The organism is Pseudomonas cremoris (assembly GCF_014230465.1).
Map to the genome: position 1 here is coordinate 54,702 of NZ_JAAXCY010000013.1, position 114,519 is coordinate 169,220.

General features: G+C 60.6%; 103 protein-coding genes and 1 riboswitch (2 of these 104 running past the window's edge). Of the genes, 48 read left to right on the forward strand and 55 right to left on the reverse strand.

All coding sequences use genetic code 11. The features are described 5' to 3' along the window. Together metF and ahcY are read right to left on the reverse strand one after the other, a co-directional pair. Window positions 1-706 carry the 5' portion of a methylenetetrahydrofolate reductase [NAD(P)H] gene (gene metF / locus HF257_RS27565; RefSeq protein ID WP_185709169.1) on the reverse strand. It extends 140 nt beyond the left edge of the window, so the window shows 706 of its 846 coding nt (coding positions 1-706); it begins with the start codon at window positions 704-706; the stop codon falls past the left edge of the window. 95 nt (window positions 707-801) lie between these two features. Further along, entirely contained in the window at window positions 802-2,211 is a 1,410-nt protein-coding gene (gene ahcY / locus HF257_RS27570) for an adenosylhomocysteinase (RefSeq protein WP_185709170.1), read from the reverse strand. Between the two features lie 21 nt (window positions 2,212-2,232). Continuing rightward, window positions 2,233-2,339, reverse strand: a riboswitch (S-adenosyl-L-homocysteine riboswitch). Window positions 2,340-2,537: 198 nt separating this feature from the next. Here ahcY and HF257_RS27575 point away from each other — a divergent pair. Beyond that, window positions 2,538-2,942, forward strand: a complete 405-nt coding sequence (locus HF257_RS27575; RefSeq protein ID WP_185709171.1) for an acyl-CoA thioesterase — start codon at window positions 2,538-2,540, stop codon at window positions 2,940-2,942. A 75-nt stretch (window positions 2,943-3,017) separates the two neighbouring features. Continuing rightward, on the forward strand, window positions 3,018-3,905 hold the full coding sequence (locus HF257_RS27580) for a formate/nitrite transporter family protein (RefSeq protein WP_185709172.1): 888 nt from the start codon (window positions 3,018-3,020) through the stop codon (window positions 3,903-3,905). On the opposite strand, the gene HF257_RS27585 is transcribed toward HF257_RS27580, so the two are convergent. Next, window positions 3,899-5,158 (reverse strand): cation:proton antiporter, encoded by a 1,260-nt coding sequence (locus HF257_RS27585; protein ID WP_185709173.1) that lies wholly within the window; start codon window positions 5,156-5,158, stop codon window positions 3,899-3,901. The two genes, HF257_RS27580 and HF257_RS27585, sit on opposite strands and share 7 nt — an antisense overlap. Window positions 5,159-5,361: 203 nt before the next feature. On the opposite strand from HF257_RS27585, the gene HF257_RS27590 reads away from it, so the two are divergent. Further along, a complete protein-coding gene (locus HF257_RS27590; protein ID WP_185709174.1) occupies window positions 5,362-5,748 on the forward strand; it encodes an MAPEG family protein in 387 nt (128 codons plus the stop codon). 128 nt (window positions 5,749-5,876) lie between these two features. On the opposite strand, the gene mltA is transcribed toward HF257_RS27590, so the two are convergent. Beyond that, the gene (gene mltA / locus HF257_RS27595; RefSeq protein ID WP_185709175.1) at window positions 5,877-7,061 is read right to left on the reverse strand and encodes a murein transglycosylase A; all 1,185 of its coding nucleotides are present in this window, start codon (window positions 7,059-7,061) and stop codon (window positions 5,877-5,879) included. A gap of 129 nt (window positions 7,062-7,190) precedes the next feature. On the opposite strand from mltA, the gene HF257_RS27600 reads away from it, so the two are divergent. Further along, window positions 7,191-7,640, forward strand: a complete 450-nt coding sequence (locus tag HF257_RS27600) for a c-type cytochrome (RefSeq protein WP_185709176.1) — start codon at window positions 7,191-7,193, stop codon at window positions 7,638-7,640. 6 nt (window positions 7,641-7,646) lie between these two features. Here the strand turns inward: HF257_RS27600 and HF257_RS27605 are convergent, their stop codons facing one another. From HF257_RS27605 to HF257_RS27625, 5 genes are all read right to left on the reverse strand, one after another. Continuing rightward, complete coding sequence (locus tag HF257_RS27605) at window positions 7,647-8,042, reverse strand: DUF1090 domain-containing protein (protein WP_185709177.1); 396 nt, start codon at window positions 8,040-8,042, stop codon at window positions 7,647-7,649. Window positions 8,043-8,081: 39 nt separating this feature from the next. Beyond that, the gene (gene ligB, locus HF257_RS27610) at window positions 8,082-9,746 is read right to left on the reverse strand and encodes an NAD-dependent DNA ligase LigB (RefSeq protein ID WP_185709178.1); all 1,665 of its coding nucleotides are present in this window, start codon (window positions 9,744-9,746) and stop codon (window positions 8,082-8,084) included. A 95-nt stretch (window positions 9,747-9,841) separates the two neighbouring features. Continuing rightward, entirely contained in the window at window positions 9,842-10,195 is a 354-nt protein-coding gene (locus HF257_RS27615; protein ID WP_185709179.1) for a hypothetical protein, read from the reverse strand. 218 nt (window positions 10,196-10,413) lie between these two features. Continuing rightward, window positions 10,414-11,604 carry a methionine adenosyltransferase gene (gene metK, locus HF257_RS27620; RefSeq protein WP_185709180.1) on the reverse strand — a complete coding sequence of 397 codons (1,191 nt, stop codon included), beginning with the start codon at window positions 11,602-11,604 and terminating at the stop codon, window positions 10,414-10,416. Window positions 11,605-11,623: 19 nt separating this feature from the next. Further along, entirely contained in the window at window positions 11,624-12,619 is a 996-nt protein-coding gene (locus HF257_RS27625; RefSeq protein WP_185709181.1) for an ArsR/SmtB family transcription factor, read from the reverse strand. 259 nt (window positions 12,620-12,878) lie between these two features. Here HF257_RS27625 and tkt point away from each other — a divergent pair, with 259 nt between their 5' ends. The 6 genes from tkt (at window position 12,879) to fba (ending at window position 19,063) form a co-directional block, all read left to right on the forward strand. Beyond that, on the forward strand, window positions 12,879-14,876 hold the full coding sequence (gene tkt / locus HF257_RS27630; RefSeq protein ID WP_185709182.1) for a transketolase: 1,998 nt from the start codon (window positions 12,879-12,881) through the stop codon (window positions 14,874-14,876). 141 nt (window positions 14,877-15,017) lie between these two features. Beyond that, window positions 15,018-16,073, forward strand: coding sequence for an erythrose-4-phosphate dehydrogenase (gene epd / locus HF257_RS27635; RefSeq protein WP_185709183.1), 1,056 nt, complete (start codon window positions 15,018-15,020; stop codon window positions 16,071-16,073). Between the two features lie 17 nt (window positions 16,074-16,090). After that, window positions 16,091-17,254 (forward strand): phosphoglycerate kinase, encoded by a 1,164-nt coding sequence (locus tag HF257_RS27640; RefSeq protein WP_185709184.1) that lies wholly within the window; start codon window positions 16,091-16,093, stop codon window positions 17,252-17,254. A 29-nt stretch (window positions 17,255-17,283) separates the two neighbouring features. Further along, window positions 17,284-17,511, forward strand: coding sequence for a hypothetical protein (locus tag HF257_RS27645; RefSeq protein WP_185709185.1), 228 nt, complete (start codon window positions 17,284-17,286; stop codon window positions 17,509-17,511). 27 nt (window positions 17,512-17,538) lie between these two features. Then, window positions 17,539-17,874: an MliC family protein gene (locus tag HF257_RS27650; RefSeq protein WP_185709186.1), complete on the forward strand. Its 336-nt coding sequence runs from the start codon at window positions 17,539-17,541 to the stop codon at window positions 17,872-17,874. A 124-nt stretch (window positions 17,875-17,998) separates the two neighbouring features. After that, window positions 17,999-19,063 carry a class II fructose-bisphosphate aldolase gene (gene fba, locus HF257_RS27655; RefSeq protein WP_122488823.1) on the forward strand — a complete coding sequence of 355 codons (1,065 nt, stop codon included), beginning with the start codon at window positions 17,999-18,001 and terminating at the stop codon, window positions 19,061-19,063. A gap of 51 nt (window positions 19,064-19,114) precedes the next feature. Here the strand turns inward: fba and alr are convergent, their stop codons facing one another. Continuing rightward, a complete protein-coding gene (gene alr, locus HF257_RS27660) occupies window positions 19,115-20,344 on the reverse strand; it encodes an alanine racemase (RefSeq protein ID WP_185709187.1) in 1,230 nt (409 codons plus the stop codon). 143 nt (window positions 20,345-20,487) lie between these two features. Next, the gene (locus tag HF257_RS27665) at window positions 20,488-21,153 is read right to left on the reverse strand and encodes a polysaccharide lyase family 7 protein (protein WP_185709188.1); all 666 of its coding nucleotides are present in this window, start codon (window positions 21,151-21,153) and stop codon (window positions 20,488-20,490) included. 309 nt (window positions 21,154-21,462) lie between these two features. On the opposite strand from HF257_RS27665, the gene HF257_RS27670 reads away from it, so the two are divergent. The 3 genes from HF257_RS27670 to HF257_RS27680 are packed head-to-tail and all read left to right on the forward strand — an operon-like array spanning window position 21,463 to window position 24,427. Continuing rightward, window positions 21,463-23,568, forward strand: coding sequence for a putative bifunctional diguanylate cyclase/phosphodiesterase (locus tag HF257_RS27670; protein ID WP_185709189.1), 2,106 nt, complete (start codon window positions 21,463-21,465; stop codon window positions 23,566-23,568). A gap of 42 nt (window positions 23,569-23,610) precedes the next feature. Beyond that, window positions 23,611-24,111, forward strand: coding sequence for a M48 metallopeptidase family protein (locus HF257_RS27675; protein WP_010207148.1), 501 nt, complete (start codon window positions 23,611-23,613; stop codon window positions 24,109-24,111). Between the two features lie 19 nt (window positions 24,112-24,130). Continuing rightward, on the forward strand, window positions 24,131-24,427 hold the full coding sequence (locus HF257_RS27680; RefSeq protein WP_185709190.1) for a winged helix-turn-helix domain-containing protein: 297 nt from the start codon (window positions 24,131-24,133) through the stop codon (window positions 24,425-24,427). 114 nt (window positions 24,428-24,541) lie between these two features. Here HF257_RS27680 and HF257_RS27685 read toward each other — a convergent pair whose 3' ends face one another. Continuing rightward, window positions 24,542-24,994 carry a GNAT family N-acetyltransferase gene (locus HF257_RS27685; protein WP_185709191.1) on the reverse strand — a complete coding sequence of 151 codons (453 nt, stop codon included), beginning with the start codon at window positions 24,992-24,994 and terminating at the stop codon, window positions 24,542-24,544. Between the two features lie 176 nt (window positions 24,995-25,170). Here HF257_RS27685 and HF257_RS27690 point away from each other — a divergent pair, with 176 nt between their 5' ends. Beyond that, window positions 25,171-25,908: a substrate-binding periplasmic protein gene (locus tag HF257_RS27690; protein ID WP_185709192.1), complete on the forward strand. Its 738-nt coding sequence runs from the start codon at window positions 25,171-25,173 to the stop codon at window positions 25,906-25,908. A gap of 104 nt (window positions 25,909-26,012) precedes the next feature. Here the strand turns inward: HF257_RS27690 and yccS are convergent, their stop codons facing one another. The 10 genes from yccS to betI form a co-directional block, all read right to left on the reverse strand. Continuing rightward, window positions 26,013-28,196: a YccS family putative transporter gene (yccS, locus tag HF257_RS27695; protein WP_185709193.1), complete on the reverse strand. Its 2,184-nt coding sequence runs from the start codon at window positions 28,194-28,196 to the stop codon at window positions 26,013-26,015. A 217-nt stretch (window positions 28,197-28,413) separates the two neighbouring features. Then, window positions 28,414-29,592, reverse strand: coding sequence for a BaiN/RdsA family NAD(P)/FAD-dependent oxidoreductase (locus tag HF257_RS27700; protein ID WP_185709194.1), 1,179 nt, complete (start codon window positions 29,590-29,592; stop codon window positions 28,414-28,416). A gap of 159 nt (window positions 29,593-29,751) precedes the next feature. Further along, a complete protein-coding gene (dbpA, locus tag HF257_RS27705) occupies window positions 29,752-31,089 on the reverse strand; it encodes an ATP-dependent RNA helicase DbpA (RefSeq protein WP_233081520.1) in 1,338 nt (445 codons plus the stop codon). Between the two features lie 130 nt (window positions 31,090-31,219). Then, a complete protein-coding gene (gene mdtD, locus HF257_RS27710) occupies window positions 31,220-32,647 on the reverse strand; it encodes a multidrug transporter subunit MdtD (protein ID WP_185709195.1) in 1,428 nt (475 codons plus the stop codon). Window positions 32,648-32,684: 37 nt separating this feature from the next. Further along, window positions 32,685-33,533, reverse strand: coding sequence for an alpha/beta fold hydrolase (locus HF257_RS27715; protein WP_185709196.1), 849 nt, complete (start codon window positions 33,531-33,533; stop codon window positions 32,685-32,687). A gap of 255 nt (window positions 33,534-33,788) precedes the next feature. Continuing rightward, entirely contained in the window at window positions 33,789-35,105 is a 1,317-nt protein-coding gene (locus HF257_RS27720) for a TldD/PmbA family protein (protein ID WP_185709197.1), read from the reverse strand. Further along, window positions 35,105-36,547: a TldD/PmbA family protein gene (locus HF257_RS27725; RefSeq protein ID WP_185709198.1), complete on the reverse strand. Its 1,443-nt coding sequence runs from the start codon at window positions 36,545-36,547 to the stop codon at window positions 35,105-35,107. The genes HF257_RS27720 and HF257_RS27725 overlap by 1 nt, the downstream gene beginning before the upstream one ends. Before the next feature lie 190 nt (window positions 36,548-36,737). Further along, window positions 36,738-38,432, reverse strand: coding sequence for a choline dehydrogenase (betA, locus tag HF257_RS27730; RefSeq protein ID WP_185709199.1), 1,695 nt, complete (start codon window positions 38,430-38,432; stop codon window positions 36,738-36,740). Window positions 38,433-38,548: 116 nt separating this feature from the next. Continuing rightward, the gene (gene betB / locus HF257_RS27735) at window positions 38,549-40,021 is read right to left on the reverse strand and encodes a betaine-aldehyde dehydrogenase (protein WP_185709200.1); all 1,473 of its coding nucleotides are present in this window, start codon (window positions 40,019-40,021) and stop codon (window positions 38,549-38,551) included. A gap of 111 nt (window positions 40,022-40,132) precedes the next feature. Continuing rightward, window positions 40,133-40,726: a transcriptional regulator BetI gene (gene betI / locus HF257_RS27740; protein ID WP_185709201.1), complete on the reverse strand. Its 594-nt coding sequence runs from the start codon at window positions 40,724-40,726 to the stop codon at window positions 40,133-40,135. A gap of 380 nt (window positions 40,727-41,106) precedes the next feature. Here betI and HF257_RS27745 point away from each other — a divergent pair, with 380 nt between their 5' ends. Then, window positions 41,107-43,041, forward strand: a complete 1,935-nt coding sequence (locus HF257_RS27745) for a BCCT family transporter (RefSeq protein WP_332872235.1) — start codon at window positions 41,107-41,109, stop codon at window positions 43,039-43,041. A 152-nt stretch (window positions 43,042-43,193) separates the two neighbouring features. On the opposite strand, the gene choV is transcribed toward HF257_RS27745, so the two are convergent. From choV to HF257_RS27760, 3 genes are all read right to left on the reverse strand, one after another. Then, window positions 43,194-44,372: a choline ABC transporter ATP-binding protein gene (choV, locus tag HF257_RS27750; RefSeq protein ID WP_058426626.1), complete on the reverse strand. Its 1,179-nt coding sequence runs from the start codon at window positions 44,370-44,372 to the stop codon at window positions 43,194-43,196. Next, window positions 44,369-45,214 carry a choline ABC transporter permease subunit gene (choW, locus tag HF257_RS27755; RefSeq protein ID WP_017735985.1) on the reverse strand — a complete coding sequence of 282 codons (846 nt, stop codon included), beginning with the start codon at window positions 45,212-45,214 and terminating at the stop codon, window positions 44,369-44,371. Before choW ends, choV begins: the two co-directional genes overlap by 4 nt. A 68-nt stretch (window positions 45,215-45,282) precedes the next feature. Continuing rightward, complete coding sequence (locus HF257_RS27760) at window positions 45,283-46,230, reverse strand: choline ABC transporter substrate-binding protein (protein ID WP_185709203.1); 948 nt, start codon at window positions 46,228-46,230, stop codon at window positions 45,283-45,285. A gap of 415 nt (window positions 46,231-46,645) precedes the next feature. On the opposite strand from HF257_RS27760, the gene HF257_RS27765 reads away from it, so the two are divergent. Together HF257_RS27765 and gbdR are read left to right on the forward strand one after the other, a co-directional pair. Beyond that, entirely contained in the window at window positions 46,646-48,022 is a 1,377-nt protein-coding gene (locus HF257_RS27765) for an L-serine ammonia-lyase (protein WP_185709204.1), read from the forward strand. A 523-nt stretch (window positions 48,023-48,545) separates the two neighbouring features. Next, entirely contained in the window at window positions 48,546-49,649 is a 1,104-nt protein-coding gene (gene gbdR, locus HF257_RS27770; protein WP_003216915.1) for a choline metabolism transcriptional regulator GbdR, read from the forward strand. Window positions 49,650-49,785: 136 nt separating this feature from the next. Here gbdR and HF257_RS27775 read toward each other — a convergent pair whose 3' ends face one another. The 5 genes from HF257_RS27775 to HF257_RS27795 all read right to left on the reverse strand — a co-directional run bounded on the left by HF257_RS27775 (window position 49,786) and on the right by HF257_RS27795 (window position 53,847). Then, entirely contained in the window at window positions 49,786-50,049 is a 264-nt protein-coding gene (locus HF257_RS27775; protein WP_105697784.1) for a hypothetical protein, read from the reverse strand. 225 nt (window positions 50,050-50,274) lie between these two features. Continuing rightward, window positions 50,275-50,760, reverse strand: coding sequence for a thioesterase family protein (locus tag HF257_RS27780; protein WP_185709205.1), 486 nt, complete (start codon window positions 50,758-50,760; stop codon window positions 50,275-50,277). Between the two features lie 65 nt (window positions 50,761-50,825). Then, entirely contained in the window at window positions 50,826-51,791 is a 966-nt protein-coding gene (locus HF257_RS27785) for an L-carnitine dehydrogenase (protein ID WP_185709206.1), read from the reverse strand. Between the two features lie 146 nt (window positions 51,792-51,937). After that, on the reverse strand, window positions 51,938-52,825 hold the full coding sequence (locus tag HF257_RS27790; RefSeq protein ID WP_185709207.1) for a BKACE family enzyme: 888 nt from the start codon (window positions 52,823-52,825) through the stop codon (window positions 51,938-51,940). Window positions 52,826-52,902: 77 nt separating this feature from the next. Then, window positions 52,903-53,847, reverse strand: coding sequence for a choline ABC transporter substrate-binding protein (locus HF257_RS27795; protein WP_185709208.1), 945 nt, complete (start codon window positions 53,845-53,847; stop codon window positions 52,903-52,905). Window positions 53,848-54,040: 193 nt separating this feature from the next. On the opposite strand from HF257_RS27795, the gene HF257_RS27800 reads away from it, so the two are divergent. Continuing rightward, on the forward strand, window positions 54,041-54,985 hold the full coding sequence (locus tag HF257_RS27800; protein WP_185709209.1) for a GlxA family transcriptional regulator: 945 nt from the start codon (window positions 54,041-54,043) through the stop codon (window positions 54,983-54,985). 199 nt (window positions 54,986-55,184) lie between these two features. On the opposite strand, the gene HF257_RS27805 is transcribed toward HF257_RS27800, so the two are convergent. Both HF257_RS27805 and HF257_RS27810 read right to left on the reverse strand, forming a co-directional pair. Beyond that, window positions 55,185-55,601 carry a DUF3010 family protein gene (locus HF257_RS27805; protein ID WP_185709210.1) on the reverse strand — a complete coding sequence of 139 codons (417 nt, stop codon included), beginning with the start codon at window positions 55,599-55,601 and terminating at the stop codon, window positions 55,185-55,187. A gap of 41 nt (window positions 55,602-55,642) precedes the next feature. Then, entirely contained in the window at window positions 55,643-56,044 is a 402-nt protein-coding gene (locus tag HF257_RS27810) for a lysozyme inhibitor LprI family protein (protein ID WP_185709211.1), read from the reverse strand. Between the two features lie 218 nt (window positions 56,045-56,262). On the opposite strand from HF257_RS27810, the gene HF257_RS27815 reads away from it, so the two are divergent. From HF257_RS27815 to etfB, 6 genes are all read left to right on the forward strand, one after another. Beyond that, the gene (locus HF257_RS27815) at window positions 56,263-57,240 is read left to right on the forward strand and encodes a dipeptidase (RefSeq protein ID WP_053258385.1); all 978 of its coding nucleotides are present in this window, start codon (window positions 56,263-56,265) and stop codon (window positions 57,238-57,240) included. 55 nt (window positions 57,241-57,295) lie between these two features. Beyond that, window positions 57,296-57,826: a DUF5943 domain-containing protein gene (locus HF257_RS27820; RefSeq protein ID WP_185709212.1), complete on the forward strand. Its 531-nt coding sequence runs from the start codon at window positions 57,296-57,298 to the stop codon at window positions 57,824-57,826. Window positions 57,827-57,841: 15 nt separating this feature from the next. Further along, window positions 57,842-59,902, forward strand: coding sequence for a dimethylglycine demethylation protein DgcA (gene dgcA, locus HF257_RS27825; RefSeq protein WP_185709213.1), 2,061 nt, complete (start codon window positions 57,842-57,844; stop codon window positions 59,900-59,902). Between the two features lie 175 nt (window positions 59,903-60,077). Further along, window positions 60,078-62,021 (forward strand): dimethylglycine demethylation protein DgcB, encoded by a 1,944-nt coding sequence (gene dgcB / locus HF257_RS27830; protein ID WP_185709214.1) that lies wholly within the window; start codon window positions 60,078-60,080, stop codon window positions 62,019-62,021. Beyond that, the gene (gene etfA / locus HF257_RS27835) at window positions 62,021-63,241 is read left to right on the forward strand and encodes an electron transfer flavoprotein subunit alpha (RefSeq protein ID WP_185709215.1); all 1,221 of its coding nucleotides are present in this window, start codon (window positions 62,021-62,023) and stop codon (window positions 63,239-63,241) included. Before dgcB ends, etfA begins: the two co-directional genes overlap by 1 nt. A gap of 10 nt (window positions 63,242-63,251) precedes the next feature. Then, window positions 63,252-64,022 (forward strand): electron transfer flavoprotein subunit beta, encoded by a 771-nt coding sequence (etfB, locus tag HF257_RS27840; RefSeq protein ID WP_185709216.1) that lies wholly within the window; start codon window positions 63,252-63,254, stop codon window positions 64,020-64,022. A 1,151-nt stretch (window positions 64,023-65,173) separates the two neighbouring features. On the opposite strand, the gene gbcA is transcribed toward etfB, so the two are convergent. Next, a complete protein-coding gene (gbcA, locus tag HF257_RS27845) occupies window positions 65,174-66,469 on the reverse strand; it encodes a glycine-betaine demethylase subunit GbcA (protein WP_185709217.1) in 1,296 nt (431 codons plus the stop codon). A 282-nt stretch (window positions 66,470-66,751) separates the two neighbouring features. On the opposite strand from gbcA, the gene gbcB reads away from it, so the two are divergent. Beyond that, a complete protein-coding gene (gbcB, locus tag HF257_RS27850; RefSeq protein WP_185709218.1) occupies window positions 66,752-67,852 on the forward strand; it encodes a glycine-betaine demethylase subunit GbcB in 1,101 nt (366 codons plus the stop codon). Between the two features lie 54 nt (window positions 67,853-67,906). Here the strand turns inward: gbcB and HF257_RS27855 are convergent, their stop codons facing one another. Together HF257_RS27855 and HF257_RS27860 are read right to left on the reverse strand one after the other, a co-directional pair. After that, the gene (locus HF257_RS27855) at window positions 67,907-68,107 is read right to left on the reverse strand and encodes a hypothetical protein (protein WP_185709219.1); all 201 of its coding nucleotides are present in this window, start codon (window positions 68,105-68,107) and stop codon (window positions 67,907-67,909) included. A gap of 173 nt (window positions 68,108-68,280) precedes the next feature. Beyond that, complete coding sequence (locus HF257_RS27860) at window positions 68,281-69,321, reverse strand: threonine aldolase family protein (RefSeq protein WP_110620199.1); 1,041 nt, start codon at window positions 69,319-69,321, stop codon at window positions 68,281-68,283. 90 nt (window positions 69,322-69,411) lie between these two features. On the opposite strand from HF257_RS27860, the gene HF257_RS27865 reads away from it, so the two are divergent. From HF257_RS27865 to fdhA, 8 genes are all read left to right on the forward strand, one after another. Next, window positions 69,412-70,134, forward strand: coding sequence for a TraX family protein (locus HF257_RS27865; protein WP_185709307.1), 723 nt, complete (start codon window positions 69,412-69,414; stop codon window positions 70,132-70,134). Window positions 70,135-70,372: 238 nt separating this feature from the next. After that, the gene (gene glyA, locus HF257_RS27870) at window positions 70,373-71,626 is read left to right on the forward strand and encodes a serine hydroxymethyltransferase (RefSeq protein WP_133075404.1); all 1,254 of its coding nucleotides are present in this window, start codon (window positions 70,373-70,375) and stop codon (window positions 71,624-71,626) included. A 22-nt stretch (window positions 71,627-71,648) separates the two neighbouring features. Continuing rightward, window positions 71,649-72,899: a sarcosine oxidase subunit beta gene (locus HF257_RS27875; protein WP_010207084.1), complete on the forward strand. Its 1,251-nt coding sequence runs from the start codon at window positions 71,649-71,651 to the stop codon at window positions 72,897-72,899. A gap of 15 nt (window positions 72,900-72,914) precedes the next feature. Further along, window positions 72,915-73,217: a sarcosine oxidase subunit delta gene (locus HF257_RS27880; protein WP_185709220.1), complete on the forward strand. Its 303-nt coding sequence runs from the start codon at window positions 72,915-72,917 to the stop codon at window positions 73,215-73,217. Further along, on the forward strand, window positions 73,214-76,231 hold the full coding sequence (locus HF257_RS27885; RefSeq protein WP_185709221.1) for a sarcosine oxidase subunit alpha: 3,018 nt from the start codon (window positions 73,214-73,216) through the stop codon (window positions 76,229-76,231). Before HF257_RS27880 ends, HF257_RS27885 begins: the two co-directional genes overlap by 4 nt. A gap of 124 nt (window positions 76,232-76,355) precedes the next feature. Then, complete coding sequence (locus HF257_RS27890; protein ID WP_185709222.1) at window positions 76,356-76,988, forward strand: sarcosine oxidase subunit gamma; 633 nt, start codon at window positions 76,356-76,358, stop codon at window positions 76,986-76,988. A 10-nt stretch (window positions 76,989-76,998) separates the two neighbouring features. Next, a complete protein-coding gene (gene purU / locus HF257_RS27895; protein WP_005792124.1) occupies window positions 76,999-77,856 on the forward strand; it encodes a formyltetrahydrofolate deformylase in 858 nt (285 codons plus the stop codon). A 195-nt stretch (window positions 77,857-78,051) separates the two neighbouring features. Further along, entirely contained in the window at window positions 78,052-79,251 is a 1,200-nt protein-coding gene (gene fdhA / locus HF257_RS27900) for a formaldehyde dehydrogenase, glutathione-independent (protein WP_016977809.1), read from the forward strand. Window positions 79,252-79,301: 50 nt separating this feature from the next. Here fdhA and HF257_RS27905 read toward each other — a convergent pair whose 3' ends face one another. From HF257_RS27905 to HF257_RS27925, 5 genes are all read right to left on the reverse strand, one after another. Next, window positions 79,302-79,688 carry a hypothetical protein gene (locus HF257_RS27905; RefSeq protein WP_185709223.1) on the reverse strand — a complete coding sequence of 129 codons (387 nt, stop codon included), beginning with the start codon at window positions 79,686-79,688 and terminating at the stop codon, window positions 79,302-79,304. Between the two features lie 160 nt (window positions 79,689-79,848). After that, entirely contained in the window at window positions 79,849-80,259 is a 411-nt protein-coding gene (locus tag HF257_RS27910) for a DUF3757 domain-containing protein (RefSeq protein ID WP_185709224.1), read from the reverse strand. Between the two features lie 136 nt (window positions 80,260-80,395). After that, complete coding sequence (locus HF257_RS27915; protein ID WP_185709225.1) at window positions 80,396-80,854, reverse strand: anti-sigma factor domain-containing protein; 459 nt, start codon at window positions 80,852-80,854, stop codon at window positions 80,396-80,398. Between the two features lie 76 nt (window positions 80,855-80,930). Next, entirely contained in the window at window positions 80,931-81,608 is a 678-nt protein-coding gene (locus tag HF257_RS27920) for an anti-sigma factor (RefSeq protein ID WP_185709226.1), read from the reverse strand. Next, the gene (locus HF257_RS27925; RefSeq protein ID WP_185709227.1) at window positions 81,605-82,231 is read right to left on the reverse strand and encodes a sigma-70 family RNA polymerase sigma factor; all 627 of its coding nucleotides are present in this window, start codon (window positions 82,229-82,231) and stop codon (window positions 81,605-81,607) included. Before HF257_RS27925 ends, HF257_RS27920 begins: the two co-directional genes overlap by 4 nt. 164 nt (window positions 82,232-82,395) lie before the next feature. Here HF257_RS27925 and HF257_RS27930 point away from each other — a divergent pair, with 164 nt between their 5' ends. Next, a complete protein-coding gene (locus HF257_RS27930) occupies window positions 82,396-82,965 on the forward strand; it encodes a DUF2780 domain-containing protein (protein ID WP_185709228.1) in 570 nt (189 codons plus the stop codon). Here HF257_RS27930 and HF257_RS27935 read toward each other — a convergent pair. Next, entirely contained in the window at window positions 82,962-83,849 is an 888-nt protein-coding gene (locus tag HF257_RS27935; RefSeq protein ID WP_185709229.1) for an acyltransferase, read from the reverse strand. The genes HF257_RS27930 and HF257_RS27935 overlap by 4 nt on opposite strands. Before the next feature lie 173 nt (window positions 83,850-84,022). Here HF257_RS27935 and rloA2 point away from each other — a divergent pair, with 173 nt between their 5' ends. From rloA2 to creD, 4 genes are read left to right on the forward strand one after another with little or no spacing between them, the layout of a single operon-like run. After that, window positions 84,023-84,523: a retropepsin-like aspartic peptidase RloA2 gene (gene rloA2 / locus HF257_RS27940; RefSeq protein ID WP_185709230.1), complete on the forward strand. Its 501-nt coding sequence runs from the start codon at window positions 84,023-84,025 to the stop codon at window positions 84,521-84,523. A gap of 9 nt (window positions 84,524-84,532) precedes the next feature. Then, the gene (creB, locus tag HF257_RS27945; RefSeq protein ID WP_185709231.1) at window positions 84,533-85,201 is read left to right on the forward strand and encodes a two-component system response regulator CreB; all 669 of its coding nucleotides are present in this window, start codon (window positions 84,533-84,535) and stop codon (window positions 85,199-85,201) included. Beyond that, entirely contained in the window at window positions 85,201-86,640 is a 1,440-nt protein-coding gene (gene creC, locus HF257_RS27950; protein ID WP_185709232.1) for a two-component system sensor histidine kinase CreC, read from the forward strand. Before creB ends, creC begins: the two co-directional genes overlap by 1 nt. 51 nt (window positions 86,641-86,691) lie before the next feature. After that, complete coding sequence (gene creD, locus HF257_RS27955) at window positions 86,692-88,035, forward strand: cell envelope integrity protein CreD (protein ID WP_185709233.1); 1,344 nt, start codon at window positions 86,692-86,694, stop codon at window positions 88,033-88,035. A 174-nt stretch (window positions 88,036-88,209) separates the two neighbouring features. Here creD and HF257_RS27960 read toward each other — a convergent pair whose 3' ends face one another. The 8 genes from HF257_RS27960 to HF257_RS27995 all read right to left on the reverse strand — a co-directional run bounded on the left by HF257_RS27960 (window position 88,210) and on the right by HF257_RS27995 (window position 97,194). Next, entirely contained in the window at window positions 88,210-88,839 is a 630-nt protein-coding gene (locus HF257_RS27960; protein WP_185709234.1) for a glutathione S-transferase N-terminal domain-containing protein, read from the reverse strand. 151 nt (window positions 88,840-88,990) lie between these two features. After that, entirely contained in the window at window positions 88,991-89,173 is a 183-nt protein-coding gene (locus HF257_RS27965) for a hypothetical protein (protein ID WP_185709235.1), read from the reverse strand. Beyond that, entirely contained in the window at window positions 89,170-90,264 is a 1,095-nt protein-coding gene (locus HF257_RS27970) for a PepSY-associated TM helix domain-containing protein (protein WP_185709236.1), read from the reverse strand. The genes HF257_RS27965 and HF257_RS27970 overlap by 4 nt, the downstream gene beginning before the upstream one ends. A gap of 63 nt (window positions 90,265-90,327) precedes the next feature. Beyond that, window positions 90,328-92,766, reverse strand: coding sequence for a TonB-dependent siderophore receptor (locus HF257_RS27975; protein ID WP_185709237.1), 2,439 nt, complete (start codon window positions 92,764-92,766; stop codon window positions 90,328-90,330). A gap of 182 nt (window positions 92,767-92,948) precedes the next feature. Next, the gene (locus HF257_RS27980) at window positions 92,949-93,917 is read right to left on the reverse strand and encodes a FecR domain-containing protein (protein ID WP_185709238.1); all 969 of its coding nucleotides are present in this window, start codon (window positions 93,915-93,917) and stop codon (window positions 92,949-92,951) included. Next, window positions 93,914-94,432: an RNA polymerase sigma factor gene (locus tag HF257_RS27985; protein ID WP_185709239.1), complete on the reverse strand. Its 519-nt coding sequence runs from the start codon at window positions 94,430-94,432 to the stop codon at window positions 93,914-93,916. The genes HF257_RS27980 and HF257_RS27985 overlap by 4 nt, the downstream gene beginning before the upstream one ends. Window positions 94,433-94,567: 135 nt before the next feature. Further along, the gene (locus tag HF257_RS27990) at window positions 94,568-95,275 is read right to left on the reverse strand and encodes a 3'-5' exonuclease (RefSeq protein ID WP_185709240.1); all 708 of its coding nucleotides are present in this window, start codon (window positions 95,273-95,275) and stop codon (window positions 94,568-94,570) included. Beyond that, window positions 95,272-97,194, reverse strand: coding sequence for a putative nucleotidyltransferase substrate binding domain-containing protein (locus HF257_RS27995; protein WP_332872233.1), 1,923 nt, complete (start codon window positions 97,192-97,194; stop codon window positions 95,272-95,274). Before HF257_RS27995 ends, HF257_RS27990 begins: the two co-directional genes overlap by 4 nt. Window positions 97,195-97,439: 245 nt before the next feature. Between HF257_RS27995 and HF257_RS28000 the strand changes: the two genes are divergently transcribed. Next, the gene (locus HF257_RS28000) at window positions 97,440-97,886 is read left to right on the forward strand and encodes a response regulator (RefSeq protein ID WP_185709242.1); all 447 of its coding nucleotides are present in this window, start codon (window positions 97,440-97,442) and stop codon (window positions 97,884-97,886) included. A 101-nt stretch (window positions 97,887-97,987) separates the two neighbouring features. Here the strand turns inward: HF257_RS28000 and HF257_RS28005 are convergent, their stop codons facing one another. After that, a complete protein-coding gene (locus HF257_RS28005) occupies window positions 97,988-100,165 on the reverse strand; it encodes a malate synthase G (RefSeq protein WP_185709243.1) in 2,178 nt (725 codons plus the stop codon). A 266-nt stretch (window positions 100,166-100,431) separates the two neighbouring features. Between HF257_RS28005 and HF257_RS28010 the strand changes: the two genes are divergently transcribed. After that, window positions 100,432-100,944: a glycine cleavage system protein R gene (locus tag HF257_RS28010; RefSeq protein ID WP_185709244.1), complete on the forward strand. Its 513-nt coding sequence runs from the start codon at window positions 100,432-100,434 to the stop codon at window positions 100,942-100,944. Window positions 100,945-101,167: 223 nt separating this feature from the next. On the opposite strand, the gene rarD is transcribed toward HF257_RS28010, so the two are convergent. From rarD to HF257_RS28035, 5 genes are all read right to left on the reverse strand, one after another. Beyond that, on the reverse strand, window positions 101,168-102,052 hold the full coding sequence (gene rarD / locus HF257_RS28015) for an EamA family transporter RarD (RefSeq protein WP_185709245.1): 885 nt from the start codon (window positions 102,050-102,052) through the stop codon (window positions 101,168-101,170). A 164-nt stretch (window positions 102,053-102,216) separates the two neighbouring features. Beyond that, entirely contained in the window at window positions 102,217-103,191 is a 975-nt protein-coding gene (locus tag HF257_RS28020) for a serine/threonine protein kinase (protein ID WP_016977838.1), read from the reverse strand. A 172-nt stretch (window positions 103,192-103,363) separates the two neighbouring features. Further along, window positions 103,364-105,262 carry a PhoX family protein gene (locus HF257_RS28025; protein WP_185709246.1) on the reverse strand — a complete coding sequence of 633 codons (1,899 nt, stop codon included), beginning with the start codon at window positions 105,260-105,262 and terminating at the stop codon, window positions 103,364-103,366. 89 nt (window positions 105,263-105,351) lie between these two features. Next, on the reverse strand, window positions 105,352-106,116 hold the full coding sequence (locus tag HF257_RS28030; RefSeq protein ID WP_185709247.1) for a TOBE domain-containing protein: 765 nt from the start codon (window positions 106,114-106,116) through the stop codon (window positions 105,352-105,354). Between the two features lie 59 nt (window positions 106,117-106,175). After that, entirely contained in the window at window positions 106,176-106,913 is a 738-nt protein-coding gene (locus tag HF257_RS28035; protein ID WP_185709248.1) for a ComF family protein, read from the reverse strand. Window positions 106,914-107,005: 92 nt separating this feature from the next. Here HF257_RS28035 and bioB point away from each other — a divergent pair, with 92 nt between their 5' ends. From bioB to HF257_RS28075, 8 genes are all read left to right on the forward strand, one after another. Next, a complete protein-coding gene (gene bioB, locus HF257_RS28040) occupies window positions 107,006-108,061 on the forward strand; it encodes a biotin synthase BioB (protein ID WP_016977842.1) in 1,056 nt (351 codons plus the stop codon). A gap of 151 nt (window positions 108,062-108,212) precedes the next feature. Then, the gene (gene bioF / locus HF257_RS28045) at window positions 108,213-109,394 is read left to right on the forward strand and encodes an 8-amino-7-oxononanoate synthase (RefSeq protein WP_185709249.1); all 1,182 of its coding nucleotides are present in this window, start codon (window positions 108,213-108,215) and stop codon (window positions 109,392-109,394) included. Next, window positions 109,387-110,118 carry an alpha/beta fold hydrolase gene (locus HF257_RS28050; RefSeq protein ID WP_185709250.1) on the forward strand — a complete coding sequence of 244 codons (732 nt, stop codon included), beginning with the start codon at window positions 109,387-109,389 and terminating at the stop codon, window positions 110,116-110,118. The genes bioF and HF257_RS28050 overlap by 8 nt, the downstream gene beginning before the upstream one ends. After that, entirely contained in the window at window positions 110,111-110,923 is an 813-nt protein-coding gene (gene bioC / locus HF257_RS28055) for a malonyl-ACP O-methyltransferase BioC (RefSeq protein ID WP_185709251.1), read from the forward strand. Before HF257_RS28050 ends, bioC begins: the two co-directional genes overlap by 8 nt. After that, on the forward strand, window positions 110,920-111,600 hold the full coding sequence (gene bioD / locus HF257_RS28060) for a dethiobiotin synthase (RefSeq protein ID WP_185709252.1): 681 nt from the start codon (window positions 110,920-110,922) through the stop codon (window positions 111,598-111,600). The genes bioC and bioD overlap by 4 nt, the downstream gene beginning before the upstream one ends. Before the next feature lie 120 nt (window positions 111,601-111,720). Next, entirely contained in the window at window positions 111,721-112,002 is a 282-nt protein-coding gene (locus HF257_RS28065; RefSeq protein WP_185709253.1) for a pyrroloquinoline quinone biosynthesis protein PqqE, read from the forward strand. 321 nt (window positions 112,003-112,323) lie between these two features. Then, window positions 112,324-114,129: a phenylacyl-CoA dehydrogenase gene (locus HF257_RS28070; RefSeq protein WP_185709254.1), complete on the forward strand. Its 1,806-nt coding sequence runs from the start codon at window positions 112,324-112,326 to the stop codon at window positions 114,127-114,129. A 207-nt stretch (window positions 114,130-114,336) separates the two neighbouring features. Continuing rightward, window positions 114,337-114,519: the 5' end (the start) of a GGDEF domain-containing protein gene (locus tag HF257_RS28075; RefSeq protein WP_185709255.1), read on the forward strand. It continues 1,107 nt past the right edge of the window; 183 of the gene's 1,290 nt are visible here — the first part of the coding sequence; the start codon lies at window positions 114,337-114,339; the stop codon falls past the right edge of the window.

Consider the following 114,519-nt stretch of genomic DNA (forward strand, 5'->3'; position numbering starts at 1 on the left):
TGCTCTTGACGTCGTCGCCATAGGCTTCCAGTTGTTTGCGCACCCAGCGTGGGATTTCGGCGCCACAAGCGTCGGAAAAACGCGCGAGCTTGCTGTAGTTGGTGATCGGCATGATGCCCGGCACGATGGGGATATTCACGCCCATGGCCCGTACACGCTCGACAAAGTAGAAGTAGCTGTCGGCATTGAAGAAGTACTGGGTGATCGCACTGTCGGCACCGGCGTTGGCCTTGCGCACGAAGTTCCGCAGGTCTTCTTCGAAGTTGCGTGCCTGTGGGTGCATCTCCGGGTAAGCCGCCACTTCGATGTGGAAGTGGTCGCCGCTTTCTTCGCGGATGAAGCTCACCAGGTCGTTGGCGTAGCGCAGCTCACCGCTGGCCATGCCCATGCCGGACGGCAGGTCGCCACGCAGGGCAACAATGCGCTTGATGCCGGCTTGCTGGTATTGGGTCAGCAGGCCGCGCAGGTCGTCCTTGCTGTCGCCCACGCACGAAAGGTGCGGAGCGGCGGGAACTTTGACTTGGCTTTCCAGCTGCAGCACGGTGTTGATCGTGCGGTCACGGGTCGAGCCGCCGGCGCCGTAGGTGCAGGAAAAGAAGTCGGGGTTGTAGCTGGCCAACTGCGTAGCAGTCGCCATCAGTTTTTCATGCCCAGCATCGGTCTTGGTCGGGAAGAACTCGAAGCTGTAGCGACGTTCTTGGGACATGGTAATAACCCTATGAAACTCAGATACCGGAAGTCATGCACCGCCGCTCCCACATAAAGCCCGCTCCCCTTGAAAGGGAGCGGGCCGCAGGCCGATCAGTAGCGGTAAGCGTGCGGCTTGAACGGACCTTCAACGGTCACGCCGATGTAGTCGGCCTGGGTCTTGGTCAGTTGAGTCACGACGCCGCCGAAGCCGCGGACCATTTCCAGGGCCACTTCTTCGTCGAGTTTCTTGGGCAGTACTTCCACGGTCAGGCGCTCGGCTTTCTGGGCTGGCGACAGGTCGGCGTATTTCTGGTCGAACAGGAAGATCTGGGCCAGTACCTGGTTGGCGAACGAACCGTCCATGATGCGGCTTGGGTGGCCAGTGGCGTTGCCCAGGTTAACCAGACGGCCTTCAGCCAGCAGGATCAGGTAGTCGTCGTTCTGCGGGTCGAAATCACCAGCACCGGTACGGTGAACCTTGTGGACCTGTGGCTTCACTTCTTCCCATGCCCAGTTCTTGCGCATGAAAGCGGTGTCGATCTCGTTGTCGAAGTGGCCGATGTTGCAGACAACAGCGCGCTTCTTCAGGGCTTTGAGCATGTTCGCGTCGCAAACATTCACGTTGCCGGTGGTGGTCACGATCAGGTCGATCTTGCCCAGCAGGGCTTTGTCGATGCTGGCTTCGGTGCCGTCGTTCTGGCCGTCGATGAACGGCGAAACCACTTCAAAGCCGTCCATGCAGGCTTGCATGGCGCAGATCGGGTCAACTTCGGAGACCTTAACGATCATGCCTTCCTGACGCAGGGACTGGGCCGAACCCTTGCCCACGTCACCGTAGCCGATCACCAGGGCTTGCTTGCCCGACAGCAGGTGGTCGGTGCCGCGCTTGATGGCATCGTTCAGGCTGTGACGGCAGCCGTACTTGTTGTCGTTCTTGCTCTTGGTCACCGAGTCGTTGACGTTGATGGCCGGGATTTTCAGCTCGCCCTTGGCCAGCATGTCCAGCAGGCGGTGTACGCCGGTGGTGGTTTCTTCGGTCACGCCGTGGACGCGGTCCAGGATGGCCGGGTATTTCTTGTGCAGCAGCTCGGTCAGGTCGCCGCCGTCGTCGAGGATCATGTTGGCATCCCAAGGCGCGCCATCTTTCAGGATGGTTTGCTCCAGGCACCACTCGTACTCTTCTTCGGTCTCGCCTTTCCAGGCGAATACCGGGATACCGGCGGCAGCGATGGCGGCAGCGGCCTGGTCTTGAGTCGAGAAGATGTTGCAGGACGACCAACGCACTTCGGCACCCAGGGCAACCAGGGTTTCGATCAGCACGGCAGTCTGGATGGTCATGTGGATGCAGCCGAGGATCTTGGCGCCTTTGAGCGGCTGCTCAGCGGCGTACTTGCGACGCAGGCCCATCAGGGCTGGCATTTCGGATTCGGCGATAAAGGTTTCGCGACGGCCCCAGGCAGCGAGGGACATGTCGGCGACTTTGTAGTCGTTGAAATCTGCAGGCGTGTTGACAGCGCTCATGAAGAGCCTCCATTCGTAGTGTGCGAATGGGCGCCGTTGTGCGTTTAGTATCAGGCCAGGACAATCAGGCCGGACAACGCCCCATCCGAGCCTGACAGGTTGAACCTGCTGCAGCGCCCCTCGGACAGGTGGCGGGAAAACGGTAACAAGTGGATGTGACCGTTTTGAAACGGCGCCGATTATAGCCGTGTGCGCCCCAGTTCCCAAGCCTTTCTGTCGGCCAAATGAAGATCGCCCATGGGCTTGATAGGCAATGGTGCATAGAGCTCTGGCGCGGGCTCTGCCATGATGTTGCCCATCATTCGGCAAGACGCTTTGGAGTGACCATGAACTTCCACACCCGCAAATGGGTAAAACCCGAAGACCTCAACCCCAACGGCACCCTGTTCGGCGGCAGCCTGCTGCGCTGGATCGACGAAGAAGCGGCCATCTACGCCATTGTCCAATTGGGCAACCAGCGTGTGGTGACCAAGTACATCTCCGAGATCAACTTCGTCAGCGCTTCGCGCCAGGGCGACATCATCGAACTGGGCATCACCGCCACCGAGTTCGGCCGCACCTCCATCACCCTGACCTGCGAGGTGCGCAACAAGATCACCCGCAAAAGCATCCTCACTGTAGAAAAGATGGTGTTCGTCAACCTTGGCGAAGACGGTCTGCCGGCACCGCATGGCCGTACTGAAATCAAGTACGTGAAAGACCAGTTCGCGGAAGAAAGCATCAGCGAGTAATCCTGCCGGGTCAGTGAACGCTCGTGACGGGCGACAGGTCGTACCTGAACAACACCCTCCTGTTCAGGTACGCCCATGGCCACGCAAGAAGACGGCAAGACCCCCAACCTGTCGCAGGAAGAGCAGCAGGACGTCGACAAGAACCAGCCACCCCGCGCGGCGGTGCTGCATGAAATCATCCGCACCCAGGGCGACCAGGAGCTGGAGCGCAACGTAGCGGCGCTGTGGTGGTCGGCGCTGGCCGCCGGCCTGACCATGGGCCTCTCGCTGATGGGCATGGGCCTGCTCAACTCGCGCCTGCCAGACGGTGAGGGGTTCAAGGTGATCGCCAGCTTCGGCTACTGCGCGGGCTTCCTCGCTGTGATCCTGGCGCGCCAGCAACTGTTCACCGAAAACACCCTGACCGCTGTGCTGCCGGTGATGAGCAAACCCACGCTGGCGAATGCCGGGCGTTTGCTACGGCTGTGGACGGTGGTGCTGGTAGGCAATTTGTGCGGCACCTTGCTGGTAGCGTACGTGATGCTGCACCTGCCGATTTTTGATACCAAGACTGACCTGGCTTTTCTGGAGATCGGGCGCAAGGTCATGGAAAACGACCCCGGCCAGATGTTTGCCAAGGGCATCGTTTCTGGCTGGATGATCGCCACCATGGTGTGGATGATCCCGTCGATGGAAAGCGCCAAGATGTTCATCATCATCCTGATCACCTACCTGATGGCCCTAGGCGACTTCACCCACATCGTGGTGGGTTCGGCGGAAGTGTCGTACCTGGTGTTTGCCGGCGAGTTGCCGTGGAAGGATTTCTGGCGGGTGTTCGCCGGGCCGACGCTGGCGGGCAATATCATTGGCGGCAGTTTTATCTTTGCGCTGATCAGTCATGCGCAGATTCGCAGTGAAAGCAGTTTGCCGGGCAAGGCTGCTGCGGACCCTAGGCATCCGCAGCAGATCAAAAAGGGTCAGTGATGCTCAGGTGCAAGCTGGGGCTCGTCCCGGGTCACGCGCTTGACCAGCTTGCCGATGCTCAGGCCCTGCAACAGGATCGACGACAGCACCACGATGTAGGTGATGCTCAGCAGCAGGTCACGTTCCGGGCCCAGCGGCAACGCCAAGGCCAGGGCAACCGACACACCACCACGCAGGCCGCCCCACGTAAGGATGCGGATGGTGCCGCGCGGCACCGTGCGCCAGCGACGTAGCAGCAAGATCGCCGGCGCCACCGTCAGCAGGCGCGAGAGCAGAATCGCTACCGCCAGCAAGCTGGCTGCGAACACGTGCAGCCAGTTGAACGGCAACAGCAGCAATTCCATGCCGATCAATGCGAACAGCAAGGCGTTGAGCATGTCATCGAGCAATTCCCAGAAACCGTCGAGGTAGCGGCGTGTCATGTCGTTCATCGCCAGTTTGCGGCCCAAGTTGCCGATGATCAGGCCCGCGACCACCATCGCAATCGGTGCAGAGACATGCAGTTCAGTGGCCATCGCGGAGCCGCCGATCACCAGGGCGAGGGTCAGCATCACTTCGATCTGGTGCTGCTCGATGCTCTTGATCATCAGGTACACCAGATAGCCGATCAAGCCGCCGAACAGCACGCCGCCAATCGCCTCATGGGCGAACAGCATGGCCGTGGCGGCTACCGTTGGGGTTTCGCCCAGCTGTGCAATGCCCAGCAACACGGTAAACACCACCACCGCCGTGCCGTCGTTGAACAGCGACTCGCCGACGATGGTGGTTTTCAGCGGTTTGGAGGCGTTGGCGGTACGCAGCACGCCCAGAACCGCAATCGGATCGGTGGGCGAGATCAGTGCACCGAACAGCAGGCAGTAGAGGAAGCTCACATGCCAGCCAAACAGGGCAAAGATGTAATAGGCCAAGCTGCCGATGACCACGGTGGCGATCAATACGCCGAAGGTCGCCAGCAGGCCGATGGGCCAGCGATAACTGCGCAGGTCACTCAGGTTGACGTGCAAGGCGCCGGCGAACAGCAGGAACGAGAGCATCCAGTTCATCAGCAAGTCGCCGAAGTCGATCTGGCCGATCAATTGCTGGATGCGTTCTTCCAGGCCCGGGTAGCCGAGCACGCTCAGGCCTTGCAGGATCAGGGAAAAAAGCAGGGCCGTGACCATTACGCCGATAGTGGGCGGCAGGCCGATAAAGCGGAAGTTCACATAAGTGAGCAGGGTGGTAAGGCAAATAAAGGCGGCGACAAGTTCAAGCATCCGGGGTCCTTGGAGGTTCAGAAGTCAGTAATGGGGGGATGGACCGCAGCTGCGGCGCGATGTTGCAGGGCGAGGCGCAAAAGTCCGACAGAACCTTTCCAGGTGTGGCGGTTCATAGCGGTAAGTGCGGCTCGCCAGAATTGGTGCTAAAACTCTAATTTCTGTTTCAAATTAAACATAGAAAACTATAAAAGGAATCGGTGATGACGGTAGCGTTCTGGTGTGTGTTGATCGCAATTTTCCTGCCTTACCTGTGCACGGGCGTGGCCAAGTTCAGCGGCGGCAAGTTCGGGCCGCGTCAGAACCATGACCCGCGTGCATTCCTGGAAACCCTCGAAGGGTTTGCCAAACGTGCCCACAGCGCGCAGCTCAACAGTTTCGAAGTTACCCCGGCGTTTGCTGCGGCGGTGATTATCGCGCACTTGGCCGGTACCGCCGAATTGGTGACCATCAATGTGCTGGCTGTGCTGTTTATCACCAGCCGCCTGCTGTACATCATTTGCTACCTGGCGGACTGGGCGATCCTGCGTTCGCTGGTGTGGTTCGCGGGGATGGCGTTGATTGCGAGTTTCTTCTTCGTCTCGATGTAACGTTTGACGTAAATCCCCTGTGGGAGCGGGCTTGCTCGCGAATGCGGTGTGTCAGTCAGCACATCTGATACTGATACACCGCATTCGCGAGCAAGCCCGCTCCCACATTTTTGATCTTCAGCGTCCTTTTAGGTGCCGGCAGGAGCTTCAGGTACTTGAGGTAGCGCTGCACCCTTGGGCCACAACATCCAGATCTGCCCCTGCTGCTTCATATTCCCCGCCAACTCCCCCGCCGCAGCACCGGTGCCCCAGAACAAGTCGGCACGCACTTCGCCGGTGATCGCGCCGCCAGTGTCTTGCGCGGCAACAGGCCTTGCGATGGGAGAACCATCTGGTTTGGTCGTGGACAGCCACAACAGGCTGCCCAGCGGAATCACCTTGCGATCCACCGCTACGCTATAACCGGCCGTCAACGGTACGTTCAGCGAGCCGCGCGGGCCTTCGTTGCTGTCGGGGCGGGCGCTGAAGAACACGTAGCTGGGGTTGCTCGCCAGCAGTTCCGGGATGCGTTGTGGGTTGGCCTTGGCCCAGGCGCTGATGGCGCCCATGGTCACGTCTTCTTTCTTCAACTCACCTTGCTCCACCAGCCAACGGCCGATGGGACGGTAGGGGTAGCCGTTCTGGTCGCCATAGCCGACGCGCAGTTGGCGCCCACCGGCCAGTTGAATGCGACCTGAGCCTTGGATCTGCAGAAATTGCAGGTCCATCGGGTCTGTCAGCCAGGCAATCGGCTTGGCCGTGGAGCCTTGGCCATTGATGGCGCTGGCGTCGTCGTAAGGCTTGAGCACTCGACCTTCCAGGCGACCGCGCAGGCGCTTGCCCTTGAGTTCGGGGTAGATGCTTTCCAGGTTGACGATGATCAGGTCATCCGGCACGCCATACACCGGTACATGGGCGGTGGCGGTCTTGGTCAGGCTGCCGGGGTAGACCGGTTCGTAGTAGCCGGTGATCAGGCCGTTGGGGGTATTGTCTGCCGAGCGCAGGCCGAACACATCCAGGCGCTCCTTGAGAAAACCACGCACCGCCACGGCATTGCCGGGCACCGTGGCTGCTGCTGCGCAGGTCGCGCCCCAGATCGGGTCGGCCTTGAGGCGTTGGCAGGCGCTGCGCCAGGATTCGAAGCCGGCGAGCAAGTCGCTGTCGGACACGGCTGGCAGGGCTTCCCAGGGGGCGCTTACATAGGTGGCGACGGCGTGAGGCTTTGAAGTTTCATCTTTGGCTGGCTCTTTACCCGCATCGCAACCGGCTAGCAGTGCAATCATCGGTAAAGCCCACGCCAACCGGAGGCTCCAGCGTTTTGAAGTGACATTCATACACAAAATTCCTGACGCGATTGCCCGCGCCGCAGCGCTTTTGGGCAACCCTTATTATTAATAGGGCTATTGGTCTTTACGGGCGGGGCGAGGATACTGGCCGCCGTTTCCCGTGACCTCGAAGCCACCATGACTTTTAAAAGACTGACCGTTGTATTGCTGGCCTGCCTGACACTGTCCGCCTGTGGCGGTGTTGATCCGAATTCGCCCCTGGGCCAGCGCAAGGCGATCTTCAAGCAGATGCTCAAGACCGGCGAAGACCTGGGCGGCATGTTGCGCGGGCGCATTCCCTTCGACGGCGCGAAATTCGCTGACGGCGCAGTCAAACTGGATGCGTTGTCCCATGAACCGTGGAAACATTTCCCGAGCGTGCGTGAAGAAGACCACACCAGCGCCAAGGATGACGTTTGGCAGCAGCAGGCACGCTTCCAGGAACTGGCCCGCAACCTGGAAACGGCCACCGGTGAATTGGTGGTCGCAAGCCAGGTTCAGCCTTACAAGGCCAGTAATCTTGGGCCGGCCGTGCAGAAGGTCGAAGATGCCTGCACGGCCTGCCATAAACAGTTTCGGGACCACTGACCGGTTTTACTTGTCGAGGTCTTCCACGGCGTCTTGCAGTTCTTTGCGTGACTGGGCGAGCTTTTCCTTACGCTTGTTGATCTTGTCCGCGTCGCCTTTTTTCATGGCCTTGTCGAGGTCGGCCTGACGACGGCTGACCTCGTGCTTGGCGTCGAGCACCTTGTTTTCGCGCTCTTTGCGCAAGGATGCATCGGTGCAATTGGCGGTCACTTCGCTCAGGGCTTTTTCCAGGCCGGCTTGTTGTTCAGTGTTGCCGTGGGCCTTGGCTTGTTCGATCTGGGTGCTGATGGCTTGGCGTTTGGCGGCGCAGCCGGTGAGCTCTGGTGCTTCCTCGGCAGCCAGCAACGGCGTGGCCATGAAGCTTGCGACGGTCAGCAGGGCAAAAGGGGCTAGAAATTTCATGTGGGGCTCCAAGGTCGCAGTCTTATGGCCGGGCTGGGTTCAAAACCCGTCGATACCGGCCACGCGTAGTGTTTCAGCCAAGGCCTGAACTTGCGGGTCGCGAAAGAAGGCGCGCAATTGCGCCGCACGGCCCGGGCCGATGCCATCGATGGCCAGCCAGGCTTGGGTGTCTCTGGCAACCAGCGTCTGCCAGTCACCTTCCAGGTTGTAACGTGCCGCAGGCGGTACACCCAGGGCTTTGAGCCATTGTGCGAAGGGCCGTTGTCGTGCGCTGTGGAGGCTGTCGAGTACCCGCGCACGGCTGCGATCACCCAAGCCGTCAATGTTAGCAAGCTCTGCCGTATCCAGGGTTAACCAATCGAGAAAGCTTGCGATTAGACCGGCCTGGATCAATACGTTCCAGGTCTCGCGACCTATATGCGGCAAGGCCAGCCCCTGGTTGCTGCTCAGCCAGGTGAGCCGGGCGAGCAATTGTTCTTCGCAGCCGGGGTCCAACTGCCAGCAGCTCAAGGCGTGAAAGTCGCCGGGCTTGGGTACGGGCATCTCCACCCGGGTCGCGTTGCGCAGAATCACCTGGTCCAGCCGGGGAATGACTTGGCCTGCCAGGCTGATGGACACTTGATCGCCGGGGCGTATATCCAGCGCTTGCCAGCGTTGCAAGGAGCCAGTGCTCACGCGGCTGATCTGTCTGTCGTCCAGCCGTACCGGTTCCAACTCCAGGACCGGCGTGATGCGCCCGGTCCGGCCGATCTTGAATTGAACCTCGCGCACCAGAGCAAGCGCTTTGGTGGCTGGGTACTTCCAGGCGGCAGCCCAATACGGCGCGCTGACCTGCCAGCGCCCGGCGGGTGCACGCTGCGCCTGGTGCAGCACTATTCCATCGCTGGCGAAGGGCAGCGGGTGGTTGTACCAGTAGGTACGCCAGTGCGCGGCTTCGCTGACGTGTTGAATGGGGCGGCTGTAACGCTGACTGTCGCTGAAGCCCCAGCGTGCCAGTGTCTCAAGGTATTCGGTGAATGAGGCTGTTCCATCTGGCCAGGCCCAGACGAACAGGCCGATGCCGGCTGCATCGGTTTCGCTCAATGCTCGGCGGTTCATCAGCCCGGCTACCTTGCTGCGAGTATTGAGCCCGCCGTGCGCCGATTGCACATGGTCAACAAGGCGCCAATAGAGCTCGCCTTGCAGTACCAGGTCGATGGGCTCCGGCAACTGCTGGACAATGCCGGGGATCTTGCGCGCGGAAGTGGACCAGTCCTGGCCGAGCATGCCATCGCCACGGCTGATGACCTGGTTCAACCGACCCTGGCGATACACCAGGGTCACGGCAACGCCGTCTACTTTGGGTTGGACCCAGACATCCCTGCGAGTACCCAGCCAGGCCCCGACCGCCTGCTCATCCAGCAGTTTTTCCAGGCCGGTATGGGCGACCGGATGCCGAAGGGTGCCCCTTGAAGTGGCGAGGGGGTTGTCGGGTGTCGCGGTGGGTTGGGAGAAACACTGGCGCCAATGCGCCAGGCGCTGGCGAGCCTGGTCGTAGAGCTCATCGCTGACTGGGGATTGGCCGAGTCGGTGGTAACTGTCATCCCACTGGCTGATTTGCGTGGCCAGGTTTTCGACTAGCGTATGGGCCTCATCGGGGCAGTTTTCGGCCTGCGTCCAGAAGGGGAGGACACCGAGTAAAAGAGCGATCAATCGACGCATCATGAGCATCCTTGCTCGGAAGGGGCGCCCAGCCTAAATGATCCACACGGACACAAAAAAGCCCCGACAGTGCGGGGCTTTTTACTGGGTGTTTCTACTTACTTGAACAGACCGCCCAGGGCTTTGACTGGGTCAGGCTTATCAGCCTTTGCTTCCTGTGTTTGTTGCTTGGCGTCGGCTTTGGCTTGGGTTTCAGCTAATTTGTCACAGCCTTTGTTGACCTGGTCCTGGGCCGCTTTGAAGGCCTTGACGGACAAGGTGTCTTTCTTGGCTTCGGCTGCATCGATCTTGGCTTGCAGGTCTTTGGCGTGCTGCTGGCAGTCGCCGGAGTCGCCGCCACCCAGTTGGGAGGTCAGGGCGCCACTTACTGCGCTCAGGTCGATACCGGCGTGAGCCGGCAGGGTGAACAGGCTGAGCAGAAGAGCGGCAGGGGCGAGCGTGGAGATGCGCATGAAAACCTCAATGTTCGATTGCTTGCGCGCTTATGGCTCCCGGGCAGGCGCAATGCAATATCCAAGTAAGGTCTAAGGCCCGAGAGGGCGCGGATTCTAGTGGGCCATCATTTGGCCTGCAAGGTTTGGATCCAAAAAATGTGAATGTCGCCGCGAATCTCCCGGCAATAAAAAGCCCCGCCGGGCGAACCTGGCGGGGCTTTGGGTATGGCGCGGTATTACAGGCCGGCAGCGACGCGCAGGTCGTTGGCGCGGTCGGTTTTTTCCCAGGTGAACGTGGTGAAGGTGTCGTCGCCGACAGTCTTCTGCGCTGGAGTACGACCGAAGTGGCCGTAGGCTGCAGTTTCCTGGTACATCGGGTGCAGCAGGTCGAGCATGGTGGTGATCGCGTAAGGGCGCAGGTCGAAGATCTCACGCACCAGTTTTACGATCTTGTCATCGCTGATCTTGCCGGTGCCAAAGGTATTCAGCGAGATCGACGTAGGCTGGGCTACACCGATAGCGTAGGAAACCTGGATCTCGCAACGCTCAGCCAGGCCGGCCGCGACGATGTTCTTGGCCACGTAGCGACCGGCGTAGGCCGCCGAACGGTCAACCTTGGATGGGTCTTTACCCGAGAACGCGCCGCCGCCGTGACGGGCCATGCCGCCGTAGCTGTCGACGATGATCTTGCGACCGGTCAGGCCGCAGTCGCCCACTGGGCCACCAATGATGAACTGGCCAGTCGGGTTGATGTGGAACTGGGTGTCCTTGGTTAGCAGGTCGGCCGGCAGTACGTGCTTGACGATCAGCTCCATCACGCCTTCACGCAGGTCAGCGTAGGAAACGTCCGGGTTGTGCTGGGTCGACAGAACAACGGCGTCGATACCCACCACCTTGCCGCCTTCATAACGGCAGGTCACCTGGGACTTGGCGTCTGGGCGCAGCCATGGCAGCAAGCCGCTTTTGCGGGCTTCGGCCTGGCGTTGCACCAATTGGTGCGAGAAGGTAATCGGTGCTGGCATCAGCACGTCGGTTTCGTTGCTGGCGTAGCCGAACATCAGGCCCTGGTCGCCGGCGCCCTGGTCTTCTGGCTTGGCGCGGTCGACACCCTGGTTGATGTCCGGGGACTGCTTGCCGATGATGTTCATCACGCCGCAGGTCGCGCCGTCGAAGCCGACGTCGGAGCTGGTGTAGCCGATGTCGGTGATCACGTCACGAACGATCTGCTCGAGGTCAACCCAGGCGGTGGTGGTCACTTCGCCAGCGATGATTGCTACACCGGTTTTCACCAGAGTCTCGCAGGCCACACGGGCGTGCTTGTCTTCAGCAATGATGGCGTCCAGCACCGCGTCAGAAATCTGGTCGGCGATTTTGTCCGGATGCCCTTCAGACACGGACTCGGAGGTGAAAAGGGAGTATTCGCTCATCTCGATGTTTTCCTGATATTTACCGATGGTGAGTGTCGCCAGCCGGTCGCTGAAAATGGCGGACCTGGATCTGGAAACCATTACGTAAACCTACATAGAGGCTTTCCCCGGGAACGAGTCCCGCAGCGGTGGCCCAACGGGCCAGATCGTCCTGTTCAAAGCCCAACCAGAGATCACCGCAGGCCTCCCTGGCCCAATTCTGGTTGTGGCTGCATAAATCCGTAACCAACAGGCTACCGCCGGGATGCAGCAACCCGGCCATTTGCTTGAGGGCGTCGGCGGGGGCGGCGAAATGGTGCAAGACCATGTTCAGCACCACGCAGTCGGCCTTGATCGTTGTGCCACTGAGCGCGTCAGCCAACTGCAGGCTGACATTGCCCAGTGCTTCGCGCTCGCACAGTTGGCGTGCCAGTTCGAGCATTGCCGGGCTGTTATCCAGCGCCGTGACCTGGTGAAAGCGCCGCGCCAGTTCCGGCAAGAAACCGCCATCTCCAGGGCCGACTTCCAGCGCGGTGGCTTCATCACTGAAGCTCAGCTTGTCCAGCATCGCCAGTACGCTGTCGCGGTATTGGGCCAGCCCGGCGATCAGGTCCTGCTGGGCGCGAAACTTCTCGGCGATCCGTGCGAAAAAGTCCTGGCTCGCCGCAGCGCGTTGCCCGTGGACCTGGCCGATACGCGACTGCACGTCAGTCGGCAGGCTCAGGCCGTCCACTTCCTCGAGCAAGGCAGCGTGCAGCTTGCCGCCCAGCAGATCGGTGTGGGGCAGGGCGCGACGGTAAAAAATCGCATTGCCTTCGCGGCGAGTGGCCACCAGATCGGCCTGGGCCAATACTTTCAAATGGTGGCTCATGCCGGACTGGCCGATGGCGAAGATCTGCGCCAGCTCCAGTACGCCGAAGGAATCGTTGGCCAGTGCTCGCAATACGTTCAGACGCAACGGATCTCCAGCGGCCTTGCACAAGGCTGCCAGTTCATCGCCGTCGTCGGGGCGCAGGGAAGGCATGGGTAGATTCATAGGGCCAGCAGTCTAGAGACGGGTTTAAATCCCTGCAAGGCCAATATCAAAAAGTTTTGATATTGATCGATAAGTGGCGGTTATAAGCCGCCGCTATAACCTTTAGACGAATGAGTGGCCGGTTTCTGCAAGGGAATGGCGCCCAAAGCGCAGGAAAAACACCCTCAAGTGACTATCTGTCATTGCCCGCAGGCGGTGGCTGAGGGAAAATGCCGGTCCTTTTTTCCGTTTCTTTTAAGCAAACCCCAGGAGATCAGCGATGCCCAGCCGTCGTGAGCGTGCCAACGCCATTCGTGCCCTCAGCATGGATGCCGTGCAAAAAGCCAACAGCGGCCATCCCGGTGCCCCGATGGGCATGGCGGATATCGCCGAAGTACTTTGGCGTGACTACCTGAAACACAACCCGAGCAATCCATCGTTCGCCGACCGGGACCGCTTCGTGCTGTCCAACGGCCATGGCTCGATGCTGATTTATTCGCTGCTGCACCTGACCGGCTACGACGTCACCATCGACGATCTGAAAAGCTTCCGTCAGCTGCACAGCCGCACGCCGGGCCACCCGGAATTCGGCTACACCCCAGGCGTCGAGACCACCACCGGTCCCCTGGGCCAAGGCCTGGCGAATGCTGTTGGCTTCGCACTGGCAGAAAAAGTCCTGGGCGCACAGTTCAACCGCCCTGGCCACAACATCGTCGATCACCACACCTACGTGTTCCTGGGTGATGGCTGCATGATGGAAGGCATTTCCCACGAAGTCGCTTCCCTGGCCGGCACCTTGGGCCTGGGTAAGCTGATTGCGTTCTACGATGACAACGGCATCTCCATCGACGGCGAAGTCGAAGGCTGGTTCACCGATGACACCCCTAAGCGTTTCGAAGCCTACAACTGGCAGGTGATCCGCAATGTCGACGGCCACGATCCGGAAGAGATCAAGACCGCCATCGACACCGCCCGCAAAAGCGAGCAGCCAACCCTGATCTGCTGCAAGACCACCATCGGTTTCGGTTCGCCGAACAAGCAAGGTAAAGAAGACTGCCACGGCGCCCCACTGGGTGACGCGGAAATCGCCCTGACCCGTGCTGCGCTGAAGTGGAACCACGGCCCGTTCGAAATCCCAGCCGACATCTACGCCGAATGGGATGCCAAGGAAAAAGGCCTGGCCACCGAAGCCGAGTGGGATCAGCGTTTCGCGGCCTACTCCGCCGAATTCCCTGAGCTGGCCAACGAGCTGGTACGCCGCCTGGCCGGTGACCTGCCTGCCGATTTCTCGGAAAAAGCCTCGGCCTACATCGCCGAAGTCGCGGCCAAGGGCGAGACCATCGCCAGCCGTAAAGCCAGCCAGAACACCCTGAACGCCTTTGGCCCGCTGCTGCCTGAGATCCTCGGCGGTTCGGCCGACCTGGCCGGTTCCAACCTGACCCTGTGGAAAGGCTGCAAAGGCGTGTCGGCTGAAGACGCCAGCGGCAACTACATGTACTACGGCGTACGTGAGTTCGGCATGAGCGCCATCATGAACGGCGTGTCCCTGCACGGCGGCCTGGTGCCTTACGGCGCGACCTTCCTGATGTTCATGGAATACGCCCGTAACGCCGTACGCATGGCGGCGCTGATGAAGAAGCGTGTGATCCATGTGTACACCCACGACTCCATCGGCCTGGGCGAAGACGGCCCGACGCACCAGCCGGTCGAGCAGCTGACCAGCCTGCGTACCACACCGAACTTGGACACCTGGCGCCCAGCCGACGCGGTGGAATCCGCCGTGGCCTGGAAGCACGCCATTGAGCGTAAAGACGGCCCTTCGGCGCTGATCTTCTCCCGTCAGAACCTGCAACACCAAGTGCGTACCGACGCGCAGATCGCCGACATCAGCCGTGGTGGCTACGTGCTCAAGGACTGCATCGGCGAGCCGGAGCTGATCCTGATCTCCACCGGTTCCGAAGTGGGCCTGACCGTTCAGGCGTACGACAAGCTCACCGAGCAAGGCCGCAAGGTTCGCGTGGTGTCGATCCCGTGCACCAGCGTGTTCGAAGCCCAAGATGCCGGCTACAAGCAATCGGTATTGCCGTTGCAGGTCAGCGCACGTATCGCTATCGAAGCGGCTCACGCCGACTACTGGTACAAGTACGTGGGCCTGGAAGGCCGCGTGATCGGCATGACCACCTACGGTGAGTCGGCGCCGGCGCCAGCGTTGTTCGAAGAGTTCGGTTTCACCCTGGACAACATCCTGGGTCAGGCTGAAGAGCTGCTGGAAGACTAAGGCTGTAAATTGGGGTGGCTGTACTGGCGCCTTCGCGAGCAAGCCCGCTCCCACATTAGATCGCGGTCTAAATGTGGGAGCGGGCTTGCTCGCGAAGGCGGCGGCACATTCACCCCTTTACCCAAGGTAATCGAGAACCCCATGCCTCAACCGCGTCCCTACAAAGTTGCACTCAACGGCTACGGCCGCATTGGTCGTTGCGTCTTGCGTGCTCTGTTCGAGCGAGGGGCGGCGGCTGGGTTTGAAATTGTTGCGATCAACGATCTGGCCGACATGGCCAGCATCGAATACCTGACACGCTTTGACTCCACCCACGGCCGCTTTCCAGGCGAAGTGCGGGTTGAGGACGACTGTCTGCATATCAATGGCAACTGCGTGAAGGTTTTACGCAGTGCTACCCCCGAAGGCATCGACTGGAAAGCATTGGGCGTTGACCTGGTGCTGGAATGTTCCGGTGTCTATCACACCCGTGCCGATGGCCAGCGTTTCCTTGATGCTGGCGCGCCACGTGTACTGTTTTCCCAGCCGATGGCCAGCGAGGCGGATGTCGACGCCACCATCGTCTATGGCATCAACCAGGATTGCCTGACCGGTGATGAGCTGTTGGTGTCCAACGCCTCCTGCACCACCAACTGCAGCGTGCCGCTGTTGCACTTGCTGGATCAGGCGATCGGCCTGGATTACGTGTCGATCACTACCATTCACTCGGCCATGAACGACCAGCCGGTGATCGACGCCTATCACCACGAAGACCTGCGCCGTACGCGTTCGGCGTTTCAGTCAGTGATTCCGGTGTCTACAGGCTTGGCGCGTGGTATCGAGCGACTGTTGCCGGAACTTGCCGGGCGAATCCAGGCCAAAGCCGTACGGGTGCCAACGGTGAACGTGTCCTGCCTGGACATCACCATGCAAACCGTCAGTGATACCGATGCGACGGAGGTCAACCGGATCCTGCGCGACGCCGCCACCAGCGGCCCGCTCAAAGGTCTACTGGCCTATACCGAGTTGCCCCACGCCAGTTGTGATTTCAACCACGACCCGCATTCGGCGATAGTCGATGCCAGCCAGACCCGCGTTTCCGGCCCGAGGCTGGTGAACATCCTGGCCTGGTTCGACAACGAATGGGGTTTTGCCAACCGCATGCTGGATGTTGCGGAACATTATCTGCACATCGCCTCTAAACAACCTCAACAGTAATTCAGGAACTGCGACCCATGACCGTGTTGAAGATGACCGACCTCGATCTGCAAGGTAAGCGCGTACTGATCCGCGAAGACCTCAACGTCCCAGTCAAGGACGGTGTTGTCACCAGCGATGCGCGAATCCTGGCCTCGCTGCCGACCATCAAGCTGGCCCTGGAAAAAGGCGCGGCCGTGATGGTCTGCTCCCACCTGGGTCGTCCGACCGAAGGTGAGTTCTCCGCCGAAAACAGCCTCAAGCCTGTAGCCGACTACCTCAGCAAAGCCCTGGGCCGCGACGTGCCATTGGTGGCTGACTACCTGGGTGGCGTCGACGTTAAAGCCGGCGACATCGTGCTGTTCGAAAACGTGCGCTTCAACAAGGGTGAGAAAAAGAACAGCGACGAACTAGCCCAGCAATACGCTGCGCTGTGCGACGTGTTCGTGATGGACGCCTTTGGCACCGCCCACCGCGCCGAAGGTTCGACCCACGGCGTGGCCAAGTTCGCCAAGGTCGCTGCCGCTGGCCCACTGTTGGCCGCCGAACTGGAAGCACTGGGCAAGGCCCTGGGCGCTCCGGCCCAACCGATGGCTGCGATCGTTGCCGGCTCCAAAGTCTCCACCAAGCTGGACGTGCTCAATAGCCTGAGCCAGATCTGCAACCAACTGATCGTCGGCGGTGGCATTGCCAACACCTTCCTGGCCGCAGCTGGTCACCCGGTGGGCAAGTCGCTGTACGAGCCAGACCTGCTGGACACCGCCCGTGCCATCGCCGCCAAGGTCAGCGTGCCGTTGCCGGTAGACGTGGTGGTCGCCAAGGAATTTGCCGAAAGCGCCGAGGCGACCGTCAAGCTGATCGCTGATGTGGCTGCCGACGACATGATTTTGGACATTGGCCCGCAAACTGCGGCCAACTTTGCCGAACTGCTGAAAGCCTCCCAGACCATCCTGTGGAACGGTCCGGTCGGCGTGTTCGAGTTCGACCAGTTCGGCAACGGCACCAAAGTGCTGGCCAAGGCCATTGCTGAAAGCTCGGCATTCTCGATTGCTGGCGGTGGCGACACCTTGGCTGCCATCGATAAATATGGCGTGGCCGATCAGATCTCCTACATTTCTACCGGTGGCGGCGCGTTCCTCGAATTCGTCGAGGGCAAAGTCTTGCCAGCCGTAGAAGTGCTGGAAACCCGAGCCAAAGGTTAAGGTTCGTGATCCGGAAAAGGAGCATTCCCATGATCAAGTCGTTGGCATTGGTGATCGCAGCGGGCCTGTTGGCCGGCTGCGGTAGCACGCCCAGCGCCAAGCCTGAGGCTGGAACGCCGGGGGCCGCGCAGAAAAAAAGCTGTTACCAGGCCGACTGGCAAGCCGAGACCATGCCGGTGATCAACAAGCGCATCGGCAATGAGCGGTTGGAGAAATACGACGCCGCGCCCAACGGTCAGGAACAGGGTTGTCCTTGACGGGTCTGATCAACACGAGGATTGGCAATGAAAGGCGTTATCGCCCTGGCATCACTGGCCCTGTTGGCCGGTTGCAGCAGCATGAACATGTTCAATAGCAAGGCTGAGCCTGCGGACAAGTGGACCACCTGGACCTGCGACAGCAAGGCCGAGGTCAACTGGCGCTTTGCCAACCAGGCCAAATCCGAGGTGGATGTACGCCTCGGCGGTTCCGACCAGGTTTACCGTCTTAAACAAGACGTCGCCGCCTCGGGCGTGCTGTACGCCAACGACCAATTGGCGTTTCACACAAAAGGTGAGGAAGGCCTGGTTTACTGGGTTGCCACCGACGATTTGATTGGGCGCGGCTGCAAAGCTCAGTAAGCCTGACAGCAATAACGATTCAGCACGCCAGGCATGCAAACCCTGACCTGCAATAACTTGAATAGCAGCCGCCGCTACGGCAGGCTTGCACGATTAACGACCCTCGACCGGGAGAGACAACACAATGGCACTTATCAGCATGCGTCAAATGCTGGACCACGCAGCCGAGTACGGCTACGGCGTCCCAGCCTTTAACGTCAACAACCTTGAGCAGATGCGCGCCATCATGGAAGCCGCTGACAAGACCGACTCCCCCGTGATCGTCCAGGCTTCGGCCGGTGCCCGCAAATACGCCGGCGCACCGTTCCTGCGTCACCTGATCCTCGCCGCGATCGAAGAATTCCCGCACATCCCGGTGTGCATGCACCAGGACCACGGCACCAGCCCTGACGTGTGCCAGCGCTCCATCCAACTGGGCTTCAGCTCGGTGATGATGGACGGCTCCCTCGGTGAAGACGGCAAGACTCCAACCGACTACGAATACAACGTGCGCGTTACCCAGCAAACCGTCGCCCTGGCCCACGCCTGCGGCGTATCGGTTGAAGGCGAGCTGGGCTGCCTGGGCTCCCTGGAAACCGGCATGGCTGGCGAAGAAGACGGCATCGGCGCCGAAGGCGTGCTGGATCACAGCCAAATGCTGACCGACCCGGAAGAAGCCGCTGACTTCGTGAAAAAGACCCAAGTTGACGCCCTGGCCATCGCCATCGGCACCAGCCACGGCGCTTACAAGTTCACCAAGCCGCCTACCGGCGACGTGTTGGCCATCGACCGCATCAAGGAAATCCACAAGCGCATCCCTAACACCCACTTGGTGATGCACGGTTCTTCCTCGGTCCCGCAAGAGTGGCTGGCGATCATCAACCAGTACGGCGGCGACATCAAAGAAACCTACGGCGTACCGGTTGAAGAAATCGTCGAAGGCATCAAGCACGGCGTGCGCAAGGTCAACATCGACACCGACCTGCGTTTGGCGTCCACCGGTGCGATGCGTCGCCTGATGGCCACCAACCCGAGCGAGTTCGACCCACGTAAGTTCTTCGGCGCGACCGTGACTGCGATGCGTGATGTGTGTATCGCGCGTTATGAAGCGTTTGGTACTGCCGGTAATGGTTCGAAGATCAAGCCGATCTCGCTGGAAGCGATGTACCAGCGTTACCTGAAAGGTGAGTTGAACGCTAAGGTGAACTAAGCCTCTGGTGTTTAAGAAAGCCCGCAGTGATGCGGGCTTTTTTGTGGCCGATTACTTATCCACCAGTACTTTCGGATTCGAGTTACCCCACACCGTATACAGATCCGCCAGCAGCGCCCCGTTGATGTCCTCGACTTCCGTCTGCGTGGTCTCCACTTTCCCCTGTTTGCCAAACAACACCACCTCATCCCCACTCTTCACTGTGGGCACATCGGTCACGTCCACCATCAACGTGTTCATCGACACCTTGCCCACCACCGGCACGCGGTGCCCGTTGATCAGCACGATGCCTTTGTTGGTGAACGCGCGGCGATAGCCGTCGGAGTAACCCACGGTGATGTTCGCCAGCTTTGAGTCCCGCGCCAGGGTGTAGGTGCGGTCATAGCCAACCGTGTTGCCCTTTGGATAGCTGTTCACCGAGGCCACATGGGACTTGAACTGCATCACGCGTTTGTATTCGGTAAAGGCCGGCACGGTATCGCCAAACAGCAGGCCGCCGGGGCGGACCATGTCCAGGCGTGCTTCCGGCACTTCCAGGGTGGCGAAGGAGTTGGCCGCGTGCAGGGTGATTTTGCTGCGGTCCAGTTGGGCGACGTTGATCAACCATTGCGCCTGTTCGTTGAAGGCCTTGAGCCCGGCGCGTACGTCGGCGGCGTCTTCGACGGCGAAGTGGGTCATGATCGCCTTTACTTCCAGGTTCGGCACCTTGGTGATGGCGACGGCATCGCGACGGCCTTGTGCGGTGGTCATTTCCACGCCGTTACGGCTCATGCCGCTGGAGTTCAAGCCCAGGTGCACCACCAGCGGGCGGCCGTGCTGCTCGGCGATGAGGCTGGCGCGTACGGCGAAGTCGAGGTTGCCCACCAATTCTTCGACGTTGTACGGCAGCGCGGCTTCCAGCTCACTCAAGGCGGCGGTGCGTACGCGGATCAGTTGGCCTTTGAAGCCGCTTTCGCGCACTACACGGATTTCTTCGTTACTGGCGACGCCAACACAGGGCACGCCCAGTTGAATGATCGAAGGCATCAACAAGCCGATGCCATGGCCGTAGGCATCCGCCTTGAGGACGGCACAGATTTTCGACTTGTCAGCGAGGGTGGCTTGCAGGGTACGGATGTTGTGTTCGAACGCAGCTTTGCTGATTTCGACCCAGGCGTTGCTGTCCTGGGTGTGCACTTGCGCCACCCCGTCGGTCATCGACAGTGGCGGGGCGGCGAAGGTTGGGTTGTGCAGCAGAACCAGGCCCATGGACAGGGCGAGCAGGGAACGAGAGAAGGGCATTTGAGCAGTCTCCATGACTTTTCTTATCGAGGGCTGTGCGCTAGCGCGGCGCCATACTCGGATCGTCCTACAAGAAAGTCGAGACCCTGGTCGCGGTTCTGTCCTAAAGCGTCGTGGGAGAGGGCGCTGAAGCGAATCAGCGGTCAGTCGTGGTCAATATCCAGCTTGGCAAACGTCACCCGCGCGCCTTCCTTGCTGTTGCCGCTGTTGTCCTGCACGTACGCGCCGGCCTTGAAGTACAGCGGCTTGGCTCCCCATGCGGCACCGATGCGCTCGTTCCACTCGCCATCCGCCGCGTACACGCTTAGCAGCCCGGCTTTATTCAGATTAATGACATAGGTGAAGCTCTTCTCCAGCGGCACGTTGGAGGCGACGATGATCGTGCGGCCTTCGTCTTCATCCGGGCGCATGCGCACCTTGGCGACGATATTGCCGGTCTGGGTCTTCTCCTTAAATTGGTATTCCAACTTGATCAGCGGTTTTTGACTGTCGTACGCGTGAATCTGGCCAATAACGATTTTGCCGCTGGACGGCACCTGGTTGACGGCCAAAGTAGCACGCAGGAAGTTGTTGGCATCGGGGTAGGTCCAGTTGCGCAGGCGGCCATCGGCGTAGGTTTCGCGCAATTCGCTGCGGGGGTAGATAGCGTTTTCGGTGCGAGTGCCGGTGACGGGGGTCCAGAATTGCACGTTGCTGCCTTCGGCCTGGAAATATTGGTCCTTGAAGCCGCTAAGCAGTTTCGGGGTGTCGATGGTCGCCGGCGGTGAGCCGACAGGAATGCTTAGGTTCCAGGTGGAGAGGTCGATCATGGCAGGTGCCTTTTACTGGGGGTGAAGACTTTGGCCCGCAGGCCAGACAGCTTCTTTATAGGCGGTGCTCGCTTGGTTGTTAAACATTTGCTGGCAATTTATTGGCGCCAAATGAATGCCAAAATGCCATGTTTCCCACGGACCGGGGCCTCCAGCGACTGACCGTTAGTCGGCTTCCCGAACTTTGGCGTCATGATGACACCCAGTTCACTTCTGATTTTTCGGAACCGAGGCTAGAGTGAGGCCTCAGAGTTTGTCCGGGTTTTCTGTCAGAATTGACCGGAGTTGCTCCCAAGGAAGATAAGTAGCATGGAATGCGCTCCACAACACGGCGATAGCAGTTCGGTTCTTTTGGTGGTCGATGACTATCCGGAAAACCTCATCAGCATGCGCGCACTTTTGCAGCGGGAAGACTGGCAGGTGATCACCGCCAGCTCTGGCCTGGAAGCGCTTGAACTGTTGTTGGTGCATGAAGTCGACCTGGTGCTGCTGGACGTCAAGATGCCCGTCATGGACGGCTTTGAAGTAGCCCGCCTGATGCGCGGCAGCCAGCGCACGCGGATGACGCCGATCATCTTCCTCAGTGCCAATGCGCAATCCGCTGCCGCAGTGCTCGAAGGCTATGCCAGCGGCGCGATCGACTACCTGTTCAAACCGTTTGACCCGCATATCCTCAAGCCCAAAGTCCAGGCGTTGCTGGAACACCAGCGCAATCGCCGGGCCTTACAGCGCTTGAGCCTGGACCTGGAGTCCGCACGCGCCTTCAATGCCTCGGTGCTGGACAACGCCGCCGAAGGCATTCTGGTGGTGGGGCAGGAGGGCGTGATCCAGTACGCCAACCCGGCGATTTCGCGCTTGCTCAATGCCACGATGGATGAGCTGCAGGGCCAGGACTTCCTCAACTTCCTACAAAAACCCCATGTGCCCTCCTGGCCCGAGTCGCAGATGTACGCCGGTTACCGCAAGGGAGAAACCTGGCGCCTGCACGACGCGATCCTGCGCACTGGCCGTGGCCAGCAAGTGCCGGTGGCCTTGTCCTGTGCGCCATTGCCCGCCGAGCAGAGGGCCATGGTCGTCACCGTGCTGGACATGTCCGAGGTGCGCCACCTGCACCAGCAACTGGAGTTCCAGGCGGTTACCGACCCGTTGACCGGGCTGCTTAACCGACGTGGTTTCTATCAAGCGGTCGAGAACAGTTTGCTGCGCAGTGAGCGCGGCGATCAGTCGTTGGTGTTGCTCTACCTGGACCTCGACGGTTTCAAGCGGGTCAACGACTCCCTGGGGCATGACGCCGGTGACCGGGTGCTGCGCTGGGTGTCGGAGCAACTGCAGGGCTGCCTGCGCTCCTACGACATTCTTGGGCGCATGGGCGGTGATGAGTTCACCGCGCTGCTGGAGCTGGAGTTCCCGGAGCAGGCGGCGAAAATTGCGGAAAAACTGATCGAAAGGGTGTCGATCTGCCAACAGGTCGATGGCCTGGATGTGATGCTGGGCGTCAGCATCGGTATTGCGACCTTCCCTGACTGTGGATCGGATTTGAATGGCCTGCTGCGCGCGGCTGACATCGCCATGTACGAAGCAAAGCGCGCGGGGCGTCAGCAGTATCGCTATTACGACCAGGAAATGAACGGCCGCGCCCGTTCGCGGCTGATGCTGGAAGACAGCGTGCGCACGGCGATTCAAAACAAGGATTTCAGCCTGGTCTATCAGCCTCAGGTGTCACTGGAGGACGGCCGTTTGCGCGGGGTCGAGGCGCTGTTGCGCTGGCAACATCCCAGCGTGGGCGACGTGCCGCCGGGATTGTTTTTGCCGTTGCTGGAAGAGGCGCGGCTGATCAGCCAATTGAGTGCCTGGATCTACCAACAGGTCGGCGCGCAGCGCCAGGCCTGGCAAACCACGTTCGATGATGAACTGGTGCTGAGCGTGAGCCTGAGCAGCAACCAGTTCAACATGCCCAACCTGGCCAACCAACTGCAGCAGGTACTGGACCGACATGGGCTACAAGGGCGGCAGTTGGAAGTGGAAATCAGTGAAGACAGTTTGATGAGCAATCTGGAAGAGTCCGCCAAGCAGCTCAAGCTGCTGCGCCAGATCGGGGTACGCATCGCCCTGGATGACTTTGGTTCGGGCAGTTGTTCCCTGTCCCATCTGCGCGACCTGGCGTTCGACACCCTCAAGCTTGACCCGCAATTGGTCGCGCGCCTGCCGGGCTCGGCACGGGACGCCGCATTCGCCCGCAGCATTATCCAGCTATGCGGGCATTTTGATGTGTTGGTGGTGGCCGAGGGTGTGGAAAACCACGAGCAAGCCCAGTGGCTCAAGGCCAATGGGTGCGTGTTTATCCAAGGGGCATGGGCGGCGCATCCGTTGATGGCCGACGAAGTCGCCGGCTGGTCGCACCCTCGTTTACGCTGAATTCGCTACACTGGCGGCCATTCGAACCCTGTTGCAGAACCCATGACCGCACTGAAATACCTCCAGGCCTATCCCGCTGCCCTTCAAGAGCAAGTGCGCCAACTGATCGCCAAGGACCAGTTGGGTGCCTACCTGGAACAACGTTACCCCGAACGTCACGCCGTGCAGAGCGACAAGGCCTTGTACGCCTATGCCTTGGCCTTGAAGCAGGAACACCTGCGCAACGCCCCGGCCATCGACAAGGTGCTGTTCGATAACCGGCTGGACCTGACCCACCGCGCCCTGGGTCTGCACACCACGATTTCCCGCGTGCAGGGCGGTAACCTCAAATCCAAGAAAGAGATTCGCATCGCCGCGTTGTTCAAGGAAGCGGCGCCGGAGTTTCTGCGCATGATCGTGGTGCACGAACTGGCGCACTTCAAGGAATCGGACCACAACAAGGCGTTCTACAAACTCTGTGAGTACATGATGCCGGGCTACCATCAGGTGGAATTCGACCTGCGGGTGTACCTCACGTATCGCGACCTGCAGGGCAAGCCCTGACCGCACAAGGCGATTGACCATGGAAGTGAGCAAGACCAAAAGCAGTTTCTACCGTCGCCTGTATGTGGCGTATTTGATCGACAGCGGGCAGGCCAGTAATGTGCCGGCGCTGACCGACGCTACCGGCATGCCCCGGCGTACGGCGCAGGACACGATTGCCGCGTTGGCGGACTTGGATATTGTGTGTGAATTTGAGCAGGAAGACGGTGCGCGCAATCATGCGGGGCACTATCGGATTCGCAGTTGGGGGGCGATTGACCGGGGGTGGATCGAGGCTAACCTGGCTTCGGTGAAGCAGGTATTAGGTTATCCCTGAAGGTCGGTGGCGTATCGTCTGACGTCTTCGCGAGCAAGCCCGCTCCCACATCGACCGCATTCCAAATGATGTGCGCGGTTAAATGTGGGAGCGGGCTTGCTCGCGAAGAGGCCCTTATAGGCGCCGCATACCTATATGCGGAATATCATCCTCAAGGTATTCCTCCCCCGCCACCATAAACCCATACCGCCCGTAATACCCCTGCAAATGCGCTTGGGCCGACAGGAAAATCGGGGTTTCAGGCCATATTTCCTCAATCTGCCGAAGGGTCTCTTCCATCATCTGGTGCCCAAGGCCAGTGCCTCGCGCCACGGGCGCCACGATCACGCGGCCGATCACCACATCACCGCCCTGGGACTCTGGGTCCAGCAGGCGCAGGTAAGCCACCAGTTGGTCATCCTGCCAGGCCATCAGGTGGTGGGTGTCGCCGTCCAGGTCCTGCCCGTCGATGTCCTGATACACACATTTCTGCTCAACGACGAACACTTCGCCCCGCAGGCGCAGGATGGCGTACAGCTGCTCCTTGCCGAGGTCAGTGTGATGTTTGCAGACCCATTCGACTGTCATGGTGAGTTCTCTTATTAATGTCTGCTTCGGATAGTAAGCGCGGCAGCGGTTTGTGTCTAAATCGGCTATTTTTGTGAGTGAAATCAATTTGCCATCATTGAATGCATTCGCCCTGCGTTTCTTTGTGTAATCTTCAACTACTGTTAGATCCTCAGTGCCCGCCAAGGACCGTAAGCATGCCGCGATTTTCTCGTGCCGTTGCTTTAATTGGAGTGTTGCTGTTTTCCCAGCCAGTGTTCGCCCAGCGCTTGCGCCTGGTGGCGGATGCGTGGCCACCGTTTACCGATGCCACCTTGATCAATGGTGGCTTGGCGACCGATATCGTCAGTACGGCCCTGGCGCGTGCGGGCTATGCCAGTGATTTTGAACAGGTGCCCTGGGCGCGGGCGTTGATGGGCGTGGGCGATGGGCGTTATGACGTGCTGGTCAACGCCTGGTACGACGATGCCCGTACACAGTTGGGGCAGTTCTCCGGCGAATACTTGCTCAACCGTGTGCGCTTCATGAAGCGTCGCGACGACAGCATCGACTTCCAGAACCTGGAGCAACTGCACGGCTACCCCATTGCAGTGGTGCGCGGTTACGCCTATTCGGCGGCGTTCGATTCGGATGCACAGCTACAGAAAGTCCCGGTGCACAACTTTGCCATGGCCGTACGCATGTTGGCAGCGCAGCGGGTGCGGCTGACGGTAGAGGACGAGTACGTGGCGCGCTACTACCTGTCGCGCGAATCGGCGCGGGTGCGCAATGCGGTGGAGTTTTTACCCAAGCCGTTGAGTGAAAACAGCCTGCATATCCTGGTGAGCCTGAAGAACCCCGAGCATGAGCAGATCGTTGCAGGTTTTGATCGGGAGATTGCCAAGATGAAGGTCGATGGCAGTTATGCGCGGTTGATGAAGCAGCATGGGATGTAGCGTCTGGAAGGGCCTCTTCGCGAGCAAGCCCGCTCCCACATTGAACCGCGTATACCCTTTGGAATACGGTCAAATGTGGGAGCGGGCTTGCTCGCGAAGGCGATCTAAGCCTCGCCAGTTTCCTTGATCAGATGCGCAGCCAACGTTCGCAACGGCCCCAACTGCCGGCAAATCAACGCCAACTGAGTTTGCACCAACCGTTGCCCCTCATCGATCTCGTCCGGCATCTGCTCCAGGTCCGCCGCCAGTGCTTCCTCGGCATCGCTCTGGATCGCAATCGGCTGCTTGTTGGCCAACCCGGTGGCGATTTCATCGATGCTCGCCGCCAGCGTATTGCCGGCCCCCTCGATCAAATGCTCGCGCACTTCGGCCGGCAACTGGGTCTCACGGTGCGCGCCAAGTCCCGACAAATAGCTGAGCAACGTGTGCGACAACACCAAAAAGCGGAAGCCCACGTCGGCCTCCTTACGGAAGTGGCCCGGTTCCATCAGCATATTGGCCAGGGTGGTCGACAGCGCGGCATCGGCGTTGTGCGCGTTGCGTCGGGCCAGGCGATAGGCCAGGTCATCGCTCTTGCCGGCGGCGTATTGCTGCATGATTTGGCGCAAGTAGATGCTGTTGCAGGTCAGGGTGTTGGCCAGCACTTTGTTCAGGCGTCGACCTTGCCAGTCCGGCAGGAACAGGAACACCGCCAGGCCCGCAATCAGGCTGCCGAGCAAGGTATCGAACAGGCGCGGCAGGAACAGCCCGTATCCGTCGCCCACCTGGTTGAAGCAGAACAGCACCATCAACGTGATTGCCGCTGTGGCCAGGGTGTAACGGGTGGTGCGGTTGATAAAGAACACCAGGCCCGCCGCGATGGCGAACATCGATTGCACCAGAGGGCTTGGGAACAGGTCGAACAGCGCCCAAGCCACCGTAAGGCCGATGGCCGTGCCGATGATCCGCTGGCCGAGCTTGCGCCGCGTGGCGCCATAGTTGGGCTGGCACACGAACAGCGTGGTGAGGATGATCCAATAACCCTGGGACGCGTGGATCGCGTGGAGCATGCCGTAGCCGACGGTCAGTGCCAGGGACAAGCGCAAGGCATGACGGAACAGCAAGGAGGTCGGCGTCATCTGGGTGCGCAGGCGCGTCCACATCTCCTTCAAATTGCGCGGGGCGCGATCCAGCAGGTTACTGTCGGCGGCATCGGCCAGTGAGTCGGGGTTGCTGGCGTCGCTGAGCAGGCGGTCGAGGGTGGACAGGTTGGCCGCCAGGGCACGCAGCGAACGCAGCAAGCCGCGCCAGGCCGGGTTGCTTTGAATACGCAGGTGTTCAAGAGAGGCGTTCAGGTCGCCCAAGGCCTCGGCGAAGCTGTCGTCATAGATGAATGGCTGGCGCAATTGGATCGATTCGGCCAGGGTCTGGCAGGCCTTGCCCTGCTGGCGCAGCAGGCGTTGGCAGCGGAATAGCACGTCGCTGTGGAAGAACGCTTCAGCCAGCGCGTTGTAGGGGTAGTGGGAGGAGCTGGCGCGTTCGTGGATGTCTTGGGCGAGAAAGTACAACTTGAGGTAGCGACTGACCTTCGACCCCGGTCGACCGTTGCCCACGCGGTGCAGAATGATTTCCTTCGCGGCGTTCAGCGCGGCCACCACACGGCCATTTTGCTGGGCCAGTTCCAGGCGGCGGGCTTCCACATCCAGCTGGCGGATCGGTTCGAACAATGACGACTTGAGCTTGAGGTAACGCCCCAGTTCGCGGAACAACCGCGCCAGGCTTTGTTGCACCGGCTGGTTGGAAAACAGCGCCTGCCACAGCACGGAAAGCGCGCCATACCAGGCGGCGCCGGCCACCAGCAGCAGGGGCTCATGCCAGAAATCCGAGACCGCACCGCCGCGCTGGTCCACACCGATCATGGTGTACACCGACAGAATCAGCGTCGCCGACGCAATCGCGCCATAGCGTTCGCCGAGGGCGCCGAGCATGGTCAGGCCGAACGTGGCCAAGGCCAGGGCAATTGCGAAGATCCACGGATAAGGGAACAGCAGCTCTACCGACAACGCGGCGATGCTGAAACACACCAGCGTCACGGCGAGCGCATTGAGGCGGCCTTGCCAACTGTCATCGGTCTCGGCCAGGGCACTGGCGATAATCCCCAGGAACAGTGGGATCAGCAGGGTCATTTCATCTTGATACCAGCACAGCGCCATGCTGCCGGTGAGGGCGATGAATACCCGAACGCTGTAACTGAATTTATCCAGCGCCCACAGGCGCCGCATGGACTGCTTGAACGAGGTCGATGACATGAAGTCTGGAGTCTTCCGGGACGATGCCGCTAAATTGAGCCATCAGTGACGTCACGGCAAGGGTGGTGATCACATCTGCTGGCAAATTATTCCCAAGCGCACCACAAAACCAATGTGTGCGGGCTTGCTCGCGAAAACGGTGGGTCAGACACACATGTGCCGACTGATCCACCGCATTCGCGAGCAAGCCCGCTCCCACATTTTTTACTGCGTTGACTCAGGCAAACTGCGCCGCGGCGTAGCCCGACGCCCATGCCCACTGGAAGTTGAACCCGCCCAGGTGACCGGTCACATCCAACACTTCGCCGATAAAGTACAACCCTGGGCTTTTCAGTGACTCCATGGTCTTGGACGACACCTCGCGCGTGTCGACCCCACCCAACGTTACCTCGGCCGTGCGGTAGCCCTCAGTGCCCGCTGGCACCAACTGCCAGCTGCCGAGTTTTTGCGCGATATCGGCAATTTCCGCATGGGTGTACTGCTTCATCGGCTTGGACGCAAACCAGGTTTCGGCCAGCAGGTTGGCCATCTTCTTGGTGAAGATCTCGCCCAGCAGGGTTTTCAGCTCGCTGTTGGGACGCTCGGCCTGTTGCTGTTGCAACCAGGTGTGCGCGTCATGGTCGGGCAGCAGGTTGATTTCAACCGTATCGCCGGGCTCCCAATACGACGAGATCTGCAAAATCGCCGGGCCACTGAGTCCGCGATGGGTAAACAGGATGTTCTCGCGAAAGCTCTGGTCGTTGCAGCTGACCAGGCAGTCCACTGAGGTGCCAGACAGTTCGCCGCACAACTCCTTGAGCTGGTCGGTAATGGTGAAGGGCACCAGCCCGGCGCGGGTCGGCAGCAGTTCATGGCCGAATTGCTTGGCTACCTGGTAACCAAACCCGGTGGCGCCCAGTGTTGGAATCGACAGGCCGCCGGTGGCGATCACCAGGGATTCACAGCGCAGTTCGCCCAAGGTGGTTTGCAATTGGTAGCCGCTGTCGACCTTGGCGATTTCTTGGATCGAGGTGTCCAAATGCATGCTCACGCCAACCTGGATGCACTCGTCAAGCAGCATGCCGAGGATGTCGCTGGACTTGTTGTCGCAGAACAGCTGGCCGAGCTTCTTCTCGTGGTACGGCACGCCGTGCTTGGCCACCAGCCCGATAAAGTCCCACTGGGTATAACGGGCCAGGGCGGACTTGCAGAAATGCGCGTTGTGCGAGAGGAAGTTGGCCGGCTCGGTGTACATGTTGGTGAAATTGCAGCGGCCACCGCCGGACATCAGGATCTTCTTGCCGGCCTTGTTCGCATGGTCGATCAACATCACCTTGCGCCCACGCCCGGCGGCGGTCAGTGCGCACATCAAGCCTGCGGCGCCGGCGCCAATGATCACAACTTCGGTCGAGCGCAAAACGGTGTCCTCATACAAATTCTGATTTGGAATACAGTCAAATGTGGGAGCGGGCTTGCTCGCGAATACGGAGTGTCAGCCATCGAAGAAGTTGACTGATCCACCGAATTCGCGAGCAAGCCCGCTCCCACATTTTGATCTCTGTAGAGCTTGAGTGCCTTACAGGATCCGCACGCGCAACGAACGGCCCTTGATCTTGCCGTCATTCAAACGCTGCAACGCCTGCTTGGCAATGCCACGCTCAACGGCCACAAACGCCTGGAAGTCAAAGATCGCGATCTTGCCGACCTGGGCACCTGGGATACCCGCTTCGCCAGTCAGTGCACCCAGGATGTCACCCGGACGCACTTTGTCTTTACGGCCAGCAGCGATGCACAGGGTGCTCATCTGTGGCAGCAACGGACCACCGCTTTGCGGCTTGAGGTTGTCCAGTTGGTCCCAGTTCAAGGGCGACTTCTGCAGTTGCTCGATGGCTTGGGCGCGGTGGGCTTCGGACGGCGCCACCAGGCTGATGGCGATGCCAGTCTCACCGGCACGGCCCGTACGGCCCACACGGTGGATGTGGATTTCCGAATCGCGGGCCAGTTCGACGTTGATCACCATGTCCAGCGAGTCAATGTCCAAACCACGGGCGGCCACGTCGGTCGCTACCAGTACCGAGGTGCTGCGGTTGGCGAACATCGCGAGTACCTGGTCGCGGTCGCGCTGCTCCAGGTCGCCGTGCAGGCCAACGGCAGAGATGCCCTTGGACGTCAGGTGATCCACGGTTTCCTGCACTTGCTGCTTGGTAAAGCAGAACGCCACGCACGAGGCTGGACGGAAGTGCGCCAGCACCTTGGTCACCGCGTCCATACGCTCTTCCGGCGAGATCTCGAAGAAGCGCTGCTCGATCTGGTCGTCGGAGTGGAACGCTTCGGCCTTCACTTGCTGCGGTGCGCGCATGAATTTGGAGGCCAACTGCTTGATGCTCACCGGGTAGGTGGCCGAAAACAGCAAAGTTTGGCGGCGCGGCGGGGTCTTGCTGATGATGTCTTCGATGGCGTCGTAGAAACCCATGTCGAGCATGCGGTCGGCTTCGTCGAGGATCAGCGTGTTCAAGCCGTCCAGTACCAGCGAGCCCTTGCGCAGGTGCTGCTGGATACGGCCCGGGGTGCCGACGATCACGTGGGCGCCGTGTTCCAGGGAGGCGATCTGCGGGCCAAGGGACACACCGCCGCACAAGGTCAACACCTTGATGTTGTCTTCGGCGCGTGCCAGGCGACGGATTTCCTTGGCGACCTGGTCGGCCAACTCACGGGTCGGGCACATCACCAGGGCCTGGCAGCCGAAGTAGCGCGGGTTGATCGGGTTCAACAGGCCGATGCCGAAGGCGGCAGTCTTGCCGCTGCCGGTCTTGGCCTGGGCAATCAGGTCCAGCCCCTTGAGGATCACCGGCAAGCTTTGCGCCTGGATCTGCGTCATCTCGACATAACCCAGCGAGTCGAGGTTAGCCAGCATGGCGGCGGACAGGGGCAAAGTATTAAAAGCGGTGGCGATGGTAGTCACGGGACTGGCTCTGCAAAACAAAATGTTGCGCAGTGTACCAGTCCCGCAGGATTTTCCCTGCAAGTTCTAGACGGGAAGCCTGTTAATGCTCGATATCGTGCTCGCGGTTGATCACCCGTTTGCCGTCGGTTGGCGACAATTGCAGGAAGATCGCCGCCGCCAGCATCGCCATGATGCCCACGGTCAGGAAGGTCAGCTGGAAGGCGCCCAGTACGCTTTCCACGCCATCGTTACCGGTTTCAGCGGTGAAGCCACCGAGCAACGCGCCGGCGCAAGCCACCCCAAGGCTCAGGGACAATTGTGCCACCACCGATAGCAAACTGTTGCCGCTACTGGCCTGGGCGTCGTCCAGGTCGATGAGGGTGACGGTGTTCATCGCGGTAAATTGCAGGGAGTTGATTGCCCCCAATATCGCCAACATGCCCAGCAACAGTGGGTAAGGCGTGTGTTCGCTGACCAGGCCCATGCTCGCCAGCATGATGCCCAGTGCCAGGGTGTTGCCGGTGAGGACGATGCGGTAGCCCAGGCGCTCGATCAATGGACGCGCGATGGACTTGGCAAACATCGCCGCCGCCGCCAGTGGCAGCATGCTCATTCCGGCTTCCGACGGCGAATAACCCAGCGCCACCTGCAACAGCAGCGGCACCAGGAACGGCAACGCGCCGCTGCCCAGGCGCGCAAACAGGTTGCCAAGGATGCCCACGGCAAAGGTGCGGGTCTTGAACAGTACCGGCGAAAACAGCGGGTTATCGATATGCCCGGCGCGCAGCCAATACGCCGCCAGGCACGCCAGCCCGCCGAACAGCAGCAACATCACCCGCAGGTGCGGCAGGTGCAGTTCGCCCAGGCCTTCCATGGCGATGGTGATCAGCACCATCGCCGCGCCAAATAGCAGGAACCCCACGCTATCAAAGCGGGTGCGCTCGCTGCCGCGCAGGTCGGGGATGAATTTCCACACGGCGTAGCAGCCGATCATGCCCACCGGCAGGTTGATCAGGAAGATCCAGTGCCAGGTCAGGTATTGCACCATCCAACCGCCCATGGTCGGGCCGAGCAGCGGGCCGAGCAGGCCGGGGATGGTAATGAAGCCCATGATCCGCACCAGTTCGGAGCGGGGATACGCGCGCAGTACCACGAGCCTGCCGACCGGCAGCATCAATGCGCCGCCCAGGCCCTGGATCACCCGTGCGCCCACCAGCATGGTCAAACTGCTGGACAGCGCACACAGCAACGAGCCGATGCTGAACAGCATGATTGCGCCAAAGAAGATTTTCTTGGTGCCGAAGCGGTCGGCAATCCAGCCTGAGGCCGGGATCAACAAGGCGACGGTGAGCATGTAGGCGATCACCACGCCTTGCATGCGCAATGGGTTTTCGGCGAGGTCCCGCGCCATGGCCGGCAATGCCGTGTTTAGAATCGTCCCATCGAGTGACTGCATGAAGAAGGCAATCGCGACCACCCAGGGGAGCCAGCGGGCGGTCTTGGCATCGAGCGGGACGCGATTCGGCATAGAAAACCCTTTTTGTTAGCAGGCTATGTGTCGGCGATTATGCGCCATCCATCGCGCCTTTTCCCACCAGGAAATCCAGCAAAGCGCGGTGCACCGCCGCGGCGGCCTCGGAAGATTCGAGGTCGAGCAAGTGGCCGGTGTGCTCGGCTACTGCAAAGCTGCTGCGCCCCACATATTGCTTGAACAACTCGGCTTCGGCGGCGGGGGTGTATTCGTCCAGCGCACCGTTGAGAAAATGCACCGGTGTTTCGATCTGCCGGAGCGCCGGCAGGTAATTGCCATCGCCAAGGGCCAGCACCTGATGGATATGAAAGCGCGCCTGGCGGTATTCGGTGGTGGCCATGGTCGACAGGTGGCGATGGTTATTACGCTTGAGCGGTGCCGACAGGAATTTGCCCACCGTGTCGTTGAGCAAATGGCCTACGGCGGACTTGTCATCGGCCTCGATCAGCACGCGCACGCGTTCCACATAATCGAGCATGGCCTGGTTGAGGCTCGGTGCCAGCGCCATCACCACTGAACTTTTGATCGACGGTGGGTTGTGGGCCAGGGTCAGCAGTGTGGAGATGCCACCCCAGGAAGCCGACACCAGATGGTTGACCTCAAAGCGCTCTACCAGGGCCCGCAGGATCTGCACCTCGTCGTCCTTGGTTACCAGGTCGAGGTCGGTGTTGTGTTCACGGGAGTAGCCCGAGAAGGGCAGGTCGAACAACAGCACATTGAAATGCTCGGCCAGGCACTTGCTGGTGCGGGCGAAGGAGCGCGTGGTGGACAGCGCGCCGTTGACCATCAGCACCGTGTCTTTTTGCGGATCGTTGCCCAGTTGCTCGACGTGAACGTTGTAGTGCTTGAACAGCTTTTGTATGACGAAACTTCCCTGGTTCATGTCAACGCTCACTTCCTGTGGGGTGGCGGTATGCCACTAACCGTTATAGCGAGGTTTTTTGCGGGGGACAACTGAGGGCGAGGGAACGGGTGGGAGATGGGAATTGGCGGTAGGAAGGTGCGAAGCGAGGTATCAGAAACCTGCACAAACTAATGTGGGAGCAGGCTTGCTCGCGAAAGCAGTGTGTCAGTCACTGAATGAGTTGACTGACCCACCGTATTCGCGAGCAAGCCCGCTCCCACAGGGGTTTTGCATTTACAACGTCAGGGTCAGGCGTTTGACCAAGGCCCCTGGCAACAGGTTGGATGAGGTATTGCGCTGCCCATACGTACTGGCCGACAACAACAACTCCCGCTCCGCCGTCAGCGCTTCCAACTGCGATCCCAGCAGGCTGTACACACTGTCATCAAAGCGCATGGTGCTAACCGGCGCCTTGATCTCGCCGTCTTCCACCCAGAACGTGGCAAAGCGTGTCATGCCAGTGAGGCGCGCCGCCGGCAGGTCGGAGTAGTTCAGGTACCACAGGTTGCTGATGTACAACCCGGTGCCCAACTGCCTGAGGATATCGGCTTGCGCCAGGCTGCCTGCCGCCATCTGCAGGGCACTGGGCGACTCGTCGCTGCTGGCACCGTTGGTGCTCAAGCCGTATTCGGCAGCGCTGCGGGAGTTGATCAACTCGCCTTGGGCACGTCCCGCGTTGATCAGCGTGACGTCACCGCGTGGGTAGCCTTCGCTGGAGAACGCTTCACTCAGGGAGCCGCTGACCTGCTCGTTCACTGTCACCAGCGGGCTCAGGGACTGTTCGCCCGCATACAGCTTTTGCAACGAACTGCCTTTGCTGGCGATGGCCTGGGCGGAGAAACCACCCCAGGTGATGATGCTGATGATTTCTTCCATCGCCGCCGGGGCGAGGTAGGCCCGGTATTGCCCAGGCGCCAGTGTGTGCAGCGGGCGCCCGAGGAACGCCAACTGCTCGCGGGCCTGCTGGAAGCGTGCGGCAAATTCGGCGCTGTCCCAGGTGTGCCCGGCGTAGCTGGCCTTGACCGCCTCGCCGTTGGCATGGAACAGGCTGAAATCGAAGTTGAAGCTATTGGCCTGGTGCCAGCCAAAGGCGCCTGATGAACTGGCAAAACCCCGGCTGATGGGGCCGGCGGCATAGAAACCCACCAAGTCCACACCGTCTGCGGCCTGGCTGATGTTTTCCAGCACCTGGGCCAGTTCCGGCAACGGCTGCGCCTGTTCGTTGTTGCTTTGCCAGGCGTTGTGGTTCAGCAGCAGGTAAGGATCCTGCGGCAGCAATGGCAAGGTTTCACGCAACTGTTGCAAACCATCGGCCAAGCGCTGGCGGTCCAGTTCCGGCTCGCCGGCCAGGGTGATGCCCAGGTCGGCATGGCGGCCATCATTGATCAGTTTCAGATTGAGGCTGGCCTGCTGCACTTGGCCGGCCTGGCGCACCTTGGCGTGGTTGAAACGCACAAACTCGGACGACTCGTCCGCATAGCCCAAGTGGAATTGTTCACTGTTGGTGACGGCTTTCTTGAGCCATTCAACCAATGCCTTGAAATTGTTCATCAGGCATCTCCCCCAAACACATCAACGTTGCTGAACACGCAGGCCGGCGAGGCATGGCCCACGCGGATCACCTGGTTGGGTTCGCCTTTGCCGCAGTTTGGCGTGCCCAACACTTTGAAGGTGCTGGCGTCGCCGACCGCGCTGAGGTTGCGCCAGAACTGCGCGGAAATCGCCCGGTAGTTGGGGTTTTTCACCACGCCTTTCAGCTCGCCGTTTTCGATCAGTTGGCCCCACTCGCAACCGAACTGGAATTTATTGCGTGCATCGTCGATGGACCACGAGCGGTTGGTCGACATCAGGATGCCGTTCTCGATACCGCCAATCAGCTGCGCCAGGCTCTTGTCGCCGGCTTCGATATTCAGGTTGGCCATGCGGTCGATGGGCGCGCGGTTCCAACTGCTGGCGCGGCTGTTGGCCACGCCGCCCATGCCCGACCGGTATTGCGACAGCGCACCGCCCAGTGGCTTGAGCAACAGCCCTTCGCGGATCAGGAATTGCTTGCTGGCGGCGGTGCCGTCGTCGTCATGGCCGTAGCTGGCGAGCTGTTCGGGGATGTCCGGGTCGAAGGTCACGTTGAGCAACGGCGAGCCGTATTGCAGGTGACCAAAGTCGCTGGCCTGCACGAAGCTGGTGCCGGCGTAGTTGCGCTCGTCACCCAGGATGCGGTCCAACTCCAGCGGGTGGCCGATGGACTCGTGGATCTGCAGGATCATCTGGTCGGGCATCAACAACAGGTCGCGCGGGCCGTTGGGCGTGTTTGGCGCGAGCAGCAGTTGCAGGGCTTCGTCGGCGATGCGCGGCGCGGCCCCCACCAGGCCGAAGCGGTTGATCACATCAACGCCGCCCTGCTGGCCAAAGTTGCTGCCGCCGAGGGTGCGGGTCTGGCTGTCATTGCCGTCATAAGCGGTGACGTTGACGCCAGGGAACACAAAACGTTGGGCCTGGCGCAATTCGGCGCCGGCACTGTTGAGGTAGATCTGTTCGACGTGGGTCAGGCCGAGGCTGACTTCCCAATTGACCAGGCGCTCGTCCTTGGGCACTGCGGCCGATTCGCTGCCGAGCAACTGGTAGCAGTCGCTCAAGGACGGGAAGGGCTGATCGAGGTCAGGTGACAGGTAGTCGGCCACATCGCTGGACACGTATTGGTCGCGCAGGTCCAGCAGGGCATGGGGTTTGATCAATCGAGCTTGCTGCTCGGCACGCTCAAGGGCGGCTTGCAGGCCGGCCAGGGAAATGTCGTTGGTCGCAGCGTAGGCTTCCACACCGTTGAGACGCACGGTGAGCATGGCGCCTTCGTCGTGGTTCAGATGGGGTGGTTCGGCGACGTTCTTGCGCACGGCCAGGTACTGGCCGGATTCGCGCACGTAACGCAGCGAGAAGAACTCGGCGCGGGTGCGCAGGGCTGCGAAGTGTTTTTTGAGTGTGGCGTAGTGATCGAACATGGGGCCTTCCTTGTGGGCGGCTCGTCGCGGGCAGGCGGACAGAGTAGCTGATCAAGGAGGGGTTTTGCATTGACTGGTCGGGCCTCTTCGCGAGCAAGCTCGCTCCCACATTTGACCGAGTTCCAACATAGGGATGCGGTCAAAATGTGGGAGCGGGCTTGCTCGCGAAGGGAGCGCCGCGGTGTATCAGTTACTGCGCAATTTCACGCAACGGCTTGCCACGCACCGGCGCATCGCCTGCCACGTAGTAGTCGGCAGTGCTGCGCGGCAGTGGCTGGCGGCCACGGATCTTGTCGGCGATTTTCTCGGCGATCATGATCGTCGGCGCGTTCAGGTTGCCGGTGGTGATGATCGGCATGATCGACGCATCCACAACGCGCAGGCCTTGCATGCCATGCACGCGGCCTTCGCCGTCCACGACCGCCATGTCGTCGGTGCCCATCTTGCACGAGCAGGACGGGTGGAACGCGGTTTCGGCGTGCTCGCGGATGAACGTGTCCAACTGATCATCGGTTTGCACTTCAATACCTGGGCTGATCTCGCGGCCACGGTATTGGTCCAGTGCCGGCTGCTGCATGATTTCACGGGTCAGGCGGATGCCGTCGCGGAATTCCTGCCAGTCTTGCTCGGTGGCCATGTAGTTGAAGAGGATGCTCGGGTAGTCCCGCGGGTTCTTCGACTTGAGCTGGATGCGACCACGGCTCGGCGAACGCATGGAGCCCATGTGCGCTTGGAAGCCGTGCTCTTGCACACCGTTGCTGCCGTTGTAGTTAATCGCAACTGGCAAGAAGTGGTACTGGATGTTCGGCCATTCGAATTCTTCACGGGTGCGGATAAAACCGCCCGCTTCGAATTGGTTGCTGGCGCCAATGCCGGTGCCGTTGAACAGCCACTCGGCACCGATGGCCGGCTGGTTGTACCAGAGCAGTGATGGGTACAACGACACCGGTTGGGTGCAGGCGTATTGCAGGTACAGCTCAAGGTGATCCTGCAGGTTTTCGCCGACGCCGGGCAGGTCGTGGACCACCGGGATATCGAGGCTTTCCAGCAACGGGGCCGGGCCAACGCCGGAGCGTTGCAGCAACTGCGGCGAACCGATTGCGCCGCTGCACACGATCACTTCTTTACGTGCACGGGCTTCAACGCGCTCTTCAGCCGCACCGATCAGGTAACGCACGCCCACGGCGCGCTTGCCTTCAAACAGCACTTTGTCGCTGAGGGCGTGGGTGACGATGGTCAGCGTGGAACGCTTCTTTGCCGTGTCCAGGTAACCGCGCGCGGTGCTGGCGCGACGGCCTTTAGGCGTAACGGTACGGTCCATCGGGCCGAAGCCTTCTTGCTGGTAGCCGTTCAAGTCCACGGTACGCGGGTAACCGGCCTGCACGCCTGCTTCAACCATGGCGTGGAACAGCGGGTTGTTGCCCGCTTTTGGCGTGGTCACACTGACCGGGCCATCGCCGCCGTGCCAATCGTTCGGGCCGATGTCGCGGGTTTCGGCCTTGCGGAAATACGGCAGGCAGTCCAGGTAGGTCCAGTCTTCCAGGCCTGGCAGTTTTGCCCAGCCGTCGTAGTCCATCGCGTTGCCACGGATGTAGCACATGCCGTTGATCAGGGAAGAGCCACCCAGGCCCTTGCCGCGACCACATTCCATGCGGCGGCCGTCCATGTGTGGCTCTGGATCGGTCTCGTAGGCCCAGTTGTAGCGACGGCCTTGCAGTGGGAAGGCCAGGGCGGCTGGCATTTGCGTGCGGAAGTCGAAACGGTAGTCGGGGCCACCGGCTTCCAGCAGCAAAACGGTGACGCCTTCGTCTTCGGTCAGACGGGTCGCCAGGGTGTTACCGGCGGAGCCGGCACCCACAATGATGTAGTCGTATTCTTGGGACATAAATGCACCCTCTTTGGAGATGGTCAGGTCAGTCAAACAGTGGTGTCCGGGATGGGGCTGCTACGCAGCCCAGCGCGGGGCAAGCCCGCTCACTACAACGGCGAATCCCGGAGCTGTTAGAACACCGAGGCGTAGTCGCCCAGCTCAACCTGTACCGATTTGATGCGGGTGAAGTTGTTCAACGAGCTGATGCCGTTCTCACGGCCAACACCCGATTGCTTGTAGCCGCCGACCGGCATCTTCGCGTCGGACTCGCCCCAGGCGTTGATCCAGCAGATACCTGCTTCCAGTTGATGAATCACGCGGTGGGCGCGGTTCAGGTCCTTGGTCACCAGGCCAGCGGCCAGGCCGAAGTCGGTGTCGTTGGCGCGGCGGATCACTTCTTCTTCGGTCTCGTAGGTGAGGATGCTCATCACTGGGCCGAAGATTTCTTCACGCACGATGACCATGTCGTCGGTGCAGTCGGTGAACACGGTCGGGGCCACGAAGGCGCCTTTGGCGAAGTCGCCTTCGGTCAGACGCTCGCCGCCGCACAGCAGGCGTGCGCCTTGCTCTTTGCCCGTGGCGATGTAGCCCAGCACGCTTTCCATGTGTTGGAAGCTGACCAGCGGGCCGAAGTTGGTGTTTTCGTCTTCCGGGTTGCCCACGCGAATGCGCGCAACACGCTCAACGATCTTGGCTTCGAAGGCCGCTTGCAGGTGTTTGGGCACGAACACGCGGGTGCCGTTGGTGCAGACCTGGCCGGAGCTGTAGAAGTTGGCCATCATCGCGGTGTCGGCGGCGCGATCCAGGTCGGCGTCGTCGAAGATGATCAGCGGGGACTTGCCGCCCAGTTCCATGGTCACGTCTTTGAGCGAAGAACTCGAAGCGCTGGCCATGACTTTCTTGCCGGTGTCGGTGCCGCCGGTGAACGAGATTTTCTCGATGCGCGGGTGCTCGGTCAGCCAGGTGCCGACTTCACGGCCGCTGCCGGTCAATACGTTGAACACGCCAGGCGGTACGCCGGCTTCGGTGTAGATCTCGGCCAGTTTCAGGGTGGTCAGCGAGGTGACTTCGCTTGGCTTGAAGATCATCGCGTTACCGGCGGCCAGGGCTGGCGCGGATTTCCACAGGGCGATCTGGATCGGGTAGTTCCATGCGCCGATACCGGCGACAACGCCCAGCGGCTCGCGGCGGGTGTAGACGAACGACGTGTCGCGCAGTGGGATCTGCTCGCCTTCGATGGCCGGCACCAGGCCTGCGTAGTATTCCAGCACGTCGGCGCCAGTGACGATGTCGACGTATTTGGTTTCGGAGAACGACTTGCCGGTGTCCAGGGTTTCCAGGGCGGCCAGTTCATCGTTGCGCTCGCGCAGGATGTCGACGGCACGACGCAGGATGCGCGAACGCTCCATGGCGGTCATGGCGGCCCAGATTTTCTGGCCTTTTTCGGCGCTGACCACGGCGCGTTCAACGTCTTCTTTAGTAGCGCGTTGTACTTGGGCGAGAACTTCACCGTTAGCCGGGTTGATGGCGTCGAAAGTGGCATCGCTGCCAGCGTCGCTGTAGCCGCCGTCAATGTAGAGTTTTTGCAGGTCGAAACGGGCCATAAAGTCCTCGCAAGTGCATAAGTGGTTGGCGTTAACCGCCGAACAGTGGGCCATAAGGGTGTGGCAACACTGAGCGACAGCAGTTCAGGGGTTGAGCGGTTTATGTGTGCTCTAACTCACCTGCTTGGCCAATTGGAAATCCATGTATTCGTAAGCGATCCGTTGCGCCTGCGCCGTGTCGAAAGCGTCTCCCGACAGGGCGCCGCGCAACCATAAACCGTCGATCAGGGCCGCCAGGCCTCGGGCTGCTTTGCGTGCGTGCGGCAGCGGCAGCACTCGGCGGAACTGGCAGCACAGGTTGGAATACAGACGTTGATCGTTGATCCGCTGCAACCGGTGCAATGACGGGTGATGCATGCTGGTGGCCCAGAAGGCCAGCCAGGTTTTCATAGCCGGGCCGTTGACCTGGCTGGCGTCGAAGTTGCCCTCGATGATCACCTGAAGGTGTGCACGTGGGCTGTCGTCCGTAAGGGCCAGCCTGCGTTCGTGGACGTTCTCGATCAGCACATTCATCAAGTACCGCATGGTCGCTGCGATCAGGCCGTTCTTGTCCTGAAAGTAGTGACTGATGATGCCGTTCGAGACGCCGGCCAAACGGGCGATCAGCGCAATGCTGGCATCTCCCATTCCGACCTGATCGATGGCCGTCAAAGTGGCTTCGATCAATTGCTGGCGGCGTATGGGTTGCATACCGACCTTGGGCATGTAGCACCTCTCCTTAGGCCTGCCGACAGGCGATGAACGTCCGTCGGCTTGATGGCCAGTCTATTTTGTTTTGATTGAACGTTCAATCAACAAAGAATAAGATCTGCGACAAATGGTCGCTGCCTACAGATGTTTCCTACCTGGGAGCCGCGACAAATGACACCTGCAAAAACCCTTGAAACGCCCTATCTACTGGTTCGGTAGGGGTGCAAGGTTTTTCGGGGTGTCTTTATAACACCCGTCCGTCGCCTGCCCATAAAGCGATGTCCCGGGATAACCGCTGCCTTGTGTTTCTCTCTCGCACTGCCCGGAGCATCTGCGCCATGAGTTCTGCCTCTCTTATAAAGACCCCGCCAGAAAAGGTGCGGGTCAACGGTTGGGTGTTCTACACCTCCACCGCGTTGATTCTGTTGTTGACTGCCATCCTGATCATCGCCCCGCAGGAGGCCGGGCGCATGCTCGGCGTCGCACAGGCGTGGCTTTCGAAAAGCTTCGGCTGGTACTACATGGTGGTCATCGCCGCCTACCTCGTGTTCGTGGTAGGCCTGGCGTTTTCCTCGTACGGCAAGCTGAAACTGGGCAGTAAGGACGACACCCCGGACTTCAGCTACGGCGCCTGGGCCGGCATGCTGTTCTCGTCGGGCATCGGTATCTCGCTGTTGTACTTCGGTGCATCCGAACCGTTGGACCACTACTTCAACCCGCCTGAAGGCGCAGCCGCCAGCAATGGCGCCGCCCGTCAGGCGCTGCAACTGACCTTCCTGCACTGGGGCCTGCACGGCTGGGCGATCTACGCCCTGGTCGGCCTGGCCGTGGCGTACTTTGCGTACCGTCATAACCAGCCGCTGGCCTTGCGTTCGGCGCTGTACCCGCTGGTGGGCGAGCGTTGGGTAAAGGGCGCGGCCGGCCACGCGGTAGACGGTTTTGGCATGTTCGTAACCCTGCTCGGCTTGGTGACGAACCTGGGGATTGGTTCGATGCAAGTGTCGTCCGGGTTGGAAAACCTGTTCGGCATGGAGCACAGCAACACCAACCTGCTGATCGTGATCATCGTGATGAGCACCGTGGCAACCATCGCTGCCGTGTCGGGTGTGGAGAACGGCATTCGCCGTCTGTCCAACCTCAATATCGTGCTGTTCAGCGGCCTGCTGATCTTTGTGTTGTTGTTTGGCCCGACCCTGCACTTGCTCAACGGCTTCGTGCAGAACATCGGCGACTACATGAACGGCCTGGTGCTGAAAACCTTCGACCTGTATGTGTACGAAGGCGACGCCGACAAGACCGAACGCTGGATGGGCCTGTGGACCCTGTTCTACTGGGCATGGTGGATTTCCTGGGCCCCATTCGTCGGCATGTTCATCGCGCGGATTTCCCGTGGTCGCACCGTGCGTGAACTGGTGGCAGGCGTGCTGTTGATTCCGCTGGGCTTCACCCTGGCGTGGCTGTCGATCTTCGGCAACTCCGCCCTGGACCTGGTGCTCAACCACGGTGCGGTGGAGTTGGGCAAGACGGCGCTGGAACAACCGTCGATGGCCATCTACCAACTGCTCGAGCATTACCCAGCGTCGAAAATCGTCATCGGTGTGTCGATCTTTGTGGGCTTCGTGCTGTTCCTGACCCCGGCGGATTCCGGCGCAGTGATGATGGCCAACCTTTCCTGCAAAGGCGGCAACGTGGACGAAGATGCGCCGCATTGGCTGCGGATCTTCTGGTCGGCGGTGATCACCCTGGTGACCATCGGCCTGCTGTTTGCCGGCAACTTCGAAGCCATGCAAACCATGGTGGTGCTGGCGGGACTGCCGTTCTCGGTGGTGTTGATCTTCTTCATGTTCGGTTTGCACAAGGCGATGCGCCAAGACGTGGCCATCGAACAGGAGCAGGCGCAACTGGCCGAGCGTGGCCGTCGTGGTTTCAGCGAGCGCTTGACCGCGCTGGACCTGCAACCGAGCCAGGGCACGGTGCAGCGTTTCATGGACAAGCACGTAACGCCGGCGTTGGAAGAGGCGGCTGTTGCGCTGCGTGACCAAGGGCTGGAAGTGCAGACCTTGCTCGGCAAATCCAAGCGCTGCATCGGTGTGCGCATCGAGATGGAAGAGGGCAACCCGTTTGTCTACGAAGTGAGCCTGGATGCTTACTCGTCGGCACCGACTGACCTGCCCGAGGAAGAGCGCACCCGTTACTACCGGGCCGAGGTCTACCTGCACAACGGTCCTCAGGAATACGACCTGATGGGCTTTGCCCAGGAACAGATCACCCGGGACGTGCTCGATCAGTTTGAAAGCCATCGGCAGCTCCTTGGCCGGGTCTATAGCTGATAGTTGAAGCCTGGCAGTGTCCTCACTGACACTGCTGGGTCTAAATGTGGGAGCGGGCTTGCTCGCGAATGCGGTGGATCAGTTACAGATGTGCTGACTGATACACCGCATTCGCGAGCAAGCCCGCTCCCACATTTGTTTTGCGGTGTTACTTAACCCAGGTTTTTGCCTAAAAGGGCGTGGTACAACTCGCTATCCCCCAAGATCCCCACCACCTGGTTGTTGTCATGCAACACCAACTTATTCCCGGTGTGATAACGAATCTGCAACGCATCACGCATGCCGATATTCGAATCCACCAGCGTCGGTAACCGGCCCAAACCTTCCACCGCTTGTCCCGGTGCCCAGTTCTGCAAGTTCATCACTGCTCCATTCTGGCGAGCACCCTTGATGGTGTTGCCTTCGGCCAGGTCCAGCCACGAGTCGCCACCCGGGTCCAGGCACACCGAACCGTTGACGCGCTTGCAGTTGTCCAGGGTGCGCATCAGGCTACGGCCGCACAGTACGTTCAGCGGGTTGGTGTGGGCGACGAAAGTGCGCACGTAGTCGTCCGCCGGGTTCAGCACGATCTCTTCCGGCACGCTGTACTGGATGATCTTGCCGTCTTTCATGATTGCGATACGGCTGCCCAGCTTGAGCGCTTCATCAAGGTCGTGGCTCACGAACACGATGGTCTTGCTCAGCTTGCGTTGCAGCTCCAGCAACTCGTCCTGCAGGCCTTGGCGGATCAGCGGGTCGAGGGCCGAGAAGGGTTCGTCCATCAGCAAAATGTCGGCGTCCATCGCCAGCGCACGGGCCAGGCCGACACGCTGCTGCATGCCGCCGGACAGCTCGTCGGGCTTCTTGTTACGCCATTGGGTCAGGCCCACCAGCTCAAGCTTTTCATCCACCAGCTTGCGGCGGTCTTTCTCCGGGCGGCCCTGCATCTCCAGGCCGAAGCTGATGTTTTCGCGCACCGTCAGCCACGGCATCAGGGCGAACTTCTGGAACACCATGGCGATACGCTTGGTGCGCATCATTTTCAGCTCGGCGGGCGTGCAGGACGCGATGTCGATCTGGCGACCTTCATGCTCCACAAACAGCTGGCCACGGCTGACGGTGTTGAGACCGTTGATGCAACGCAGCAAGCTCGACTTGCCGGAGCCCGACAGGCCCATCAGCACGCAGATCTCGCCTTTCTCGATATCCAGGCTGGCTTTTTCAACGCCGACAATCTGCCCGGTCTTTTTCAGGATCTCGTTACGGCTCATGCCCTGGTCCAGCAGCTTGAGCGCTTCGCGTGGGTCTTTGGAGAAGATCACGTCGACCTTGTCGAATCGGATAATGCTCATGCATCACCCCCTACTTTGGCGTCGGGTTGTTTGCAGATGCGGTCGAGCATGATGGCCAGCAAGACGATTGCTAGGCCCGCTTCAAAGCCCAGGGCAATGTCAGCCGTGTTGAGCGCGTTGACCACTGGCTTGCCGAGGCCGTCGGCGCCCACCAGGGCCGCGATCACCACCATCGACAGCGACAGCATGATGCATTGGGTAATACCGGCAGCGATGCTCGGCATGGCGTGGGGCAGTTCAATGCGCGAGAGCAACTGACGGCGCGAGCAGCCAAAGGCTTTGCCGGCGTCGAGCAGCTCTTGGGGAACGTCACGGATACCCAGGTAGGTCAGGCGGATCGGCGCGGCAATCGCGAACACCACCGTGGAAATCAACCCAGGCACCACACCCAGCCCGAAGAGGGTCAGGGTAGGGATGAGGTAGACGAATGTCGGTACGGTCTGCATCAGATCGAGCACCGGCCGCATCATGGTGTAGAACAACGGTTTGTGCGCGGCAACAATGCCCAGCGGCACACCGATGACCACGCAGACCAGGGTGGCGAACAGCACTTGCGCCAGGGTCTCCATGGTTTCCTGCCAGTACCCCAGGTTCAGGATCAGCAGGAAGGAGGCGATGACAAACACGGTCAGGCCCCATTTGCGTTGAATAAAGTGAGCCAGCAGCGCAATCAGACCGATCAATGCCAGCGGATTGAACCAGGTCAGCGCGAACGTCACGCCGTGGATCATCGTTTCCAGGGTCGATGCGATTGCGTCGAAGTAGTTGGCGCCGTGTTGGGTCAACCATTCGACGAAGGCAGCGATGTACTGGCCTAGTGGGATTTTCTGTTCAGTCAGCATGGTAGTGAATGTCCACATGCGAAGAGGGAAAACATCCCGGGGCAGCGCACCGCCCCGGGGACAACGGATTACTTGGCGAGGTAGGCTTTTACGGCGTCCAGTCCAGGTTTGCCATCAACGGTGGTGACACCGGCGAGCCAGGTGTCGAGCACTTGCGGGTTGGCCTTGAGCCACGCCTTGGCGGCGACGTCAGGCTTCTGTTTGTCGTCCAGGACCTTACCCATCAGGGTGCTTTCCATGTTCAGGGTGAACGACAGGTTTTTCAGCAGTTGGCCAACGTTGCTGCACTCTTGCGTGTAGCCCTTGCGCACGTTGGTATAGATGGTGGCCTGGCCGTAGTTGGGGCCAAACGAATCGTCACCCCCGGTCAGGTACTTCATCTTGAAGCGGGTGTTCATCGGATGCGGTTCCCAGCCGAGGAACACGATGGCCTGGTCGCGCTTGGAGGCGCGTTCCACCTGCGAGAGCATCCCGGCTTCGCTGGATTCGACCACCTTGAAGCCAGCGGTTTTCAGGCCGAAGGCGTCTTTGTCGATGAGGGTCTGGATGGTGCGGTTGCCGTCGTTACCCGGCTCGATACCGTAGATCTTGCCGCCCAGTTCGTCCTTGAATTTCGCGATATCGGCGAAGTCTTTAAGGCCTTTGTTGTACAGCGCTTCAGGGACCGCCAGGGTGTACTTGGCGTTCTCCAGGTTGGCGCGTACGGTTTCCACGGTGCCGGCATCACGGTACTGCTTGATGTCGTTTTCCATGGTCGGCATCCAGTTGCCGAGGAAGATGTCCATGTTCTTGCCGTCGGCCAGGGACTTGTAAGTCACCGGTACCGAAATCATCGTGGTGCGTGGCTTGTAGCCCAGGCCCTTGAGGACTTCGCTGGTGGTCGCGGTAGTGACGGTGATGTCGGTCCAGCCGACATCGGAGAAGTTGACGGTCTGACATTGTGCCGGTTCTGCAGCGTTCGCCAGGACTGGCAGACTCAGCATGGCGGCCAACAACAACGAGGGTGAACCTTTCATAGGGGTAGACTCCTGTGTTTTTTCTGGCGGCATTCGCCGCGCTTTATAAGTGTTGCGGTTGGAGTGTGCGACGACAGCTCTGGCACGGTGCCTTGCAAACGAGTCGAGACTGATCATGTACCAGTGAAAATCTGACGCCTACAGGGGGCGTCGTATCCAGTACAGGGATGGTCGTATCCAGTGTCGGTGACGTCGCTTACAGATTTTTCCAAAGGCAAAACTGCAGTTTTTACCCATCTGCACCGCTAAAAACGGCCAAAACGCCCGTTCATACGGCAGCGGCGTTAGTGAGCATGGTTACGTCGGTGTGAGACGCCGTGATGGCAGATAAAAGGCTGATGATGCCGCCATCTGGGCGATCTGAGCGTAGCACCTCGTTCAAGCCTGGCCGTGCTTATCGAGGAGTTCTACCGCAATGGCTATCAGCGTTTTCGACCTGTTCAAGATCGGCATCGGGCCTTCGAGTTCTCACACCGTCGGCCCCATGCGCGCCGCGGCGTTGTTCGTCCAAGGTTTACGTGAACGTGAGTTGTTGGAACAAGTGCGGCGCGTCGAAGTTCAGCTTTACGGCTCGCTGTCGGCCACCGGCATCGGTCACGGCAGCGACACCGCGACCATCATGGGCCTGATGGGCGAGTGGCCGGACGCAATCGATCCGTCGCAAATCGGCCTGCGTATTCACACGCTGCGCGAGACCGACACATTGCTGTTGGATGGGCGTTTGCCGGTGCCGTTTGTATGGGCACGGGACATGCGTCTGCTCGACGAAAACCTGCCGTTTCACCCCAACGCGATGACCCTGGTGGTGTTCGACGATAACGGCGAACTGCACCGCGACACCTACTATTCGGTGGGCGGTGGTTTTGTGGTGGATGAAGCCCAGGCGCAAAGCGGCGTGGCCGATATGGACCGCACCGTATTGCCCTATGATTTTTCCAGCGCGGTGGAGCTTCTGCAGTTGTGCAAGACCCACAACCTGCGCGTCGCCGAGTTGATGCTGGCCAATGAAAAGGTCTGGCGCAGCGAAGAGGAAATCCGCAGCGGCCTGATGAAACTCTGGCACGCCATGCAAGACTGCGTGGAGCAGGGTCTCAAGCACGAAGGCATCCTGCCCGGAGGCCTGAATGTAAGGCGCCGCGCCGCCAAGTTGCATCGCAGCTTGCAGGAACTGAACAAACCCAATGTGATCGGCTCGACCTTGAGCGCCATGGAATGGGTCAACCTGTTCGCCCTGGCGGTCAACGAAGAAAACGCCGCGGGTGGGCGCATGGTCACAGCGCCTACCAACGGTGCGGCGGGGATTATTCCGGCGGTGCTGCATTACTTCATGAAGTTCAGCGAAGAAGTCACCGAGGCCAACGTCGTCGACTATCTGCTCGGTGCGGCGGCGGTGGGCATCCTGTGCAAGAAGAACGCCTCTATCTCCGGTGCCGAAGTAGGCTGCCAGGGTGAAGTGGGTTCGGCCTGCGCCATGGCCGCTGCTGGCTTGGCCGAGATCCTCGGCGCCACGCCGGAACAACTGTGCAACGCCGCCGAGATCGGCCTGGAGCATAACCTGGGTCTCACCTGCGACCCGGTGGGCGGGTTGGTGCAAGTGCCGTGCATCGAGCGCAACGCGATTGCGGCGGTGAAGGCGATCAACGCGGCGCAGATGGCGCTACGCGGCGATGGCCAGCATTTCATCTCCCTGGACCGGGTGATCCGCACCATGCGCGATACCGGCGCGGATATGCACGACAAATACAAAGAGACATCGCGGGGCGGGTTGGCGGTCAGTGCGGTCGAGTGTTGAGACCGAGTCGCCTGCATTCGCGAGCAAGCCCGCTCCCACACTTGACCGCGTACATCCTGAAGAAACACGGTCGAATGTGGGAGCGGGCTTGCTCGCGAATGCGGTAGTCCAGACAACACTGCTCACAAAGTGAACGCTCAAGCCAAAAGCGCCACCTTTTAGCGCGTCGCAAATAGATAAGTAGCTTGCGAACGATTTCCCGCCCAACCACCCGTCACCTGTGCCAGCGGTGACAGACTTCTCCTACGCCCCCAAAGCGCCTTCCCACAAGTGCTACCGATCTGCTCACACCCCTTGAACAGGGCTATTCCTACGTCCATTTCCCGGCATATCCCGTACTTCCCGCGCGGGCTTATATAGACGCGTCATAAGGTCGTTTTTAGGAGTTATTGGACGGCCATTCAATTTTAGGCATGGCATTTGCTCTATCAATTTCAAAGCCTCTCGCCTTGCTAGGATGAAGAGCGCAATAACAAGAGCCTCGCCTGAGGCCATCACCCGCTTTGTGTGAGGAGATACCGCGATGACGTCGTTCAACTCCGGGGCCCAACCCCAGAACCGTGCGCCTCAATCCATCGGCTTTTTGCTGCTGGACAATTTCACGCTGATTTCTCTGGCCTCCGCAGTCGAACCGCTGCGCATGGCCAATCAGCTGTCCGGCCGCGAGTTGTATCGCTGGACAACCCTGAGTGTCGACGGCAACCAGGTGTGGGCCAGCGACGGTCTGCAAATCACCCCCGATGCCTCCATGCACAAAGCCCCGGCCCTGGACACCGTGATCGTCTGCGGTGGCGTGGGTATCCAACGCACCGTTACCCGTGAACATGTGTCGTGGCTGCAAAGCCAGGCGCGCCAATCCCGCCGTTTGGGCGCTGTGTGCACCGGCAGTTGGGCCCTGGCCTGCGCCGGTTTGCTGGACGGCTTTGATTGCAGCGTGCACTGGGAATGCCTGGCGTCGATGCAGGAAGCCTTCCCGCGTGTGGCCATGAGCACCCGCCTGTTTACCCTCGACCGTAACCGTTTCACCAGCTCGGGTGGCACCGCGCCGCTGGACATGATGCTGCACCTGATCAGTCGCGATCACGGGCGTGAACTGTCGGCGGCGATCTCCGAGATGTTCGTGTACGAACGCATCCGCAACGAACAGGATCACCAGCGTGTGCCGCTCAAGCACATGCTCGGCACCAACCAGCCGAAGCTGCAGGAAATTGTCGCGCTGATGGAGGCCAACCTCGAAGAGCCGATCGACCTGGACGAACTGGCGGTGTACGTCGCTGTGTCGCGTCGCCAACTGGAGCGACTGTTCCAGAAGTACCTGCACTGCTCGCCGTCGCGCTACTACCTCAAGCTGCGCCTGATCCGTGCACGGCAGTTGCTCAAGCAAACGCCGATGTCGATCATTGAAGTGGCGTCGGTGTGCGGGTTTGTGTCCACGCCGCACTTCTCCAAGTGCTACCGCGAATACTTCGGCATTCCGCCGCGCGATGAGCGTGTGGGCTCCAACACCACGCAGCAGGTGGCGATGATGCCGATTCCGCAGGCACTGGTGTTGTCACCGTTGTCGGGGCCGTTGTCGGCGTTGAGCCAGGCGCGCAATGAGTCGACATTTGCCAGTGTAAGGCTCTAGACCGAGTCGTCTGTATTCGCGAGCAAGTCGAATCGTCGCACCGCCGCTCCCACATTCGACCGCATTCTCATGTAGGAACTCGGTCAAGTGTGGGAGCGGCGGTGCGACGATTCGACTTGCTCGTGAATGCGATTCATCAGGCCCCGGAGTTCTGCTTGAACTGCACCAAAGCCGGCAACAACTGCTTGTCGATCGCCTGACGCACAGCCGGCAAAATCGTTGCGCTACCGGTGTACATCTGTTCAACCATACCCTTGAGCGCCTTCGCCCGCGCCGCGCTCAAACCGCGTACAGCGCACTCGCAAGCCTGCTCGGCGGTGGCACCGCTGGACACCTCGAAACCCAGCGAGCGCAGTTGGCTCAGCAGGTCATCCTGGTCAATCAAATCCGCATGCATCATGACGTTTATCCTGGTGAAGGGAGCGGGGTTTGACTGGGATTCTGGTAGCCACTCAACGGGTCGGCAAGGGCAGATTGCGTGGATGCCTCAGATGGCTATGAGCATGTCGTTTTCGGGCCATTTACCGACAGAAGTAATAGGCACACTGAAGCCTAAGCAAGCAACTTGAAGGTTTGGTCACCCTCGGGATGTCAGGCTCACACAAAGCACTCTGCCCCGATCCTGTCACGGCTTGATCGGGGCTTTTTTTATGCCGATGACGCGGCCGAGCATGGCCGGGCGCGGCAGGTCGGTTTGCTCGGCGGTGATGGCGGTGAGGCGTTGCAGGGTCGCCTCGGTGAACGGGGCTGCTTGCGGGCCAGCGAGATCAACGTGCAACAGCATCTGCTCATTGCCCGCCAGCTCCTTTTCATCGCCCACCAGATGCAGGCTGTGGTAGAGGTGCAGGCGCTTGGCGTCATGGTCGATCAGTTGGGTGCGCACCTCGACTTCGGCACCCAGTTTTACCTCGTGCAGGTAGTTCAGGTGCAGCTCCAGGGTGAACAGTGAATGGCCGCTGGCTTCGCGGTTCTCACTGTCGAGGCCGAGGGTGTCCATCAAGGCGTCGGTGGCGTAGCTGAAGATCAGCAGGTAGAACGCGTCGCGCAGGTGGCCGTTGTAGTCCACCCAGTCGGGGTGGATTGCGGTGGTGTAGGTCGTCAGTGCAGGCATCACATAACTCCGGCTATATATGCGGTCAGAAATGTGGGAGCGAGCAAGCCCGCTCCCACATTGGGTTATTCGGCGAAGCTCATACCGTGTTTTGCCTTGGTAGTCTTCACCGCCTCCAGCACCGCCAGCAGGCAATCATCACGATAGCGCTCCAGCGCCGAAATGCTGTGTGTGCCCAGTTGATCGCTGGTGCCATCGACCACATCGTCAATCAGCTTGTCAGTCAGCTCCGGCGCCGGCAGGTAGGTCCACGGCAGCTGCAACGCCGGGCCGAATTGCGCCATGAAGTGCCGCATACCGGCATCCCCACCCGCGAGTGTGTAGGTCAGGAATGTGCCCATGAACGACCAGCGCAGGCCTGCGCCAAAGCGGATGGCATCGTCGATTTCACCGGTGGTTGCCACGCCGTCGTTCACCAGGTGCAGCGCCTCACGCCACAGCGCTTCCAGCAGGCGGTCGGCAATAAAACCAGGGACTTCCTTGCGCACATGCAACGGGCGCATGCCGAGGGATTCATACACCTTGATTGCTGCCTGAATGGCTTCGGGTGCGGTGTTCTTGCCGCCCACGACTTCCACCAGTGGCAGCAGGTAAACCGGGTTGAACGGGTGGCCGACCACGCAGCGCTCAGGATGGGTCGAACCCTCGTAGAACTCACTCGGCAACAGGCCCGAGGTACTCGAACCAATCAACGCATTTGGCTTGGCCGCTGCGCTGATCTTGCTGTGCAGTTCCAGTTTCAGCTCCAGGCGTTCCGGGGCGCTTTCCTGGATGAAATCCGCGTCTTTCACGCACTCTTCAATGGTGGCGACAAAGCGCAGGCGGTCCTGGGAGGCACCGGGTGCCAGGCCTTGTTTTTCCAGCGCGCCCCAGGCGTTGGCGACGCGTTTGCGCAGGGCGGCTTCAGCACCGGGTGCCGGGTCCCAGGCGATGACGTCCAGGCCGTGGGCCAAGGCGCGGGATACCCAGCCGCTGCCGATGACACCGCTGCCCAGAGCGGCGAAGGTTTTGATTTCGGTGATAAAGCTCATTGAGACATTCCTGAATAATGTGATGTACCCATGTGGGAGCGGGCTTGCTCGCGAATGCGGTGTGTCAGTTGATGCATTGGATGGCTGATCCACCGCATTCGCGAGCAAGCCCGCTCCCACATTTTTGATCCGGTTTCGGCAGGGGGTTAGCCGCGTTTAGTCAGGCCCATTTTTTTGCGCCCCTCGGCCGGGGTCATGACCCGTGCACCCAAGCGGCTGAGGATTTCACTGGCGCGTTCCACCAACTGCCCGTTGGTTGCGAGCACGCCCTTGTCCAGCCACAGGTTGTCCTCCAAACCGACCCGCACGTTGCCGCCCAGCAGCACTGCTTGCGCCGCCATTGGCATTTGCATGCGGCCGATGCCGAACCCGGCCCACACGGCGTCGACAGGCAGGTTGTCGACCATGGCTTTCATCGTGGTGGTGTCGGCCGGTGCGCCCCATGGGATGCCCAGGCACAGTTGAAACAGCGGGTCGTCCAGTAGGCCTTCCTTGATCATCTGCTTGGCGAACCACAGGTGACCGGTGTCGAAGATCTCCAGCTCGGCTTTCACGCCCAGCTCCTGGATGCGCTTGGCGCCAGCACGCAGCTGGGCCGGGGTGGACACGTAAATGGTGTCGCCATCACCGAAGTTCAGGGTGCCGCAATCCAGGGTGCAGATTTCCGGCAGCAATTCTTCGACGTGAGCCAGGCGCGTCAGCGGGCCGACCAAGTCGGTGTTGGGGCCGAATTCCATCGGGTTCTCGCCGCCGCCGATCTCCAGGTCGCCGCCCATGCCGGCGGTGAGGTTGACGATGATGTCGATGTCGGCTTCGCGAATGCGCTCCATCACTTCGCGGTACAGCGCGACGTCACGGCTGAACTTGCCGGTTTGCGGGTCGCGCACATGGCAGTGCACAACGGTGGCGCCGGCCTTGGCGGCTTCTACCGCAGCGGCGGCGATTTGTTTGGGAGTGACCGGCACGTGTGGGCTGCGGCTGGTCGTGTCGCCAGCACCGGTGAGTGCGCAGGTGATGATGACGTCGTGGTTCATGAGGCGGTTCCTTACAGGCGGGCGTAGTGGTGCCGTTCGCAGCCGGGAGCGGCTGCGAAACGGTGGTTCGAGTCAGGTTATTTGCTGGTCAATTGCAGGTTGGCCGCAGCCGGCTTGCCGTCGAAGGTGGTCACGCCTTCCAGCCAGCGCTGCTGGTCTTGTGGGTGATCCTTGAGCCACTGCTTGGCGGACTCGATGGCGTCCTTGTGATCCAGCAGTGGTTGCATCATCCGGCTCTCGTCGGCGGCGGTGAAGGTGAGGTTGGTCAGCAGTTTGTGCACGTTGGGGCACTGCTCGGCGTAGTTCGGCGCGGTCACGCTCCACACGGTGGCCATGCCTTCGTTCGGGCCCAGGGCGTCGTCGCTGCCGGTGAGGTAGGTCATGGCGACGTTGACGTTCATCGGGTGCGGCGCCCAGCCGAAGAACACCACGGCTTCCTTGCGGCGCACGGCTCGGTCAACGGCGGCCAACATGCCGGCTTCGCTGGACTCGACCAGCTGGAACTTGCCCAGGCCGAACTGGTTCTTGGCGATCATCGCCTTGATCTGGGTATTGGCGCCCGAGCCCGGCTCGATGCCGTAGATCTTGCCGCCCAGCTCTTTTTCGAACTTGGCGATATCAGCGAACGTTTTCAGGCCCTTGTCCGCCAGGTAAGTCGGCACGGCGAGGGTGGCGCGCGCGTCTTCCAGGCTCGGTTTGTCGAGGACCTTGACTTGCTTGGCATCGACAAACGGGGTGATGGTCTGGGTCATCAGCGGGTTCCAGTAGCCGAGGAACAAGTCCAGGCGCTGGTCGCGGATGCCGGCGAAGATGATTTGCTGGGAAGCGCTAGTCTGTTTGGTCTTGTAGCCGAGGCCGTCGAGCAACACTTGGGTCATGGCGCTGGTGGCGATCACGTCGGTCCAGTTCACCACGCCCATGCGCACGTTCTGGCAAGACGCCGCATCGGCGGCCAGTACGTTTGTGCTCAAAATGGCGCTGGCGCTGAGTGCGAGCACACAGCGGCTGATCAGTTGGTTCATGGTGGATCCCTCGGCAGGTCGTTATTGTGGGTTCCGGCGTCTTTGTGCACCGTGGCCCCACGTTACGCAGCTTGGGAGGCGACAAAACGCACGGCGGCGACCCGCTTTTGCACTGCAGCGACCTGCCCCCTTGAATCCACCCGAGAACGGGAGTATCACAGTGCCACGCTGCCCGTCCTACGAGAGCGCCACCATGTCCCAGGATTTCTACTTTTTGCTGATGCCGGGCTTCTCGGCCATTGGCTTTATCTCTGCCCTTGAGCCGCTGCGGGTGGCCAACCGCTTTCGTGGCGAGTTGTACCGCTGGCATGTGCTGAGTGCCGATGGCGGCGCGGTATTGGCGAGCAATGGCATGTCGGTCAACGCCGATGCGGCGTTGGAGCCGCTGAAAAAGGGCGCGACATTATTGGTGGTCGCAGGCTTCGAGCCTTTGCAGTTCGCCACGCCGGCGCTGGAACACTGGCTGCGCCGTCTTGATCACGACGGCGTCACTCTCGGCGCCATCGACACTGGCGCCTGCGTCCTTGCCGAAGCTGGATTGCTTGATGGCCATCGACTGACCCTGCATTGGGAAGCCATCGATGCGTTCAAGGAATCCTATCCACACCTAACGGTGACCCAGGAACTCTTCGAAATCGACCGCCGCCGCATCACCTGCGCCGGTGGCACCGCCTCCATCGACCTGATGCTCGACCTGATCGCCCAGTCCCACGGCCCTGAACTTGCGATCCAGGTTTCCGAGCAATTCGTGCTTGGCCGCATCCGCCCACGCAAAGACCACCAGCGCATGCAGATCGCCACGCGCTACGGCATCAATAACAAGAAATTGGTGCAAGTGATCGGCGAAATGGAACAACACACCGAGCCACCCTTGACCACCCTGGCCCTGGCCGAAGCGATCAAAGTCACGCGCCGCCAGTTGGAACGCTTGTTTCGCTTGCACCTGAACGACACCCCGAGCAACTTCTACCTGGGCCTGCGCCTGGAAAAAGCCCGGCAACTGTTACGCCAGAGCGACCTGAGTGTGCTGGAGGTAAGCATTGCGTGCGGGTTTGAGTCGCCGTCGTATTTCACCCGCAGTTACCGGGCGAGATTTGCGAAGTGTCCGAGGGAGGACCGGCGACGGGAGGTGGTTTGATCGTTTTTTAGTCAATTATAGTGGCGACTATAAATTATAGTTGCCGCCATAATTAGGTATAAATCTCAATTTCAGAGCTGTACGAAGTCCAATGTGGGAGCGGGCTTGCTCGCGAAAGCGGAGGGTCAGTTTCAGATGTGCTCACTGATACACCGCTTTCGCGAGCAAGCCCGCTCCCACAGGGGATTTGTGTTGTGGCTTATTTTTTTAGCAGGGCCGAGCATGCCGCTTTGTAAGCTTCATGTTGGTATTTGTTCAACGTGGCCGGCAGTTCAAAGCTGTGCTTTTTGTACTGCGCATTAATGGTCTGTGGCGACAGCAGCGTCACCTCCACACCGTCGAGCAACTGAAACACGCCTTCAATCTTGAACGTGGTTGGGCCACCGGCGAACTCGCCCTTTTTGCTGCGCTTCTTGATCGCGATGCGTTCAATGCCGTTGGCCTGCACAAACGCCTTCACCTGGGCGGCGAAGGCTTTGACGTTGGCCGCTTCATCGTCGTCGTCCAGGGCGATTTTCTTGGTGGCCAGGGCGACGTGGTTCAGCGCCTGGTTGTCCAGGGAGGCGACAGCGATGATGGCTTCGCTGCCTTTGATTTCGATGCCGCAAATAGTCATGAATGGCCTTGGTTCAGAAAGAAAGTGGCGCGGATTGTCGCTTATTCCTGACCAATCGACTCCAAAAACTCCGACCGCTCATCACTCATCCGCGCCAGGCAGTCATTCTGCGCAATCGCATACGCCTTGGTGCCATTCACCGCTGGGAAGGTGTCTACGGCGCAGTCGGCGTCGCGCAGTTTTTCCCATTTTTGCTGGGCATCCTTCAGACGAGCGGTAATGTCCGCCAGCTTGGTTTTGTCGCTGCCGTAGGTCGAGGCCATGCGTTCCAGCAGGCCTTGATAGTTATCTTTGAGCAGTTGCTCGGCGGTGGTTCTGTTGTAAGTGGCGCATTCCAGGGTTTGCTTGTCGTTTTCGATGCCATCGCACGGCGTGCTGTCGGTGTCTTCGGCCGCGTGCGCGGTGGTTGCGATGAGTGCCAAAGCCAGGAAAATCGATTTCATTGCGCCGTCTCATATCAGGTGATGCGGAATTCTGGCTCAAGCGTAAGACAAAGAACAGCCGCGAGTCAGACGTGTCTTGATGCCCTTTGTCGCGGATTGACGCTTTCGGCAATTCCCCTGTCGTTTTTGCACCCGGCTCGGGTTGCCCCTGGGCATATGCTGGCCCCAAAGCGCCGGCAGACGATTCGGCGCATGAATCGCCAATAAGGGGACGCCTGATGAGCCCAGCCGAATTGCACGCCGACAGCATCGTTATCGACGGGCTGATCATTGCCAAGTGGAACCGCGACTTGTTCGAGGACATGCGCAAAGGTGGCCTCACCGCTGCCAACTGCACCGTGTCGGTGTGGGAAGGGTTCCAGGCCACTATCAATAACATCGTGGCCAGCCAGACCCTGATCCGTGAAAACAGCGACCTGGTGATCCCGGTGAAAACCACCGCCGACATCCGCAAAGCCAAGGAACAAGGCAAGACCGGCATCATCTTCGGCTTCCAGAACGCCCATGCGTTTGAAGACCAACTGGGCTACGTCGAGATCTTCAAGCAGCTCGGCGTGGGTGTGGTGCAGATGTGCTACAACACCCAGAACCTGGTCGGTACCGGTTGCTACGAGCGCGACGGCGGCCTGTCGGGTTTTGGCCGTGAGATCGTTGCCGAGATGAACCGCGTCGGCATCATGTGCGACCTGTCCCACGTGGGTTCCAAAACCAGCGAAGAAGTCATCCTCGAATCGAAAAAACCGGTGTGCTATTCCCACTGCCTGCCGTCCGGGCTTAAAGAGCACCCGCGTAACAAATCCGATGAAGAGCTTAAGTTTATTGCGGACCACGGCGGTTTTGTCGGCGTGACCATGTTCGCGCCATTCCTGGCCAAAGGCATCGATTCGACCATCGACGATTACGCCGAAGCCATCGAATACACCATGAACATCGTCGGTGAAGACGCTATCGGTATTGGTACCGACTTTACCCAGGGCCATGGCCAGGATTTCTTCGAAATGCTGACCCATGACAAGGGCTACGCCCGCCGCCTGACCAGCTTCGGCAAGATCATCAACCCACTGGGCATCCGCACCGTGGGCGAGTTCCCCAACCTCACCGAGACCCTGCTCAAGCGCGGCCACAGCGAACGCGTGGTGCGCAAGATCATGGGCGAGAACTGGGTGAACGTCCTCAAGGACGTCTGGGGCGAATAAGCCACCGCATCACTGCGGACTATCACTACAACAAATTTTCTGGAGTTAAGTTTCCATGGCCAAGATCGCCCCGCAATTACCTATCGAAGTCGACAGCGAGACCGGTGTCTGGACCTCCGACGCCCTGCCGATGCTGTATGTGCCGCGCCACTTTTTCGTCAACAACCACATCGGGATTGAAGAAGTGCTGGGCGCCGACGCCTACGCCGAGATCCTCTACAAGGCCGGCTACAAATCCGCCTGGCACTGGTGTGAAAAAGAAGCTGAATGCCACGGCCTGGAAGGCGTTGCGGTGTTCGAGCACTACATGAAGCGCCTGTCGCAACGCGGCTGGGGCTTGTTCAAGATTCAGGACATCGACCTCGACAAAGGCACCTGCAGCGTCAAGCTGGAGCACTCGGCGTTTGTCTACGTGTACGGCAAGGTCGGGCGCAAAGTGGACTACATGTTCACCGGCTGGTTTGCCGGTGCCATGGACCAGATTCTGCAAGCCCGCGGCAGCAAGATCCGCACCGTCGCCGAACAAGTCTACGGAGGCTCCGAAGAGGGCCACGATGACGGTTTGTTCACCGTCAAGCCGTTGTAAGCCGAGGACCGTGCCATGGCTTTCGAAGCAATGTTTGCGCCGATCCAGATCGGCAAACTGACCATCCGCAACCGCGTGCTCAGTACCGCCCACGCCGAGGTGTATGCCACCGACGGCGGGATGACCACTGAGCGCTATGTTCAGTATTACGAAGAGAAAGCCAAGGGCGGTATCGGCCTGGCAATCTGTGGCGGTTCCTCGGTGGTGGCCATCGACAGCCCGCAGGAATGGTGGAGCTCGGTGAACCTGTCCACCGACCGCATCATCCCGCACTTCCAGAACCTGGCCGACGCCATGCACAAGCACGGCGCCAAGATCATGATCCAGATTACCCACATGGGCCGTCGCTCGCGTTGGGACGGTTTTAACTGGCCAACGCTGATGTCGCCGTCTGGCGTGCGTGAGCCGGTGCACCGTGCTACCTGCAAAACCATCGAGCCGGAAGAAATCTGGCGCGTGATCGGCAACTACGCCCAGGCCGCACGGCGCGCCAAGGCCGGTGGCCTGGACGGCGTGGAGCTGTCCGCCGTGCACCAGCACATGATTGACCAGTTCTGGAGCCCACGGGTCAACAAGCGTACTGACGAATGGGGCGGTACTTTTGAAGGCCGCATGAAGTTTGGCCTGGAAGTGTTGAAGGCTGTGCGCGCCGAAGTGGGTGACGATTTCTGCGTGGGCATGCGCCTGTGCGGTGACGAGTTCCACCCGGACGGCCTGTCCCACGAGGACATGAAGCAGATCGCCAAGTACTACGACGACACCGGCATGCTCGATTTCATCGGCGTGGTGGGCTCGGGTTGCGATACCCACAACACCCTGGCCAACGTGATCCCGAACATGAGCTATCCGCCGGAGCCGTTCCTGCACCTGGCGGCGGGCATCAAGGAAGTGGTCAAGGTCCCGGTGCTGCATGCGCAGAACATCAAGGACCCGAACCAGGCCACGCGCATTCTGGAAGGCGGTTATGTGGACATGGTCGGTATGACCCGTGCGCACATCGCCGACCCGCACCTGATCGCCAAGATCAAGATGGGCCAGATCGACCAGATCAAGCAGTGCGTCGGCGCCAACTACTGCATCGACCGCCAGTACCAAGGACTGGATGTGCTGTGCATCCAGAACGCCGCCACCTCCCGTGAATACATGGGCGTGCCGCACATCATCGAAAAATCCACCGGGCCCAAGCGCAAAGTCGTGGTGGTGGGTGCCGGCCCTGCCGGGATGGAGGCAGCACGCGTGGCGGCCGAACGTGGCCACGACGTGACCTTGTTCGAAAAGAAAGAGTTTATCGGCGGGCAAATCACCACCGCGTCGAAGGCGCCGCAACGCGACCAGATCGCCGGGATCACGCGCTGGTTCCAGTTGGAGCTGGCACGCCTGAAAGTCGACCTGCGCCTGGGTGTCGCCGCCGACGCCGACACCATCCAGGACCTGCGTCCGGACGTGGTCGTGTTGGCAGTGGGTGGGCATCCGTTCATCGAGCAGAACGAACACTGGGGCGCCGCTGAAGGGTTGGTGGTGAGCAGCTGGGACGTGCTCGACGGCAAAGTGGCACCGGGCAAGAACGTGCTGGTGTACGACACCATCTGCGAATTCACCGGCATGTCGGTGGCGGATTTCCTGGCGGACAAAGGCAGCCAGGTCGAGATCGTCACCGACGACATCAAGCCGGGCGTGGCCATCGGCGGTACGTCGTTCCCGACTTACTACCGCAGCATGTACCCCAAGGAAGTGATCATGACCGGCGACATGATGCTGGAAAAGGTCTACCGCGAAGGCGACAAGCTGGTGGCGGTGCTGGAGAACGAATACACCGGCGCCAAAGAGGAGCGGGTGGTGGATCAGGTGGTGGTCGAGAACGGCGTGCGTCCTGACGAAGCCATCTACTACGCACTCAAGGAGGGTTCGCGCAACAAGGGCCAGATCGACGTTGAAGCCTTGTTCGCGATCAAGCCGCAACCGTGCCTGAGCGAGGCGGGGGATGGCTACTTGCTGTTCCGCATCGGCGACTGCGTGGCGCAGCGTAATACCCACGCTGCGATCTACGACGCCCTGCGCCTTTGCAAGGATTTCTAAGCCGACACCGAACCAAAGTGGACTCGGTCTGAAAATGTGGGAGCGGGCATTGCTCGCGAATGCGGTGATTCAGCCACCGAATGCGCCAGCTGACACACCGCATTCGCGAGCAAGCCCGCTCCCACATTCAGGGCCAGTTTCACAGTAGACCTGTGTGGTCTTTGGGAGCTTCACCATGTTGAACACCCTGCTTCCCATTTTATTGTTCGCCGCCCTGGGCCTTGCCGTCTTCGGCGCCCTGCGCCGGGTGAACATGTGGCGCCGTGGCCGTGCATCCAAGGTCGACCTGCTGGGCGGCCTGTTGGCCATGCCCAAGCGCTACATGGTCGACTTGCACCACGTGGTCGCCCGCGACAAATACATCGCCAACACCCACGTCGCCACGGCCTTGGGCTTTGTGCTGTCGGCGTTGCTGGCGATCCTGGTACACGGTTTTGGCTTGCATAACCGTATCCTCGGCTACGCCTTGCTGCTGGCCTCGGTGCTGATGTTTGTCGGTGCCACCTTCGTCTATCTACGCCGTCGCAACCCTCCATCGCGCCTGTCGAAAGGCCCGTGGATGCGCCTGCCGAAAAGCCTGATGGCGTTCTCGGTGAGCTTCTTCCTGGTGACGTTGCCGGTGGCCGGGGTTCTGCCGGCGGACTTCGGCGGCTGGCTGCTGGCCGCGCTGTTGAGCGTTGGCGTGCTGTGGGGCGTGAGCGAGATGTTCTTCGGCATGACCTGGGGCGGTCCGATGAAACACGCCTTTGCCGGCGCCCTGCACCTGGCCTGGCACCGTCGCGCCGAACGCTTTGGCGGTGGCCGTTCCACCGGTTTGAAGCCGCTGGATCTCAGCGACAAAACCGCACCGCTGGGCGTAGAAAAACCCAAGGATTTCACCTGGAACCAACTGCTCGGTTTTGACGCCTGCGTGCAATGTGGCAAGTGCGAAGCCGCGTGCCCGGCGTTTGCTGCCGGCCAGCCGCTGAACCCTAAAAAGCTGATCCAGGACATGGTCGTCGGCCTAGCCGGCGGCACTGACGCCAAGTTCGCCGGCAGCCCGTATCCGGGCAAAGCCATCGGCGAACACAGCGGCAATCCGCATCAACCCATCGTCAATGGTTTGGTGGACGCCGAGACCCTATGGTCGTGCACCACCTGCCGCGCCTGTGTCGAAGAGTGCCCGATGATGATCGAGCACGTGGACGCCATCGTCGACATGCGCCGCCACCTCACCCTGGAAAAAGGCGCCACCCCGAATAAGGGCGCCGAAGTCCTCGAAAACCTGATTGCCACCGACAACCCTGGCGGCTTCGCACCCGGAGGCCGGTTGAACTGGGCGGCGGATCTGAACCTGCCGTTGCTCAGCGAAAAAGGCAGCTGCGACGTACTGTTCTGGGTCGGTGACGGTGCCTTCGACATGCGTAACCAACGCACCCTGCGTGCGTTCGTCAAAGTGCTCAAGGCCGCCGGTGTCGACTTCGCCGTGCTCGGCCTGGAAGAACGCGACAGCGGTGACGTGGCCCGCCGCCTGGGCGATGAAGCGACCTTCCAGTTGCTGGCTTCGCGCAATATCCAGACCCTGGCCAAGTACAGCTTCAAGCGCATCGTCACCTGCGACCCGCACAGTTTCCATGTGCTGAAAAACGAATACGGCGCCTTCAACGGCAACTACCTCGTGCAGCACCACAGCACCTTCATGGCCGAGCTGATCGACGAGGGCGCGCTGAACCTGGGCCAGCACAAGGGCAACAGCGTGACCTATCACGACCCGTGCTACCTGGGCCGCTACAACGGCGAATACGAGGCGCCGCGCCAAGTGCTGCGGGCGCTGGGTATCGAGGTCAAGGAGATGCAACGTTCGGGCTTCCGCTCGCGCTGCTGCGGCGGTGGTGGCGGTGCGCCGATCACTGACATTCCCGGCAAGCAACGTATTCCGGACATGCGTATGGAAGACATCCGCGAAACCGGCGCCGAGCTGGTGGCGGTGGGTTGCCCGCAGTGTACGGCGATGCTCGAAGGCGTGGTTGAACCGCGCCCATTGATAAAGGACATCGCAGAACTGGTAGCCGACGCACTGTTGGAAGACGCCGCACCCGCCAAAGCCCCGTTAAAGCGTGAACCTGCGGAGGTGCACTGATGAGCGACATTATCCGCCGCGACCCACGGGCCGAATGGATCGCCCGTAACCGTCTGCACCCGCTGCACGCGGCGATGCAGCCGGCGCAACACAGTTGGATGGGGCCTAACGGCGTCATCCGCAAGAACGTGCATGGTGTCGGCTTTATCGGCCCCAATGGCATCAAGCGCATCGACCGCAGTGGCGCCCAGCAGGGCGGCGCGGCCAAGCGTACGGCGGCGGTGGAAGTGCAATTGCCGCTGCACCAGGTGCCAACGCCTGCGTTCTACATCAACGTGGTGCCAGACATGGTTGGTGGCCGCCTGAGCAGCCATGACCGCGATTTGCTTGGCCTTGCTCGCCAACTCGCGGGCAGTGACGGCGCGGTATTGGCGGTGGTGTTTGGCGAGCACAAGGAAAGCGCGTTTGCCACCGCTGGCGTCGACCGGCTGCTGGTGCTGGACGGCCACGAGTTCGACGGTTATTCACCCGAACAACGGGTGCAAGGTTTGCGCGCTGTGGATAACCAGTTCAACCCGCGCCACTGGTTGCTGCCGGACAGCCGCAGCGGTGGCGGCGAATTGGGTCGACGTTTTGCCGCCAGCCTCAAGGAACGCCCGGCGACGCGTGTCTGGCAAATCAAGGGTAACGAGTGCATCGGTCGCGCTGGCGCGGGCCAGGAAGACTTGGCCCGCCCTCTGCCACGCTTGATCCTGGCCGCGGCCGAATGCGCCGAGCCGGTCAGCGAAACCCGTCACGAAGTGCTGCCCGTGGAGTTATCCACAGCCCTGGCGCGCAGCTTGCCGCGCATCGAAGACCTCGGCGCGGTGGCGGTGGATCCGGCGGCAATCCCGATGGCCGAAGCGGAGTTCATTTTCTCCGGCGGCAACGGCGTGAAGGACTGGGCGCTGTTCCACCAGACCGCCGCCGCCCTCGGCGCCACAGAGGGCGCCTCGCGAGTGGCGGTGGACGACGGCTTCATGGCCCGTGATCGCCAGGTTGGTGCCAGCGGCACCTGGGTCACGGCGCGGGTGTATGTGGCGGTGGGTATCTCCGGGGCGATCCAGCACCTGCAAGGCATCGGAGCCTGCGACAAGGTGGTGGCGATCAACCTCGACCCGAGCTGCGACATGATCAAGCGTGCCGACCTGTCGGTGATCGGCGACAGCGCCGCGATTCTGCAAGCCTTGATCGCGGCGGTAGAAACCTACCGCAACGGCGCCAAGCGCGATGCGGCCTGAGGATATGACCATGACCACGAATGTCATCAGCCTGGTGTCCATCGGCGCTCATCCAACTTCCGGGCGTCCGCGCCGCGCAGAGCAGGATGCGCGCGCGGTGGAGCTGGGTTTGCAACTCGCTGGGGATAAGTTGCAGGTGCTGCATGCCGGCAATGTCAATGAACCGACCCTGCGCAGTTATCTGGGCATGGGTTTGCCGCAACTGCACGTGCTGGAACAACCGGCGGGCAGTGATGCGTTGCCGGTACTCGGTGATTATCTGCGCGAAGCCGGCGCCCAAGTAGTGCTGACTGGCAGCCAGGCGGAAACCGGCGAAGGCTCGGGCATGTTGCCGTTTTTGCTCGCCGAGCAATTGGGCTGGCCGTTGATCGTCGGGCTGGCGCAGGTGGAGTCCATCGACGGCGGTGTGGCCCACGTGCTGCAAGCGTTACCCCGTGGGCAGCGGCGCAGGTTGAAGGTGCGCTTGCCGTTTTTGGCCACGGTGGACAACGCCGCGCCCAAACCACGGCAAAGCGCCTACGGCCCGGCTCAGCGCGGTGAATTGGCGGCCCATGAGGTTGAGGTTGAAGACGATGAGTTGTTCACCGGCGCCGTGCTGCAACCGGCCAAGCCTCGGCCCAAGCGGCTCAAGGTGATCAAGGCCAAGAGCGGTGCGGACCGGATGAAAGCTGCGACGGCCAAGGCCAGTGGTGGCGGTGGGCAAGTGCTCAAGGGTGTGAGCCCGGAGGAGGGGGCGCAGGCGATTCTCAAGTTGTTGATGGAAGAGGGCGTCGTCCGCTGACTTGAAAACGCCCCGTAGTCCTGGGGGAGCTGGCTTGAACTGGTCTGATGATTTTGGACACTTCAATCGCGCGCCGTATTTCCTGCAACGAGCGTGCAAGTCGAGTTCCCCGTCGCGTTTACCCATGAGTGCCGTCAGCGGATAAGCCACTGTCGCGAGCCTGGCCAGCAGGGCCTGCGTCATTCAATCAGCGTAAAACCTTTGACGTGGTGGTGGCTAAGATTGCCCTGCCACATCACCGTTCTGTTCTCCTGTCATCCCGCCAAGGACTTCTTCATCAACCCAGGCTAGTGAAATGAACTGCAAGGGTGAGTGTAGATGCTGGATGTTTTTGTACAGGCAAGGCGGTTACCCACAATCGCTGTGCGCGTAGCTGTGGATAAGGTGTTCGTGGCTGGCCGCAGGGCACGTGTATAAAGGGTTACAGACTCCTGTACGAAAAATGACCAGGCTAAGTTGCGGTTTTTAAGAGAGTTTTCATGTGGATAAGCGCGTTGCGCGATCTGGAGTTGCCCCCAAAGTCTGTTGGCGCTTCTGTGGATAAGATGTTTGCTATCGGCTACAGGCCTTATGGATAAAGGCTTTTACGATTGTGGTTAAATTTTGATCAAATCGCGCTCAAATAAGAACGAAACAGTTGAAACCCTTGGTTTATGAAGGTTTGGCGCAGTTTTCCACAGCGGTTCCGAAGTTACACCCAAAGTCTGTTGGTTGTTCTGTGGATAAGGTGTTTGCGTACCGCTACAGGCCACGGTTTATAAGGCATACAGGGTTATGGTTAAAAAGTGACCAGGTAGGGTTTGAAACTGCGATCTTGAATAAGTCACGGATTTTATTGGTTTAATTTCGCTGCATTAACGCAGTTGCCCACAATTGCTGTGGGTGGCTTTGTGGATAAGTTGTTGGGGAAAGGCTGGAGGGCACAAAGCCAGCGGGCTGCGGGGGTGTTGCTCAAATTCTGACCATTAAACAGATCTGAAAGGTGGGAGGAGGCTTGCTGTAGTGAGCGGGCTTGCCCCGCGCTGGGGGCACCGCGGTTTTTCAAAGAGACCGAGGTGCCTGGATTTGGGGCGGCTTCGCCCCCCAGCGCGGGGCAAGTCCGCTCACTACAAGTTGTGTAGATACCCACAGTTTGACCTGTGGGATGCCGGTTATTCGTGTACAGCCACGCCCTTGAGGTACGGCGCCGGCGCCGCGCCCAGGTTGCTGAGCATGCGCTCGCTGTACCAGTCCACGAAGTTCACCACGCCAAACTCATAGGTCTTGGAGTATGGGCCGGGCTGGTAGGCGGTGGAGTTGATGCCGCGCTGGTTTTCTTCGGCCAGGCGACGGTCCTGGTCGTTGGTGGCGTCCCATACTTCGCGCATGCGCGCCGGATCGTAGTCCACGCCTTCCACCGCGTCTTTGTGCACGATCCACTTGGTGGTGACCATGGTCTCCTGAGCGCTGATCGGCCACACGGTGAACACGATGATGTGGTCGCCCATGCAGTGGTTCCACGAGTGCGGCAGGTGCAGGATGCGCATCGAGCCCAAATCCGGGTTCTTGATGCGGCCCATCAGCTTCGCGCAGCCCTGTTTGCCGTCCATGGTCATCGACACGGTGCCCTTGAGCAGCGGCATGCGCACGATGCGGTTACGCAGGCCGAAGCTGGCGTGGGCGTAAGGGATCTTCTCGGCGTCCCAAGCGGCAGCCGAAGCGGCCACGTGGTCCTTGAACGCCTGGTCGGCGCGCGGGTCGGTGACGTCGTCCCATTCCAGCAAGGTCTTGAGCAGTTCCGGGTGTGACGCGTTGCAGTGGTAGCACTCGCGGTTGTTTTCCAGCACCAGCTTCCAGTTGGCTTTCTCCATCAAGGTGGTTTGCACCGCCACCTTGGTGTTTTCCATGTCGTAGGGTTCCATGTAATGGTTGAGCGTCGACAGGAAGTCATCGATGGCCGGCGGGTTCTGCGACAGGCTGATGAAGATGTAGCCGCCGGCGGTCTTCACGTTCACCGGTTTCAAACCGTATTGCTTCATGTCGAAGTCGGCGCCCATCTCGGTGCCGGCGAACAGCAGGCGGCCGTCCAGTTCGTAGGTCCACTGGTGGTAATGGCAGACCAGTTTGGCGACCTTGCCCTTGTCGCTGGTGCACAAGCGCGAACCGCGGTGGCGGCAGACGTTGTGGAACGCATGCACCACGCCTTCGGCGCCACGGATCACGATGATCGGGTTCTTGCCCACTTGAAGGGTCAGGTAGTTGCCCTTGGTGGGGATCTCGCAGGTCATGCCGGCGATCAACCACTCTTTCTGGAAGATCTCCTGCATGTCGATATCAAACAACCGCTCATCAGAGTAGAACGGCTGTGGCAGCGAGAACGTGCGCTCACGCTCCTGCAGCATTTGCGCGGTGGCCTTACGTGCGGGTTCCAGCGGATCGCCCAAGCTTAAGGTTGCGGTGACGTCCATCGTGTGTGTCCTCATGGCCATTCTGTGTGGCCGAGATAAGTGGCTAATCAGGTTTGCAGCAAGGCGTAAAGAAAGCGTCGTTGTTGGAAGCGAGTGTGGGGCCGCCGATGTGCCGAACCTTATCCATGGGCGACATGGCCCAATCTGTTCCCGACGCGCAACCCTAGGTCGTTGGGGGCTGGTCGCGATAAGTATGTGAATGTCGCAGATAGGTAAATGGGCGAATCCGGCGTTACGCAGAATCGCCACCATAAAGCCGAACATCGGCAGTGGAGAATCAGCATGTCCAACAGCTTCCTGAATCCGGTAACCACCCAGACCTGGGCCAATGGTCGGCACATCGTCCGTTGCGTCAAAGTCATCCAGGAAACCTGGGACGTGCGCACCTTTTGTTTCATGGCCGACCAGCCGATCCTGTTCTTTTTCAAGCCGGGGCAATTCGTCACCCTGGAGCTGGAAATTGAAGGCCAGCCGATCATGCGCTCCTACACCATTTCCAGCTCGCCTTCGGTGCCTTATAGCTTCTCGGTGACCATCAAGCGCGTGCCTGGCGGCAAGGTGTCCAACTGGCTGCATGACACGCTGCACGAGGGTCAGGAACTGGCGGTACACGGGCCGGTGGGTTTGTTCAACGCCATCGACTTCCCAAGCCCAAAAGTGCTGTACCTCAGCGGTGGCGTCGGCATAACGCCGGTGATGTCCATGGCGCGCTGGTTCTACGACACCAACGCCAACGTCGACATGACGTTCATCCACAGCGCTCGCTCGCCCAAAGACATCATTTACCACCGCGAGCTGGAGCACATGGCGTCGCGGATCGACAACTTCAGCCTGCACCTGATCTGCGAGAAACATGGCCTGGGCGAGCCTTGGGCGGGTTATCGCGGCTATCTGAACCACAAGATGCTGGAACTGATGGTGCCGGACTTCCTGGAGCGCGAAGTGTTCTGCTGTGGCCCCACGCCCTACATGAACGCAGTGAAGCGCCTGCTGGAAGTCGCAGGTTTCGACATGGCGCGTTACCACGAGGAATCCTTCGGCGCCACGCCGCCGGAAGCCCGTGCCGACGCGGTGGAACAGGCCGAGCAAGCGGCAGATGCGCCGGAAATCGACCTGGCAGATTTGCATCAGGTGGAATTCATTGCCTCGGGCAAAAGCATTCGTGTGGCACCGGGCGAAACCGTGCACGCAGCAGCGGCCAAGCTTGGCCTGTTGATTCCGAAGGCCTGCGGCATGGGGATTTGCGGGACGTGCAAGGTGATGAAGCTGGGCGGGGAAGTCGAGATGGACCACAACGGCGGGATCACCGAGGAAGACGAGGCCGAGGGTTACATCCTGTCCTGCTGCAGTGTGCCGAAGGGCGACGTGCGTATCGAGTTCTAACCGCTGATCGGCTGATCGTTCCCACGCTCTGCGTGGGAACGATCAGGCTAAGGCTTATTGGGCGTAGATATGGACCACGAAGTGCTGGCCTGATGCTGTCAATTCATAGACTTTATCGTAGATCCGCAGCGTCCTTGAAGGTTCGCGGATGGTGTCGCCGACTTTTGCGTACTTGCGGAACTCATCCCAGTCGATGACCGTGGTGTTGATGGTGCCGTCGCTTTGCAGGGTGTTGCCGTTGCTTTGGTATTCCATGGTTTGGCTCTCTGCTGGATTTCCGTTTCCGGCCGATTATTCGGCAGGCAGTTGTTCCCGAAAGGGTGCCGCTGCAGCGGCGTTTTCCTTTCGGGTTCCAAGAGGCTAGTCAACGAAAATGCAGTGCGCTGCTGTCAGAAATATCAAATAACAGACTCGGCGTTACGCCAGTATCAGGCGCCCATCACTTCCCGAATGTCGGCCGCCAATTCCCTTACACGCTCCTCTTCGGTATCCCACGCACACATGAACCGTGCACCGCCCTTGCCGATGAAGGTGTAGAAGCGCCAGCCCTTTGCCGTCAGCGCCGCGATAGCCGGTTCTGACAGCTGTAGGAACACGCCGTTGGCCTGTACCGGGAACATCAATTCCACCCCCGGAATATCCGCCACCAGACTGCTCAGCAATTGCGCGCAGTGGTTGGCATGACGTGCGTGTTTGAGCCACGCGTCGTTTTCCAGCAAGCCTACCCATGGGGCGGAGAGGAAGCGCATTTTCGATGCCAGTTGGCCGGCCTGTTTGCAGCGGTAGTCAAAGTCTTCGGCCAGCTTGTGGTTGAAGAACAGGATCGCTTCACCCACGGCCATGCCGTTTTTGGTGCCGCCGAAGCACAGCACGTCCACACCGGCTTTCCAAGTCAGGTCGGCGGGTGAGCAGCCGAGGAATGCGCAGGCATTGGAGAAACGCGCGCCGTCCATGTGCAGGTTCAGCCCCAACTCCTTGCAGGTCACGCTGATGGCGCGGATTTCTTCCGGGGTGTACACGCTGCCGACTTCGGTGGCTTGGGTCAAGGTGACCACGCGTGGTTTGGGGTAGTGAATGTCCTGACGCTTGAGGGCGATCTCGCGGATCGATTCCGGGGTCAGCTTGCCGTTTTCGGTGCGGGCGGTGAGCAGCTTGGAGCCGTTGGAGAAAAACTCCGGCGCGCCGCATTCGTCGGTTTCGACGTGGGCGGTTTCCGAGCAAATCACGCTATGGTAGCTCTGGCACAACGAGGACAGCGCCAGGGAGTTGGCGGCGGTGCCGTTGAAGGCGAAGAATACTTCGCAGTCGGTTTCGAACAAATTGCGGAAACCGTCGGCGGCGCGGTGGGTCCATTCATCATCGCCGTAGGCCCGTTGATGGCCCTGGTTGGCTTGTTCCATGGCGGCCCAGGCTTCCGGGCAGATGCCGGAGTAGTTGTCGCTGGCGAATTGTTGGCTCTTGTCGGTCATGGCCCATTCCTGTGGTCGATGTTGGTGCGCACTGTAACCAAGATTGTCTGGGGTGCGCACGTACTGTAAATGCAAAGTCGTTGGGGAATTATGCACGCTGCCTACACCTTGCCTGTCGGACGTGTCCGAGACGGCGCTCTGGACCTGCTCAAGTGGCTGGCGCTGCTGTGCATGGTGCTTGATCACCTGCGTTATGTCGGGTTGAGCCTGGATGGACTGTATGTGCCGGGGCGCCTGGCTTTTCCGTGGTTTTGCCTGGCGATTGCGGCGAATTTGCACCGAATGGGAAGCGCGTCGCTCACCGGTCGTTACCTGGGCTGGTTGCTGCTGTTCAGTGTGATCAGTGAAGTGCCGTATCGGCTGTTTATCGAGGATGCCGATACGTTGAATGTGTTGCCGACCTTGGCGCTGGGTTTGCTGGTTGCGCGAGGATGGCAGCAGAAGGCGCTGTTTGATCGGGGGTTGGCGCTGGTTGCCGTCACGATAGCTGGCGTTTTCTCCGAGCAATTGATGTTCGGTTTTTTTGGTGTGTTGCTGCCGTTGGCGATGCTGTTGGTGTTTCGGCGTCCGTGGTATTTCAGTGTATTGCCGGGGTTGGTCTGTGTGGCCGCCAACCAATGGCAGGTGCTGCTCAACAGTGGATCGCTGGTGGCGCTGTCGGGATTGGCGGCATGCCTGATCGCGCCATTGGCCGGTCTGGTCTTGTTGCGACATGGCAAAAATGTCGCGCCACCGGCCATGCGTCGCTGGGCCTACTCCCTCTATCCCCTGCATTTCCTACTGCTGCTACTGGTCCGTCAGACTATCGCCTAACCCCCTGTGGGAGCGGGCTTGCTCGCGAAAGCGGTGTGTCAGCCAATGCATGTGTTGACTGGCACACCGCTTTCGCGAGCAAGCCCGCTCCCACATTTGTTCTGTGTCGCTCAATGAATGTCGTAAACGCACCTTTGCGTGGCGCCCGTAGGCATTTGACCCAGAGGCGCCAGCCCTACCATCGCATCAAAGGGCCCTGCACCGGGCCTCAACAATACGAAAGGCTGGGAGAGACGCGATGTTCAGCAAACAAGACCAGATCCAGGGATATGACGACGCACTGCTGGCGGCCATGAATGCCGAGGAGCAGCGCCAGGAAGATCATATCGAGCTGATCGCGTCAGAGAACTACACCAGCAAACGCGTGATGGAAGCTCAAGGCAGCGGCCTCACCAACAAATACGCCGAAGGCTACCCAGGCAAGCGCTACTACGGTGGCTGCGAGCATGTGGATAAAGTCGAGGCCCTGGCCATCGAACGCGCCAAGCAACTGTTCGGCGCCGATTACGCCAACGTGCAGCCGCACTCCGGTTCGTCCGCCAACAGCGCTGTGTACCTTGCCCTGATCAATGCTGGCGACACCATCCTGGGCATGAGCCTGGCCCACGGCGGTCACCTGACCCACGGCGCCAAAGTGTCGTCCTCGGGCAAGCTGTATAACGCAGTGCAATACGGCATCAACACCGACACCGGCCTGATCGACTACGACGAAGTCGAGCGCCTGGCGGTCGAGCACAAGCCGAAAATGGTTGTGGCCGGTTTCTCTGCCTACTCCAAGACCCTGGATTTCCCACGCTTCCGCCAGATTGCCGACAAGGTGGGCGCGCTGTTGTTCGTCGACATGGCCCACGTTGCCGGCCTGGTCGCTGCTGGCCTGTACCCGAACCCGCTGCCGTACGCCGACGTGGTCACCACCACCACCCACAAGACCCTGCGCGGTCCGCGTGGTGGCCTGATCCTGGCCAAGTCCAACGAAGAAATCGAAAAGAAACTCAACGCCGCCGTATTCCCCGGCGCTCAGGGCGGCCCGCTGATGCACGTCATCGCCGGCAAGGCCGTGTGCTTCAAGGAAGCGCTGGAGCCGGGCTTCAAGGCGTATCAACAGCAAGTGATCGACAACGCCCAGGCGATGGCCGAGGTGTTTATCAAGCGCGGCTACGATGTCGTGTCCGGCGGTACCGATAACCACCTGTTCCTGGTCAGCCTGATTCGTCAGGGCCTCACCGGCAAAGAGGCGGACGCCGCCCTGGGTCGCGCCCACATCACCGTCAACAAGAACGCCGTGCCGAACGACCCACAGTCGCCGTTCGTGACTTCGGGGCTGCGCATCGGCACCCCGGCGGTAACCACCCGTGGTTTTAAAGTGCCGCAATGCGTGGAGTTGGCTGGCTGGATCTGCGACATCCTCGACAACCTCGGCGATGCCGATGTCGAGGCTAACGTGGCCAAGCACGTGTCTGCCCTGTGCGCCGATTTCCCGGTTTATCGCTGAGCGCGGTTTTGGAGTAATGACTATGCAACGCTACTCGGGCTTTGGCCTCTTCAAGCACTCACTCAGCCACCACGAAAACTGGCAGAAGATGTGGCGCACGCCCACCCCTAAAAAGGTCTACGACGTGGTCATCGTCGGCGGCGGCGGGCATGGTCTGGCGACCGCCTACTACCTGGCCAAGGAGCACGGCATCACCAACGTGGCCGTGGTCGAGAAAGGCTGGCTGGGCGGCGGTAACACCGCGCGCAACACCACCATCGTGCGCTCCAACTACCTGTGGGACGAGTCGGCTCACCTGTACGAACACGCGATGAAACTGTGGGAAGGCCTGTCCCAGGACCTGAACTACAACGTGATGTTCTCCCAGCGTGGCGTGTACAACCTGTGCCACACCCTGCAAGACATCCGTGATTCCGAGCGCCGCGTGAGTGCCAACCGCCTCAACGGCGTCGACGGCGAGTTGCTCAACGCCAAACAAGTGGCCGACGAGATCCCGTATCTCGATTGCTCGAAAAACACCCGCTACCCGGTACTCGGCGCTACCGTGCAACGTCGCGGCGGCGTGGCTCGTCACGATGCCGTGGCCTGGGGTTTTGCCCGTGCCGCTGACGCACTGGGCGTGGACTTGATCCAGCAGACCGAAGTGATCGGCTTCCGCAAGGAAAACGGCGTGTGCATCGGCGTGGAAACCAACAAGGGCTTTATCGGCGCCAAGCGCGTCGGTGTGGTGACTGCCGGTAACTCCGGGCACATGGCCTCACTCGCCGGCTTCCGTCTGCCGATTGAATCCCACCCGCTGCAAGCGTTGGTGTCGGAGCCGATCAAGCCGATTATCGACAGCGTGATCATGTCCAACGCCGTGCACGGTTACATCAGCCAGTCCGACAAGGGCGACCTGGTGATCGGCGCCGGTATCGACGGCTACAACGGCTACGGCCAGCGTGGTTCGTACCCGGTGATCGAGCACACCATCCAGGCCATCGTCGAGATGTTCCCGGTGCTGTCGCGCGTACGCATGAACCGTCAGTGGGGCGGCATCGTCGACACCACGCCGGATGCCTGCCCGATCATCTCCAAGACGCCAGTGCCGAACATGTTCTTCAACTGCGGTTGGGGCACCGGCGGCTTCAAGGCCACGCCGGGCTCAGGCAACGTGTTTGCCGCGAGTTTGGCCAAGGGTGAGATGCACCCATTGGCGGCACCGTTTTCCATCGACCGTTTCCACAACGGTGCGCTTATCGACGAACACGGCGCTGCGGCCGTCGCCCACTAACAGGAGAAATTTCCTATGTTGCATATCTTCTGTCCTCACTGTGGCGAACTGCGCTCCGAAGAGGAATTCCACGCGTCCGGCCAAGCGCACATCCCGCGCCCGCTGGACCCGAATACCTGCACCGACGAGCAGTGGGGCGACTACATGTTCTTCCGCGACAACCCCCGTGGGCTGCACCACGAACTGTGGATTCACGCCGCCGGTTGCCGCCAGTACTTCAACGCGACCCGCGACACCCTGACCTACGAAATTCTTGAAACCTACAAGATCGGCACCAAGCCGCAATTCACCGCCAAGGCTACTGGAGAGAAGGTATGAGCCAGACCAATCGCCTGTCCAACGGTGGCCGGATCGACCGCAACAAGGTCCTGACGTTTTCGTTCAACGGCCAGACCTACAAGGGCTTTGAAGGCGACACCCTGGCCGCAGCATTGCTGGCCAACGGCGTCGACATCATCGGCCGCAGCTTCAAGTACTCGCGCCCTCGCGGCATCTTTGCTGCTGGCGCCGAAGAGCCGAACGCGGTGCTGCAGATCGGTGCCACCGAAGCCACCCAGATCCCGAACGTGCGCGCCACCCAACAGGCGCTGTACCAAGGTTTGGTCGCCACCAGCACCAACGGCTGGCCGAACGTCAACACCGACGTGATGGGTATTCTCGGCAAAGTCGGCGGCAAGCTGATGCCGCCGGGTTTCTATTACAAAACCTTCATGTACCCGCAATCGTTCTGGATGACTTACGAGAAGTACATCCGTAAGGCCGCTGGCCTTGGCCGCTCGCCGACCGAGAACGACCCGGACACCTACGACAACTTCAACCGTCACTGCGACGTGCTGGTGGTGGGCGCAGGCCCTGCTGGCCTGGCCGCTGCATTGGCGGCTGCGCGCAGCGGTGCCCGCGTGATCATCGCTGACGAACAAGAAGAGTTCGGTGGCTCTCTGCTGGATTCGCGCGAAAGCCTCGACGGCAAGCCGGCCACTGAGTGGGTCGCCAGCGTCATCGCCGAATTGAAAGCGTTGCCGGACGTGGTGCTGCTGCCTCGCGCCACCGTCAACGGCTACCACGACCATAACTTCCTGACCATTCACGAACGCCTCACCGATCACCTGGGTGACCGTGCGCCGATTGGCGTGGTGCGCCAGCGTATCCACCGTGTGCGCGCCAAGCGTGTAGTGCTGGCGACCGGTGCGTGCGAGCGTCCACTGGTTTACGGCAACAACGACGTGCCGGGCAACATGCTGGCCGGTGCGGTTTCTACCTACGTGCGTCGCTATGGCGTGGCACCGGGTAAAAAGCTGGTGCTCTCGACTAACAACGACCACGCCTACCGCGTAGCGCTGGACTGGTTGGATGCCGGCCTGCAAGTGGTCGCGGTGGCCGATGTACGCCACAACCCGCGCGGTGCGCTGGTGGAAGAAGCCCGCGCCAAGGGCATTCGTATCCTCACCGGCAGCGCCGTGGTCGAAGCCCGTGGCACCAAGCGCGTGACCGCTGCTCGCGTCGCTGCGATTGACGTCAAGGCACACAAAGTCACCAGCCCCGGCGAGTGGCTGGACTGCGACCTGGTGGCCAGCTCCGGCGGCTACAGCCCGGTGGTCCACTTGGCCTCGCACCTGGGCGGCAAGCCGACCTGGCGCGAAGACATCCTCGGTTTTGTGCCGGGCGAAGCACCGCAAAAACGCGTGTGCGTGGGCGGCATCAATGGTGTCTACGGTCTCGGCGATTCCCTGGCTGACGGTTTTGAAGGTGGCGTGCGCGCCGCCAGCGAAGCCGGTTTTGCGCCGGTGGAAGGCACCTTGCCAAAAGCCCTGAGTCGCTTGGAAGAGCCGACCCTGGCGGTGTATCAAGTACCCCACGACAAGCCCACCGCACGTGCGCCAAAGCAATTTGTCGACCTGCAAAACGACGTGACCGCCGCCGCCATCGAACTGGCGACTCGCGAAGGTTTCGAATCGGTAGAGCACGTCAAACGTTACACCGCATTGGGCTTTGGCACCGACCAAGGCAAGTTGGGTAACGTCAACGGCCTGGCGATTGCTGCCCGTTCGTTGAACGTGACCATCCCGCAGATGGGCACCACCATGTTCCGCCCGAACTACACGCCGGTGACTTTCGGCGCGGTAGCAGGCCGTCACTGTGGGCACATCTTCGAACCCGTACGCTACACCGCGCTGCAAGCCTGGCACGTAAAGAACGGCGCCGAGTTTGAAGACGTCGGCCAGTGGAAACGCCCGTGGTACTTCCCGCGCAACGGTGAAGACCTGCACGCAGCGGTGAAGCGCGAATGCCTGGCGGTGCGCGACAGCGTCGGCCTGCTGGATGCGTCCACCCTCGGCAAGATCGACATCCAGGGCCCGGATGCCCGCGAGTTCCTCAACCGCATCTACACCAACGCCTGGACCAAGCTCGACGTGGGCAAGGCGCGCTACGGCCTGATGTGCAAGGAAGACGGCATGGTCTTCGACGACGGCGTGACGGCCTGCCTCGCTGACAACCACTTCCTGATGACCACCACCACCGGCGGCGCGGCACGCGTGCTGCAGTGGCTGGAAATCTACCAACAGACCGAATGGCCAGACCTCAAGGTGTACTTCACCTCGGTCACCGACCACTGGGCGACCATGACTCTGTCCGGCCCCAACAGCCGCAAGTTGCTGGCGGAAGTGACCGACATCGACCTGGACAAGGACGGCTTCCCGTTCATGACCTGGAAAGAAGGCTTGGTGGGCGGCGTACCGGCGCGGGTGTTTCGGATTTCATTTACCGGTGAGCTGTCGTACGAAGTCAACGTACAGGCCGACTACGCCATGGGCGTGCTGGAAAAAATCGTCGAGGCCGGCAAAAAGTACAACCTGACCCCGTACGGCACCGAAACCATGCACGTATTGCGGGCCGAGAAGGGCTTCATCATCGTCGGCCAAGACACCGACGGCTCGATGACCCCGGACGACCTGAACATGGGCTGGTGCGTAGGGCGTACCAAGCCGTTCTCGTGGATCGGCTGGCGCGGCATGAACCGTGAAGACTGCGTGCGTGAAGAGCGTAAGCAACTGGTGGGCTTGAAGCCGGTGGACCCGAAAGTGTGGCTGCCGGAAGGCGCGCAGTTGGTGCTCGATCCGAAGCAGTCGATCCTGATGAAGATGGTCGGTCACGTCACCTCAAGTTATGCGCACAACTCCCTCGGTTATTCGTTTGCCATGGGCGTGGTGAAGGGCGGCTTGAAGCGCATTGGCGAGCGGGTGTTCTCACCGCAAGCGGATGGCAGCGTGATCGAGGCGGAGATTGTTTCCTCGGTGTTCTTTGACCCGAAAGGTGATCGCCAGAACATCTGATAGACCGAGTCGCGGCCTTCGCGAGCAAGCCCGCTCCCACAGGGGGAACGCATTTCAAATGTGGGAGCGGGCTTGCTCGCGAAGACGCCAGTAGCCTCACAACAGAATTTAGAACAGGTGCTTTATGACAGCAGCCAATGTTTACCAACAACGCCCAACCTCCGGGGCCAAGGCCGAGTCGTCGCTGCACCATGCCGACCTCGCCAGCCTGGTCGGCAAGGGCCGCAAGAACGCCGGCGTGACCGTGCGTGAAAAGAAACTCCTGGGCCACCTGACCATCCGTGGCGATGGGCATGACGCGGCTTTCGCCGCCGGTGTGCACAAGGCCCTGGGCATCGAGTTGCCCGGCGCTCTGCAAGTCATCGTCAAAGGCGAAACCAGCCTGCAATGGCTTGGCCCGGATGAGTGGTTGCTCATCGTGCCAAGCGGTGAAGAATTCGCTGCCGAGAAAAGCTTGCGCGAAGCCCTGGGCGAGCTGCATATCCAGGTGGTCAACGTCAGCGGCGGCCAGCAGATCCTCGAACTCAGCGGCCCGAACGTGCGCGATGTGCTGATGAAGTCCACCAGCTACGACGTTCACCCCAATAACTTCCCGGTGGGCAAGGCAGTGGGCACGGTGTTCGCCAAGTCGCAATTGGTGATCCGTCACACCGCTGAAGACACTTGGGAACTGCTGATTCGTCGCAGCTTCTCGGACTACTGGTGGTTGTGGTTACAGGATGCCTCTGCCGAATTCGGCCTGAGCGTCCAAGCCTGAGGAATGCCCCATGAGCCGCGCACCCGATACATGGATTTTGACTGCCGACTGCCCCAGCGTGCTCGGCACGGTGGACGCGGTCACCCGCTACCTGTTCGAACAGGGCTGCTACGTGACTGAGCACCACTCGTTCGATGATCGGCTTTCGGGCCGGTTCTTTATCCGCGTGGAGTTCCGCCAGCCCGACGGTTTTGACGAGCAAGCTTTCCGCGATGGCCTGGCCACTCGCGGCGAAGCCTTTGGCATGATCTTCGAGCTGACGGCGCCGAACTACCGGCCAAAAGTGGTGATCATGGTCTCCAAGGCCGATCATTGCCTGAACGATCTGCTGTATCGCCAGCGCATCGGCCAGTTGTCGATGGACGTGGTCGCGGTGGTGTCCAACCACCCCGATTTGAAGCCGTTGGCCGACTGGCACCAGATTCCCTACTACCATTTCCCCCTCGACCCCAACGACAAACCGTCCCAGGAGCGTCAAGTGTGGCAAGTGGTGGAAGACACCGGCGCCGAGCTGGTGATCCTTGCGCGCTACATGCAAGTGCTGTCGCCGGAGCTGTGCCGCAAACTTGATGGAAAGGCCATCAACATTCACCACTCGTTGTTGCCCGGGTTCAAGGGCGCCAAGCCTTATCATCAGGCGTACAACAAGGGTGTGAAGTTGGTCGGCGCTACAGCGCATTACATCAACAACGATTTGGACGAAGGCCCGATCATCGCCCAGGGCGTGGAGGTGGTGGATCACAGCCACTATCCCGAGGACTTGATTGCCAAGGGGCGGGATATTGAAGGGCTGACATTGGCCCGGGCGGTTGGGTATCACATCGAGCGGCGGGTGTTTCTCAACGCCAATAGAACGGTGGTGCTCTGATGGACGCCTTCGCGAGCAAGCCCGCTCCCACATTCGACCGTGTTCCAACTTTGGAATGCATTCGAATGTGGGAGCGGGCTTGCTCGCGAAGAGGCCCTAACAAACAACACAAGAAACAGCATCTGTACCCGAGCACTTAAACGCGCTGCCTGCCTGGGCAACGCGGTTCCATAAAAACAACAGCGAGGTGAAAGCATGTCTGGTAATCGTGGTGTCGTGTATCTCGGCAACGGCAAGGTCGAAGTACAGAAAATCGACTATCCCAAAATGCAGGACCCCCGTGGCAGGAAGATCGAGCATGGCGTCATCCTGCGCGTGGTCTCCACCAATATCTGCGGCTCCGACCAACACATGGTGCGCGGCCGCACCACTGCCCAGACCGGCCTGGTGCTCGGTCACGAGATCACCGGTGAAGTGATCGAGAAGGGCAGCGACGTCGAAAACCTGAAAATCGGCGACCTGGTTTCCGTACCGTTCAACGTGGCGTGCGGCCGTTGCCGCTCGTGCAAAGAACAACATACCGGCGTGTGCCTCACTGTTAACCCGGCCCGTGCCGGTGGTGCCTACGGCTACGTCGACATGGGCGACTGGACCGGTGGCCAAGCCGAATACGTGCTGGTGCCGTACGCCGACTTCAACCTGCTCAAACTGCCGGACCGCGACAAGGCCATGGAGAAAATCCGCGACCTGACTTGCCTCTCCGACATCCTGCCTACCGGTTACCACGGCGCCGTCACTGCCGGCGTTGGTCCAGGCAGCACCGTGTATATCGCCGGTGCCGGCCCTGTCGGCCTGGCTGCTGCAGCCTCGGCACGCCTGCTCGGCGCAGCGGTGGTGATCATCGGCGACGTCAACCCGATCCGCCTGGCCCACGCCAAGGCCCAGGGTTTTGAAGTGGCCGACCTGTCCACCGATACCCCGCTGCACGAACAGATCGCTGCATTGCTGGGTGAACCGGAAGTGGACTGCGCCGTCGATGCCGTAGGCTTCGAAGCCCGTGGTCATGGCCATGAAGGCGTCAAGGCCGAAGCCCCGGCCACCGTGCTCAACTCGCTGATGGGCGTGGTGCGTGTGGCGGGCAAGATCGGTATTCCGGGCCTGTACGTCACCGAAGATCCGGGTGCCGTGGATGCCGCCGCAAAAATGGGCAGCCTGAGCATTCGCTTTGGTCTGGGCTGGGCCAAATCCCACAGCTTCCACACCGGCCAGACCCCAGTGATGAAGTACAACCGCGCGCTGATGCAGGCGATCATGTGGGACCGTATCAACATTGCTGAAATCGTCGGTGTGCAGGTGATCAGCCTGGATGACGCGCCGCGTGGCTACGGCGAGTTCGATGCGGGCGTGCCGAAGAAGTTTGTGATTGATCCGCATAAGCTGTTCAGTGCGGCGTAACGTTCAAGGCTGAAAAAATGGCGACCCCGGAGGTCGCCATTTTTTATGGGTTACTTGAGGGGCGTGAGTCGCAGATAGGGATCGGCCACCTCACCATTCTTGATCAAACGCTTGCCGCCGTAGTCGCAATGAATCTGGCCGTTGCGTTCATTGATGGCCTCGGCCTTGAGTTCGTACTCCGGGTCCAGGTAGTCATCCTGGGTGGCTGCCGTTTGCCCTGTCCACGTCTTGCCATTGGCTGTGGCCGTGTATTGATAGCCCTCGCCATAGGGCGCTGGAAGGTCAGGGTCTGTGTAGGGTTTGGATTGAATTTCGCGGGGCGCAGGGCATTGGTCGATGCCGATAGCTTGGGGCCGCGCAGCCTGGGCTGGGTTGCGAGGTGGCAAATGGTTGAGTGCGCTGAAGGCAGCATAAAGATTGGGAATCAAGCCGATCATGGTTGTTACAGCTCCTCATAGTGTGGCTGAGCCTTCCCGTTGAATGTGAATGGGAAGACTCGCTTGGGTGGGCCGTGTCGAAGAGTGAGTTCCGCCACAGATTGGACCTCGAGGCGTGGATGCGTGGACGGCTGCTGTAGGAAGGATTCGGTGGCGTTTTTCACTGATGCGTGAATGAGCATTTGGCAATTTCCAGGGCTTCGCAATACGTGCCTCTCCAATCGCTCCAACCGCCTATAGGGATAAGGTTCCAATCCAAGACAGGTTTGAGCGTGATCGAAAAGCTCGCATCGTTATTCATCGGCCCTTTGTAGGTGCAGGTGATGGAGTGGTCCTCGGCGTTGTAACGGGCATCGTGGAACGTTGAGTCAGCCAGGTACGACGCGCTGGCCTGCGGGTTTTCACCGAACCAGGTGCGCCCATCAGGCCGGTGCATCTCGTAGCGATAACCCCCGTTGTCCAAGGCGTGTTGTTTGATCTCCTGGGGCGTCGGACAGGTAGAGGTCGCTGCATACGATGTGTTCAGCAGTGCCATGGCGGCACATACACCTGCAAGCATTGCACTTTTCATGACGACCTCCGGGTGGGACTGGGAGGAATCATGCTGCAGGTGAATTTTCAGTGGCGGCTACTGTTAGAAGTGCCAGTTGTCTAGAGCGATTCGTGATCAACAGCCGGTTTATTATTACGAGATGCAGCACATCGACTCAGCGAGCGGCCAACGCGCCCTGATAAACCGTCGGCCCGGTGGGCTGCTTGCTTAACGACCCACCCTTGGTCTCTGAACTCACCAACAGCTCAACCGGCTGGCGAATGCTTTTCTGCTGGCGCGGGTTGAGGCCGATAATGCCCTTGCCATCCTCCGGTAACAGCCCCAGCGAAACCGGCGCGCGCCCCTCGGGCATGGCCCAGAGTTCCAGGCTGCGGTCCGGTTCAGGTGTCGCGGTGGCAATCGGTTCGACTTCGAGGTAATCCTTGTGCGCCCTGATTTGCGCCGCAGGCTGCTGGGCGGTGGTCACCAGGGTGGCGGCGGATTTGACGTTGTCCTGGGTGTAGAGCGCGCTGCCCAGGCCTGAAACGATGGCCACGCACACGCCGATAAATACACGCGGGCGGCTCCAGAAAGGCGGTTTTGGCTCGGTCACGGTGTGGCGGGTGGCGCTCATGCGGTGGGTCCTGGCAGGGTTTTGGGTCCTGTCATGGACCCTGCTTCCTACGATGGGTTCCTGACCCCGTGTCAGCTCAAAGTGATGCCAATTGGCCCTGATACAGCACTGGCCCAGTGGGTTGACCGGTGGGCGAACCGCCCCTTGGCTCCAGGCTTACGGCGAGGGTCAGCGGTGCGCTGAGCAAGGCTTGTTGGGCTTCGCTCAATTGAATACGGCCTTTGCCAGCCGCTGGCACCAGGCCCAGGGAAATCGGCTTGCCGCCGGGTGGGATCGCCCACAGTTCCAGATCATGCGTGGGCGCCACTGCCGTCAACGCCAGCGATTCGACCTGCAGATGATCGGCGAAGGCGTGAATCCGCAGCGCAGGTTGTTGGCTGGTATTCACCAGTGTTGCGTTGTATTCCACGCCGATATCGCGCTGGTACAGCACGCCCACCAGCAGCGCCACGACCACCGCACAGGCGGCGGCCAGTACGCGCCAAGCCTTCCAGAACGGCGTCTTCGCGGGCATGTGCAACACCTGCGGGTCAATACGCGCCTGGATGCCTGCCCACACATGGGCCGGCACGGGGCGCTCCGGCAAGCTGCCGGTGAGGCTGGCGAGGGCGTCTTGCCAATGGCCGAGTTCAACCCGCAGCGCTGGGTCGTCCAGCAACAAGGCTTCAAAACGTCGGCATGCGGTGGCAGGCATCAGGCCGATGGCGTAATCGGCAGCGAGGGCGCGGCGCAGGGCGGTGGTCTGGTAGTTCATGATTCAAGACACCTGCGCAGGCGTTCCATGCCACGGCGAATCCAGGATTTGACCGAACCCAGGGGCGCTGCCAAGTGGTCGGCCAATTCCGAGCAGGAGAGGCCCTGGAAGTAAGCCACGCTGATGGATTGGCGCTGCATGCCGTCCAGGGTCTCCAGGCAACGATTCAAGGCGTTGGCTTCACGTTGGCTGTCGAGCAGGTCGTGTGCGCTGGGGGCGTCATCGACCATGGCGTCTTGTTGGCCATCCACCAGCGGTTGCTCACGGTGTTTGCGCAATTGGTCGATGGCCAGGTTGCGGGTGATGTTGACCATCCAGGTCATCGGCGCCGCCAGGTGCGCCTCGTAGCGCGAGGCGTTGTACCAGATACGCACGAAGGCTTCCTGCAACACCTCTTCGGCCAGGTCCGTACGCCCCATGAACCGCAGGGCCACACCGTGCAGCCGCGGAGAAACGCTGCGGTAAAGGGTTTCGAACGCCTGGCGGTTGCCTAGGGCGCATTGAGCCAGTAATGGCCGCAATGGGTCAGTATCGTTGATCGAAATAGGGCCTCTCCAAGCGCTCGAACGAGGGCGATGGGACTGCGCACGGTAGGCAGAGGGTAGTTCAGCTCTGGCATTCATTCCATCCCACTCCCCATCCCACTTCGGGCGGTACCTGCTGGATATACGCGCAGACGACTGATTCGGATGCAGTGACTATCTGAACTAATCTGAGTGTGGGAACAATCCTTCGGGACTGTCAGTCAAATCCCTGCTTTTAGCGCCTACTTTCAGAGGTTATTTTGATGAAGATTTCACGCGGTTTTGCCCTGTCCTGCCTGCTGAGCGTGGCCGCCGGCCCGGTGTTTGCCGCAGGTTTCAGCCTCGGTGACGTGGCCAACGCCGTTTCCGGCGCCCAGGGCACCAACAAGGCGGCGGCTGCGGCGCCGAGCTCTCAGACCGCCGGTCTGCTCAGCGCCCTGACCTCGCAACTCAATGTCACCCCAGAACAAGCCGTAGGCGGCACCGGCGCCATGCTGGGTCTGGCGAAGAACCAACTGAGCGGCACCGACTATTCGCAATTGGGTAAAAGCGTGCCCGGCCTGGACCAACTGTCAGGCAGCAATTCCCTGGGCAGCCTCGGCGCCTTGAGCGGCATGCTCGGCCAGAGCGGCGGCAGCAAGACCAGCGGCCTGGACGGCTTGCTGGGTAACGTGAAGAGCACCAGCGACTTGAACACCGCGTTCAGCGCATTGGGCATGGACAGCGGGATGGTCGGCCAGTTTGCGCCGGTGATCCTGCAATACCTGGGTAGCCAGGGCGCCAGCACGTCCGTGCTGGGCAAACTGGCCCAGGCCTGGGGTACCGGCGGTTAAGGACGTTCCGCGCGCAGTTGTTCGATGCGCGCGTCTTTCTCCTTCCAGAGCTGGTTCACCCAGTTCTGGACGGTTTGGCGAAATGCCGGATCGTTCTCGTAATCCCCCTGCCATAAGGCCGGGTCCAGTTCGCGGGTGCGGATATCGATGATCACCCTTGGCACCGCCCCGCTGATCAGGTCCCAGAACCCTGGGATGTTCTCCTGTGGATAAACCACCGTGACGTCGAGAATCGCGTCCAGTTGTTCACCCATCGCCGCCAGTACAAATGCCACGCCGCCCGCCTTGGGCTTGAGCAACCGCTTGAACGGCGAACCCTGCTGCTTGCGCTTGGTTTCGTTGAACCGCGTGCCTTCCAGATAATTGACCACCGTCACCGGCTGGCGCTTGAACAGCTCGCAGGCTTCCCTGGTGATCTTCAAGTCCTGCCCGGCGAGCTCCGGGTGCTTGGCCAGGAACGCCTTGCTGTAGCGCTTCATGAACGGGTAATCCAGCGCCCACCATGCCAGGCCCAGGAAGGGCACCCAGATCAGCTCCTTTTTCAGGAAGAACTTGAAGAACGGCGTGCGGCGGTTGAGGGCCTGGATCAGCGCGGGGATATCCACCCAGGATTGGTGGTTGCTGATGACCAGGTAAGAGGTGTCGGTGCGCAAGTCGCCGCCACCGCGAATGTCCCATTGGGTGGGGATGCACAGCGCGAAAATCAGCTTGTCGATCTCGGCCCAGGTCTCGGCGATCCACATCACCGCCCACGACATGTAGTCGCGCGAGCGGCCGGGGGCGACCAGTTTGAGCAGGGCAAACACCATCAACGGACCGATCAGGACCAGGGTGTTGAGCAACAGCAGCAAGGTGACAAAACAGCCGGTGAGCAGGCGGCGCATAAGCAACTCTTGGGATCTTGTGGGCGGGCCATGATAAGAGAGCTGAGTCTAGAGGCCAAATCGCAAATCGCCGCACGAATGTTTCACAATGTGCCGGGTATGGTTGGGTGAGCTAACTAAGTGCCGCTTTTGCGGTCTAGAATCCGCCTACTTCTTTCCGAGGACATCACTTCGTGAAACTGCTATTTGCCTCGCTCGCCTTGGTCGCCTTGCCTGTCATGGCCGCCGAACCTACCCTCTACGGTCGCTACGAATACATCCAGTTGCCGGAGATCGGCGAGACCTTCAAGGCCAAGATGGACACCGGCGCACTGACCGCCTCGCTGTCGGCGCGCAATATCGAGACCTTCCAGCGTGACGGCGACGACTGGGTGCGCTTCCGCCTCGGCGGCAAGGACGCCAGCGACAAGGTCTACGAGCACAAGGTGTCGCGTATCAGCAAGATCAAAAGCCGCGCCGACGAAGACGACGACAAGGACGAAGCCACCGTGGCCAAGCGCCCGGTGATCGACCTGGAAATGTGCCTGGGCAACGTCAAGCGCACCGTCGAGGTCAACCTCACCGACCGCAGCAGCTTCAACTACCCGCTGCTGATTGGCGCCAAGGCCTTGCGTGAATTTGGCGCAGCGGTAAACCCGGCCCGTCGTTACACTGCCGACAAACCGGACTGCTGACAGAGCCCCATGCCCCACATCCTGATTGTCGAAGACGAAGCGGCCATCGCCGACACGCTGATATTCGCCCTGCAAGGCGAGGGTTTCACCACCACCTGGCTGAGCCTTGGCCAGGAGGCGCTGGCCCATCAGCGCCAGACCCCGGCGGACCTGATCATCCTCGACATCGGCCTGCCGGACATCAGCGGTTTTGAAACCTGCAAGCAACTGCGGCGGTTCAGCGAGGTGCCGGTGATGTTCCTCAGTGCTCGGGATGGCGAGATCGACCGTGTGGTGGGGCTGGAGATCGGCGCTGACGATTATGTGGTCAAGCCGTTCAGCCCTCGGGAAGTGGCGGCGCGGGTTCGGGCGATCCTCAAGCGTGTCGGCCCCGCAGTGACGCCCGCTGTGTTCCAAGTGGACCTGGAACGCATGCAGATCCATTATCGCGGCCAGCCGCTGAGCCTGACGCGTCACGAATTCCGTCTGCTGCAAAGCCTGCTGGACCAGCCCGAGCGGGTGTTCAGCCGCGAGCAACTGCTGGACGCGGTCGGCGTGGCGGCGGATGCCGGCTATGAGCGCAACATCGACAGCCATATCAAAAGCCTGCGCAGCAAATTGCGAGTGGTGGCTGCCGATGCCGAGCCGATCCAGACCCACCGCGGCCTCGGTTACAGCTACAGTCCGGGCAACAGCTGATGCGCCTGGGGCTGCGGATCTTCCTGGTGTACGCGCTGTTTATCGGCCTCACCGGCTACTTCGTGCTCAGCACGGTGATGAAGGAAATCCGCCCGGGCGTGCGCCAGTCCACCGAAGAAACCCTGGTGGACACGGCCAACCTGTTGGCCGAAGTCCTGCGCGATGACGTGAAGAACGGCACCCTCGGCCAAAGCCACTGGCCCGAACTGCTCAAGGCTTATGGCAATCGCCAGCCGGGGGCGACCATCTGGGGCTTGCCGAAAAACCAGGTCAACCACCGTATCTATGTGACCGACGCCAAGGGCATCGTGCTGCTCGACTCCACCGGCGAAGCGGTGGGCCAAGACTATTCCAAGTGGAACGACGTGTACCTGACCCTGCGCGGTGAATACGGCGCCCGTTCCACCCGCAGCGAACTGGACGACCCGGCGTCGTCGGTGATGCACGTGGGCGCGCCGATTCGCGACAACGGCGAGATCATCGGCGTGGTCACCGTGGCCAAGCCCAATAGCTCGTTGCAACCCTATGTAGATCGCACTGAACGTCGCCTGCTGTGGTACGGCGCGGGGTTGGTGATCCTCGGCCTGTTGCTTGGCGCATTGCTGTCGTGGTGGCTGAGCGTCGCCCTGCGGCGGCTCACGGCGTACGCAGAGGCCGTCAGCGAAGGCCGACGTGCCGAGCTGCCGCATTACCGTGGTGGTGAACTCAAGCAGCTGTCCACCGCCGTGGAGCACATGCGCACCCAACTGGAAGGCAAGGCCTACGTCGAACATTACGTGCACACCCTGACCCACGAACTGAAGAGCCCATTGGCGGCAATTCGCGGCGCGGCGGAGCTGTTGCAGGGCGATATGAGCCGTGAGCAGCAGCAGCGCTTTGTCGGCAATATCGACAGTGAAAGCGCACGCCTGCAGCACTTGATCGAACGCCTGCTGAACCTGGCGCAAGTCGAGCAGCGCCAAGGCCTGGAGGAGCAGGTGAGTATCCCGTTGGCGGCGATGGTCGATGACGTACTCAAGGCCCAATGCGCGCGCATCGAAGGCGCCGGCTTGCAGGTCGAGCAGGCGATTGCTGCTGACGTGAGGGTGTACGGCGAGCCGTTCCTGTTGCGCCAGGCGTTGGGGAATTTGCTGGATAACGCACTGGATTTCACACCCCCCGGCGGCACGTTGAGGTTCAGTGCCCACACCCGGCACAACGACGTGCAGGTCAGCCTGTTCAACCAGGCAGCACCGATTCCCGACTACGCCCTGCCGCGCCTGAGTGAGCGTTTCTACTCGCTGCCACGCCCGGCCAGCGGGCGCAAAAGCACAGGCCTGGGCCTCAACTTTGTCGAGGAAGTGATGAAGCTGCACGGCGGTGCGTTGCAGATCGGCAATGTGCCGGGTGGCGTGCACGTGGTGCTGCATCTCCACACAGTCTCCACATTGCCCACATAAATCTCCCACACAGGCTGCCCAGACTCGCCCCATCAAAACAGGGAGAGTCCCATGAACCGCAGTCTGCTTTTCAAACTGGGCGCAATTGCGCTGCTGATGCTGGTATTGCTGATTCCATTGCTGATGATCAACGGCATCATCGGCGACCGGCAATACACTCGCGACACTGTGCTGGAGGAAATTGCCCGCAGCTCCAGCTACAGCCAGCGCCTCACCGGCCCGGTGATGGTGGTGCCCTATCGCAAGACCGTGCGCGAGTGGAAGCTCAATGAAAAGCTCAACAAACGCTACGAAGTCACCCGTGAAGAGCGTGGTCGTCTGTATTTCCTGCCGGATCGATTTGAACTCGACGGCAAGGTGCAGACCGAACTGCGTGCACGGGGTATCTACCAGGCGCGGTTGTTCCATGCCGACAACCGCATCAGCGGGCATTTCGAACTGCCTGCGCAGTTGGGTATCACCGAAGACTTCGCCGATTACCGCTTTGATCAGGCGTTTCTGGCGGTGGGTATCAGCGATATTCGTGGCATCGAAAACGCGCTGAAGCTTGAGCTGGGCAGCCAGCGCCTGGACTTTGAACCGGGCTCCCAGGTCGACTGGTTGGGTGAAGGCGTGCACGTGACACTGCCCGAGCAGGACAGCAAAAAGCCCTATGTCGTGGCGTTTGCGTTTGACCTGCGCCTGCAAGGCACCGAGCAATTGCAAGTGGTGCCGGTGGGCAAGACCAGCCAGGTGTCATTGGCTTCCAATTGGCCGCACCCGAGTTTTATCGGCAACTTCCTGCCGGCCCAGCGTGAAGTCACCGACCAGGGCTTTACCGCCACATGGCAGACCTCATTCTTTTCCACCAACCTCGAACAAGCGCTGCAAAACTGCCTGGACGGCCAGAGCTGCAAGGACTTCAGCAACCGCAGCTTTGGCGTGAACTTCATCGACCCGGTTGACCAGTACCTCAAAAGCGACCGGGCGATCAAATATGCATTGCTGTTCATCGCCCTGACCTTTGCCGGCTTTTTCCTGTTCGAAGTGCTCAAGGGCCTGGCGGTGCACCCGGTGCAGTACGCGTTGGTGGGCGTTGCGCTGGCGTTGTTCTACTTGCTGCTGTTGTCGTTGTCCGAGCACATCGGCTTCGCCATGGCCTACCTCATCTCCGCCAGTGCCTGCGTGTTGTTGATCGGTTTTTACGTGTGCCACGTGCTGCGCAGCATCACTCACGGCCTGGGCTTTTCGGCGGGGTTGGCAGCGTTGTATGGCTTGTTGTACGGGTTGCTGAGTGCCGAGGATTACGCGCTGCTGATGGGCTCGCTGTTGCTGTTTGGCTTGCTGGGGACGGTGATGGTGCTGACGCGCAAACTGGATTGGTATGGCGTGGGCAAGCGCAAGGTGGAGTCATGATTGGCTTGCGCGAGGATCAGCGCGTGAAGGAGGGATTGGTCATATTCCTCAACAACGCCGCCGCACAGTGTGGGAGCGGGCTTGCTCGCGAAGGCAGTCTGCCAGTAACGGATTCATTGACTGACCCACCGCTTTCGCGAGCAAGCCCGCTCCCACATTGGTTCGCGGTGGATTTCAGGCCGGCGGCTGGGTCTGTTGCATCGAAGGACGCTGGCTGACCTCGGCGTACCAATCGGCAAGCTTGGGGTTGTCCAACCGCCATTGCATGTCCGGGTGGCGGAAATCCAGATAGCCCAAGGCACACGCCACACTGATGGCGGCAATGTCGAAGTGGCTGGCCAGCTCGGCAATCGCGTCGGCTTCCAGCTCGGCGAGGGTACGACGAATCTTATTGCGCTGTTCGTCGAGCCACTGATCCCAGTGTTTCTCCACCGGGCGCAGGGCGCTTTCATACCGCACCAGCACGGCGGCATCCATGATGCCGTCGGCCATCGAGGCCAGGGTCAGGCGGCGCCAGCGGGCCGAGCCGTCGCGGGGTATCAGCGGGTTGCCAACGTGCTGGTGGTCGAAGTAATCGAGGATCACCCGGCTGTCGTGCAGCACCGAGCCATCGGCCAGGCGCAAGGCCGGGATCTTGCCCACTGGGTTGCTTTGCACCACGTGGGTGTCTGGGGTGACCGGGGTTGGCATGCAGGTTTGCAGGGCGACGCGATCCTGCTGGCCGGTTTCCAGCAGCAATACGCGAACTTTGCGGACAAAGGGCGATGCGGGGTTGTGGAACAAGGTCATGCTGGGAGCGGACATGGGCATTCCTCACTGTGGGCAGTGGCTAGCCTAGAGGTATCGAAGGTGTTTTTGAAGGCCTCTTCGCGAGCAAGCCCGCTCCCACATTCGATCGCGTTTTTTCAGATGGAATGCGGTCAATGTGGGAGCGGGCTTGCTCGCGAAAGCGTCCTCAGCCGCGCCGCCTGAACAACGCCAAAGCGCCAATCACAGCCGGAATCCCCAACCCCAGCCAACTCAACGAATCCCACCAGCCATCTCCCAGCAACGCCGCAAACAACCCGGCGGCACTGAGCAGGCCAATCCCCAGCGGAATCGCAAACACCTTCCAGAAACTCGATTGACGCGGCTTCATGTTTTACGCCTGACGATCCACAGGTAAACCCCGCTGCCCAGCACGATGATGGTCAGCACATCCAGCACCGCCCACAACACCTTCATCGGCATGCCGCCATAGTCGCCAAAGTGCAGCGGCTGGGACATGCCCATGGCGTCCATGTACCACGGCCGTTCGGCGATGGCGGTGACGGCCAGGGTGCTGGCGTCGATCAGTACCGGCGTGAGCAGGTGTGAAGTGAGGTGGGTGCTGCCCTTCATGAACACCGCATAGTGGTGCTCACTGGAAAAACGCGTGCCGGGGAAGGCAATGAAGTCCGGCTCCATGCCGGGCGCAGCCTTGGCGGCGATGGCCAGCAGCTCGGTGGCTGGTGCTCGCTGGGTCAGCGGCGGCGCATGTTTGTAGGGTTCGATCATGGCGCTGAGGCTGTCCTGGCGCCAGGCGGCGATGATCAGGTCGGCGCAGGCGCTGATCACGCCGGTAACGCCCACCACCAATGCCCAGGTCAGGGTCACCACGCCGATCAGGTTATGCAGGTCGAGCCAGCGTAAACGTGTGGACTTGTCCTGGCGTACGGTGGCGAACTTCAAGCGGCGCATGAACGGCAGGTACAACACCGTACCGGAGACAATCGCCACCACAAACAAAAGGCCCATGAACGCCAGCAGCAACTTGCCCGGCAAACCGGCAAACATATCCACATGCAAGCGCAGCAGAAACAGGGTGAACCCGCCATTGGCCGACGGCATCTCCACGGCCTCACCGGTGCGCGCATCGAGCATGAAGGTGTGGGAGGAGTTGGGCTCGGTCCCGGCAGTGGCCGCCATGATCGCGATCACGCCGTTCTTGTCGTCCTCGTCCCAGGCCAGGTACTGCATGGCTTCGCCAGGGCGATGGGCCTGGGCGGCGGTCACGAGTTGTTCCAGGTTGAGTTGTGGTGTGTCGGCGGGCATTTGCGCCAATTGCGGCTCGCTGCCCAGCAGGTGATCGATCTCGTGGTGAAACACCAACGGCAGGCCGGTGAGGGCGAGCAGCAGCAGGAACACCGTGCAGATCAGGCTGGTCCAGGTGTGGATGAAGGACCAGCGGCGGATGGTTTTGCTTTTCATCACGGCTCCAAGGCAAAAAGAGCCGCCATTCAGGTGGCCCTTCGTCAGCGGTTTTTCACCGTCTTAGAATTTGTAATTCACGCTGGCGACCACGTTACGTTGGTCGCCGTAGTAGCAGTAGAAACCGTCGCAGGTGGACAGGTAGTCCTTGTTGAAGATGTTTTTGGCATCGACCGCGACGGTTACGCCTTTGAGGGTGCTGTTTACGCGGCCCAGGTCGTAGTGCACCGAGGCGTCGTACACGGTGTAGGAGCCGACATGGCCCAAATCGGTGTTGGTGGCATTGCCATAGGTGTCGCCGACATAACGCACGCCTGCACCGACGCCGAAACCGTCCAGCAAGCCGCTGCGCCACGTGTAGTCGGCCCAGCCGGTAGCTTGGTTGCGTGGCAGCTGGTTCATGCGGTTGCCTTTTTCGGCGGCAAGGCCTTCGATGATTTCACTGTCGTTGTAGGTGTAGGAGCCCACCAGCTTGAGGCTTTCGGTAACGTCGGCACTGGCTTCCAGTTCAAGACCGCGAACGCGCACTTCACCAATTTGCCGGGTGATGCTGCCTTCGGTCACGGTTGAGTTTTGCTGGGTCAGGTCAAACACTGCGGCTGCAAACAAAGCCTTGGTGCCAGGCGGTTGGTATTTGATACCCGCTTCGTATTGCTTGCCTTCGGTTGGCTTGAATGTCCCGGTGCTGGCCACTTGGGTGCCCGCGCCGGCCTGAAATGATTCGGCGTAGGACAGGTACGGCGTGATGCCATTGTCGAACACGTAGCTCAGCGCTGCGTTACCGCTGAAGTGCTTGTCACGCTGGGTATTGGTGGCGTCGTTCAGGTTGTGGAAGGTGGTGCCGGTGTGTACCCAGTCCTCGCGCCCACCGAGGGTCAGGCGCCAGTTGTCGAGGGCCATCTGGTCCTGGACGTAGAGGCCTGTCTGCTGGGTCTTTTGGGTGTAGTCGTACATGGTGAAGTACTGGACTTTGGAAAAGTCCTGGCCATACACCGGACGGTTGAAGTTGATGGTCGGTACACCGGCCGAACCCCACAGCCATCGCGCATCGCTGTCGGAGCGCTGGTGATCGAGGCCCAGCAGTAATGTGTGGCTCACTGGGCCGGTCTGGAAGTCGGCCTGGAAGTTGTTGTCCACGGCGAACTGGCCGATGTTTTCATCAACCTTGCCGGCGGAACGGGTCACGTTGCCGGCGTCGTCTACCGCGACTTCCGGGCCATTCGGATAGAACGCGCCGCCAGCGGTGATGCCTTGGAATGACAGGTCATTTTTGGTGTAACGCAGGTTTTGGTGGAACTGCCACGTGTCGTTCAGACGCGTTTCAAATGCATATCCCAGCGCGTAGTAGGTGCGGTCATAGAACTCCCATTCCGGATCACCGAGGTTCTTGTGATGGGAGATCTTGCCGGCGGGCGAGCTCAGCTTGGTGCCTTGCAATGGCAGGAACTGCCCGGTGATTCCAGTATCGTCGCGGGTGAACTGGGTGAGCAACGTCAGCTTGGTGTCGTCGTTGATGTTCCAGGTCAGGCTCGGGGCGACGTTGTAGCGTTTGTCCGGGATGTGGTCCACGGCGGTATTGCTGTCGCGTACCACGCCGCTGATGCGGTAGAGGAACTGGCCTTCGTCGTCGATCTTGCCGGTGCTGTCGAAGTTGATCTGCTTATGGTTGTTGCTGCCGGCCTGCACTTCGATTTCATTTGAGCTTTCGGCTTGGGGGCGACGGCTGACCATGTCCAGCAAGCCGCCTGGCGGGGTTTGCCCGTAGACCGACGATGCCGGGCCGCGCAGTACAGCGATGCGTTCCAGGTCCCAGGTATCGATCTTCGGTGTGGCGTAGTTGCCTTTTGGCAATGGCAAGCCATCGAGGAATTGAGTTGGCACAAAGCCGCGTACCAACAGCCAGTCGCTACGCGAGTCGGAACCGTAGCCGCTGCTTTGCACGCCGGCGGTGTAGCGCAGTGCGTCATTGAGGTTGAGTACGGAGCGGTCTTCCATTTGTTTGCGGGTGATCACCGACACCGAGCGCGGCAATTCGGCAATCGGCGTATCGGTCTTGGTGCCAGCAGCGGTGCGTGTGGCGACGTAACCGTCTACTGGGCCCCATGCGCTTTCATAGCTGGCTTGGCCGGTGATGCTGGTTTCCGGCAATGCCACTACACCCTCCGGAATCGCCACCAACGTATAAGTGCCAGCGCTGCTCTGCTCCAACTGCAACCCTGTCCCACGCAACGCTTCACGCAGCGCACCCGGTGCATCGAACTGGCCCTGGACCGGTGCCGAGGTCTTGCCCGAGGCCAGCGCAGGGCTGAGGGTCAGCGCGAGGCCGGCCTGGCTGGCGATCTGGTTCAGGGTGCTGGCCAAGGGCGCGGCCGGCAGGTTGTAGGCGCGCACGCTGGACGCTTGCTCGGCGGCGATCAGCAAAGGGCTGGCCAGCGGAGCACTGAGGGCGATGGCCACGGCTAACAGGCTGGGGCGCAACAGGGTGTCTAGCGTGCGGGACATGGGGCGGCTCCTGAATGGAAATATTTCTCAATTGCCTAGGTGCCGAGCGAGAATCAAAAAGTGATAGGGCTGGGTGAAAATATTTTTGGGGTGCAATATTTTGACTGCGTTCTATCTGGAAAAACGCGGTCGAATGTGGGAGCGGGCTTGCTCGCGAAAGCGATCTGAAGGGCACCGAAAACCTAAGGTTTGGCGCTCACCGTCACCCACCACGGCGTGTGCTGCTCAATCTGCACCGGCAACGTCGGCAGCAGGGCATTCAACGCCAAGCTCGTGTCATGCAGCGGGAAGCTGCCGGTAATCCGCAAGTCGGCCACGTTTTTATCCACACCCAGGTGGCCGGTGCGATAACGGGCCAGTTCCGCGACCACATCCCCCAGGCGGGCGTTGTCCACCACCAGCATGCCGCGGGTCCACGCGTCGGTGGCCGGGGTGACGGCCAGCGCAGGGCCCAGGCCATTGCTGCGCATCAGCACTTGCTGGCCTTCCTTGAAGACCTGTTCTTCGTGCAACGCCTCGGGCTGCGCGCCTACTGCCGATTGCAGCACGCTCAAGCGCGTGGCGTCGTCTTCGCGCTTGACGATAAACCGCGTGCCCAGCGCACGCAGGCTGCCGTCGCGGGTTTGCACGTAGAACGGTCGTGCGTCGTTGTGGCCGGTTTCGACCATGATTTCGCCTTCCTGCAACACGATCAGCCGGCGCTTTTCATCAAAACGCACGTCGATGGCACTGTGGGTGTTGAGGTTGATCAGCGTGCCGTCCGCCAGTTTCAGCGTGCGTTGTTCACCAGTGGCGGTGCGTTGGTCAGCCAGCCAATAGTGGATCGGCACATAGCGCTCACCGGCAAACAAGGCCAGGCCAAGCACCAGCGCGATACTCGCCAAGCCGCTACCCAGCTTGCGCACGCGCTGGCGAATACCTTCGCGTGATTGCAACAACGCTGCTCGCGCCGGCCCCGAGGCCACGCTGAAACGTCGGTCGAGCATGCCCAACTGACGCCACGCACGGGCGTGCTCCTCATCGCTGGCCAGCCACTTGTCGAACTCTTCCTGTTCCACCGCGCTGTCGTCGCCCGAGTCGAGGGACAGTTGCCAGGCAATTGCCGCATCCAGCACGCGTGCCGACACTGGCTTGGAGCTGATCACCGTCACAGCGGCTCGCCATACAGTGCGATGTAGCACTGGCGAATGCCCTGGGCCAGGTACTGGCGTACGCGAGGTACCGACACGCCAAGGCGCTGAGCAATTTCCGCGTGGCCCATGCCGTCGAGGCGGTTATAGAGGAAGGCCGCGCGCGCCTTGCTCGACAGCTTGCCGAGCAGGCGGTCGATGGCCTTGAGGTCTTCGAGGATCAATTGCTGTTCTTCGGGCGAGGGGTGTTCGCTTTCCGGGATCAGCATCAATTCGGTGAGGTAGGCCTGTTCCAGCGCTGCGCGTCGGAAGTAGTCGAACAACAAGCCCTTGGCGATGGCCACCAGGAACGCCCGTGGCTCGCGGGGTTCGCGCAACTCGTCACGGCCCAGCAGGCGCATGAAGGTGTCTTGGCTCAGGTCTTCGGCGCGGCTCGGGCAGGCCACATTGCGCCGCAGCCAACCCAACAGCCAGCCACGATGGTCGCGATACAACGCGCCAACCAGCTCACTGTGTGGGTTTGGGACCGACGACAAGGCATCACCGAATAAACAAGAGGTTTAAACTAACGAGAATTATTCGCGATTGTGTCAGAGGCGTCGTGTCGGCGCAATTGGCGTCTGTCGGGTTAAGACCGAATGTAAACGCTCACTACAAGGAAACTATGGCGTTTAGAGCGAGGGGGATTGTTTGCGCCGTTTCCATTGGCTCAAACGCTCTTGCAATGCCTGTGGCGTGTCGATGTGCTGCTGACGTGCGCGACTGAACAGGATCAACATCAGCTCGGCCGTGGCCAGGGCATCGGCGCTGGCGTGGTGACGCTCGCCTACCTGCAGATTGAAGTGGTTGATCCAGTCGTCCAGCCCGGCTTCGCGGATATGCGCTTCGGGGCACAGCAGTGGAGCAATCTCTGCAACATCGAGAAACGGATGGCTTAGGCGGTAACCCAGGCTGTCCTTGAGCGCCCGGCACAGCATGTGTTGGTCGAACGGCGCATGGAATGCGAGCAGCGGGCTATCGCCCACAAATGTCATGAAATCCAGCAGCGCTTCAACGGGATCGCTCCCAGCTGCAATCGCGCTGGGGCCAAGGCCGTGAATCAGCACACTGGGGCTCAGTTTGGTCTCCGCCCGTTGCAGCGTGCGTTCAAACATCTGCGAGAAATCCACCGCGCCGTCTTCAATCACCACGGCGCCGATCGACAGCACCTGGTCGCGGTTGAGGTTCAGGCCGCTGGTTTCCAGGTCGACCACCACCCAGCGCTGGCTGCGCAAGGAACCGTCGCCCAATGTGGCGGGCTTGGGCAACTGTGCCAGGCGTTGCTGTTGCGGGGTGTCGAGCCCCGGTTTTTTCGCACGCAACCAACTGAACCAACTCACAGCTGGTACCGCAAGGTCAGGCTGCTTTGCAGGCGTTGGGCCTGGCGCAGGGATTCACGCAGGATGCGCCGGTCCAGGTGGTTGAGGCTGTCGGGGTCGACGCGGTTGGAATACGGCTGGTTCTCACGGGTTTGCAACTGATGCTGCTGCATGCGGGTTTGCTGGATGAAGTGATACGCCTCTTCATAGGCGGCACCGTCCAGTGGCTCGATGACTTCCTTGGCCACCAGTTGGCGCAGGCGCTCCAGGGTGTTGTTGGCGTGGATGCCATTGGCCAGGGCCAACAGGCGCGCGCCGTCGACAAAGGGGGTGAGGCCCTGCACCTTGAGATCCAGCGTGGCTTTTTCCCCACCTTTACGGGTGAGCACAAACTCGCGGAAACGTCCTACGGGCGGTCGCTGGCGCAACGCGTTCTCGGCCAGCATGCGCTGGAACAAACGGTTATCCGCGACCTGGTCGAGAATGCCTTGGCGCAGCTGCTCACAGCCACGTTCATCGCCCCACACCACGCGCAGGTCGAAGTAGATACTCGAGCCCAGAAGATTCTCCGGAGTCGCCTCGCGGATAAACGCCGCGAAGCGCCGCGCCCACTCGGCCCGCGACAGGCACAGCTCGGGGTTGCCGGCCATGATATTGCCCTTGCACAGGCTGAACCCGCACAACGCCAGGCTTTGGTTGATCTGCTGGGCCAGCGGCAATAACCGGGCGCGGATCGCAGCGGCTTCGGCAACATCCTTGGCCTCGAACAGGATGCCGTTGTCCTGGTCGGTATACAGCGTCTGCTCACGACGGCCTTCGCTGCCAAAACACAGCCAACTGAACGGCACGCCGGGGTCGCCTTTTTCTGCCAGGGTCAGTTCGATCACTCGGCACACCGTGTGATCGTTGAGCAGCGTAATGATGTGGGTAATCTGGGTAGACGAAGCGCCATGGGCGAGCATGCGCTCCACCAATTGGCCGATCTCACCGCGAATCGCCACCAGGTGTTCCACCCGGTGCGCGTTGCGGATGGTTCGGGCCAGGTGCACGAGGTCGACGCGTTGCAGGGAAAACAGGTCGCGCTCGGACACCACGCCACACAAACGCTGATCTTTGACCAGGCACACGTGGGCGATATGCCGCTCGGTCATTGCAATGGCTGCGTCGAAGGCACTGTGGTCCGGCGTCAGAAAGAACGGCGCCTGGGTCATATGGCCTTCGATGGCCTGGCTGAAATCGCTGGTGCCATCGGCCACCACTTGGCGCAGATCGCGCAGGGTGAAAATCCCCAAGGGTGCCTTGTGCTCGTCGACGATCACGATGCTGCCAACTTGCTGCTCATGCATCAACGTAACGGCTACGCGCAACGGTGTTTGCGGGCAGCAAGTGACCGGGTGACGCATGGCCAATTCGCCCAGGCGGGTATTGAGCGAGTACTGGGTGCCGAGGGTTTCCACAGCTTTTTGCTGCACCTGCTGATTGACCTGGTCCAACAGGCTGCTGACGCCGCGCAGGGCAAAGTCGCGAAACGGGCTGGAGAGCGCGAACAGTTTGATAAACGCAGGTTTGTTCAGTTGCAGGCAGAAGGTGTCTTCAGCGGCCTTGTGCTCGGTACGGGTCGCCCGTTCACCGAGCAGGGCGGCGAGGGGGAAACATTCGCCGGTGGTGATTTCGAAAGTGGTTTCGGCGGAGTCAGGTCGCTCACCGACAACGCGGCCTTGTTTGACGATGTAAAAGTGCTCCACCGGCCCGCCCGACGGCTTGAGGATGCTTTCGCCGGGGCCGAAGAAACGCAACTGGCACTGCTCTACCAAAAACGCCAGGTGCGCGTTTTCCATCTGGTTGAACGGGGGGAAGCGTTGCAGGAACTGCAAGGTGCCGTGGATGTTCTGCAAAACAGCAGTTTTCCCCGCCTGGGCGAAGGCATCAGCTTTACTCATAACCATGACCGCATTTTTTTGTCGTTATCGTCCTTCATGGTCGACTCCCACGCGGCAGGTGCCCATTGGACGTAAGTCTAGGTCGATGAAAACGGCATAAAACTAAGGAAAAACCTTACATGACTATCGTCCAAACCCCGTAGAACACCCACTAGGCAAACTTTCCGACGAAGTGCACATTGTTCGCCCTTCTGCAGATGTCTGACGAGTGTGCTGGGAGATTGATGAGAACTGCTGAGAACCGTATGTCCGACCACGATATTTTAAGTGATGCCGAGCGCGAGGCGCTGAGCGCCGTGATGCTGGAGCCTGATTTACCGCCGCAACGGGTGTTGATTGTCGACGACGACAAGGACGCTCGCGAACTGTTGGCGGAAATCCTGGGGCTGGACGGTATTCGCTGCATGACTGCCGAGAGTGGTGAGGCAGCGTGGGACTTGTTGAACTCCAGCAGTTCGATTGGCTTGTTGATTACCGACCTGCGCATGGCGCCGAGCAATGGGCTGGAGTTGATCCGCCAGGTACGCGGGTCCACGCGGGCGGCGTTGCCGATCATTGTTATGTCGGGGGACGCCGAAGCGCCAGATGTGATCGATGCGATGCATTTGAGCGTGGTGGACTTTTTGCTCAAGCCGATCGATAGCGTGAAGTTGGCGAAGATGGTGAAGCGGGAATTGGGGATGGCTTCCTGATTCTTGGGTGTATGTGCTGGCCTCTTCGCGAGCAAGCGCCAGTTCTGCCACTACCAATCCCAAAAAAAAAGCCCTGATCTCACAATCAGGGCTTTTTTCATTTACAGGCCATTCTTAGCCTTGAACTCCCGACGCCTGCGGTGCAGCACCGGCTCGGTATACCCATTAGGCTGCTTGGTCCCTTCAATCACCAACTCCACCGCTGCCTGGAACGCGATGTTGCTGTCGAAATCCGGTGCCAGTGGGCGGTACAACTTATCCCCGGCATTTTGACGGTCTACCACCGGCGCCATGCGCTTGAGGCTTTCCAGTACCTGGGCTTCGTTGACGATGCCATGGCGCAGCCAGTTGGCGATGTGCTGGCTGGAGATACGCAGGGTGGCGCGGTCTTCCATCAGGCCCACATCGTTGATGTCTGGCACTTTCGAACAACCCACGCCCTGGTCGATCCAGCGCACAACATAGCCAAGGATGCCCTGGGCGTTGTTGTCCAGTTCGTTGCGGATTTCTTCGTCAGACCAATCGGTATTGGTCGCCAGAGGAATGGTCAGGATGTCGTCCACCGAAGCGCGTTCACGCTTGGCGAGTTCGGCCTGGCGGGCGAATACATCGACCTTGTGGTAGTGCAACGCGTGCAGCGCAGCCGCCGTTGGCGAAGGTACCCAAGCGGTGTTGGCGCCGGCCAACGGGTGGGCGATTTTCTGTTCGAGCATCGCGGCCATCAGGTCGGGCATGGCCCACATGCCTTTACCGATCTGTGCTCGGCCTTGCAGGCCAGTGCTCAAGCCGATATCGACGTTCCAGTTTTCGTAGGCGCCGATCCATTTTTCCGCCTTCATCGCTGCTTTGCGCACCATCGCGCCAGCTTCCATGGAGGTGTGGATCTCGTCGCCGGTGCGGTCGAGGAAGCCGGTGTTGATAAACACCACGCGCTCGCTGGCCGCCTTGATGCAGGCCTTGAGGTTGACCGTGGTGCGGCGCTCCTCGTCCATGATCCCGACTTTCAGGGTGTTGCGCGGCAGGTTCAGCACGTCTTCGATGCGACCGAACAGCTCGTTGGTGAACGCCGCTTCTTCCGGGCCGTGCATCTTCGGTTTCACGATGTACACGGAACCGGTGCGGCTGTTCTTGCGGCTGTTGTTGCCGTTGAGGCTGTGGGAGGCGGCGAGGCTGGTGACCAGACCGTCGAGGATGCCTTCGGGTACTTCGTTGCCGTCTTTGTCGAGGATAGCGTCGATGGTCATCAAGTGACCCACGTTACGCACGAACAACAGCGAACGACCGTGCAGGGTCACGTCCTGGCCATTGACGCCGGTATAAACGCGGTCAGCGTTCATGGTGCGGGTGAAGGTCTTGCCGCCCTTGGCCACTTCTTCGGCCAGGTCGCCCTTCATGAGGCCGAGCCAGTTGCGGTAGATCACCACCTTGTCATCGGCATCGACGGCGGCGACGGAGTCTTCGCAGTCCATGATGGTGGTCAGCGCAGCTTCCATCAGCACGTCTTTGACGCCGGCGGCATCGGTCTGGCCGACCGGGGTGCTGGCGTCGATCTGGATTTCGAAGTGCAGGCCGTTGTGCTTGAGCAGGATCGCGGTCGGCGTGGCGGCATCGCCCTGGTAGCCGATCAGTTGTGCATCGCTGCGCAGGCCGCTGTTGCTGCCGCCCTTGAGGCTGACAACCAGCTTGCCATCAACGATCTTGTAACCGGTGGAGTCAACGTGGCTGCCCGCCGTGAGCGGTGCGGCTTCGTCGAGGAAGGCACGGGCGAAGGCAATCACCTTGTCGCCGCGTACTTTGTTGTAGCCCTGGCCCTTTTCGGCGCCGTCGGCTTCGCTGATGGCGTCGGTGCCATACAGCGCGTCATACAGCGAGCCCCAACGCGCATTGGAGGCGTTGAGGGCAAAACGGGCGTTCATCACCGGCACTACCAGCTGGGGGCCGGCCATGCGGGCAATTTCGTCATCGACGTTTTGGGTCGTGGCCTGGAAATCTGCGGCTTCTGGCAGCAGGTATCCGATGTCTTGCAGGAAAGCCTTGTAGGCCACCGGGTCGTGGGCCTGGCCCGCGTGGGTCTGGTGCCAGGTGTCGATGCGCGCCTGGAAATCGTCGCGTTTGGCGAGTAGGGCTTTGTTCTTCGGTGCCAGGTCGTGGATGACCTTGTCGGCACCGGCCCAGAACTGGTCGGCAGTAATGCCGGTGCCGGGAATGGCTTCGTTGTTCACGAAGTCGAACAGGACTTTGGCGACCTGCAGGCCACCGACTTGAACGTGTTCAGTCATTGCTTGCCTCACTCTGCACAGCTTAAGCGCTTTTTAGATTTTCATTATGTAGTGCACGGTTGCGCATACTACATGATGACTTGCGGTTGTGAAAATTAGACTAAATACGTCGTTTAGCGACCCACTTTGGTCGTACGGTCACAGCGGAGAACGGGATGTTCTCAAAAAACTATTGGATTGTTCCAGATAAATATAAAAATGGTACACGATTTGTTTTCGGTGGCTGCCGAGTCCACCTTGTAGATTGAATTCCAGAGGGCATCGCCATGGACCATCTTGTACTCACAATTATCGCTGCCGACAAACCCGGCTTGGTTGAGCGCATCGCGCAGAACATCGCCACCCATGGTGGTAACTGGCTGGAAAGCCGCATGGCCCACATGGCTGGGCAGTTCGCCGGAATCCTGCGAGTCAGCGTTCCTACGGAAAACCGTCAGGCATTGGTGGGGGCGCTGGAGGACTTATCCACACACGGCATCCGCGTCTTGGTGGGAGAGGGCAGCAGCGGGCAGGCATCGGCGTCCAAATCGATTCTGATGACCCTTGTGGGCAATGACCGTTCGGGCATCGTGCGCGAAATCACCGCGTTGTTGAGCAAGCAGGGGGTGAATCTGGAAAGCCTGAGCACTGATGTACGCCCGGCACCTATGAGCGGTGATCCATTGTTTACTGCCGAGGCCGTGTTGCGGGTGCCGACAGCCTTGTCGCTGGATACCTTGCAGCTATCCCTGGAAACACTGGCGGACGATTTGATGGTGGAACTGCATCACGAGGAATAAGTTGCCCACAACGTTATGCATGGAAATCTTGCATGGGCCTGTGGATAACCTGTAGAGACCAGGCGCCAGGCCACGCCGGCCGGGCTTCTACGACATTTGAGCAAAAAACGAGCAATTTCAAAAGCTTGTGCACAAATGGCGGGGACCAGGCTGTGGATAACCTTGGGGTGGATGTCTGCAAGCCAGGCCGGCCGTGGCTTGCAGAGGTTTGTACGTTTTTTGATCAGCGTTTGCGTGCGCTCAGCCAGATATCCACGCTGTACACCACCAGGCCAGCCCAGATGAACGCAAAGGCGGTCAACGTGCTCGGCGCCAGGTGCTCACCGAACAACAGCACGGCTTCGAGCAACACCAGGGTGGGTGCCACGTACTGCAAAAAGCCCAGGGCGGTATAGGGCAAATGCCGGGCGGCGGCGTTGAAACACACCAATGGGATCAGCGTTACCGGGCCTGCTGCCACCAGCCACCAGGCTTCGGAAGTGCTCCAGAACTCAAGCTGCGCACTGTGGGCCGATGGGTTGAACAGCAACCATGCGACGGCAATCGGCACCAGCATCCAGGTTTCCACCACCAACCCCGGCAGCGCCTTCACCGGTGCCTGTTTACGGATCAGCCCGTAGAAACCGAAGGTCAACGCCAGCACCAGCGACACCCACGGCAAACTGCCCACCTGCCACACCTGTTGCGCCACACCCGCGGCAGCCAGCCCCACCGCAACCCACTGCAGGCGACGCAGGCGTTCGCCGAGGATCAGCATGCCCAGCAGCACATTCACCAGCGGGTTGATGTAGTAACCCAGGCTCGCTTCCAGCATGCGCCCGCTGTTCACCGACCACACATAGGTCAGCCAGTTGCCTGCAATCAACGAACCGCTCAGGGCCAGGATCGCCAGGCGCTTGGGGTTGTCGCGCAGTTCGCGGAACCAGCCAGGGTGCTTCCACACCAGCAGCAGCAAACCGCCGAACAGCGCCGACCACAACACGCGGTGCACGATGATTTCGGCGGCCGGAACACTGGCGATGGCTTTGAAGTAGAGCGGGAACAGACCCCAGATGACGTAGGCACTCAGGCCCAGGATGTACCCCTTGCGGGGGTTGGCAGCTTGCATTGCAGAATCCTTGCTCAGGCAGCTAACAAAGCGCGATTGTAAGGATATTTGTCTGCCAGTGGGACCCGCTTTTGATTGTTCCCACGCTCTGCGTGGGAATACCTCTTGTGACGCTCCGGGTCGCGCTTTTGAGGCCAGACGCGGAGCGTGGGAGCGATCAACGGTCAGAAGAGTTTCAGGGGCTCTTCGTTGAGGGCCGCCAACTGCTCACGCAACGCCAGCACCTGATCCCCCCAATACCGCTCACTGCCAAACCACGGAAAGCTGTGGGGGAACGCCGGGTCGTCCCAACGGCGTGCCAGCCAGGCGCTGTAATGCATCAGCCGCAAGGCGCGCAGGGGTTCGATCAGAGCCAGTTCACGCGGATCGAAGTCGTGGAATTCCTGGTAGCCGTCCATCAATTCCGACAGCTGGCCCAGACATTCCTGGCGATCACCCGCAAGCATCATCCACAGGTCTTGCACCGCCGGGCCCATGCGGCAGTCATCCAGGTCGACGATATGGAACATCTCGTCGCGGCACATCATGTTGCCGGGGTGGCAATCGCCGTGCATGCGGATGTTTTTGTGCGGGGTGGCCTTGTACACCTCCTCTACACGTTTGAGCAGGTCGCGGGCGACGGACTCGTAGGCCGGCAGCAGGCTCTTGGGGATAAAGTTGCCTTCCAGCAGCGTGGTGAGGGAGTCGTGGCCGAAGTTCTTCACCCCCAACGCTTCACGGTGTTCAAACGGGCGCGTGGAACCCACCGCGTGCAAACGGCCGAGCAATTGCCCAAGGCGATAGAGTTGATCGAGATTGCCCGGTTCGGGCGCACGGCCGCCACGGCGAGGGAACAGGGTGAAGCGGAAACCCGCGTGTTCGAACAGGCTTTCGCCGTTGTGGATCAGTGGCGCCACCACCGGCACTTCGCATTCGGCCAGTTCGAAGGTGAAGCGGTGTTCTTCCAGGATCGCCTCATTGGTCCAGCGCTGAGGGCGGTAGAACTTGGCGATCAGTGGTTCGGAGTCTTCGATGCCCACCTGATACACGCGGTTTTCGTAGCTGTTGAGCGCCAGCACGCGTGCATCGCTGAGGAAACCGATGCTTTCGACAGCATCGAGGACCAGGTCGGGGGTGAGTGTTTCAAACGGGTGGGCCATGGAAACTCCTGCGCGCAGCAGGGCGCCGCGTCCGGCCGGGTATGGTAACAGCATAGATAGGTGGTGGCTGTGTGGACGCCTTCGCGAGCAAGCCCGCTCCCACACTCGATCGAGTTCCACCTTTGGAGCACGGTCAAAATGTGGGAGCGGGCTTGCTAGCGAAAACGGTGTATCAGGCGCCGACTATCCCGCCATCATCCCGCCGAATTGCCATCACCGACGAACGCGGCTTACCGTTCGGCAAATGCTCCGGCCACGTCGAACCGCCGGTTTCACCTGGATGCTGAATGCCCACAAACAGCGTTTTCTGGTCTGGCGAGAAGCTGATACCCGTCACCTCACATGCCACCGGTCCTACCATGAAACGACGGATTTCCCCGGTTGCCGGGTCGGCGCAGAGCATCTGGTTATTGCCCATGCCGGCGAAATCGCCTGCGTTGCTGTAGTCCCCATCCGTAAGAATCCACAGGCGCCCCGCTTTGTCGAAACCCAGGCCATCGGGGCTGTTGAACATGTTCTGTGGGTTGATATTCGATGAGCCGCCCTTTGGCGTCCCGGCGTGCACGCCCGGGTTGCCGGCGACGACAAACAGGTCCCAGGAAAACTCCGTGGCGCCGTGATTATCGGCGTCGGCCTTCCAGCGCAGGATCTGGCCATACACGTTTTTTTCGCGCGGGTTGGGCCCGCCCACCGGCTGGCCGTCTTCGCCGCGCTTGGCGTTGTTGGTCAGGGTGCAATAGACCTGGCCGTCGGTGGGGCTGACCACGATCCATTCCGGGCGGTCCATGCGTGTGGCCTTCACCACGCTGGCCGCCAGGCGCGCATGGATCAGCACTTCGGCCTGGTTGGCGAACCCTGTGCTCGCGTCGATGCCGTTTTTGCCATGGGTGAGTTCAACCCATTGGCCCTTGCCCTTGGGGTGATCCGCGTTGCCGTCGCCTGCGTCGAAGATCGCGACAAACAAGGTGCCGTGGTCGAGCAGGTCTTTGTTGGCCTTGGGGTTCTTGTGGTTGATCTTGTCGCGGCTGACGAATTTGTAGATGAACTCACCGCGCTCATCGTCGCCCATGTACACCACGGCGCGGCCATCGCGGGTTTCGGCCAGGGCGGCGTTTTCATGCTTGAAGCGGCCCAGGGCGGTGCGCTTGGCCGGCGTGGAGGTGGGGTCGAACGGGTCGATTTCCACCACCCAGCCATGGCGATTGAGTTCGTTGGGGTTCTTGGCGATGTCGAAACGCGGGTCGTGCAGGTGCCAGTTGATCTCTTTACTGGCGGCCACCACGCCGTAGCGTTTCTGCCCGGCGTCGAAAGTTTGTTGTGGGTTGCTGCTACCAAAGCAGTCAGTGAAGTTCTCTTCGCACGTCAGGTAAGTGCCCCATGGCGTCTTGCCGTTGGCGCAGTTCTGGAAGGTGCCAAGGGCATTCTTGCCGGATTTGTCGGCGCTGGTCTTGAGCCAGGCGTGGCCAGCAGCGGGACCGCTGAGGCGGATTGGCGAATTGCCGTGGATGCGCCGGTTGTAGCGCGAGTCCTGCACGAATTGCCAGGTGTCGCCTTGGCGTCGCACTTCGATCACCGATACGCCTTCGCTGGCCTGGGCCTTGTGCACGTCTTCGGCCGATTGCGGCGCGCCGCCGTGGGCATAGAGGTAGCGATAGTTGGTGTATTCGTTGTTGATGGCCATGAGGGCGCGGTTGTCGTCACCGGGGAAGGCGAACAGGCTCATGCCGTCGTTGTTGTCGCCGAACTGTTGTTCCTGGGCCTTGGCCGTGCCGTTGCCGGATGGGTCGAAGGCAGGGGCGTTCTTGCTTAGCGGCTGGCCCCAACTGATCAGCACTGAGGCGCTGTAGCCCGGCGGCAAGGTGATGGCGTCGCTGGTCGCGGCGCCAATGCTGGTGAAACCCAGCAATGGGCTGGCGCTTGCGGCATTCACGGCCAGGGCACTGCGGCTCAGCAGGTTGCCACCCAGGAACATCGCAGCACCGCACAGGGCGCCGGCGCCGATAAAACGGCGGCGGGTAAGGCCGACCATCTGTTCAAGGTCGGTGGCTTGGTTTTCTTCTAATAGGCTCATTTCAGGCTCCCTGCGGTTTTTGCAGACACCTTAAGGAGCGGACATGACGCAATTGTTGCAGTTTAACGGCGGGGCAGAGCAGGCGTTGGCTACACCGGCGTGCCAAGCAACACATTGCTGGGTGCGAATTGCACCTGGATCAGTTGGCCTTCGCCAGCACCAAGCGCCTTGAGCGCAGCGGGCTGGGCCAGGGCGCACAAAACCTGGCCGCTGGGCAGGGAGATGCGCACTTCGCTGGGGCCGTCATCGGCGTCGAGAATCGTCTCGATCACACCACTCATGCAATTGTGTCCAGGTGTTGCGGCTTGCCCGATGGCGAGCAGTTCCAGCCAACCGGCCTTGATCAGGGCAACCACTTCAATGCCCGTTTCCAGTTCCAGGCGATGCGTGCTGTCGTGGGTGATTTGCGCGTCCAGTGTCAGCCCGCCAGACAGCTGCAGGCGGATCAGGTCGTTGCGGCCATGGCTTTCAATCGTCATGACTTGGCCATGCAACTGGTTGCGCGCGCTGGTGCGCAGCATCAAGCGGCCCAGCAGGTTGAAGTCGCTGGCGGCTTCGTCAGAGCCCAATACTTCGGCTTGCAACACCTGCAGGCGCTGGTAAAGGCGCAGCACCCGCTCACCCTCGGCGGTCAGCTTGGCGCCGCCACCGCCCTTGCCGCCAACGCTGCGCTCCACCAGCGGTTTTTGCGCGAGGTTATTCAGTTCATCAATCGCGTCCCAGGCAGCCTTGTAGCTTAGGCCAGCACTTTTGGCCGCGCGGGTGATGGAGCCCTGCTCGGCAATGTGCCCCAGCAAGGCAATACGCTGGGGACGACGGATGATGTGTTGGCTAAGGGAAGTCGGCAGGGACATGGCAATACGCTTCGATGAGATGGCCCGAACGTTGCGGGCAAGGTGGTGCTCGCGTCAAGTCAGGCGCCAGGCTTTGGCGTACGGGCCAGGCAATACACGTCGACCTGCCGCGCCCCGGCGTTCAGCAACAGGCGCGCCAAGCTGTGGGCGGTGGCCCCGGTGGTGAGCACGTCGTCCACCAAGGCGAAGTGGCGGCCTTGCACCTGGGCATCGGGGGCCAATGCAAAGGCGTTGAGCAGGTTGCGTTTGCGGGTCTTGGCATCGAGGGCTTGCTGCGCGACGGTTTCATTGGGACGTAACAACAGGTCTTCATCGTGGTGGATAGTGAGGTCTTCGCTCAGCCATCTCGCCAGCATCAGGGCCTGGTTATACCCGCGTTCGCGCAGGCGCTTGCGAGCCATGGGCACCGGCAGCAGACAGTCCGGGCGGGTAAGTCCGGTGTTCTCGTAGCGATGTTGCAGGTGCCGGCCCAACTGGCGCGCGAGCATCTGCCCGAACGGCCAGCGTGCCTGGTGCTTGAAGCGGCTGATCAGGCTGTCGATGGGGAAACTGTAGGTCCAGGGAGCGATCACCTGTTTAAACGCGGGTGGCTGTTGCAAACATTGGCCGCACATCAGGCCGTCCATCGGCAATGGCAGGGCGCATACCGCGCACTGTTCCATCAGCCATGGCAGCTCGGTTTCGCAGACGTTGCACACACAATCGGCGGATTCTGTTGCTTCATCGCACACTAAACATGATTGTACGTTTTTTAGCCAGATGTAAACCTCGTGTTTGTACTCTGGTTGACAGTGCATGAATCTTCCTTAAATATGCCGAGCATCCGTGTCGTGACTGTGGGTATTGCCCTTCCCGCAGCGTTTGCCAAAGCATAATCAAGGAATCGCCCATGAGCGCCAGCACCACCGCCACTCTGCGTCACGATTGGTCCCTCGCCGAAGTCAAAGCGCTGTTCGTGCAGCCGTTCAACGACCTGTTGTTCCAGGCGCAGACCGTGCACCGCGCGCATTTCGACGCCAACCGTGTCCAGGTGTCGACGTTGCTGTCGATCAAAACCGGCGCCTGCCCAGAAGATTGCAAATATTGTCCGCAGTCGGGCCACTACAACACTGGCCTGGAAAAAGAAAAGCTGATGGAGGTGCAGAAGGTCCTTGAAGAGGCCGCTCGCGCCAAGGCCATCGGTTCGACCCGTTTCTGCATGGGCGCCGCCTGGAAACACCCCTCGGCCAAAGACATGCCCTACGTATTGCAGATGGTCAAAGGCGTGAAGGCCATGGGCCTGGAAACCTGTATGACCTTGGGCCGCCTCGACCAGGACCAGACCGAAGCGCTGGCCCAGGCCGGCCTGGACTACTACAACCACAACCTTGATACGTCGCCTGAGTTCTACGGTTCGATCATTACCACCCGCACCTACAGCGAGCGCCTGCAAACCCTGGCCTATGTGCGCGATTCTGGGATGAAGATCTGCTCCGGCGGCATCCTCGGCATGGGCGAGTCCCTTGATGACCGTGCCAACCTGCTGATCCAACTGGCCAACTTGCCAGAGCATCCGGAGTCCGTGCCGATCAACATGCTGGTGAAAGTGGCCGGCACGCCGCTGGAGAATGCCGAGGACATCGACCCGTTCGATTTCATCCGTATGTTGGCCGTGGCGCGCATCTTGATGCCGCAATCCCACGTGCGTTTGTCCGCTGGCCGTGAGGCGATGAATGAGCAGATGCAGGCCTTGGCGTTCTTCGCCGGTGCCAACTCGATTTTCTACGGCGACAAACTGCTGACCACCGCCAACCCGCAGGCTGACAAGGACATGCAGCTGTTCTCGCGCCTGGGCATTCTGCCGGAGGCTCGTGAAGAGCACGCCGATGAAGTGCATCAGGCGGCGATCGAGCAGGCGTTGGTGGAGCAGAAGAGCAGCGAGCAGTTCTATAACGCCGTTGTGTGATTGAAATGCGATCCAAATGTGGGAGCGGGCTTGCTCGCGAAAGCGGTGTATCAGTCAGCAGGTTCAGTGACTGACACTTTGCATTCGCGAGCAAGCCCGCTCCCACATTTGATCGTGCCCAGTCTCTAGTTTTGGATCTACCGAGGCCTGCATGTCTTTCGATCTCGCCGCGCGCCTCGCTGCCCGCCGTGCCGAACACCTTTATCGCCAACGCCCTCTACTGGAAAGCCCCCAAGGCCCGCAAGTGGTGGTAGACGGCCAGCCCCTGCTAGCGTTCTGCAACAACGACTACCTGGGCCTTGCCAATCACCCGCAAGTGATCGAAGCCTGGCGCGCCGGCGCCGCCCGTTGGGGGGTAGGCGGCGGCGCTTCGCACTTGGTGGTCGGGCATGCCACGCCGCACCATGAGTTGGAAGAGGCCTTGGCCGATCTGACCGGCCGTCCACGCGCGCTGTTGTTCACCACCGGCTACATGGCCAACCTCGGGGCGGTCACCGCGCTGGTGGGGCAGGGCGATACGGTGCTGGAAGATCGTCTTAACCATGCGTCGTTGCTGGATGCCGGCTTGCTCTCCGGCGCGCGTTTCAATCGCTATCTGCATAACGATGCCGACAGCCTCGCCAAGCGCCTGGAGAAGGCCACCGGCAATACGCTGGTGGTTACCGATGGCGTGTTCAGCATGGACGGCGACTTGGCGGACCTGCCTGCGTTGGCCCGTGAAGCACGCGCCAAAGGTGCCTGGCTGATGGTGGATGACGCTCACGGCTTTGGTCCGTTGGGCGCCAATGGTGGAGGGATCGTCGAGCATTTCGGCTTGAGCCAGGAAGATGTGCCGGTGTTGGTGGGCACCCTCGGCAAAGCCTTCGGCACCGCTGGTGCGTTTGTGGCGGGTAGCGAGGAGCTGATCGAAAGCCTGATCCAGTTCGCCCGGCCGTATATCTACACCACCAGCCAACCCCCGGCGCTGGCCTGCGCCACGTTGAAAAGCCTTGAGCTTTTGCGCACGGAGCATTGGCGTCGCGAACACCTGAATGGCCTGATCCGCCAGTTCCGCCTGGGGGCTGAACAGCTTGGCCTGGACTTGATGGACAGTTTCACGCCGATCCAACCGATCCTGATCGGCGACAGCGCCAAGGCGGTGCGTTTATCGCACATGTTGCGCGAGCGCGGCCTGATGGTGACCGCGATTCGCCCGCCGACTGTACCGGCTGGCAGCGCCCGTTTGCGCGTGACATTGACCGCGGCTCACACCGAGGCGCAGGTGCAGCTATTGTTAAACGCATTGGAAGAGTGTTTCCGCTTGTTAGGCGCCACGGAGCCCAACCATGCGTGATCGACTGATATTGCTGCCCGGCTGGGGCCTTGGCGTATCGCCGATGGAGCCTTTGGCTGCCGCATTGCAGGGCCTGGATGAGCACTTGCGCGTGCAAATCGAGCCGTTGCCGGAGGTGAACTCCAGTGACCTGGATGAATGGCTGGACGAGCTCGACGCCACACTGCCGGATAACGCCTGGCTGGGCGGCTGGTCGCTGGGTGGCATGCTAGCGTCCGAGCTGGCGGCTCGGCGCGGCGAGCGCTGCTGCGGCCTGCTGACCTTGGCCAGCAACCCGTGTTTTGTCGCCCATGACGGCTGGCCGAGCGCGATGCCTGCGCAGACCTTCGATGCGTTCCTTGCCGGTTGCCATGCCGACTCCCAGGTCACCCTCAAACGTTTCGGGCTGTTGTGTGCCAAGGGCGCCGATGACCCGCGTGGGCTGGCGCGCTTGTTGGTCAGTGGTGCGCCAAATGCGTCGTCCAGCGTGTTGATGAGCGGTCTTGAGTTGCTTGCACAACTGGACACCCGCGAAGCCTTGCTGGCCTATCGCGGCCCGCAATTGCATCTGTTTGCTGGCATGGACGAACTGGTGCCCGCCGAAGCCGCAGGCCACCTGCTGACACTGCTGCCCGATGTTGAAATCGGCCTGATTGAACAGGCCGGCCACGCTTTTCTTCTGGAAGACCCTCACGGTGTGGCGGGGGCCATCCAGGCTTTTTTGCATGAGTGCGTTGATGACTGATCTCTCCCACCCTCCACTGCCTGGCAGCCTGCCGGACAAGCGCCAAGTGGCGGCATCGTTTTCCCGCGCGGCCGCCAGCTATGACAGCGTCGCCGAGTTGCAACGGGCAGTGGGCAGCGAATTGTTGGCTCGCTTGCCGGCCGCCATCGCGCCTCGGCGCTGGCTGGATATGGGCTGTGGCACCGGGTATTTCAGCCGTGCGCTGGGCGGACTGTTGCCGGCCAGCCAAGGTGTGGCACTGGACATCGCCGAAGGCATGCTTAATCACGCCAGGCCTTTGGGCGGTGCGCAGCATTTCATCGCGGGTGATGCCGAGCGTTTGCCATTGCAGGATGAAAGCTGCGGGCTGATTTTTTCCAGCCTGGCAGTGCAGTGGTGCGCCAATTTCGAGGCGGTGCTTAGTGAGGCCTACCGGGTATTGCAACCCGGCGGCGTGCTGGCGTTCGCCAGCCTGTGCGTGGGTACGCTGGATGAATTGCGCGAAAGCTGGCGTGCAGCCGACGGCTTGGTACATGTGAATCGCTTCCGCACGTTTGAAGCGTATCAACGATTGTGCGCGGCCAGCGGCCTGCGGGTGGCGAGCCTGGAGCGGCGTCCCCATGTATTGCATTACCCGGATGTGCGCAGCCTGACACATGAGTTGAAGGCGTTGGGTGCACACAACCTCAACCCCGGTCGGCCGGGAGGGTTGACGGGGCGCGCGCGGATTGTTGCACTGGTGGACGCTTACGAGCAGTTCCGTCAGGCCCAGGGCCTGCCCGCCACGTACCAAGTGGTGTACGCCGTACTGGAGAAACCGCTATGAGCGTCGCTTATTTCATCACTGGCACCGACACCGATGTTGGCAAGACCACCGTCGCCGCCGGCCTGCTGCACGCCGCACGACAAGCCGGCAAAAGTACGGCGGCTGGCAAGCCGGTCGCTTCCGGCTGCCAGGTAACGCCCAAGGGCCTGCGAAATGCCGACGCGCTGGCGCTGCTGGCCGAATGTTCGTTGCCGTTAAGTTATGCCGAGGTCAACCCGGTGGCGTTCGAGCCAGCCATTGCCCCGCACCTGGCGGCGCGGGAGGCGGGTGTTTCGCTGACGGTGCAATCGTTGCTCAAGCCCATGCAACAGGTTTTGGCGAAGCAAGCGGATTTCACCTTGATCGAAGGCGCCGGCGGCTGGCGCGTGCCATTGGCCGATCAGGCCAACCTGTCGGACTTGGCCATGGCGCTCAAACTGCCGGTGATCCTGGTGGTGGGCGTGCGCCTGGGGTGCATCAGCCATGCGTTGCTGACTGCCGAAGCCATTGCACGAGACGGGCTGCAACTGGCGGGCTGGGTGGCGAATATCATCGACCCCAAGACCTCCCGTCTGGAAGAAAACCTCGCCACCCTGGCCGAGCGGCTGCCCGCGCCGTGCCTGGGCCGGGTGCCGAAACTCAAGCATGCAGGGGCCGAAGCAGTAGCGGAGTACTTGCAGCTGGACTTGCTGGACTGAAGCGGCTTGACTGATTTTGGCTATCGCTAAGGCATTATGCCATTAGTGTTTTTGACGGGCGTTTTGCCGGATTCTCTGCTTCAATCACTGTTCACGATTCTCTAAAGGCAGGCTTACGCCATGGACATCTCTGGAAGCAGCGCGTTTTATTCGGGCCTGAGCACCATTCAGACCGGGCAGAACCGTGTCGACCAGGCCGCCGGCAAAATCGCCAGCGCCGCGACGACCCAGCCCTCGGATGCACAGGTTGACCGTCTTCGCGCCAATGACCGTGCCCAACCGTCCAACTCGGCGAGCAATATGGTCGAAATGGCCGAAGGCAAGTTTCAAGTCGAGCTGGGCGCGAAAGTCGCCAAGGCTTCGGATGAAATGCTGGGTACGTTGATCGACACCTACGCCTGATCCTCTGACGCGGTCCCTGTAGGAGCGAGCTTGCTCGCGAAAAGCCTCCAGGCACCGCGTGCGTCCAGATAAACCCGTTACCGTTAGCGTCCTCTGCGAGCAAGCTCGCTCCTACAAAAAAACCTTACCTCTCCTAAAGTCATGTGTGGCATCGCGCCGCAAGCCTTGTCGTGCGCGCCATTAACTCGTGTCATGACAAACGGCAGCCGAGCGACGCTTGACATCCCCAGGTCGTAAACGTATGTTTCAAACACCTGTTTGACCGCCATAACAAATCCACGCGGTTGTTCATTCCAGATACATCAGCAGAGGTTTATCGCTATGCCTGACTACAAGGCCCCCTTGCGTGATATTCGCTTCGTTCGTGACGAACTGCTTGGCTATGAAGCGCACTATCAGAGCCTGCCGGCTTGCCAGGACGCTACCCCGGACATGGTTGACGCCATTCTCGAAGAAGGCGCCAAGTTCTGTGAGCAAGTGCTGGCCCCGTTGAACCGCGTGGGTGACATCGAAGGGTGCACCTGGAGTGAGTCAGGCGTTAAGACCCCTACTGGTTTCAAAGAAGCCTACAAACAATTCGTCGAAGGCGGCTGGCCAAGCCTGGCCCACGACGTGGAGCACGGTGGCCAAGGCCTGCCGGAATCCCTGGGCCTGGCGGTCAGCGAAATGGTTGGCGCCGCCAACTGGTCGTGGGGCATGTACCCAGGCCTTTCCCACGGCGCGATGAACACCATCTCCGAGCACGGCACCCCTGAGCAGCAAGAGGCCTACCTGACCAAACTGGTGTCGGGCGAATGGACCGGCACCATGTGCCTGACCGAGCCACACTGCGGCACCGACCTGGGCATGTTGCGCACCAAGGCCGAGCCTCAGGCAGACGGTTCCTACAAAGTCTCCGGCACCAAGATCTTCATCTCGGCCGGTGAACACGACATGGCCGACAACATCGTCCACATCGTACTGGCCCGCCTGCCGGATGCACCGGCTGGCACCAAAGGCATCTCGCTGTTTATCGTGCCCAAGTTCCTGCCCAACGCCGACGGTTCGGTGGGTGAGCGCAACGCGGTGACCTGTGGATCCCTCGAACACAAGATGGGTATCCACGGCAACGCCACCTGCGTGATGAACTTCGACGCGGCCACCGGCTTCTTGATCGGCCCGGCGAACAAAGGCCTGAACTGCATGTTCACCTTTATGAACACCGCTCGCCTGGGCACCGCGCTGCAAGGCCTGTCCCACGCCGAGATCGGCTTCCAGGGCGGCCTAAAATACGCTCGCGATCGCCTGCAGATGCGCTCCCTGACCGGCCCGAAAGCCCCGGACAAGGCCGCTGACCCGATCATCGTGCACCCTGACGTGCGCCGCATGCTGCTGACCATGAAAGCCTTCGCCGAAGGCAACCGTGCGATGGTGTACTTCACCGCCAAGCAAGTGGACATCGTCAAGTACGGCACCGACGACGAAGCCAAGAAGCAAGCCGATGGCCTGCTGGCGTTCATGACCCCGATCGCGAAGGCGTTCATGACCGAAGTCGGTTTTGAGTCCGCCAACCACGGCGTACAAATCTACGGCGGCCACGGCTTCATCGCCGAGTGGGGCATGGAGCAGAACGTTCGCGACAGCCGCATTTCGATGCTGTACGAAGGCACCACCGGCATCCAGGCCCTGGACCTGCTGGGCCGTAAAGTGTTGATGACCCAAGGCGAAGCACTGAAGGGCTTCACCAAGATCGTGCACAAGTTCTGCCAGGCCAACGAAGGCAACGAAGCCGTCAAAGAGTTCGTTGCACCGCTGGCTGCACTGAATAAAGAGTGGGGCGAGTTGACCATGAAGGTCGGTATGGCTGCGATGAAAGACCGCGAAGAAGTCGGTGCCGCTTCGGTGGACTACCTGATGTACTCCGGCTACGCGTGCCTGGCTTACTTCTGGGCTGACATGGCCCGCCTGGCTGCCGAAAAACTGGCTGCCGGTACCACTGAAGAAGCGTTCTACACCGCCAAGCTGCAAACCGCGCGCTTCTACTTCCAGCGCATCCTGCCACGTACCCGTACTCACGTGGCTACCATGCTGTCGGGCGCCAACAACCTGATGGACATGAAAGAAGAAGACTTCGGCCTGGCTTACTAAGCCTTACCGGGTTCACTTCCAGAGCCGCCGCTTCTAGCCAGAAGCGGCGGCTTTTTTGTGCCTGATAAAAAACCACAGCGCAGCACTCAGGGATTACCACCGGCTGCCGTTACAGTGGTGGCAATGTGATACATGTGCGACGGGTTGTGCTTAACTGTCGACATCAAGGCACAGTGCCATCATTTTTTGCGGGTCGGAGTTTTACCCTTGTCACGCGTGTCCGCTTTACGCTTCAGCCATTTTCTCCCTTCGTTGCTGCTCTTGCTGGCCGGGCTCTCGGCTGCGTACGTCAAGGATCTCAACGTCTTCTTCACCTCACTGTTCAATGTGTTGCCGACCCTGGTGCTGTTGCTCGGCGGCTCGTACTGCGCGGTGTACCGCCGTCAGCGC

What these genes read in the sequence shown, in the direction of transcription:
- ahcY (WP_185709170.1), bottom strand. Translation starts at nt 2,211, where the DNA reads ATGAGCGCTGTCAACACGCCTGCAGATTTCAACGACTACAAAGTCGCC.
- HF257_RS27575 (WP_185709171.1), top strand. Translation starts at nt 2,538, where the DNA reads ATGAACTTCCACACCCGCAAATGGGTAAAACCCGAAGACCTCAACCCC.
- HF257_RS27580 (WP_185709172.1), top strand. Translation starts at nt 3,018, where the DNA reads ATGGCCACGCAAGAAGACGGCAAGACCCCCAACCTGTCGCAGGAAGAG.
- HF257_RS27585 (WP_185709173.1), bottom strand. Translation starts at nt 5,158, where the DNA reads ATGCTTGAACTTGTCGCCGCCTTTATTTGCCTTACCACCCTGCTCACT.
- HF257_RS27590 (WP_185709174.1), top strand. Translation starts at nt 5,362, where the DNA reads ATGACGGTAGCGTTCTGGTGTGTGTTGATCGCAATTTTCCTGCCTTAC.
- mltA (WP_185709175.1), bottom strand. Translation starts at nt 7,061, where the DNA reads ATGAATGTCACTTCAAAACGCTGGAGCCTCCGGTTGGCGTGGGCTTTA.
- HF257_RS27600 (WP_185709176.1), top strand. Translation starts at nt 7,191, where the DNA reads ATGACTTTTAAAAGACTGACCGTTGTATTGCTGGCCTGCCTGACACTG.
- HF257_RS27605 (WP_185709177.1), bottom strand. Translation starts at nt 8,042, where the DNA reads ATGAAATTTCTAGCCCCTTTTGCCCTGCTGACCGTCGCAAGCTTCATG.
- ligB (WP_185709178.1), bottom strand. Translation starts at nt 9,746, where the DNA reads ATGATGCGTCGATTGATCGCTCTTTTACTCGGTGTCCTCCCCTTCTGG.
- HF257_RS27615 (WP_185709179.1), bottom strand. Translation starts at nt 10,195, where the DNA reads ATGCGCATCTCCACGCTCGCCCCTGCCGCTCTTCTGCTCAGCCTGTTC.
- metK (WP_185709180.1), bottom strand. Translation starts at nt 11,604, where the DNA reads ATGAGCGAATACTCCCTTTTCACCTCCGAGTCCGTGTCTGAAGGGCAT.
- HF257_RS27625 (WP_185709181.1), bottom strand. Translation starts at nt 12,619, where the DNA reads ATGAATCTACCCATGCCTTCCCTGCGCCCCGACGACGGCGATGAACTG.
- tkt (WP_185709182.1), top strand. Translation starts at nt 12,879, where the DNA reads ATGCCCAGCCGTCGTGAGCGTGCCAACGCCATTCGTGCCCTCAGCATG.
- epd (WP_185709183.1), top strand. Translation starts at nt 15,018, where the DNA reads ATGCCTCAACCGCGTCCCTACAAAGTTGCACTCAACGGCTACGGCCGC.
- HF257_RS27640 (WP_185709184.1), top strand. Translation starts at nt 16,091, where the DNA reads ATGACCGTGTTGAAGATGACCGACCTCGATCTGCAAGGTAAGCGCGTA.
- HF257_RS27645 (WP_185709185.1), top strand. Translation starts at nt 17,284, where the DNA reads ATGATCAAGTCGTTGGCATTGGTGATCGCAGCGGGCCTGTTGGCCGGC.
- HF257_RS27650 (WP_185709186.1), top strand. Translation starts at nt 17,539, where the DNA reads ATGAAAGGCGTTATCGCCCTGGCATCACTGGCCCTGTTGGCCGGTTGC.
- fba (WP_122488823.1), top strand. Translation starts at nt 17,999, where the DNA reads ATGGCACTTATCAGCATGCGTCAAATGCTGGACCACGCAGCCGAGTAC.
- alr (WP_185709187.1), bottom strand. Translation starts at nt 20,344, where the DNA reads ATGCCCTTCTCTCGTTCCCTGCTCGCCCTGTCCATGGGCCTGGTTCTG.
- HF257_RS27665 (WP_185709188.1), bottom strand. Translation starts at nt 21,153, where the DNA reads ATGATCGACCTCTCCACCTGGAACCTAAGCATTCCTGTCGGCTCACCG.
- HF257_RS27670 (WP_185709189.1), top strand. Translation starts at nt 21,463, where the DNA reads ATGGAATGCGCTCCACAACACGGCGATAGCAGTTCGGTTCTTTTGGTG.
- HF257_RS27675 (WP_010207148.1), top strand. Translation starts at nt 23,611, where the DNA reads ATGACCGCACTGAAATACCTCCAGGCCTATCCCGCTGCCCTTCAAGAG.
- HF257_RS27680 (WP_185709190.1), top strand. Translation starts at nt 24,131, where the DNA reads ATGGAAGTGAGCAAGACCAAAAGCAGTTTCTACCGTCGCCTGTATGTG.
- HF257_RS27685 (WP_185709191.1), bottom strand. Translation starts at nt 24,994, where the DNA reads ATGACAGTCGAATGGGTCTGCAAACATCACACTGACCTCGGCAAGGAG.
- HF257_RS27690 (WP_185709192.1), top strand. Translation starts at nt 25,171, where the DNA reads ATGCCGCGATTTTCTCGTGCCGTTGCTTTAATTGGAGTGTTGCTGTTT.
- yccS (WP_185709193.1), bottom strand. Translation starts at nt 28,196, where the DNA reads ATGTCATCGACCTCGTTCAAGCAGTCCATGCGGCGCCTGTGGGCGCTG.
- dbpA (WP_233081520.1), bottom strand. Translation starts at nt 31,089, where the DNA reads ATGCTGGCTAACCTCGACTCGCTGGGTTATGTCGAGATGACGCAGATC.
- mdtD (WP_185709195.1), bottom strand. Translation starts at nt 32,647, where the DNA reads ATGCCGAATCGCGTCCCGCTCGATGCCAAGACCGCCCGCTGGCTCCCC.
- HF257_RS27715 (WP_185709196.1), bottom strand. Translation starts at nt 33,533, where the DNA reads ATGAACCAGGGAAGTTTCGTCATACAAAAGCTGTTCAAGCACTACAAC.
- HF257_RS27720 (WP_185709197.1), bottom strand. Translation starts at nt 35,105, where the DNA reads ATGAACAATTTCAAGGCATTGGTTGAATGGCTCAAGAAAGCCGTCACC.
- HF257_RS27725 (WP_185709198.1), bottom strand. Translation starts at nt 36,547, where the DNA reads ATGTTCGATCACTACGCCACACTCAAAAAACACTTCGCAGCCCTGCGC.
- betA (WP_185709199.1), bottom strand. Translation starts at nt 38,432, where the DNA reads ATGTCCCAAGAATACGACTACATCATTGTGGGTGCCGGCTCCGCCGGT.
- betB (WP_185709200.1), bottom strand. Translation starts at nt 40,021, where the DNA reads ATGGCCCGTTTCGACCTGCAAAAACTCTACATTGACGGCGGCTACAGC.
- betI (WP_185709201.1), bottom strand. Translation starts at nt 40,726, where the DNA reads ATGCCCAAGGTCGGTATGCAACCCATACGCCGCCAGCAATTGATCGAA.
- choV (WP_058426626.1), bottom strand. Translation starts at nt 44,372, where the DNA reads ATGAGCATTATCCGATTCGACAAGGTCGACGTGATCTTCTCCAAAGAC.
- choW (WP_017735985.1), bottom strand. Translation starts at nt 45,214, where the DNA reads ATGCTGACTGAACAGAAAATCCCACTAGGCCAGTACATCGCTGCCTTC.
- HF257_RS27760 (WP_185709203.1), bottom strand. Translation starts at nt 46,230, where the DNA reads ATGAAAGGTTCACCCTCGTTGTTGTTGGCCGCCATGCTGAGTCTGCCA.
- HF257_RS27765 (WP_185709204.1), top strand. Translation starts at nt 46,646, where the DNA reads ATGGCTATCAGCGTTTTCGACCTGTTCAAGATCGGCATCGGGCCTTCG.
- gbdR (WP_003216915.1), top strand. Translation starts at nt 48,546, where the DNA reads ATGACGTCGTTCAACTCCGGGGCCCAACCCCAGAACCGTGCGCCTCAA.
- HF257_RS27775 (WP_105697784.1), bottom strand. Translation starts at nt 50,049, where the DNA reads ATGATGCATGCGGATTTGATTGACCAGGATGACCTGCTGAGCCAACTG.
- HF257_RS27780 (WP_185709205.1), bottom strand. Translation starts at nt 50,760, where the DNA reads ATGCCTGCACTGACGACCTACACCACCGCAATCCACCCCGACTGGGTG.
- HF257_RS27785 (WP_185709206.1), bottom strand. Translation starts at nt 51,791, where the DNA reads ATGAGCTTTATCACCGAAATCAAAACCTTCGCCGCTCTGGGCAGCGGT.
- HF257_RS27790 (WP_185709207.1), bottom strand. Translation starts at nt 52,825, where the DNA reads ATGAACCACGACGTCATCATCACCTGCGCACTCACCGGTGCTGGCGAC.
- HF257_RS27795 (WP_185709208.1), bottom strand. Translation starts at nt 53,847, where the DNA reads ATGAACCAACTGATCAGCCGCTGTGTGCTCGCACTCAGCGCCAGCGCC.
- HF257_RS27800 (WP_185709209.1), top strand. Translation starts at nt 54,041, where the DNA reads ATGTCCCAGGATTTCTACTTTTTGCTGATGCCGGGCTTCTCGGCCATT.
- HF257_RS27805 (WP_185709210.1), bottom strand. Translation starts at nt 55,601, where the DNA reads ATGACTATTTGCGGCATCGAAATCAAAGGCAGCGAAGCCATCATCGCT.
- HF257_RS27810 (WP_185709211.1), bottom strand. Translation starts at nt 56,044, where the DNA reads ATGAAATCGATTTTCCTGGCTTTGGCACTCATCGCAACCACCGCGCAC.
- HF257_RS27815 (WP_053258385.1), top strand. Translation starts at nt 56,263, where the DNA reads ATGAGCCCAGCCGAATTGCACGCCGACAGCATCGTTATCGACGGGCTG.
- HF257_RS27820 (WP_185709212.1), top strand. Translation starts at nt 57,296, where the DNA reads ATGGCCAAGATCGCCCCGCAATTACCTATCGAAGTCGACAGCGAGACC.
- dgcA (WP_185709213.1), top strand. Translation starts at nt 57,842, where the DNA reads ATGGCTTTCGAAGCAATGTTTGCGCCGATCCAGATCGGCAAACTGACC.
- dgcB (WP_185709214.1), top strand. Translation starts at nt 60,078, where the DNA reads ATGTTGAACACCCTGCTTCCCATTTTATTGTTCGCCGCCCTGGGCCTT.
- etfA (WP_185709215.1), top strand. Translation starts at nt 62,021, where the DNA reads ATGAGCGACATTATCCGCCGCGACCCACGGGCCGAATGGATCGCCCGT.
- etfB (WP_185709216.1), top strand. Translation starts at nt 63,252, where the DNA reads ATGACCACGAATGTCATCAGCCTGGTGTCCATCGGCGCTCATCCAACT.
- gbcA (WP_185709217.1), bottom strand. Translation starts at nt 66,469, where the DNA reads ATGGACGTCACCGCAACCTTAAGCTTGGGCGATCCGCTGGAACCCGCA.
- gbcB (WP_185709218.1), top strand. Translation starts at nt 66,752, where the DNA reads ATGTCCAACAGCTTCCTGAATCCGGTAACCACCCAGACCTGGGCCAAT.
- HF257_RS27855 (WP_185709219.1), bottom strand. Translation starts at nt 68,107, where the DNA reads ATGGAATACCAAAGCAACGGCAACACCCTGCAAAGCGACGGCACCATC.
- HF257_RS27860 (WP_110620199.1), bottom strand. Translation starts at nt 69,321, where the DNA reads ATGACCGACAAGAGCCAACAATTCGCCAGCGACAACTACTCCGGCATC.
- HF257_RS27865 (WP_185709307.1), top strand. Translation starts at nt 69,412, where the DNA reads ATGCACGCTGCCTACACCTTGCCTGTCGGACGTGTCCGAGACGGCGCT.
- glyA (WP_133075404.1), top strand. Translation starts at nt 70,373, where the DNA reads ATGTTCAGCAAACAAGACCAGATCCAGGGATATGACGACGCACTGCTG.
- HF257_RS27875 (WP_010207084.1), top strand. Translation starts at nt 71,649, where the DNA reads ATGCAACGCTACTCGGGCTTTGGCCTCTTCAAGCACTCACTCAGCCAC.
- HF257_RS27880 (WP_185709220.1), top strand. Translation starts at nt 72,915, where the DNA reads ATGTTGCATATCTTCTGTCCTCACTGTGGCGAACTGCGCTCCGAAGAG.
- HF257_RS27885 (WP_185709221.1), top strand. Translation starts at nt 73,214, where the DNA reads ATGAGCCAGACCAATCGCCTGTCCAACGGTGGCCGGATCGACCGCAAC.
- HF257_RS27890 (WP_185709222.1), top strand. Translation starts at nt 76,356, where the DNA reads ATGACAGCAGCCAATGTTTACCAACAACGCCCAACCTCCGGGGCCAAG.
- purU (WP_005792124.1), top strand. Translation starts at nt 76,999, where the DNA reads ATGAGCCGCGCACCCGATACATGGATTTTGACTGCCGACTGCCCCAGC.
- fdhA (WP_016977809.1), top strand. Translation starts at nt 78,052, where the DNA reads ATGTCTGGTAATCGTGGTGTCGTGTATCTCGGCAACGGCAAGGTCGAA.
- HF257_RS27905 (WP_185709223.1), bottom strand. Translation starts at nt 79,688, where the DNA reads ATGATCGGCTTGATTCCCAATCTTTATGCTGCCTTCAGCGCACTCAAC.
- HF257_RS27910 (WP_185709224.1), bottom strand. Translation starts at nt 80,259, where the DNA reads ATGAAAAGTGCAATGCTTGCAGGTGTATGTGCCGCCATGGCACTGCTG.
- HF257_RS27915 (WP_185709225.1), bottom strand. Translation starts at nt 80,854, where the DNA reads ATGAGCGCCACCCGCCACACCGTGACCGAGCCAAAACCGCCTTTCTGG.
- HF257_RS27920 (WP_185709226.1), bottom strand. Translation starts at nt 81,608, where the DNA reads ATGAACTACCAGACCACCGCCCTGCGCCGCGCCCTCGCTGCCGATTAC.
- HF257_RS27925 (WP_185709227.1), bottom strand. Translation starts at nt 82,231, where the DNA reads ATGAATGCCAGAGCTGAACTACCCTCTGCCTACCGTGCGCAGTCCCAT.
- HF257_RS27930 (WP_185709228.1), top strand. Translation starts at nt 82,396, where the DNA reads ATGAAGATTTCACGCGGTTTTGCCCTGTCCTGCCTGCTGAGCGTGGCC.
- HF257_RS27935 (WP_185709229.1), bottom strand. Translation starts at nt 83,849, where the DNA reads ATGCGCCGCCTGCTCACCGGCTGTTTTGTCACCTTGCTGCTGTTGCTC.
- creB (WP_185709231.1), top strand. Translation starts at nt 84,533, where the DNA reads ATGCCCCACATCCTGATTGTCGAAGACGAAGCGGCCATCGCCGACACG.
- creC (WP_185709232.1), top strand. Translation starts at nt 85,201, where the DNA reads ATGCGCCTGGGGCTGCGGATCTTCCTGGTGTACGCGCTGTTTATCGGC.
- creD (WP_185709233.1), top strand. Translation starts at nt 86,692, where the DNA reads ATGAACCGCAGTCTGCTTTTCAAACTGGGCGCAATTGCGCTGCTGATG.
- HF257_RS27960 (WP_185709234.1), bottom strand. Translation starts at nt 88,839, where the DNA reads ATGTCCGCTCCCAGCATGACCTTGTTCCACAACCCCGCATCGCCCTTT.
- HF257_RS27965 (WP_185709235.1), bottom strand. Translation starts at nt 89,173, where the DNA reads ATGAAGCCGCGTCAATCGAGTTTCTGGAAGGTGTTTGCGATTCCGCTG.
- HF257_RS27970 (WP_185709236.1), bottom strand. Translation starts at nt 90,264, where the DNA reads ATGAAAAGCAAAACCATCCGCCGCTGGTCCTTCATCCACACCTGGACC.
- HF257_RS27975 (WP_185709237.1), bottom strand. Translation starts at nt 92,766, where the DNA reads ATGTCCCGCACGCTAGACACCCTGTTGCGCCCCAGCCTGTTAGCCGTG.
- HF257_RS27995 (WP_332872233.1), bottom strand. Translation starts at nt 97,194, where the DNA reads ATGAGTAAAGCTGATGCCTTCGCCCAGGCGGGGAAAACTGCTGTTTTG.
- HF257_RS28000 (WP_185709242.1), top strand. Translation starts at nt 97,440, where the DNA reads ATGTCCGACCACGATATTTTAAGTGATGCCGAGCGCGAGGCGCTGAGC.
- HF257_RS28005 (WP_185709243.1), bottom strand. Translation starts at nt 100,165, where the DNA reads ATGACTGAACACGTTCAAGTCGGTGGCCTGCAGGTCGCCAAAGTCCTG.
- HF257_RS28010 (WP_185709244.1), top strand. Translation starts at nt 100,432, where the DNA reads ATGGACCATCTTGTACTCACAATTATCGCTGCCGACAAACCCGGCTTG.
- rarD (WP_185709245.1), bottom strand. Translation starts at nt 102,052, where the DNA reads ATGCAAGCTGCCAACCCCCGCAAGGGGTACATCCTGGGCCTGAGTGCC.
- HF257_RS28020 (WP_016977838.1), bottom strand. Translation starts at nt 103,191, where the DNA reads ATGGCCCACCCGTTTGAAACACTCACCCCCGACCTGGTCCTCGATGCT.
- HF257_RS28025 (WP_185709246.1), bottom strand. Translation starts at nt 105,262, where the DNA reads ATGAGCCTATTAGAAGAAAACCAAGCCACCGACCTTGAACAGATGGTC.
- HF257_RS28030 (WP_185709247.1), bottom strand. Translation starts at nt 106,116, where the DNA reads ATGTCCCTGCCGACTTCCCTTAGCCAACACATCATCCGTCGTCCCCAG.
- HF257_RS28035 (WP_185709248.1), bottom strand. Translation starts at nt 106,913, where the DNA reads ATGCACTGTCAACCAGAGTACAAACACGAGGTTTACATCTGGCTAAAA.
- bioB (WP_016977842.1), top strand. Translation starts at nt 107,006, where the DNA reads ATGAGCGCCAGCACCACCGCCACTCTGCGTCACGATTGGTCCCTCGCC.
- bioF (WP_185709249.1), top strand. Translation starts at nt 108,213, where the DNA reads ATGTCTTTCGATCTCGCCGCGCGCCTCGCTGCCCGCCGTGCCGAACAC.
- HF257_RS28050 (WP_185709250.1), top strand. Translation starts at nt 109,387, where the DNA reads ATGCGTGATCGACTGATATTGCTGCCCGGCTGGGGCCTTGGCGTATCG.
- bioC (WP_185709251.1), top strand. Translation starts at nt 110,111, where the DNA reads ATGACTGATCTCTCCCACCCTCCACTGCCTGGCAGCCTGCCGGACAAG.
- bioD (WP_185709252.1), top strand. Translation starts at nt 110,920, where the DNA reads ATGAGCGTCGCTTATTTCATCACTGGCACCGACACCGATGTTGGCAAG.
- HF257_RS28065 (WP_185709253.1), top strand. Translation starts at nt 111,721, where the DNA reads ATGGACATCTCTGGAAGCAGCGCGTTTTATTCGGGCCTGAGCACCATT.
- HF257_RS28070 (WP_185709254.1), top strand. Translation starts at nt 112,324, where the DNA reads ATGCCTGACTACAAGGCCCCCTTGCGTGATATTCGCTTCGTTCGTGAC.